Here is a 113294-nt window from a genome sequence, read left to right on the forward strand (position 1 = left end):
GAATCCCGGCGGGGCTCTGGATTGCTTCGTCGCTCCGCTCCTCGCAATGACGGAGGGAGTCGCTCACCCCGCCTTGCGGTGCCTGGCCGCGGACCGGTGCGCCTTCTTTGCCGTTCGGCGTGCCGGCGCCCGCCGCGACGCCGGAGCATGGGTCCGCCGTTTCGCCGCTGATTTTCCCTTCAGGCTCGCCTTCAGCGCGTCCATCAGGTTGATGACGTTGTCGGGCTTTTCCTCGCGTTCGGCGACCTTGATCGGTTTGCCGGAAGCCTTGCGTCGCACCAGCGCCTTCAGCGCGTCCTCGTACTCATCCTTGAACTTCGAGGGATCGAAGTGCGCCGCCTTGGTATGCAGGATGTGGCCCGCGAGTTCGATCATGTCCTTTGTGATCTTGGGCGTCTTGATGCCGTCGAAATAGTCCTCTTCGTCGCGCAGCTCGTAAGGGTAACGCAGCGTGGTGCCGAGCAGGCCCTTGCCGAGCGGCTCGATCGCCATGACGTGCTCGCGGTTGGTCAGCACGATGCGGGCCAGCGCGACCCGCTCCTCATCCTTCATGGCGTCGCGGATCACGGCGAAGGCGTCGACCGCCGCCTTGCCGTCGGGGGCGACGTAGTAGGGATGGTTGTAATAGCGCTTGTCGATCTCGTCCCGCGGCACAAAACTGTCGATCTCGATGGTGTGATTGCTCTCGATCTGGACGGCCTCGAGTTCCTCCTTTTCGATCTCGACATACTGGCCCTTTTTCAGCTCATAGCCGCGGCCCTTCTGGTCGCTTTCGACGACGTCGCCGGTCTCGGCGTCGATCATCTGCTGCTTCAGCCGGTTGCCGGTCTCCTTGTTGATCATGTGAAAACGGGTTTTCTCGACCGATGTCGAGGCCGGATACAGCACCACCGGACACGACACCAAAGAGAGTTTTAGCGTGCCTTTCCAGTACGCGCGGGGGGCCATTGCAATCTCCGGCATGGTTGGGTTTGGGAACTTCAACGGCTAGTATGGGTTTTCGTTCCGGATGCCGCCGCGCGAGCGGTCGCGATCGTCGAGGTTTGCAGTGGCGTTGAAGAAACTCAGCACGTATCGGAAGAAGCGCGATTTCGGCAAGACGGCGGAGCCTTCCGGCGACGTCAAGGTCCAGTCCGCGAAGCAGCGGCGGTTCGTGATCCAGAAGCATGACGCAACGCGGCTGCATTACGATCTCCGGCTGGAATTCGACGGGGTCTTCAAATCGTGGGCGGTCACCAAGGGACCGTCGCTCGATCCGCATGACAAGCGGCTCGCGGTCGAGGTCGAGGATCACCCGCTGGACTACGGCGATTTCGAAGGCACGATCCCGGACGACCAGTATGGCGGCGGCACCGTGCAGCTTTGGGACCGCGGCTATTGGGAATCAGATGACCCCGAGCGCGGCTTCAAGAAGGGTGACCTGAAATTCACCGTGCACGGCGACAAGCTGCATGGCAGCTGGGTGCTGGTGCGGATGAAGGGCGATCGTTATGGCGGCAAGCGCACCAACTGGCTGCTGATCAAGCACCGCGATGAATTCGCCCAAGAAGGCGAGGCCAACGATATCCTGGAAGAGGATCGCTCGGTGGCTTCGGGGCGAACCATGGCGCAGATCGCGCAGGGCAAGGGCAAGGCGCCAAAGCCGTTCATGCTGGCCAAAGGCAAGACAAAGGCCGACGCGGTCTGGCAGTCGAACCGGGGTGATGCCGCCGAGGCGCGCGCCAGGGGCAGGACCGCGGCATTGCGATCCACGCCGGAGACGAAAACCCGCGCGCCGGCGCAGAGCGCCAAGCCCAAGAAGGTCGCATCGATGCCGGATTTCGTTGCGCCGCAGCTTTGCGCGTCCGTCGAGCGGCCGCCGAACGCGGACAGCTGGTGCCATGAAGTCAAGTTCGACGGCTACCGCGTGCAATTGCGGATAGAGGATGGCGATGTGTCCCTGCTGACCCGAAAAGGGCTGGACTGGACCGACAAGTTCGGCGCCATCGCGAGAGCAGCCAGGGCGTTGCCCGATGCGCTGATCGACGGCGAAATCGTTGCGCTGGACCACAACGGCGTGCCCAGTTTTTCCGCGCTGCAGGCGGCGATCGCGGACAACAAGACGGGCAACCTCATCTTCTTTGCATTCGATCTCCTGTTTGCCAATGGTGAGGATCTTCGCGCGCTGCCGCTGCGCGAGCGCAAGGAACGCTTGAATCGCCTGCTGGAGCAGCGGAAGGGAAAGGAACAGCTGATCCGCTACGTTGATCATTTCGAGGAGCGCGGCGATACCGTCATGGAATCGGCCAAGAAACTGGAGCTGGAAGGCATCGTCTCCAAGAGGCTGGATGCGCCCTACCGCTCCGGACGCACCGAAAGCTGGACCAAGACCAAGATCCGCGGCGGGCAGGAGGTCGTGCTCGGCGGCTGGAAGACGACCCAAGGCAAGTTTCGTTCGCTGATGGCCGGCGTTTATCGCGGCAACCATCTGGCCTTCGTCGGCCTCGTCGGCACCGGCTTCGGGCAGGACGTCGTCCGGCGCATCACGCCGGCGTTGAAGGCGGCGGCCTCCGACAAGAGCCCGTTCGGCGGCAAGGATGCGCCGAAGAAGACCCGCGACGTGCACTGGCTGAAGCCTGAACTGGTCGCCGAGATCGAGTTCGCTGGCTGGACCGATGGCGGCAACATCCGGCAGGCCGCGTTTAAGGGGCTGCGTCAGGACAAGCCGGCGAAGGAAATACGGGCGGAGAGGCCTGCGATGACCGAAGTTGCAAAACCTTTGATGCGGTCCACGAAATCATCGGCGAACAAATCCGCCGAGGTGATGGGTGTCGCCATCTCGAAACCCGACAAAGCGCTGTGGCCCGATGGCGGCGATGGTGAGGCCGTCACCAAGCTCGATCTTGCCCGGTATTTCGAAGCTGTCGGCGAGTGGATGATCGTCCACCTCAAGGGCCGTCCGTGCTCACTTCTGCGCGCCCCAGACGGCATCAAGGGTGAAACCTTCTTTCAGCGCCACGGCATGCCGGGCGGCTCGGATCTGCTGAAACTCGCCAAGGTCTCGGGCGACCGCAAGCCCTATCTGCAGATCGACCAGGTGGAGGGATTGGCGGCGGCGGCGCAGATCGGCGGGCTGGAACTTCATCCCTGGAATTGCGCGCCTGACGACTACGACACGCCGGGCCGGCTGGTGTTCGATCTCGACCCCGCGCCGAATGTCGAATTCTCGGAAGTGATCGAAGCGGCAAAGGACATGCGTCAGCGGCTGACTGCCGTTGGCCTCGAAAGCTTCTGCAAGAGCACCGGCGGCAAGGGCCTGCACGTGGTGACGCCGCTGCTTTACGGCGCGAGGGACATGGTCACGTGGAAGGAAGCCAAGGCCTTCGCGCAAGGCATCTGCCAGTGGATGGCGAATGACGATCCCGAGCGTTATCTGCTCAACATGTCGAAGAAGCTGCGCAAGGGAAAAATCTTCCTCGACTATCTGCGTAACGACCGGATGTCGACGGCGGTCGCCGTGTTGTCACCGCGTGCGCGCGACGGCGCCACCGTCTCGATGCCGCTGACCTGGCCACAGGTGCGCGGCGACCTCGATCCGAAGAAGTACACGGTGCGTACGGTGCCGACGTTGCTGGCGAAGACCAAGGCGTGGGACGGCTACGACGATGCGGCGGCGTCGATCAAGCCGGCGATGAGGAAGCTGGCTGGGAAGATGTAGCGGTAGCCCCTGTCATACCCCGCGAAGGCGGGGTATCCAGTATGCTGCGGCTTCTCACGAATGTCTCTGGAATACTGGATCACCCGCTTTCGCGGGTGATGACAACTTGTAGGGTGGGCAAAGCGAAGCGTGCCCACCATTTCGAAGCGCGATCGGTGATAGATGGTGGGCACGTCGCTAGCGCTCCTTTGCCCACCCTACGAACTGCTGCTCGAAGGACGTAGATGGCCGGGACAAGCCCGACCATGACGCAACGAATACGTTTCAGATTGCCTGCTCAAAGCTTCCCAAGCAGCAACAGGATCAGCAGGATCACGATCACGAGGCCCAATCCGCCGCCACCGTAATAGCCGGTGCCATAGAACGGTCCGCCGCCAATGCCGCTGAAGCCGCCGAGCAGGGCGATGATGAGAATGATTAGGATGATAGTGCCGATTGACATGAGTCTCTCCTCAGCCCGATAGAGCCGTTGTGTTTGTTCTGCCCTGAGACGGTAACAACAAACCGGAATCACCAAAGTTCCCTTATTGCGCCGCGATAATCGGCGCGCCTCTTCTTTTCGAAGCGCGTGCGATTACATGCATTTCGACAAGAGAGGGATTTTTGCGATGACCAAACCGCTGGTGGTTTCGATTCCGCACAGCCTCGGACGCGACGAGGCCATGCGCCGTCTGAAGACCGGGCTTACGCGCGCCGCTTCCAGCGTGCCGGTGCTGAGCGTCGACGAGGAGCGATGGGAAGACAACCGCATGATCTTCCGCGTTCGCGCGCTGGGCCAGGCGGCGGCCGGCCATGTCGACGTCGCCGAGGATCACGTGCAGGTGGAAGTCGTGCTGCCATGGTTGTTGCAGCGCTTTGCCGAGGTGGCCCAGGCCGCGATCCAGAACCGCGGCAAGCTGTTGCTGACCAAGAAGAGCTGACGCCTCCTTAGGCGCGGGCACGCTTTCGTGCCGGCTTGGCTGCGCCGTTGAACCTTGCCTTCAGTACGGCTACCGGCAGGTGCGCCAGCAGATCCGACAGCCGTAACTGCGTGGCATCGGCGTCGGCAAAACCTTCGACCGCATAGCCGCCGACATCAAGCGCGGCGTCATAATTCTCCGGACCAGGCCAATGCCTGCCGCTGTCAGTCAACGGTGCGAACCAGCGCGTGACCACGGTGATCGCGGCCTCGCGGCCTTGCCGCCGGGCGAACGCGATGAAGTGGTCGCGCTGCAGCCCACTCACTTCTAAAGGCTCGTAATCGCCTTCCGCAAATACATCGGCGAGTTCGGTCCGCAGCTTGAGTAGATGCCGTGTCCAGGCCAGCTTCAGATGGCCGCTCGGCCACTTCTCGACCAGCCGGTCCCAATCCGGACTCTCCAGCGCGCCGAGCCGGCCTGCGCGTTCGGCAAAGTCGATCGGCCGCCGGTTGTCGGGATCGACCAGCGAGAAATCCCAAAGCTCCGTGCCCTGATAGAAATCCGGCACACCCGGCATCATCGCCTTCAGCGTGATCTGGCTCAGCGAATTCAGTGTGCCCAGCAGCGACAGCCGCTGCGCGAGCGTTTGCAGCGCGTTCAGGAATTCGCCTGAGAGCGAAGGATCGAGAATTTTCGTGATGAAGCTGTTTACGCCTGCCTCGTAGGCGGTGTGCGGATTGAGCCAGCTGGTTTCCTGCTTGCCCTCGCGCGCGGCCTTCAGCGCATACTCCTGCATCCGCTCCGCAAAAGAAGCGTTGTCCGGCTGCCATGCCCCGAGCAGCGCCTGATACAGCATGTACTCGAATGTTGCCGACGGCGCGCGCAGATCGCCGTCGACCGAAAGATGCGGCGCGTTGAGCAGCTTCCACCGGGCCACGGCGCTGGTCCATTCGCCCGGCATTTCCGCCAGTGCCATGATGCGCGCACGCGCATCCTCGCCGCGCTTGGTGTCATGCGTCGCGGTTGCCGTCATGCCAAACGGCCATTTGCCGGCGCGGGCCCGCATCATCCCGTGAAATTCGCCAGCCGAAAGCGCTCTTGCGGCCGGATCGCCGCCGACCTCGTTGAGGGCGAGCAGGCGGTGGTAGCGGTAGAACGTGGTGTCCTCCAGCGACTTCGCCATCATGGGGCCGGTGAACTGCTGCACCTTCAACGCAAAACGTCTCACGCGCGGCGCGCTGTGGGGTGCGCGTCCCGGTTTGATCAGGTCCATCGTCAGGGTTTCGCGGAGAAAGTCGAAAATGCCGTCATCGGCGGCAAACCAGTCGGCGCGCGCCCGTTCGATGGTCTCCGAGATCAACTGGCGATCATGGGCTGATAGCCCTGACGATGTCAGGTAGGTGCGGTAGACCGGGAAGTGCAGCACATAGAGTTCGAGCGCCTGCCGCAGGCTGTCGGCGGAATAGTCGCGGGTGGAGTAATGTCCGCTGGCAATCCGCGCCAAGAGGCGCGTCAGCACCGTGAACTCGCTGGTCAGCAGCGTTTCCAGCACGCGCCGCTTGGCCTCCTTTAGGATCGGTTCAATCTTCGGTGATTGGTTGCTGATCTGCCGCCAGATTTCGTCGAGCGGCTCCAGGCCATGGCCGTCGGTCAGCACATGGGTGATCGTGTTCATCCACTCATAGCCGGTGGTGCCGTGAACGCCGGCGAACGACGGCAGCTTTTCCTGTTCGCCGAGAATCTTCTCGACCACCACGTAGAAGGGCCGGCTCTGCCCGCCATGTGCCTCGCGGACCAACCGGCGCAGGCGCTGAAAATACTGGACGGGATCACGCAGGCCATCGATGTGGTCGAGCCGCAACCCGTGAAGCTTTCCCTCCGCAATCAGCCGTTTGACCAGGCGATGGATCGCCTCGAAGGTGCTGGCATCCTCGACGCGCAAGCCCGCCAGCGTATTGATGTCGAAAAAGCGCCGGTAGTTGATGTCGCTGGAAGCAAGCCGCCAGTGGCCCAGCTTGTAGTGCTGGCGTTCGAGCAGATGGTGCAGCGAAAGCGTTGCCGCTGTGCGATCGGCTCCGGCGCGATAGGCTTCAAGCCCTCCCGCGATGATGTCGGCGGCTCCCGCGATGTCCTTCAATTCGGCTTTGAAGGCAGGCGCTTCCTTGCGGTTGGGGCGTCGCGGCCCCTGATAACGGGAGGCCAGCGCGAACATCGCCTTGCCGGGCGCACTTTCTTCCGCGCCCGCTTCCTTGAGAATCATGCGCAGGATTTCGCCATAACGCTCCGGCGCGATCGGCAGCCGATGCTCGAAATACCAGGCCGAAAAACTGCCTTCATTGGCGTCGTAGCGCAGTTCGATCTCGCCATTTTCCAGCGCCTGGCCGTAGGACGAGCCGATGATCGGCAGCAGCACGCCGCCACGCGCGCGGTATGGCAACTGCTCCCAGTCGATGTCGAAGGAGGCCGCTTGCGGCGAGGCGGGGCCCCACTCCAGCACATCGAGCCACCATGGGTTATCGGCAAAATGCACGCCGACATGGTTGGGCACGAAATCGAGAATCAGACCGAGATCGTGTTGGCGCAGCACGGCGCTCAGCCGCTCGAAGCCGGCTTCGCCGCCGAGCTCCGGATTGAACTGGGCGTGGTCGGTGACGTCGTAGCCATGCGTGCTGCCCTTGCGGGCGCGCATGAAGGGCGAGGCATAAAGATGCGTAATGCCGAGCGCCTTCAGATAAGGCACCACGGAAGCGGCGGCGTCGAAATCGAAATCCGCCGACAATTGCAGGCGGTAGGTCGCGATCGGGATCGCCGGGGGCATTTTTCCTATCCGATGCGCCAGAGCACCGTCCATGGCGGGACACTGTCGCCCAACTCGCTGCCCCAGATCAGGGTTCCCGCGGGCCCACCGGGCACATGGCTGATGGCCTGGTCCGCCAGGTTGGCGAGCAGGCGAAGCGTTGCGCCGTCGCCCATCCGCCAATCGGCCGTCAGCAAACCATCGTCTGTTACCTGGGCCTTCCCGAAGGTGGCGCCGACCAGTCGGGGGACAATCCGTTGCTTCCGGGTTCGCAGCAGTTCTCGCACGAGCGTCAGGCGCTTTCGTCCCGCGGGCGCCTCGCGGCTGTCCCAGTCGAGCACCGCCGAGTCCCTCGTTGAAGCCGCAAGCGCGTCGGGGACCTCATCGCCGTATTCTGCATAGGCCCAGGCCAGTTCAACGCGGCGGCCCTTGCGGACGGCATCGGCGAGATCGCCGCCGAAATCGCAGAAGAACGGGAAGGGGACCGTTGAGCCCCATTCCTCGCCCATGAATAGCATGGGAATGTGAGGTGCGATCAGCAGGACCTCTAGCGCCGCCTCGATCATCCGCGCGTTGGCATTGCCTTCGAGGCGGTCGCCCAGCGCGCGATTGCCGATCTGGTCGTGGTTCTGCAGGAAGTTGATGAAGGCGGCCGGTGCGAGATGGCCGCTCGGTTCGCCACGCTTGCCGCGGCGAAACTCCGATGGCTCGCCCTGATAGATGAAGCCGGAGGACAGCGCGCGGGCGATGTCAGTCCGCGGCGAGCGCTGATAGTCGATATAATAGCCCTGCTTCTCGCCGGTCATCAGCACGCGCCAGGCGTGGTGATAGTCGTCGTTCCATTGCGCGCGATACTTTCCGCGCGGCGGATCCTCGCCGGCATCCAGAATGCTGGCGCGGTTGTCGCCATTCTCCAGCACGAGGTGAATGTGCCGTCCGGTTGCTGCGGCGAGCCGGCCGGTGGCGGCGCTGAGATCGTGCAGCAGCGACAGCCCGCCGGGGTCGACGATCGAGTTGACGGCATCGAGCCGCAAGCCATCGAAGCGATAGTCGCGCAGCCAGTGCAGCGCATTCTCAATGGCAAAGGCGCGGACTTCTTTCACACGATAATCGATCGCGCTGCCCCAGGGCGTGTGCGCTTCCGTGAAGAAGCAAGGCGCATAGCGGCCTAGATAATTTCCTTCGGGGCCGAAATGGTTGTAGACCACGTCGAGCATCACCATCAGCCCGCGCAGATGCGCCTCATCGATCAGCGCCTTGAGATCTTCGGGCCGCCCATAGGCGCTGTCGGGCGCGTACCACAACACGCCGTCATAGCCCCAGTTGCGCGAGCCTGCGAAGTCCGCCAGCGGCATCAATTCCAGCGCGGTGATGCCGGTTTCAACGAGATGATCGAGCCTGTCGATCATCGCGCGATAGCTGCCGTCTCTGGTGAACGTCCCGACATGGGCCTCGACGATCACGGCCTCCTGCCACGGTCGTCCGCGCCAGTTCGTGGCGCGCCACGGATAGGCTTGATGGTCGATCACTTCGCTCGGGCCAAAGACGTCATCGGGCTGAAATTCCGACGCCGGATCCGGCACGTCGATCTCGTCATCGATGCGGAATTTGTAGCGCGCGCCGGGATTCACGCCGGCGATGTCGGCCGTGAACCAGCCGTCCTCGCCACGCTTCATGGCGTGCGGTTGCTCCAGCATGACGTCGACGCGTTTCGCCGCCGGCGCCCACAGCCGAAACCGCGTGCCGTAATTTGCCAGACGCGGACCGAATTGGCGGTCATTCATGCTGCCCCCGCAAAGGCAAGAACCGAGCGCGGCGGCGCTTTGGTTTCAGAGCCCGACGCGAAGGCGGCGGCCGTCTGTGCTTCCGTGGTGTTCAGCACCTGCTGCCAGTTCTTGTATTCGGTCATCCTGGGCAACGTGAAAGCGATCTCTTCGGGCGCGGCGTTCAGCACGATAAAGATCGGTGCCTGCCCTTGTTCCATCGGCGCGAGCACATAGGCCAGGAATCGGCCTTCCGGAAAATTCCAGTCGGCTTCCTTCATTTCCTCGGCCGCCGGCGTCAGCCAGAGCACGCCATAGGAGCCATCCTTGCGCCGCCCATCGAGCCAGCGCTGACTGCGGAGCTGGGCGAAGCGCCTGCGCAGGGCGGTCATGTGGCCGACGAAATCGGTGAGGTCGTCGCCCTGCTTGCCGAGATTGTCCCAGCTCACCCAGCCGGTCTCGTTGTCCTGGCAATAGGCGTTGTTGTTGCCGTTCTGCGAATTGCCGACCTCGTCGCCGGCCAGCATCAGCGGCGTTCCGAGCGCGAGGAACAGGCAGGCGAGCTGGTTCTTGCGCAGCTGCCGGCGCAGCGCAACGATCGCCGCGTCGCTGGTCGGGCCTTCGTGGCCGCAATTGTTGCTGTGGTTGTCGTTGGAGCCGTCGCGATTGTCCTCGCCGTTGGCCTCGTTGTGCTTCTCGTTATAGCTGAAGAGGTCGGCCAGCGTGAAACCGTCATGGACGGTGATGTGATTGACGCCGGCGCGGGTCGCGCGGTTGTCGTGATGGAACAGGTCGGATGAGGCAGTCATGCGGCGCGATACTTCGCCGATCAAGCTGCCTTCGCCGCTCCAGTAACGCCGCATCGCGCTGCGATAACGGTCGTTCCATTCCGACCATTGCGAGGGAAACGCGCCGACCTGATAGCCGCCCATGCCGAGGTCCCACGGTTCGGCAACCAGCTTGACGGTTGCCAACACAGGGTCCTGCCGCACCGCGGTCAGAAACGACGAGTTGCGGTCGAAGCCGTTCGGCGTCCGCGCCAGCGTGGTGGCGAGGTCGAAGCGGAAGCCATCGACGTGACAGACCTCGACCCAGTAGCGCAGCGAGTCCATCACCATCTGCAGCACGCGCGGATGGGTGAGGTTGACCGAGCTGCCGCAGCCGGTGAAGTCGTCATAGTAGCGCGGATTGTCCTTGCTGAGCCAGTAATAGGACGCGTTGTCGATGCCGCGGAAACTCAGCGTCGGGCCGAGATGGTTGCCCTCGGCGGTGTGGTTATAGACCACGTCGAGCATCACCTCGATGCCGGCGTCGTGCAGCCGCGCCACCGTGGTGCGGAACGCGTCGAGCGCATTGTCCTGCGCATAGCGCGGCTCCGGCGCGAAGAACGCCAGCGTGTTGTAGCCCCAGTAGTTCGCAAGCTTCCGCTCGATCAGCACCCGGTCGTCGATCAGCCCGTGGATCGGCAGCAATTCGATGGTGGTGACGCCGAGCCGCTTGAGATGGTCAATCATTGCCGGCGAGCACAGCCCGCCATAGGTGCCACGCCAGCCGGGCGCGACGTCGCCCCGCTTTTGCGTCAGGCCCTTGACGTGGGCCTCGTAGATGATGGTGTCTTCCCAGGCGATGTTCGGCCGTATCTCGCGGCGGCCCCAGTTGAAGGTCTCGTCGACCACGACCGCCTTCGGCATGCCGCGGGCATTGTCGCGGCGGTCAAAGGAAAGATCCTCGCGTGCGCTGCCGGTGCGATAGCCGAAATGCGCGTCGCTCCACACCAGCCGGCCGGCGATCCGCTTGGCATAGGGATCGAGCAGCAGCTTGTTGGCGTTGAAGCGGTGGCCGCGCTCGGGCGCATAGGGGCCGTGGACGCGATAGCCATAGAGCTGTCCGGGCGAGACGTCGTTGAGATAGCCGTGCCAGACGTCCTCGTTGCGCTCGGGCAGTTCGATCCGCTCGAGTTCGCGCCGGCCCTGGCCGTCGAACAGGCAAAGCTCGACCTTCTCCGCATTGGCCGAGAACAGCGCAAAGTTGGTGCCCCTTCCGTCCCAGCTTGCACCTAAGCGGGCGGGGCTTCCCGCGGATAATCGCATGCGTCAGCTTTCCGGTACGAGAAAGATCGCGGCCAGCGGCGGAAGGGTCAGAGAGAGCTCGGGGATGCTGCCTTCCAGGGTATGGACTTCGCCGATATTGCCGACATTGCTGCCGCCATAATGGGCAGCGTCGGAGTTGAGCGCTTCCTTCCACTTGCCGGCGAACGGCACCCGGACGCGGTAGTTCTGATAGACGTTCGGCGAGAAGTTCACGACCACGAGACAGCGCGCGTGCGCGTCGTAACCCTTGCGCAGCCAGGCAAAGATGTTGTTGGCGGAATCATGCGTGATGACCCATTCAAAGCCTGCCTGATTGCAGTCCATCTCGTGCAGCGCCGGCACGGCGCGATAGAGCCGGTTGAGGTCGCGGATCAGGTTCTGGATGCCAGCATGCCGGTGTTGCCCCAAGAGGTGCCAGTCCAGCGAATGATCGTGATTCCACTCGCGCTCCTGCGCGAATTCGCAGCCCATGAACAAAAGCTTCTTGCCGGGATGGCCGAACATGAAGCTGTAATAGGCGCGCAGGTTTGCAAACCTCTGCCATTCATCGCCCGGCATGCGGCCGAGGATCGAGCGTTTGCCGTGCACGACTTCGTCATGCGACAGCGGCAGAATGAAATTCTCCGAAAACGCGTAATGCAGGCCGAACAGGATATCGCCGTGATGGTGATTCCGGTACACCGGATCCTTGCCGATATATTTCAGCGTGTCGTGCATCCAGCCCATGTTCCATTTGAAGCCGAAGCCGAGGCCGCCATATTCGACCGGCTGCGAGACCTGCGGCCATGCGGTGGATTCTTCCGCGGCCGTGGTGGCCTCCGGAAAATGCCCGAACAGCTCGATGTTGAAGCGGCGCAGGAATTCGATGGCTTCGAGGTTCTCCCGGCCGCCATGCCGGTTCGGAATCCACTCGCCGGCGGGCCGGCTGTAGTCGAGATAGAGCATCGAGGCGACGGCATCGACGCGCAGGCCGTCGACGCCGTAGCGATCGAACCAGAACAGCGCGTTGGAGACCAGGAAATTTACCACTTCGGTGCGGCCGTAATTGTAGATCAGCGTGCCCCAATCGAGGTGGCGGCCCTGCAGCGGGTTGGCGTGTTCGTAGAGCGCGGTGCCGTCGAAATAGCCGAGCCCATGCGGATCGTCGGGGAAATGCCCGGGCACCCAGTCGAGCCAAACGCCGATCCCCTCGCGATGGCAGGCATCGACGAGCGCGGAGAAGTCTTCCGGCGTGCCGAACCGGCTGGTCGGCGCGTACAGGCCGGTCGGCTGATAGCCCCAGGAGCCGTCGAACGGATGTTCGCTGACGGGCAGAAACTCGATATGGGTAAAGCCCATATCCTTCACATAGGCGGGAAGCTGCTCGGCGAGGTCGCGATAGCTCAGCCATTCATTGCCGTTCTTGCGGCGCCAGGAGCCGAGATGCACTTCGTAGATCGAGATCGGCGCGCCCAGCGCGTTGATGCCAGATGGCGCGGGTCGCGGATGCGGAATTCTGCTTTCGTCGACGACGATCGAGGCCGTTGAGGGCCGGATCTCCGCCGCAAAGGCCACCGGGTCGGATTTCAACGGCAGATGCCGCCCGTCGGGTCCGGTGACGTCGAACTTGTAGCGGTCGCCGGCGTGGGCATGGGGCACGAACAATTCCCAATAGCCGACGCCGCGCACCCGCATCGGATGCCGCCGCGCATTCCAGAAATTGAAATCGCCGACCACGCTGACGGCCTTGGCGTTCGGCGCCAACACCACGAACGCCACGCCATCGACGCCATCGAGTTTCATCGGATGCGCGCCGAGCTTGTCGTAGATCCGCCGGTGGGTACCTTCACCCAGCAGGTAGAGATCGAAGTCGCTGAGCACGGGCGGGAAGCGGTAGGGATCGTCGAGATCGACGACGTTTTCGCCGAAGCGGGCGCGGAGCAGGTAGCGTTTGGAGCCGTTAGGCATCGCACCTGCAAACAGCCCCGCATCGTGAATCCGTTGCAGCGGCGCCGTCTCGCCATGCTCGCCGATCGCCTCCACGTTGGAAGCTTCGGGGATGAAAGCGCGCACCACGCTGTTGCCGCCTTCGCTGTGCAAGCCGAGATAGCGAAACGGGTCGGAATGCTTGCCTTCGATGATTGCATAGGCCTCGGCGGGCAGCTTGGTCATGAGGCCTCGAAGGTCGGTTGTGACAACATTCTGATGATCCCGGTCAGCGGCACGCGCAGCCATTCCGGCCGATACAACAATTCGTGTTCGATTTCGTTCAGGGCCTTCTCGAGCAGGAAGAAGGTCAGTATGCCCTCGGCGGCTCTGGATTCGGTGGGCCACAGCCGTTGATCGGTCATGGCTTCGCTGTAGGCGGCGAAAAATGCGACGGTCGCCCGGTCGCGCCATTCGCCAAGCGCCGCGCCGAGCTTGCCATGCTCATCGTGGGCTACTTTGAGCGCGCGCTCAAGGGCAGCAGTTGCCGAATAATCGATCGAGCGGATCAGGCTGGCGACGTCGCGCGCCGCGGGTGCCTTGCGCCGGCGTTCGGCGATGGTGCGCCGCGGAGCGCCTTCGAAGTCGACGATGAAGATATCGTCCTTGACGATCAGCAACTGGCTGAGATCGAGGTCGCCATGGCAGCGGATGTTGGCGGCGTCGAGCTCGCGCGGCAGCAGCCTTTCGAGCCGGTCGGGCAGGGTTGGTTGCAATGCCAGCACCTGGTCAGCCAGCGCCCGGTCGGCTTCCTTCAGCGTGTCGCGCCGCTGCCGGAGCGCATCGAAAACGCGCCCGGCGCAGAGCATCAGATCGTCGATCCAGCGCTGCACGTCGTCGCGGCCGGTTGGCTCCGGCGCGAATTCAGAAAGCTCGCTGTTACCGGCGAGTGCAACATGCAGCTCGGCCACGCGCCGCCCCGCCTGCGACATGTAACGCAGATAGGGGATCTCTTCCTCGCGCTCGCCGGGGTGAATGCTCGCCGCCAGCAGGCGCTGCTCCTCGACGAAGCGATCGAGATAGCCCGCGCTCAGGGTCCAGAGGTCGCCTTGATTGGCAACGAAGGCGTGAACGACACCGACCGCGCTCTTTTCATTGCCCTCGACCAGTTCGACGCTGCCGAGCAACGCCGGGGTGTTGGGGAAGTTTGCGACGTCGGTCAGGAAGCGTCCCATCTCGATTTCGGGATTGGGGCCGGCCTGAAGCGTCCGGTAGATCTTGACGACATAGTCGTTGTCCACCAGGGCGGTGCTGCGAGGCTGCTCGGAGTCGACGGTGCGGATGTGCTCGGGCTGCCGGATCGGCTTGTCGCTGAAGCGGTTGGTTGGCCGGAATTCGAGCCGCAAGCCCTGTTCGCTCTCGTCGACCGTCAGCGATTGCTGCAGATTGCGCAACAGCAACGAGATGAAGATCTGGTCGGTGGCGACGTCGAGCAGGGTGCCCTCGCGGGCTCCTTGCCGAACGGCGGCCAGCGCATGCGGGTTATAGCGCTCGCGGTCGAAGCGCACCCATTCGATCTGCATCGGCAGCAGGTAGCGCGTCGTGATACCGCGCTGCGTCGTTTCAAAAAAGGCGAGCCATGGCCGGTTGTCGCCGATGTCGCAGAACGGAATGGCCGAAGTCAGGGTCGGACGGATCGCCTTGGGCGATCGTTCCGGATACCAGCGGCTGCGCGCCAGATGTCCCGGCAGCACGTCGCGCTCGAACACGCCGCGTTCGCGCGCCAGCGACACCCAGGTCGCGTTCAACGGCACGACAAGCGTTTCGAACTCGGGCACGGCGCGCTGCACCACCGGCGCCGACTTGTCACGCTCCTGCAGCTCGAACCAGTAGAAGCCGTAAGGCGCCAGTGTGATCATGTAGGGCACTTCGCCGATCGGCGGGAAGCGGGTACGGCCGAGCATTTCCAGCGGGACGCGGTCCTTGAAGGCGGAAAGGTCGAGTTCGGTCGCCTGCGCCGATCGCGACAGATTGGCGACGCACAGGATGACTTCGCCCTGGTACTGGCGCACATAGCACAGCACCGAGCGGTTCTCCGGGCGGATGAACGTCATGGTGCCGCGGCCGAACGCGAGCGTGGATTTGCGGACCGCGATCAGCCGCTTGGTGGCCGAGAGCAGCGAGGACAGGCTGCGCGACTGCGCCTCGACATTGACCGCTTCATAACCGTAGACGGGGTCCATGATGGTCGGCGCGTAAAGCCGCGCGGGGTCGGCGCGGGAGAAGCCGCCATTGCGGTCCGGCGTCCACTGCATCGGCGTGCGGACGCCGTTGCGGTCGCCGAGATAGATGTTGTCGCCCATGCCGATCTCGTCGCCGTAATAGATGATCGGCGTTCCCGGGAACGACAGCAGCAGCGAGTTCATCAATTCGATCTTGCGTCGGTCATTGTCCATCAGCGGCGCCAGCCGGCGGCGGATGCCGACATTGATGCGGGCGCGCGGATCGTTGGCGTAGGTCGACCACAGATAGTCGCGCTCGACGTCGGTGACCATTTCCAGCGTCAGCTCGTCGTGGTTGCGCAGGAACAGCGCCCACTGGCAGTTGCCGGGGATGTCAGGCGTCTGGCGCAGGATGTCGGTGATGGGGAAGCGGTCCTCCTGCGCGATCGCCATGTAGATGCGCGGCATCAGCGGGAAATGATAGGCCATGTGGCATTCGTCGCCGCGGCCGAAATATTCCTGCACGTCCTCCGGCCATTGATTGGCTTCGGCGAGCAGCACCTTGCCTTTGGCGTAATTGTCGAGCTCGCGGCGCAGCCCTCTGATGATCGCATGCGTTTCGGGCAGGTTCTCGTTGTTGGTGCCGTCGCGCTCGCACAGATAGGGGATGGCGTCGAGGCGGAAACCGTCGACGCCGGTGTCGAGCCAGCGCTTCATCACCTGCACCAGCGCGCTCACCACGCGCGGATTGTCGAAATTGAGGTCGGGCTGGTGCGAGAAGAAGCGGTGCCAGTAGAACTGGCCGGCTTCCGGATCCCAGGTCCAGTTCGATTTCTCGGTATCGGTGAAGATGATCCGCGTGCCCGGATATTTCTGGTCGGTGTCGCTCCAGACATACCAGTTGCGGGCAGAGGAATTCGGGTCCGAGCGGCGGGCGCGTTTGAACCAGTCGTGCTGATCGGAGGTGTGGTTGATGACGAGCTCGGTGATGACCCGCAAGCCCCGCTTCTTGGCTTCCTGGATGAAGCGGCGGAAATCCTTCATCGTCCCGAAATCGGGATTGATGTCGCCATAATCGGCGATGTCGTAGCCGTCGTCGCGGCCGGGGGAGGGGTAGAACGGCAACAGCCACAGCGTGGTGACGCCGAGGTCCTGCAGATACCCCAGTTTCTCGGTCAGCCCGGCAAAGTCGCCGATGCCGTCATTGTTGCTGTCGGCGAAGGCCTTGACGTGGAGCTGGTAGATGATCGCATCCTTGTACCAGAGCTCGTCGGTGACGGCGTCCACGGCTGGCACCCCCTTTGCTTCGGCTACAAGGCTGCCATCCGGATTCAGCGGATAGGCGCCGTCGATAGGAAGGGAGACGCCGGCGTTAGAGCTCTCGGCGGTTTGCGCTTTTTTGTTCACGGTGATGCCACTGCCATGGAAATGACGTGCCCGTTTCGTTTCAGAAACGGGAGACGTTCCGAACTGAGATAGAAAGCCGCTCGACTCGCTTTGGTTCCCCTGGAACCGTTGATGGGCCCGAGCGTTAGACACCGTCTATCTCCTTCCCGTAATTAGACAATTTCGCGACATCCGTTTGATGTTTGCGTGCAAAGTACGTGCCGAATGGACCTTTTTGCTCAAGCCAAAGCCCAGGGAATCCAGACCGAGTTCCTGGACGGCCAGGGTCACCGCCGTGTGACAGACGCCGCCGCGCTCAAAATCATCCTGGATGCCTTGCCGCCGCAGGCCCCGGGACCGCTGATCGGCCACCCCGTCGTGGTCCGCTCCGGCCGGCCGTCGCGAACCGAACTCCCGGCCACGGCCAGGCTTCCGGTGGAGTGGAAAATCGTTGCGGACTCAGGGCTTATCGCCAAGGGCGAGAGCTCGGATCACGCCATCGACTGGCCCAAGGACCTGCCGCCCGGCGTCTACCGGCTTCAGGTGAGCGACGCCACGACCGCCGAGGACGTGCCGCTGATTTCGGCGCCGGAACGGGCGTTTGGCGGCGAGTTCGACCGTTGCTGGCTGCTCGCGGTCCAGCTTTACGGCGTCCGCTCCGCGCGCAACTGGGGCATGGGCGACTTCACCGATCTCGCCAGCCTGATCGAACTCGCCGATCATCTCGGCGCCGACGGCATCGGCCTCAATCCGCTGCATGCCCTGTTCGACGACCGCCCGGGCGATTGCAGCCCCTATTCGCCGAACAGCCGACTGTTTCTCAACGCGCTCTATATCGACGTCGAGAAGCTTCCCGAATTTCAGCCCGATTCCGAAACCAGCGAGGCGCTGGCGCCGTTGCGGGCAGGCGATGTCGTCGATTATGTCGGCGTCGCCGGTCTGAAGTGGCGGGCGCTCCGCAGGGCCTTTGCCGCTTTCAAGGCCAACGCCAAGCCGGGCCGCCAGCAGGATTTTGACAAATTCCGCGCCGAGCGCGGCTCCCTGCTGTCGCACTTTGCCTGCTTCGAGGTGCTGCGGCACAAATTCGGCAAGCCGTGGTGGGAATGGCCGGAAGCGTGGCGGCAACCGGACGATGCCAGATGCGCTGCCCTGCGCCAGGGCGAGGACGCCAACGAGATCGAGTTCGTCGAATTCGTGCAATGGACCGCCGACCGGCAGTTGGGGGCCGCGGCCGATCTGGCGAAGCAGCTCGGCATGAAGGTCGGGCTCTATCTCGACGTCGCGGTCGGCGTGCAGGCCGACGGGTTCGATGCCTGGAACGAGCAGGTGGCGATATCCCGCCATCTCGGCGTCGGCGCGCCGCCCGATCCGCTCAACACTGCCGGCCAGACCTGGGGCCTCGCCGGCTTCAATGCCGTTGGCCTCGAACTCGAGTCCTTTGCGCCGTACCGCGACATGCTGCGCGCCGCGATGCGCCACGCCGGCGCCATCCGTCTCGACCATGTGCTCGGGCTGAAGCGGCTCTATCTGGTGCCGCAAGGCTTCAGCGCACGCGACGGCGTCTACGTCCAGATGCCGTTCGAGGCGCTGCTGGCGGTGACCGCGCAGGAAAGCGTTGCGAACCGCTGTGTCGTGATCGGCGAAGATCTCGGCACCGTGCCGGAAGGCTTTCGCGATCAGATCGCCGACTGGGGCATCTGGTCGTATCTCGTGATGATGTTCGAGCGCGACGACGCCGGCTCGTTCCGCCATATCGACCACTATTTGACCAATGCGCTCGTCACCTTCAACACCCACGATCTCTCGACCTATGCCGGCTGGCGTTCGTTCGGCGATCTCAAGCTGAAGCGCGCGCTCGGCATCGATCCGGGCGAAACCGACGATGCGCGCTGGCATGCGCTGGCGATGCTGGACGACGTGCTGCGCCAGCACACCATCGACCGCAACGATCTCTATTCGGTGGCGAATTTTCTGGCGCGCACCAGGTCGCGGCTGCTCGCGGTCTCGCTGGAGGATCTGCTCGGGGTGGTGGACCAGCCCAATATTCCCGGCACCGTCAATGAGCATCCGAACTGGCGGCGGCGGCTTCCGGTGCCGATCGAGGAAATGACAGCCACGGTCGACGTCGCCGCGCTCAAGGCGGCAACCCATGAGCGGTCGCGCGCCGCGATTTGATCAGGCGGTGAAACACTTTGCCGTGCCGTATCGAAGACTATGGGCTGATTGGCGATTGCGAAACCGCGGCGCTGGTCGGCCGGAACGGATCGATCGACTGGCTGTGCTGGCCGGCCTTCGATTCCGACGCCTGCTTTGCAGCCCTTCTCGGCACCGAGAAGCATGGCCGCTGGCTGATCGCGCCGGTGGGGGAAGTTACCGGCACCTCGCGCCGCTATTGGGATGACACCCTGATCCTTCAGACCCGGTTCGAGACGGCTGACGGCGCGGTCGACCTGATCGATTTCATGCCGCCGCGCGGCAACGCCTCCGACGTGGTGCGGCTGGTGCGCGGCGTTCGCGGCCGGGTCAAGATGCACATGCAACTGGTGATCCGCTTCGGCTTCGGCACCGATATTCCCTGGGTCAAGAAAAGCGAGGACGGTTCCGCGCTGCTCGCGATCTGCGGGCAGGACATGACGGTGTTGCGGACGCCGGTCGAGACCCGTGGCGAGGACCTGACGACGGTCGCCGATTTCGAGGTCGGCGAGGGCGACACCGTTCCCTTCGTGCTCACCTACGGCCCCTCGCACCTGCCCGTGCCCAAGCCAATCGATCCTGCCTATGCGTTGCAGGACACCGAAGCGTTCTGGACCGAATGGTGCAGTCGCTGCACTTATGAGGGCGAGTACCGCGACCTCGTGATGCGCTCTTTGATCACGCTGAAGGCGCAGACTTACGCCCCGACCGGCGGCATCGTCGCCGCGCCAACGACCTCGCTGCCGGAAAAGCTCGGTGGCGCCAGAAATTGGGATTATCGCTTCTGCTGGCTGCGCGACGCCACCTTCACGCTGCTGGCGCTGATGAACTCCGGCTACAAGGAGGAAGCCGCTGCCTGGCACCGCTGGTTGTTGCGGGCGGCGGCGGGTTCTCCCGCCAACATGCAGATCATGTACGGCATCATGGGTCAGCGGCGCCTGCTGGAATGGGAAGCGACATGGCTGCCCGGCTACGAAGGCGCAAAGCCGGTGCGGGTCGGCAACGCCGCGCACGCACAGCTGCAGCTCGACGTTTACGGCGAACTGATCGACGCCTTTCACCAGTGGCGCGTGGCAAAACTCGAAATGGATGAAACGAGCTGGGCGATGGAATGCGCCGTGCTGCAGCACCTCGCCGGGCAATGGGACAAGCCCGATCACGGCATCTGGGAGCGCCGCGGCGATGGCAAGCACTATGTCTCGTCGAAGGTGATGACCTGGGTCGCGTTTGACCGCGGCATCAAGAGCGCCGAGACGTTCGGCTTCAAGGCGCCGCTCGAGAAGTGGCGCGCGCTGCGCGACGCTATTCATCTCGACGTCTGCGCAAGAGGATTTGATCCCGAACTGAACTCGTTCGTCGAGTCCTACGGCTCGAAGATGCTCGATGCCAGCATCCTGTTGCTGCCGTCGGTGGGATTCCTGCCGCCGGAAGACCCGCGCGTGCGCGGCACGTTGGTCGCGGTCGAACGGCATCTGATGCGCGACGGTTTTGTGCTGCGGCACGATCCCCGCGAAGTGGAGCAGCAGCCGGCCGAAGGCGCGTTCTTGGCCTGCACGCTATGGCTGGCGGATGCCTATGTGCTGGCGGGCGAGTTTGGCAAGGCGCAGGAGCTGTTTACCCGCGTGGTCGCGATCGTCAACGATCTCGGCCTCTTGGCCGAAGAATACGATACGGCTGCCTGCCGCCAGACCGGCAACTTCCCGCAAGCGCTGACGCACATCGCGCTGATCAACACCGCGCATAATCTTTGCGCGGCCAAGCAGTCGACCGAGAAGCCGGCGATGCAGCGATCGAAATAGCTCTCTCCACGTCATTGCGAGCGAAGCGAGGCAATCCATTGTCGCCTCGTGCGCGAAAAGATGGATTGCTTCGCTGCGCTCGCAATGACGGGCTACGAGTCCCGGCCGGCCAACCAAGTCGCGCGAGCCGGCATCCGTCTTCGCCGCGGCAGGCCCGGGCTGGGGTGAACCTGCCTTCATGGGAGGATACGGCGGTCGGACACCGGCTCGCGCTTGCCGATCGTGCTCGGATTCGCCGCGCAAAGACTTTGAGAATTCCTCGATTTATCCTTCAGGCACGCTTGATAAGACAGAGCGAATCCGTAGCGAATTCGTAGGGTGGGCAAAGGAGCGACAGCGACGTGCCCACCATTTCACGCTCGCTCGTGATGGTGGGCACGGCGCTTACGCGCCTTTGCCCACCCTACGGACTGCGCCTATCCGAGCTGCAGCACCGTCTCGATTGCAGCGGCAAATCCGTCGCGCTCGTTGCTGTCGGTCACATGCGTCGCGTGCTGCTTGATGCCGTCGGCCGCATTGCCCATCGCAAACGAAACACCGCTCCTGGCAAACATCGGAAGATCGTTCTCCATGTCGCCGATGGTTGCCACCGCCGCGGCCGGAATGCCGAGCCGCCTGGTCATCGTGTCCACGAAGGTGCCTTTGTCGTGACCGGGCGGCGTGACGTCGAGATAATAGGTCTGCGAGCGGACCGCGGTGGCTTCCCGGCCGACGGCTTCCCGCATCGCCGCCTCGCAACGCTGCAGCAGCGCCGCGTCCGAGCTGGCGCCGACGATCTTGCAGGCTTCTCCCAGATGCGGCGTGAAATCCGGGATGATGGTCGGATCGGCCTTGATCGCGCGCTTTTCGTGCGGAACGTATTCGCCGTCGGGATTGCGCGTGTACCAGCGCTCGTTGCTGAACAGCCAGATATCGACGCCGAACGCATTGAGCACGTCGAGGCTGCGCTGCGCGACGGCAGGCGGGATCAGATGCTGCTCGATCGGCTTGAGCCCGGCGTCGACGATCGAACTGCCGTTGAAGGCACCGACGGGAAGCGTGATCGCAAGCGGCTCGATCAGAAAGCCCATGCCGATGGTCGGCCGGCTGGACACGATGGTGAAGCCGATGCCGGCCGCATGCAGCTTGCACACGGCTGCCTTTGCGGCATCGGTCAAAACTTTGTCCTTCGTCAACAGGGTGCCGTCGACGTCGGAAACAACAAGCGCAATACGGGTCATAGGGGAACCAGGTTCAATTGAGTGACGATGTCATCCACGATTCGCTCGACCGGCGCATCGATCGATACAATGATCGGCCGCTCGTTGGTTCCCGGCCGCTCCAGTGTCTTGAACTGGCTGGCGAGCAGGCCCGGCGGCATGAAGTGCCCCTGCCGGGCGGCAAGCCGGGCGGCGATCAGATCCTGCGTTCCGTCGAGAAAGACGATGCGGACATCGTCGCGGCCGTGCACGAGAACGTCGCGATAGGCGCGCTTCAGCGCCGAGCAGGCGATGACAGCGCGCTCGCCGGCGGCCGAAAGGCGGTCGATCTCGTCGGCAATCGCCTGCAGCCACGGCCATCGGTCCTCGTCCGTCAGCGGATGGCCGGCGCTCATCTTCGCGACATTGCTTGCCGGGTGAAACCTGTCACCATCCTCGTAGCGCCAGCCTAATCGTCCCGCGAGATGATCGGCGATGGTGCTCTTGCCAGAGCCGGAAACGCCCATCACCACCAGCGCACAAGGAGTCTTACTGCCCACCAAAATTCTCCGGAATCGCGGCCCGGTCCACCAGCCAGACCGTCTCGCCGGTGGATCGCGCGCGGTTGGCGGGCAGGTTCTCGCCTGCGAAGAGGCGCGTCAAGATCGCGCGCTTGTCGCGGCCAGAAATCTCGAACAGCATTTCGTGGCAGGAGGTAAGCGCCGGCAGCGTGAGGGTAACCCGCGGGACGAACGGCTCGACATTCGCTTTGGGTACGCCGACGACCCAGCGCGAAGTTTCGCCAAGCGCGGGATCGTCCGGAAACAGCGATGCGGTATGGCCATCGGGACCGATACCCATCAGCACGAGATCGAACAGGGGGCGGGCTTCATCGAGTGTGTCTGCGCCATAAAACGACTGCAGTTCCTGTTCGTAAAGCGCGGCGCCCCGGTCGGGATCGGCAGGGTCGGCGGTCGCGGTCGGAATTGGATGGATGTTGGCCGCCGGAGCAAACCGGTCCAGAAAGAGCGAGCGCGCCATGCCCATGTTGTTGAGCGGGTCATCAGCCGGCACGAAGCGTTCGTCGCCGATGAACCAGTGCACGCGCTGCCACGGGATCCGGCTTCGATACGCGTCGGTCGCAAGCAATTGATAGAGCTGCTTGGGGCTCGATCCGCCGGTCAGGCAGATCGCCACGCGGCCGCTGTTGGCGGCTGTTATGGCCAGCAAATGTTCGGCGGCGGTCGCCGCCATTGCCGCCCGATCGGCGACCGTGATCACGTGGCGGTTGTCGTTCGCGGCCATTGTTCACCCGAGCTTTCGCCAGCTTCGGCCGTCGCGTTCAAGCAAATCGTTGGCTTCCTCCGGTCCTTCGCTGCCTGGTTCGTAAACCTTCAACCCCTTGCCGCCTGCCTTCTTCCAGGCATCGAGGAATGGCTGCACCGCCCGCCAGCCGGCCTCGACGCTGTCGGCGCGTTGAAACAGGATGTTGTCGCCGATCATGCAGTCATAGATCAGCGTTTCGTAGCCAGTGGAAGGTTCGGCCTTGAAGTAATCCTTGTAACGGAACTTCATCTCGACGCCATCGATGTTGATGTTCGGCCCCGGCACTTTGGTGTTGAACTGCAGCGCGATGCCTTCGGTCGGCTCGGTCGAGATGATGAGGTAGTTCTGCGACAACCGGTCCACCGGCGTGTCGCGGAACATAGCGAACGGCGCCTGCTTGAACTTGATGGCGATTTCGGTGCGCTTGACGCCGAGCGCCTTACCAGTGCGCAAGTAAAAGGGCACGCCGGCCCAGCGCCAGTTGTCGATGGTCAGCTTCAGCGCGGCATAGGTCTCGGTGGTGCTGCCGGGCGCGACGTCGGGGGTCTTGCGATAGTCGTCGATTTCGGCATCGCCAATCTTGCCGCCGCGATATTGGCCGCGCACGGAATTTTGCAGCGCCTCTTGTTCGCTCTGGGTCTGGATCGCAGAAAGCACTTCGGCCTTTTCGGAACGCACCGAATGGGCGTCGAATTTCACCGGTGGCTCCATGGTGACCAGCGACAGCAACTGGAACAGATGGTTCGGCACCATGTCGCGCAACGCGCCGGTCGCGTCGTAAAAGCTGCCGCGATGCCCGACGCCGAGTTTTTCATCGACGGTGATCTGGATGTGGTCGATATGGTTACGGTTCCAGATCGGCTCGAACATGCCATTGGCGAAGCGCAATACCAGGATGTTCTGCACCGTCTCCTTGCCGAGGTAATGATCGATCCGATAGATCTGGTGCTCTTCAACCAGTTTGAGCAATTCGCTGTTGAGCGCTTTTGCCGAAGCGAGGTCGGTGCCGAACGGCTTTTCCACCACCAGCCGCCGCCATGCGCCATTCTCCGCCAGCATGCCGGTGCGGCCGAGTTCACGGCTGATCGGCAGGAACGCGTTGGGCGGCGTCGCCAGATAGAACAGGCGGTTGCCGCCGGTGTCTCGCGTGGCTTCGAGTTCGTCGAGCTGTTTGCTCATGGCGTCGAACGATTCAGGCTCCCTCGGATCGGCCTCGACGCAGGTCACGCATGCCAGGAGGCGCTGGGCGATTGCATCGTCCACCGGCCGGGTCGCGAACTGGCGCAATCCTTTCATCAGGCTGTCGCGCAGTTTGTCGCTCGTCGTGCCCTTGCGGGCGACGCCGACCAGGCAGAACCTGTCCGGCAACAGATCGCTGGCGGCGAGGTTATAGAGGGCAGGCACGACCAGCCGATGCGCGAGGTCGCCAGTCACGCCGAATATGACGAAGGAGCAGGGATCGGGTTTCTTCTGCGCTATCTGACCGACCGCCATGACTGCTCAGGCCTTCGTATCAGGTTTCTTCGGCGGCTCCTTGTGGCCGCCAAAACCTGCCCGCATCGCAGACAGGATCTTTTCCGCAAAAGTGTGATCCTTGCGGGAGCGGAAGCGCGCATAGAGCGCCGCCGTCAGCACTTCCGCCGGCACGGCCTCGTCAATCGCGGCATTCACGGTCCAGCGGCCTTCGCCGGAATCTTCCACAAAGCCGGAGTAACTATCGAGCGTCTGGTTTTCCGCGAGCGCGGACGCGGTGAGATCGAGCAGCCAGGACGGGATTACGCTGCCGCGCCGCCACACCTCGGCGATATCGGCGATGTTCATGTCGAAGCGATGCTCCGGCGGCAGCGCTTCAATATTGGCGTTCTTCAGAATGTCAAAGCCCTCGGCATAGGCCTGCATCAGGCCGTATTCGATGCCGTTATGGATCATCTTGACGAAGTGTCCGGCGCCGGACGGGCCGGCGTGGATGTAGCCCTGCTCGATGCGCGGATCGCGACCCTCGCGCCCCGGCGTGCGCGGGATGTCGCCAATGCCCGGCGCCAGCGTCTTGAAGATCGGATCGAGCCGGTCCACCACCGCCTTGTCGCCGCCGATCATCATGCAATAGCCGCGCTCGATGCCCCAGACACCGCCGCTGGTGCCGACATCGAGATAATGCAGGCCCTTTGTCTTGAGCGCCGCGCCGCGGCGAACGTCGTCCTGCCAGAACGTGTTGCCGCCATCGATGATGACGTCGCCTGGCTGCATCAGCTTTGCCAATGCCTCGATGGTCGCCTCGGTGATCTTGCCTGCCGGCAGCATCACCCAGGCGGTGCGCGGCTTTTCGAGTTTCGCCACGAAATCTTCCAGCGTGCCGGCGCCGGTTGCGCCTTCGCCGGCGAGGCTGGCGACCGCCTTCGCATCCTTGTCATAGACCACAGCGGTGTGGCCGTTCTTCATCAGCCGGCGGACGATATTGCCGCCCATCCGGCCGAGGCCGATCATGCCGAGTTGCATATCCTGACTTCCCTAGCTGAGCGCTTCCGCAATCGCGGCATCGAGTGCAGACAATCCAGATCCGAGGTCGCCCTTGAGATGGACGCGTAGCGCACGCCTTCCACGTTCGGTGAGCACGTCGAAATCGCCGCGCGCCTGCGCCGCCTTGATGATGCCGAAGCTCGCCTTCTGGCCCGGCACCGGCAAATCCTCGGCGTCGTCAGCCGTGATCTGCAGGAACACGCCGCTGTCGGGGCCACCTTTGTAGGCTTGCCCGGTGGAGTGCAGGAAGCGCGGGCCGAATTCGGCGCAGGTCGCAACGTGACGCGTGTCGCGCACCGCGAGCCGCATCTTCTGCAGCGAGCCGATCGTGCCGGGGTCTCGCGCGATATAGGCGAGCAGGGCGACATAGTCGCCGCTGTCTGAGCGCGAAAGATGCGCCTTGATCCAGGAGCCGAGCGTGCCGTTGGCGCCGGCCTTGCGCAGCTCGGTCGCGTTATGCGCGTCGGTATAGAGATCGGCCTCATCGGTCGAAATGACAGGCTGCTCCGCAGGCAACGCGCCGGTCTTCTCGAACGCAGCCGTCAGTTCGCGGGTCTTGATCTTGGCCGCCTCCACGTCGGGCTGGTTGAACGGATTGATGCCGAGGATCGCGCCCGCCACGGCGGTCGCCATCTCGAACCGGAAAAATTCCTGGCCGATATGGTCGATCGACTTCATGACGATGCGAGCCACGGGATGTCCGGCCGCCTCCAGCGCCTTGAGCCGGTCATCATGCGAGGCGTCGTCTTCGCCTTCGGTGCGGATATCGATGAAGAAGCGATCGTTGCCGTAAAGCGAGAGGTCGCCGAGCGGCTCGCCGTCGATCGGGATCAGGCCCTTGCCGTCCTTGCCGGTGGATTCGGCAATCAGTTGTTCAGCCCAGGCGCCGAAATCGGCGACCTTCTCCGACGAGGTAATCGTCATCTTGTCGCGGCCTTCGAGACCCGCGATTCCCATCGCCAGCCCGAGCTGCACGCCGGGATTTTCATGCGGCGGCACGTCGGCGCCGCAGGAGCGCACCATCGCGAGCGCATGGGTGATCAGGCTGCGAACGTCGATACCGGCGGCCGCCGCCGGCACCAGCCCGAACGGCGACAACACCGAATAGCGTCCACCGATCGTGGGATCGCCGTGGAAGATGCGGGCAAAGCCCTGCTTGATCGCAACCTTCTCCAGCGACGAGCCGGGATCGGTGACGGCGATGAAGCGATGCCCGGCCTTGTCCTTGCCGATGGTCCTGGAAACGCGATCGAAGAAGTAATCCTTCATCACGTTCGGCTCGGTGGTGCCGCCCGATTTGCTGGAGACAATGAACAGCGTGTGGGCGAGATCGACCGTATCCTCCATCGCGCGCACCTGCGCGGGGTCGGTGGAATCGAGCACATGCAGCTTCGGGAAACCGGATTTCCTGGCGAAAGTTTCCGCAAGCACTTCCGGCCCGAGGCTCGATCCGCCCATGCCGAGCACGACGGCATCGCTGAAATTCTGCCCCTTCACGCGACGGGCAAAATCCTCGTAATCGGCGACGTCGGCGGCCGCAGGGCTGTTCAGCCAGCCCAGCCATTTGTTCTCGTCGTCATCGGTCCAGACCGATTTGTCCTTCTGCCAGAGACGGCGGATTGTAGCGGACGCACGCCAGTCCTCGGTGCTTTTCTCCACGGCCTTCCTGATGCCATCACCGAGCGCAAGCTGCTGCCGGTCGATGCCGCCACTGAGCGAAGCCGCGCGCTTCTGCGCGACCGCGCCATAGAGCTTGTCGGCAGCATCCGCAAACAGCTTGACGCCGTCCCTGACCAGTTCTTCTGTGATGGCGTCGAGCGAAATGCCTGACTGTTCGAGCTCTTCCAGCACGCGCCGTGCGTCCTCGATATTCTCCTCGAGACTGTCGCGGGGCTTGCCATGGTCGCGGAATGCGTCGAGCGTTGCCGGCGGCACGGTGTTGACGGTGTTGGCGCCGATCAATTCCTCGACATACAGCACATCGCTGTAGTCCTTGTTCTTGGTGCCGGTGGATGCCCACAGCAAACGCTGCGGCTTTGCGCCCTTGGCGGCAAGCTTCTCCCAGCGGGGGCCTGCGAACAGCCGCTTGTAATCCTGATAGGCAAGCTTGGCGTTGGCGATCGCGACCTTGCCTTTGAGCGCGCTCAGCCGCTCCTTCTCGCTGGGGTCATTGGCTTTTGCGATCTTGTCGTCGAGCTGCTTGTCGACCGCGGTATCGATACGGCTGACGAAGAAAGACGCGACGCTGGCGACAGGCGCGGGATCGCCGCCGTTGGCGACGTATTTTTCAAGGCCCGCGATATAGGCCTCCGCTACCTCGCGATAGACGTCTTGCGAGAACAGCAGCGTGATGTTGATGCTGATGCCTTCGCCGATCAGATGTTCGATCGCCGGCAGCCCTTCCGGCGTGGCCGGCACCTTCACCATCAAATTCTGCCGCTTGACGTCCTTCCAGAGCCGTTCGGCTTCCGCAATGGTTCCCTTGGTATCCATTGCCAGATAGGGCGAGACCTCGAGGCTGACGAAACCGTCGGTGCCGTTCAAGTGGTCGTAAACCGGGCGCAGCACATCGGCGGCGTTCTGGATGTCCTCGATGGCGAGCGCCTCGAACAGGTCGGCGACGGGGCGGTCGCCCGCCTTCAAGGCGTGACCGATCGCGCCGTCATACTCGTCCGAGCTGCCGATCGCCTTTTCGAAGATCGAGGGGTTCGACGTCACGCCCTTGACGCCGTCGGTGTCGATCAGCGCCTTGAGGTCGCCCTTGGCGACGAAGCCGCGGGCGAGGAAGTCCAGCCAGATTGCCTGGCCATGGTTTTCGAGTGCTTTGACGGGATTCATGGTGCCTGTTCTGTTCGGTCGGTTTTTTGGGTTTCCGGCAGCTTTCGGGGGCAGGGCCGGAAAGTCAACATTTGGTTGGGTGTGCCGCCGGATGGAATGGGGCGGTCCGGGACGATAACGCCATTGACACTGGTTCGATCCCGAAAATGGCTGGTCTTGCCGGCCTCGATACGACCGGATCGGTCGAACCGGATTCCTGGATTGTGACACCAACGGCCACAAGCACGAAGTCGTGAAGGAGGCCGTCATGATCAGTTGTTTTTCGTCCCCTGCCAGCCTCGCGCTCTTGTGTGGCCTGATCGCGCTTGGCCCGGCCACGACGGAAGCGGCCGGCATCGGCGTCCATTTGAGGGGTCATGCGCAAAACATTCCGCCGGCGGTTGCAGGGGGACACAGCCCGCATGTCGGCGTGGGAGCGGGCGCGCAGGCGCCATCGCGACTGAATCCGAACACGCGAAGTATTCAGCCGGGTAGAGCGGGCGAAACTACGGCGACCAAATCACCCAAATGAGCGATCGACGTGAAATGTTCGCGTCAATCGGCAAGATCTGAAAGCGTAAGACCTCAGGGCCGCAGGTAAACATAGCCCTGCTATTGCAGCTCGGCGAGCCGCACCACACCGCCCCGTTCGGCGACAATAAAGCCCGGCAGCAAATCCTTCAGCGTGATATTCTGCGACTTCATGGTGTTGCCGCAGAAGGCGAGTTCGAGACCGGCTTTGGAGAATTGACCGACGCTTCGAAAGATCGGGGTTCGCGGACGCCGAATGAAACGCCCGCAACGCCTGGCCATGAACTAACAGCGCGATCGTGATACTGTCAGGACCGCTGACACCGTCGAGATAGTTCTGGATGTTGCCTAGCGCGAAGCTCACCTTGTCGAGGTCGTTGAGGTGATAAACCACTTTCAATTTTGTCGAAGCTGCTGCCTCGGTTGCCGCGCTGGCGCAGGAGGCGGCAGAGGCTGCGCCGAACGCCGAAATCGCGCCCGCAGGATATTGCGTCGATGCATGTAATCTCTCCGACCAAAGTGGTTTAGGTCACAGACCTAAGTAGTGAGGCATACCAACCTATGTAGTATGGCTCACTTGTGCCGGAGTGCCGCAAGCTCCTTGCGACCCGTCACCAACCCGGAGCGCTCGTGCAGATCGGTGCGATCAACGCGGAAAATCTTGTCGTCGGCGCCGGCGACCAAATCGTTACTGGCTTTGTCGAAGCCCTCCTGGGCCTGACAGGCATGGACTCCGACGACGGAGGCAGCAGCGGCGACGATCCAGACGCATTTCGTGGCAGACTCGGATTAAACGCGCGGCATATTACTTTAGTTGCAGTTGGCGCCGGGTGCGTTCAACGCTCAGTCCGCGAAATGAACGCGTGTTCATCTTGGCCTTTTTTTGCGACTAGCCGGCCGTCCGAAGGTCACAAAAGGCGCCGTTATTGCACGTGCGTGCCGTTCAGAAGCCTGGATTTTCCAGCTTCGCTGCCGGGATCGCCTGGCCAGCGCCGATTCGAGCCGCACGACCGCTTAGATTCCTTAAAAAACCCCTTACATGATGCTCAGTACTAACCCGGTGAAAATGTTGCAGCACGGCTACAACGCGAGCGAAATGGCACCGTATCTTTACGAGGAGGAGGCCCTTAGCATGACTATTGCATTGCATTGTGAAGTCGCTCGCGTGTCCAATCAACCCATGTGCTGATGGTGATTCGCGAACGAAGCTGTGACGTTCCGACACTGGAACCCGAGTGGAGCGTCCGGCATTTACAGGTGACCATGGAGAGACGGATCATGTACAACGATTCTCTGTTCAATGCTTTCGCCCGGTCCTTCGAAGCAAGAAGCCAGACCGACATGTCGATGGCGGAATATCTGGAGTCGTGTCGAAGCGATCCGATGCGATATGCCAACGCTACCGAACGATTGCTAGCTGCGATCGGTGAACCTCAGATGATTGACACGGCCAAGGATCCTCGCCTTGGCCGTATCTTTTTGAATCGCACGATGCGGCTCTATCCAGCCTTCGCCGGCTTCTACGGAATGGAAGACACGATCGAGCGCATCGTAGGCTTCTTCCGCCACGCGGCGCAGGGCCTCGAAGAGCGCAAGCAGATACTCTATCTGCTCGGGCCGGTCGGTGGCGGAAAGTCCTCGCTTGCCGAGCGCCTCAAGTCGTTGATGGAAGTCCACCCCATTTACGTGCTGAAGGCCGGCGACGAACTCAGCCCGGTGTTCGAAAGCCCGCTCAGCCTGTTCGATCCGGATTCGCTGGGGCCGATGCTGGAGGAGAAGTACGGCATTCCGCGCCGTCGCCTCAGCGGACTGATGAGCCCGTGGTGCTACAAGCGCCTCGAATCCTTCGGTGGCGACATCTCGCAATTCCGCGTCGCCAAGATCCAGCCGTCGCGGCTGCGTCAGATCGCGATTGCAAAGACCGAGCCCGGCGACGAAAACAACCAGGACATCTCGTCACTGGTCGGCAAGGTCGACATCCGCAAGCTGGAGACCTTCGCCCAGAACGATCCTGATGCTTACAGCTATTCGGGCGGCCTCAATCGCGCCAACCAGGGCATTCTCGAATTCGTCGAAATGTTCAAGGCGCCGATCAAGATGCTGCATCCGCTGCTGACGGCGACGCAGGAGGGCAACTATATCGGGACCGAAAACATCGGCGCGATCCCGTTCACCGGCGTCATTCTCGCCCACTCCAACGAGGCCGAATGGCAAAGCTTCAAGACCAACAAGAACAATGAGGCCTTCATCGACCGTATCTGCGTCATCAAGGTGCCGTATAGCCTGCGCGTCACCGAAGAGCAGAAGATCTACGAGAAGCTGATCCAGGGCTCCGAACTGGCCACCGCGCCGTGCGCGCCGGCCACGCTGGAAACGATGGCACGCTTCTCGGTGATGTCGCGGTTGCGCAAGCACGAGAACTCGACTGTCTTCGCCAAGATGCGGATCTACGACGGTGATAGCCTGAAGGAGTCCGATCCAAAGGCGCGCAGCGTTCAGGAATACAGGGATGCTGCCGGTGTCGATGAAGGCATGGACGGCGTTTCGACACGCTTCGCCTTCAAGGTTCTCGCCGCGACTTTCAATCACGACACCAGTGAGATCGGTGCCGACGCGGTCCATCTGATGTATACGCTGGAGCAGGCGATCCGGCGCGAGCAGCTTCCCGACGAAGTCGAGAAGCGTTATCTCGAGTTCATCAAGGCCGAACTGGCGCCGCGCTATGCCGAATTCATCGGGCACGAGATCCAGAAGGCCTATCTCGAATCCTATTCGGATTACGGCCAGAACCTGTTCGATCGCTATGTCGACTATGCCGATGCCTGGATCGAGGATCAGGATTTCAAGGATCCCGACACCGGACAACTGCTCGATCGTGAACTGCTCAATCAGGAGCTGACCAAGATCGAGAAGCCGGCCGGCATCGCCAATCCCAAGGATTTCCGTAACGAGGTCGTCAAGTTCTCGCTGCGGTCGCGTGCCCAGCACGGCGGCAAGAATCCGACGTGGACCAGCTACGAAAAGATTCGGGAAGTGATCGAAAAGCGGATATTCTCCCAGGTCGAGGATCTGCTGCCCGTCATTTCCTTCGGCTCGAAGAAGGACGGAGAGACCGAAAAGAAGCATGGCGAGTTTGTCGCGCGCATGGTCGAGCGTGGCTATACCGAGCGGCAAGTTCGCCGGCTGGTCGAGTGGTACATGCGCGTAAAACAGGCTGGCTGAGGCGGATGAAACGTGGCCATTCACATTGTCGACCGGCGCCTGAATCCGGGTAGCAAGAGTCTGGAGAATCGGCAGCGCTTTCTGCGCCGGGCCAAGGCGCTGGTTCAGGGCGCCGTGAAGAGATCGTCGCAGGACCGGGACATCAAGGATGTCCTGGAAGGCGGCGTGGTCAGCGTCCCGATCGACGGCATGGAAGAGCCGCGCTTTCGCCGCGAGGGCGGCACGCGCGACATGGTGCTGCCCGGAAACAAGAAGTTCATCGAAGGCGACATGCTTCCGCGGCCGAACCAGAGCGGCGGCAAGGGCAGGGGCGCGGGCGAGGGCGACAGCGAAGATGCGTTTCGCTTCGTGCTCAGCCGCGACGAGTTCGTCGACCTGTTCCTGGACGATCTGGAATTGCCCGATCTGGCCAAGCGAAAGCTGGCCAATGTCGAAAGTGAGGGCATTCGCCGGGCGGGTTACACAACATCCGGCTCGCCGGCCAATATTTCGGTGAGCCGTACGGTCAGTCGCGCCTTGGCACGGCGCGTGGCGCTGCGGCGGCCGAGGCCTGAGGTGCTGGAGGCCCTCGAGGCGGAGCTTGCGGATTGCAGCGACGAGGCGCGCCGCACCGAGCTCATGGCCGAGATCGAGGCCCTGAAGGCCAAGATACGCCGCATCCCGTTCATCGATCCGATCGACATCCGCTACCGGCGTTTCGAGACGGTGCCGAAGCCGGTGGCGCAGGCCGTCATGTTCTGCCTGATGGACGTCTCGGGTTCGATGACCGAGCACATGAAGGACCTCGCCAAGCGCTTCTACATGCTGCTCTACGTGTTCCTGAAGCGGCGCTACCGTCACGTCGAGATCGTTTTCATCCGGCATACCGACCGGGCCGAAGAGGTCGACGAGCAGACGTTCTTTCACGGACCGGCTTCCGGCGGCACGCTGGTGTCGAGCGCGTTGCAGGCGATGCATGACATCGTGCGGTCGCGGTTCAAGCCGGCGGACTGGAACATCTATGCCGCGCAGGCGTCCGACGGCGACAATTCCTACGCGGACGGCGAGGTCGCAGGCCGGCTCCTGACCGACAAGATCCTGCCGGTCAGCCAGTTTTTCGCCTATCTGGAAGTCGGCCAGGAAAACGGCCTTAGCTACGAAATGCCCAATTCGTCGCTCTGGACCCTTTACGAGGGCCTGCGCGCGAGCGGCGCGCCGCTGTCGATGCGCAAGGTCAACGAGCGCAGCGAGATATTCCCGGTATTCCACGATCTCTTCCAGCGCCGTAGCCAGCAGGAAAGGACCGGGTCATGACCGCGACCGACCAATTGCTGTTTGAGGGGGCGGACTGGGACTTCCGGACGCTGCAGCGGATCTGCGACGCCTGCGAGCAGGTTGCGCGGGACGAATTGGGGCTCGATGTCTATCCCAACCAGATCGAGGTCATTACCGCCGAGCAGATGCTGGACGCCTATTCGTCCGTCGGCATGCCGCTGTTCTACAAGCATTGGTCGTTCGGCAAGCATTTTGCCTTTCAGGAGGCATCCTATCGCAAGGGGCTGATGGGGCTGGCCTACGAGATCGTCATCAACTCGTCGCCGTGCATTTCCTACCTGATGGAAGAAAATACCGCGACGATGCAGACGCTCGTCATCGCGCATGCCGCTTTCGGCCATAACCATTTCTTCAAGAACAACTATCTGTTCAAGCAATGGACCGACGCTGACGGCATTCTCGATTATCTCGAATTCGCGAAGCGCTATGTGGCGCATTGCGAGGAACGCCACGGCCGGCTGGCGGTCGAGCACACGCTCGATGCCGCGCATGCCTTGATGTCGCACGGCATCGATCGCTATCCCGGCAAGAAGAGTCTCGATCTTCGCGCCGAGGAAAAGCGGGCGGGCAGGCGCCGTGCCCACGAGGAGGCCGCATTCAACGACTTGTGGCGCACGGTTCCGACCGGCCCGGCGAAGACCAGCGCGATACTGGACGTCGAGCACCGCCGCCAGATGCTCGGTCTGCCGCAGGAAAACCTGCTGTATTTTCTGGAGAAGACGGCGCCGCGCCTGCGCCCCTGGCAACGTGAATTGCTGCGGATCGTGCGGCATATCGCGCAGTATTTCTATCCGCAGAGCCAGACCAAGGTGATGAACGAGGGTACGGCGACCTACGTTCACTATCGCATCATGAGCCGGCTGCACCAGCAGGGACGGCTGACGGACGGCAATTTCCTCGAATTCCTGCAGTCGCACACCAACGTCGTGTTCCAGCCCGAGTTCGACGACCCGCGCTATTCCGGCTTCAATCCATATGCGCTTGGATTTGCGATGATGCAGGACATCGAGCGCATCGTCACCAATCCCGAAGCCGAGGATCGTGAGTGGTTCCCGGATATCGCCGGGACCGGCGATGCCATGGGCGTGCTGCGCGACATCTGGGCCAATTATCGCGATGAGAGCTTCATCAGCCAGTTCATGAGCCCGCGGCTAATGCGGCACTTCCGCCTGTTCCATCTGCATGACGATCCGGAGGAGCGTGCCGGCATCCTGGTCGACGCCATCCACAACGAGCGCGGCTACCGCCGGCTGCGGCGCGAACTGGCGCGGCAGTACGATGTCGGATTCATCGACGCGAACATCGAAGTCGTCGATGTCGACCTTGCCGGCGATCGCCGCCTGATGCTGCGGCACACCGTGGTGAAGGGTGCCCAGCTCACCGAAGCCGACACCAAGCGCGTGCTGCAGCACCTTGCCGATCTCTGGAGCTACGACGTTTCGCTCGTCGAGGTCGACACCTCCAACAAGGTGTTGAAGGAGTATATCGCAAACCCGCGGAACATCGCCGCGGCAGCGTAGCTACCCGGGCGCTAGATTTTTGTTTTGACGCGTTTTCTTGACGCGAACCGGTGTCCACCCGGATCAAGTCCAGGGCAGGCTTTCGCTCGAAAACGCTATGGCTACCGCAGGCTGGCGTTGATCTTTTCCAGCGCTGATGTGCCGGGGCACAGATCCTTGGCTTCCAGCGTATTGAGCGGCGTCTCGACGGTGTCGAGATGGGTGTGCAGGTCTTCCGAATCCGGATCGACATAAAGCAGCCCGGTGACCACCTGGCCCTTGGCGGCGTGCTTCTGCAGGAAGGTCATCGCCGCCAGCCGGTCATTCGCATCATAGTCGGCGTCGATCTTGCGGAGCGCCAGCCTGGTGCCGTCATGCTGCTCGACCACCTGAACCGTGCCCGGCGCGTAATCGACCGTGATCGGGTCGCGGCCGGTGAGCACGTCCAGCCGGTTCACCGCGTCGTTGTGCTCACGGACATAGTCAAAGCTCTTGGTCGAGCCGGCGTGGTTGTTGAAGGCGATGCAGGGGCTGATGACGTCGATGAAGGATGCGCCCTTGTGCCGGATCGCAGCCGCAATCAGCGGCACCAACTGGTTCTTGTCGCCGGAGAAGCTGCGCGCCACGAAGCTTGCGCCGAGTTGCAGGGCGATCGCCACCAGGTCGATGGCGTTGTCGGTGTTCATCACGCCCTTCTTGGACTTCGAGCCGCGGTCGGCGGTGGCCGAGAATTGCCCCTTGGTCAGCCCGTACACGCCGTTGTTCTCGACGATGTAGGTCATGTTGACGCCGCGCCGGATCGAATGCGCGAACTGGCCGAAGCCGATCGAGGCACTGTCGCCGTCGCCGGAGACGCCGAGATAGATCAGGTCGCGATTGGCGAGGTTGGCGCCGGTCAGCACCGACGGCATACGGCCGTGCACCGAGTTGAAGCCGTGCGAATTGCCGAGGAAATAGTCCGGCGTCTTCGACGAGCAGCCGATGCCGGAGATTTTTGCTACGCGGTGCGGCTCGATCGAGAGTTCATAGCAGGCCTCGATGATGGAAGCGGTGATCGAGTCGTGGCCGCAGCCGGCGCACAGGGTCGAGATCTTCCCCTCGTAGTCGCGGTGCGTATAGCCGAGATCGTTCTTGGGCAGGCCGGGATGATGAAACTTGGGCTTTGCAATGTAGGTCATGACACGGCCTTACGGAGAGGGGTCACTTTCAGATGGTCCTGGTGGTCGCCGATGGCGTTGGCGATGAAGCGCGCGGTGATCGGCGTGCCGTCATAGTGCAGGATCGGCACCAGCCGGACCGGATCGATACCGTTCTCGTTGACGATCAACTGGCGCAACTGCGCGTCGCGGTTCTGCTCCACCACGTAAACGAAATCATGGTCGGCGATGAAGCTCGCCACGCTGGAGTGGAACGGGAAGGCGCGGATGCGCATGCGGTCGAGCTGATGCCCGCGCGCCTCCAACAGGCCGATCGCCTCGTCCATCGCCGGCGCGGTCGAGCCAAAATAGATCACGCCGTATTTGGTCGGCTTGGCAGCGTTGGCCTGCAACGGCCGCGGTACCATGTCCTGCGCGGTCTCGAACTTGCGCACCAGCCGCTGCATGTTGTCGGCGTAGACGGCGCCTTCTTCCGAGTAGCGCGCGTAACGGTCGCGCGAGGTGCCGCGGGTGAAGAACGAGCCTTTGGTGGGGTGGGTGCCGGGATAGGTGCGATAGGGGATGCCGTCGCCGTCGACGTCGAGATAACGGCCGAAGTCGCGGCCGGGCTCGTCGAGCATTTCCGCCGTCATCACCTTGCCGCGGTCGTATTGTCGGGCGTCATCCCACTTCAGCGGACGGCAGAGGCGGTGGTTCATGCCGATGTCGAGGTCGAGCATCAGGAAGATCATGGTCTGCAGCCGATCGGCGAGATCGAACGACTGCGCCGCGAACTCGAACGCTTCGGCCGGGTCTTCCGGGAACAACAGGACGTGCTTGGTGTCGCCGTGCGAAGCATAGGCGCAGGCAATGATATCGCATTGCTGGGTGCGCGTCGGCATGCCGGTCGAGGGGCCGGCGCGCTGGATGTTCATGATCACGGCCGGAATTTCCGCAAAATACGACAGGCCGATGAATTCGGTCATCAGGGAGATGCCGGGGCCGGAGGTTGCGGTGAAGGCCCGCGCGCCATTCCAGGAGGCGCCGATCACGATGCCGATGGATGCGAGCTCATCTTCGCCTTGGACGATCGCGTATTTCGCCTTGCCGGTCTCAGGGTCGTGCCGCAGCTTCTTGCAGTGGCTCGTGAAGGCCTCCGCCACCGACGACGACGGCGTGATCGGATACCAGGCGCAGACGGTGGCGCCGCCATAGACCGCGCCGAGCGCAGCCGCGCTGTTGCCTTCGATGAAGATACGCTCGCCGACCTTGTCGGACTTCTTCACCCGCAGACCGACCGGGCATTTCAGGTTCTGCAGCGCCCAGTCGCGGCCGAGATGCAGCGCATGCACGTTCGAGGACAGGAGCTTTTCCTTGCCCTTGTACTGCTCGCCGATGAGCTGCTCGACCAGCTTCGGATCCATGTCGAGCAGCGCGCAGAGCGCGCCGAGATAGATGATGTTCTTGAACAGCTGGCGCTGGCGCGGATCGGTGTAGGTCGAGTTGGTGATTGCGGTCAGCGGCACGCCGATCACGTTGATGTCGGCGCGGAATTTCGACGTCGGCATCGGCTTGGTCGAATCGTAGAACAGATAGCCGCCCGGCTCGATCGAGGCGACGTCCTTGTCCCAGGTTTGCGGGTTCATCGCCACCATCATGTCGACGCCGCCGCGGGCGCCGAGATGGCCATCTTCCGTCACCCGCACCTCGTACCAGGTCGGAAGGCCCTGGATGTTGGAGGGGAAGATGTTGCGCGGAGAAACCGGCACGCCGTGGCGCAGGATCGAGCGCGCGAACAGTTCGTTGGCGCTGGCCGAACCCGAGCCGTTGACGTTGGCAAAGCGGACGACGAAGTCGTTTACGCTGCTGATCGGGCTTTGGTCTGGCATGTTGATCCCGCGTAAGTCATATCGATGAGGTATTTCTGCATGTCCCAGGCGCCGGTCGGGCAACGCTCGGCGCACAGCCCGCAATGCAGGCAGACGTCCTCGTCCTTCACCATCACGCGGCCGGTCTTGAGCCCTTCGGCGACATAGAGCGCCTGGTCGTGGTGCGGCGAGGGCGCCTTCAGCCGCTGCCGCAGGTCCTCTTCCTCACCATTCTCCGTGAATGTGATGCAGTCCATCGGGCAGATGTCGACGCAGGCGTCGCACTCGATGCAGGCGGGCGCCGAGAACACGGTCTGCACGTCGCAATTCAGGCAGCGCTGCGCTTCGCCGAGCGCGAGCTTGACGTCATAGCCGAGCTCGACCTCGGTGCGGATGTCCTTCAGCGCGATCACCTTGTCGCGATGCGGCACCTTGTAACGCTTGTCGCCCGAGATATCGTTGTCGTAGCTCCACTCGTGGATGCCCATCTTCTGCGACGAAACATGCACTTCGGGCAGCGGGCGCTCGGTGATGTCTTCGCCTGAGATCATCTTGTGGATCGACAGCGCGGCGTCATGGCCGTGCGCCACCGCCCAGATGATGTTCTTCGGACCGAACGCGGCGTCGCCGCCGAAGAACACTTTTGGATTGGTCGAGACAAAGGTCTTCGCATCGACCTGCGGCATGTTCCATTTGTCGAAATCGATGCCACAGTCGCGCTCGATCCAGGGGAACGCATTCTCCTGGCCGACCGCGACCAGCACGTCGTCGCAGGGGATGGTCTGATCGGGTTCGCCCGAGGGCACCAGGTTGCGGCGGCCGTTGGCGTCGTATTCCGCCTTCACCTTCTGGAAGGTGACGCCGATCAGCTTGCCGCTGACATGCTTGAATGCCACCGGCACCATGAAATTGAGGATCGGAATGTCCTCGTGAAGGGCGTCTTCCTTTTCCCAGGGGCTCGCCTTCATTTCCTCGAAGCCGGAACGCACGATCACCTTGACGTCTTCGCCGCCGAGGCGGCGCGCGGTGCGGCAGCAATCCATCGCGGTGTTGCCGCCGCCAAGCACGATCACGCGGCGTCCAATCTTCTCGACATGGCCGAACGAGACCGACGCGAGCCATTCGATGCCGATGTGGATATTGGCGGAGACTTCCTTGCGGCCGGGGATATCGAGTTCGCGGCCGCGCGGGGCGCCGGAGCCTACGAAGATCGCGTCGTAATTTTCGTCGAGCAGCTTCTTCAGGCTGTCGATGCGATGACCGCCCTTGAACTCGACGCCGAGGTTGAGGATGTAATCGGTCTCCTCGTCGATGACCGTGTCCGGCAGGCGGAACTTCGGAATCTGGCTCCGCATCATGCCGCCCGCCTTCGGGTCGGCATCGAACACGGTGCAGTGATAGCCGAGCGGCGCGAGATCGCGCGCTACTGCCAGCGAAGCGGGACCGCCGCCGACCAGCGCGATGCGCTTGCCGTTCTTTGCAACCGGCTTCGGCATGCGGTGCTTGACGTCATCCTTGAAGTCGGCGGCAACGCGCTTCAGGCGGCAGATCGCCACCGGCGTTTCCTCGACGCGGCCGCGGCGACACGCGGGCTCGCACGGACGATCGCAGGTGCGTCCCAGAATTCCGGGAAACACATTCGATTTCCAGTTGATCATGTAGGCGTCGCTATAACGCCCCTCGGCAATCAAACGGATGTATTCGGGAACCGGTGTGTGTGCGGGGCAGGCCCATTGGCAATCGACCACTTTGTGAAAGTAGTCTGGCGCCGAGATATCAGTCGGTTTCATTCCTACCTTGTCCGCGTCAGCAACGGGAACGCGGCCTTATTTTGCCTTGCGAACGCTTAACGAGCGTTCTTGTGGTTTTTGAATTGGATCATAGGCTTATCTTATTAGAGCCATTCCAGAAGCTGCACACAAGCCAATTTTGCGCGATCTCCGGCTTTCAACTGCATGGGAGCTTGGACTTAGCGTCGCAGCGTTAATTGTGGCAGTGCAGCATGTGCAGTGCAGCTTCACCTTTCGACGCGACGCCCTTTGCGCATGCGATGACGCGTGTGCTCAGATCAGCCGCAGAATTGCGCCGGTCGCCGCCAGCAGGATGACGACAATCCATGGCGGCAGCTTCCAAACCGTCAGCAGCAGGAAGCCGGCGAGCGCCACAACGAAGTCGCGCGGGGTGAGCACTGCGCTGATCCAGACCGGATTGTAGAGCGCCGCGCCAAGGATGCCGACGACGGCGGCATTGGTGCCGCGCATGGCGGCCTGCGCGGTGGGGCGCAGGCGCAGCGCATCCCAGAACGGCAGCATGCCATAGACCAGCAGCAGCCCCGGCAAGGACAGGGCGACCAGTGCAATCGTAGCGCCGGCGAGACCGTTGGGAGCGGGTCCAATGGCGCCGAGATAGGCCGCAAAGGTGAACAGCGGTCCGGGTATGGCTTGCGCCATGCCGTAGCCGGCGAGGAAATCCGCATTGCTGACCCAGCCGGGCGTCACGACTTCCGCCTGTAACAGCGGCAGCACGACATGGCCGCCGCCGAACACCAGCGCGCCGGAGCGATAAAACGCGTCGAACAGCGCAAGGCCCTGCGAGCCAGTCCTTGCCGTCACCAGCGGCGTGATCAGGAACAGAATTGCGAAAAGCACCAGCGCGACCGTGCCGTGCCCGCGCGATACCGAAAAGCCGAGGTGGCCCGCAGGCACGGGCCCATTTCCGCGGCACAGCCAGAGTCCGGCTGCGGCCCCCAGGACGATGGCGCCGATCTGCCCGAACGATCCGCCGATGAAAACCACGATCGCAACAGCGGCAAGCGCAATGGCAGCTCGCGCTCGGTCCGGCGTCAGGCTGTTGGCCATGCCCCAGATCGCCTGCGCGACCACGGCAACCGCGACCAGCTTCAGGCCGTGGAGAAGGCCTTCCGCGAACGGGCCCGTGAGGGCTGTCGCACTGACGGCGAAGGCGAACATGATGAGCGCGGACGGCATCGTGAAAGCGAACCACGCCGCCAATCCGCCAAGCAGGCCGTTGCCGCGCAGGATGCCGAGCGTGAAGCCGACCTGGCTGGAAGCGGGACCTGGCAAGAACTGACAGAGCGCAACGATGTCGGCGTAGCTGCTCTCGCTCAGCCATTTCCGCCGTTCGACGAATTCGGTCCTGAAGTAGCCGAGATGCGCGATCGGCCCGCCGAACGACGTGAGGCCCAGTTTGAGGAAGGCGGCGAAAATCTCGGCCACGGCACCCGCGGGCTTTTCCGCCATGCAATTCAACTCCAGTTACGGCTGAAGATAGCGGGAACCGGTAATGTCACCAAGCGTTTGGGACGACCTGGAAATAGCTGCGTATGACATCCTCAGCCGGTCGGTCGTCCCCAGCATCCAGAAGATGAAGGAGCGCTTTCAGGCGACCATCACACATCTCAGAGAGAACGTTAGCAACGCAATTGAAAGCGATCTGAGAGACTTCGGCGCAAGTTCTCATCTGCCTTATCAAGGCCTTCGACCATTACGAGAGGAAGAATCGAAGTTGCCTGGCGCAAGCACTAATCGTGCGGACTCGCTCAGAACCGAGCAGTTCCTGCCAGAAGGCAATCTCGCCCGCTGGTTTACCCGACATTGTGTTAACAGCGCCTTCACCGGGTTTCTACGGGGCGCAGTTCCGTTCCGGGAACGTCCGATCAAGCCGCCAACCGCTCACGTAACTTCGCGTGGCCGCTGGGAGCAGTGAAAGCGTCTAGCCGATATCGCTCTTCGTCAGGTCCCACATCAGGCGGTAGATCCCGCTCGATATGATCAGCGGCTTCAATGCGATATTACCGTTGAAGCGCAGCATGGCCGCGGGCACCGCGCCAATTTCGGTCGCATCGATCAGCACGAACCAGTCGCCGGCGCCGGGATTGGGCGCGGAGGGATCGTCGGTGATCGGCTTTGACAACGCCGGATCGCTCTCGATCAAATGCATGGAGATGATTCCGTCGAGCTTCGCCGGATCGAGTTGCTCGGCGAGCGCGGCGCGCAATTTGTCCTCGCCGCCGGCCGGGGGACGCAGCCTGACAATGCCGAGCGCCGCGCCGCGGCCAGTGCCTTGGCTCACCGTGATGCGCGCGACCGCCCGGATCATGTTCTGGAAGCGGGCGATATTGGCCTTCGACCACGCCGTCTGGTTCGCCAGCGCGGTGCGATAGGCGGGGCTGTCCAGCACCTCAAAAGTTTCGGTGGAGTAGAGGCTGAGATATTTCGGATTGCCGTCCTGCGCGACATAGCGGCGGGCTTCGAGGAAGCCGTCGATCGCGACGCGCTCTTCGAGATGCTCGCGGTCGTACCAGCGATTGAATTCGGCCTCATCCGCTGCGTCGATATTCATCGACGTCAGCAGCATGCCTTTTCCGGCCATCGGCATTTTTCTTGTTTCCTATTTGCCAGTTCTGGAAGCCATGTCCGCGATCGCCTTCATTACGGCGTCGCGGACGCCGGGGTCGTACAGCGTGTGGCCGGCGCCCTCGACGAAACGGATCTCGGCCTCGCGCCATAGGGCTGCGAGCGCGTGCGAGGTTGCGGGCGGGCACAGCAGGTCGTACCGGCCCTGCACGATGATGCCGGGGATGCCTTTGAGCCTGCCAGCTTCACGCAACAACTGGTTGGGCTGCATGAAGCAGTCATTGGCGAAGTAATGCGCTTCCATGAACGGCGTGGCCGGCAGGCCCCGTGACGAACTGAGCGCCACCAGATCAAGGCGTGTGCGGTTCGGCGCGTGTTCGGAAAGAATGCGTTCGGTTTCGCCCCATGCCCGTGCTGCTGGAATATTCACGTCAGGATTGGGGTCGAGGATACGGCGAAAATAGGCCTGGATCGGTTGAGCGCGTTCGTCTTCGGGCAGCACGCTCATGAAGTCGTCGTAAAGGCCGGGATAGAAGCGTGGCAGCGTATTGAGGAATCCGTTCTCGATTTCCTGGATCGTGCCCAGGAAGGTGGCGCGCAGCACGATACCGGCGACGCGCTCGGGATGCGTTTCCGCGTAGGCCAGCGCCAGGGTGGCGCCCCAGGAGCCCCCGACGACCATCCAGCGCTCGAAGCCGAATTTCTCGCGGATCGCCTCCATGTCCGCGATCAGATGCGGCAGCGTGTTGGCTTCGCGGCGGCCCTTGGGGCGGCTGCGACCGGCGCCGCGCTGGTCGAACAGCACCGCATGGAAGCGCTCGGGATCGAATAGCCGGCGGTGATCAGGCTGGCAGCCGCTGCCGGGCCCGCCATGCAGATAGACCGCGGCAATGCCACCGACGCGGCCGACGCTTTCGACGTAGATGTCGTGACCGTCGCTGACCGCGAGCTGTTCCGACGTCAGCGGCGCAAACGGATCGGCGCGTTTGACGGATTTGCCGGCATCGGCGTCAGGCGCCATGCTCGCCTTCCGTCTCCAGCGTGCCGCCGGCGAAATTGCGATAGAGGAAGCGGTCCTGGTGCGCGGCCGCCTCGCGTTCGGCGTCCTTGAAGATCTTCTCGTGCATCGGCGACAGCGTGCAGGCCGGGTCGGTATTGCCGGCGTCGCCGGTCAGTGCAAAGGCCTGGCAGCGGCAGCCGCCGAAATCGATCTCACGGAATTCGCAGCTCTTGCACGGCTCGGGCATCCAGCCGGTGCCACGATAGCGGTTGAAGGCCTCGGAATTCTGCCAGATCCAGGCGATCGAATGATTTGAGCGCACGGATTCGAATTCGAGCCCGGTGATGCTTTCCGCCGCATGGCAGGGCAGCACCTTGCCGGCGGGCGAGATGTTGAAGAACTGCCGGCCCCAGCCGCCCATGCATTTCTTCGGCCGCAGCGCGTAATAATCCGGCACCACATAGTCGATGGCGAGGATGCCCTTCAGGCGTATCACGGCTTCCTCGACGATGCGGCTGGTCTCCTCGATCTGCTCAAGCGTCGGCATCAACGCGGCGCGGTTCTTCAGCGCCCAGCCGTAATACTGGACGTTGGCCACTTCCAGCCGGTCGGCGTCGAGATCGACCGCCATCTGTATGATGTCGGAGAGCTGGTGCAGGTTCTGGCGGTGCATGACGGCGTTGACCGTCAGCGGCATATCGAGCTCGCGCGTCCATTTCGCGGCTTCGATCTTTTTCTCGTGAGAATTCTTCAGCCCTGCGACGCGGTCGGCCACCGCGGGCTCATTGCCTTGAAAACTGATCTGCACGTGGCAGAGGCCGGCATCGGCCAGTGCGGAGAGTTTTTCCTTGGTCAGCAGCACCGCTGACGTGATGAGATTGCTGTACAGCCCGACGTCGGTCGCATGCTGCACCAGCTCCACCAGGTCCTTGCGCGCGGTCGGCTCGCCGCCGGAGAAATGGATCTGCAGCACGCCGATTTCGGCGAGTTCGCTCAAAACCTTCTTCCATTCCTCGGTGGTGAGTTCGCTGCCGCCACGGTCGAGTTCGATCGGGTTGGAGCAATAGGGGCATTGCAACGGGCAGCGGTGCGTCAGCTCGGCGAGCACGGCGAGCGGAATGCCGAACGTCTCCGCGGTCGAGCGTTGCGATTCCAGAATCGCGAGCCCGTCACTGGGCGCGGCGCCGGCTGTTTTGCCATCGGCGAGAATGTCGCTCATGACGTCTTCTCACGCGCTTCGGTCAGAAAGCCCTTGTCGGCGAGGTCCTGCAGCATCCCGATGACGTCGGTCAGGATCGCCTCGCGCGGCGCGGCATATTTTGCGGCGAGCTGATCGGCCATATCGCCGACGCTGCGTACCCCGTCGCAAAGCTGCAGCACTTCCACCGCGATTTCGTCAGGCGCCAGCACGCGCTCCGGCGCCAGGATCACCCAGACTTGCCGCGTTTCATCGAATTTCAGCCGGGCGTGCCGCGGCAATTTCGGCCGGCTCGCCTCGCTGACACTGATGTTGCGGCTCATAGCCATCGATCGCTAATCCCCTCCTGTCAGTCCCCTTTGGGCACGAACGCGCCGGGCGGAATGTGGCCCTCGACATAGGCATGATACAGCGCATCGAGCTGAACCCATAGCACATTGGTCTTGAAGATCAGCGCGTTGCAGACCGCCTCGCGCTCCGCCGGCGTCTTCGCGTTGGCCTTGACGTATTCCAGCGCGAAGCCCGCGTCGCGCGGCGCCTGCGTCAGGCGGCGGCTGAAATAGCTCATGATGTCTGGATTGACGAAATCATAGTGCTGCAGCATCCCCGAGATGCGCTCCTCATGCAGGTTCGGCGCGAACAGTTCCGTGAGCGAGGAGGCGATCGCCTCCAACGGCGTCTTGTCGCGGCAAAAATGCACGTAGGCCTCCACCGCAAACCGCGTCGCGGGCAGGATGCCTTCGGTCGATTCCACATAGGCGCTTTCGAGCCCGAGCCCCTCGGTCAGCTTCAGCCAGCGCTCGATACCGCCTTCGCTGCCGATATCGCCGTCGTGATCCTCGATCCGGTGCCGCCATTCGATCCTCGTGGTGCGGTCGCGGAATCGCGAGATCACCATCGCGTCCTTGAGCGGGATCGTGCTCTGGTAAAAATAGCGGTTCAGCGCCCAGGCCTGCACCTGTCCCTTGTTGAGCTTGCCGCCATGCAGCAGCCGGTGGAAGGGATGCAGATTGTGATAGCGCGTCGCACCGATATGGCGGAGCATCGCTTCGAGTTCATCGGCATTGTTGAGCGTGATGCCCTTGCCGATCGACAGGGCGGTCATATCCGCGGTCATTTTCCCCTTGGCCATGACATTCACAGCGTAATCTCCGTTCCGTCGGCTGGAATCTGCCAGCCCGCCTGTTCCACTGCCTTTCGCTCATCCGAGCCGGAGAGCAAAGCGGGGTTGGAGTTGTTGATATGCAGGAACATCCTGCGGCCGATGTCGAGGCCGGAAAGGCTCTCGATCGCTCCATGTTCGCCCGACATTGAAATATGGCCCATCCCTTGTCCCGTCTTGGTGCCGAGGCCCTGGACGATCAATTCATCGTCGCGCCACACGGTGCCGTCGAAGAAGACCAGCGCGGCGCCCGCCAGGCGCGATTTGAGATCGTCGGTCACTCGCGCACAGGCGGCAAGGAAATAAAAATACTTGCCGCTTGCCTTGTCCAGAATCCGAAGCCCCAGCGTATCGCCCGCGCCGTCGCCGCCCGCCGGATGCGCCTTGCCTTCGAGATACCACGCGCCCTTGCCGGGAACCGCGAAGGGCAGGATTTCCATTCCGGATGGCGAGCCGTCGGGCAGGGCCGGCTCGAATGCGACATCCGCCTCGATCGGCCGCCGCTTCACGTTGTTTTCGCCCAGCACGTTAAAGATGCTGTTGGATCGCAAAATCGCAAGGACTCGCTCATGCGCATAGAGCGTGAAGGGCGAACCCTCGCGCATCGACAACAGCCCTGCGACCGCGTCGATTTCGCCATTAGTCAGGATCACGCCGGCGATCGGGCTGTGCCGGAGCTGTCCGGCTCTGGGATGAAGCTGCGGCGTCGCGATCAATTGCTGGCGCAGGTCGGGCGAGGCGTTGATGAGATACCAGTGAGCACCATCGGCGCTGACCGCGATCGAGGCCTGGGTACTGCGCAGCTCGGGATTTTCGCTTCGTGCTTTCCGGCATACCGGACATCCGCAATTCCACTGCGGAACCCCGCCGCCTGCCGCGGCGCCCAGGACGACGACGCGAAGCATAATTCGTCTCCTGGAGCTTCCAGACTTGAAGACACAAACTGAGCTAACAAACACCACGAGGTGGACACCGACCTCGGACACAGTTCCGCTATCGGGAACGTGTCAGGCCCGGAAGTCCACCTGCGTGAGCTATGAAATGCGCTGCCGCTTACTTGCGGGTGGCGCACATATACATGTTGATTTCCATTCCGACCGATACTTCGACGATTTTAGGCGCTTTCCAGGCCATTAGGCTCTCCCGTTGCTACAGGGCGAACTCCGCCCTTGCAGGTTAAGGTACTGCGGATCAAAAAGTTCGCCAGTTAAATCTTTTGCCTGGAACTCCCATTTGTTTATGCTGCGCTGCAAAGAGATTTCACGGAGTTGTGCGGAGGACCCCGGTCAAAACAACGTGGGATCAAGCGTTTCGCGGTTGTTCGCACCTCCGCTAATGCCAATTCTGGGTGCGACGGGGCGCTGCCGGCTCCGGATAAAGAACTTGTGAGATAGGGACGGCCTCCGGTTGCGGGGCCAACAGGAGCCAGGTTTCCGCCGATGCCGCGATATTACTTCAACACCCGTATCGGCGATGAGCTGATTTCCGATCCTGACGGCGAAGTGCTTGTCGATCCCGATCGCGCCTGGGAAATGGCGCGCGCCATGGTCCGGGAACTGCTTAAGACCGACGGCGCCGATGGCGCGCTGTTGAGCGCGATCATCGAGGTGACAGACGACGACGGCGAGATCGTGCTGGAGTTTCCGTTCGCCGAAGCGATCCTCGACGCCCCCGGCGCCTCGGTTACGAAGCACTGACGCGCGATGAAGCCGGTCGGCGTCGGGCCGACCATTCGGCACAGCGCGGTTTCCGTGACGCATGTTTCCGGTTGCGCTTCGACAGAAAAATATCGGAGATTGCCGCCGGAAAGCCACCGGCGTCGGCACCCTCATGTGTCACGTCTCGAGAAAAGGCTTCCGCCAGGGAGAAATGCCCATGATAAGTCACCCGTCGACGCCGCGCAGCCTGTTGCTGGCCGGCGCCTTCTTCAGTGCCTTCACGCTAACCGCCGCGGCCCAACAGCCTGCCGCACCGCCCGCTGCCGGCGCCCCGCCTGCGGCCGCGGCCGCGCCCGCGCTTCCGCCGGGGTCGCCGTTGATCGGACGCCCCGCGGGCAACGAAGCCGCCGCCAAGCTCGCGCCGAACGCACCGCCGCCGATACCCGCGGCGCCGGACAAACTGCCGACGGCGAAGCTCAAAGTGCCGGCCGGCTTCAACATCGAAGTCTATGCCGCGGGCATGGCGAACGCGCGCTCGCTCGCCTTGGGCGACAAGGGCACGGTGTTCGTCGGCAGCCGCCTAGTCGACAAGGTCTATGCCATCGTCAACAAGGATGGCAAACGCGAGGTCAAGGTGCTGGCCTCCGGCCTCTACCGTCCGAACGGCATCGCGTTCAAGGATGGCACGCTCTACATCGCCGAACTGTCGAAGGTCTCCAAGATCGAGAAGGTCGAGGATAACCTGGACAACCCGCCGAAGCCGACCGTGATCTTCGACAAGCTGCCCAAGGACGAAGCCCATGGCTGGAAGTTCATCGGCATCGGTCCCGACAACAAGCTTTACGTTCCGGTCGGCCAGCCCGGCAACAACGTGCTGAATAGCGATGAGCATGCCCTCATCCGGCGGATGAATCTCGACGGTTCGGGCGCGGAAGTGATCGCTCGCGGCGTTCGCCAGACCGTCGGCTTCGACTGGCATCCGGAGACCAAGCAGCTCTACTTCACCGACAACGGGCGCGACTGGATGTCGGAAGACGTGCCGGAGGACGAACTGAACCGTATCACCAAGGTCGGCGAACATTTCGGCACGCCGTTCTGCCTGCAGGGCAACATCCTCGACCCCGAATTCGGTTGGGGTAAATCCTGCAGCGACTACACGGCCCCGGTCGGCCTGCTGGGCCCGCATTCCGCAGCGCTGGGCATGCGGTTCTACACCGGCAGCATGTTCCCGAAGAGCTACAAGAACGTGGCCATCATCGCCCGGCACGGCTCCTGGAACCGCTCCAAGAAAGTGGGCGGCGACCTCGTCATCGCCAAGCTGAACAAGGACGGCACGATGAAGTCGATGGAGCCGTTCCTCACGGGCTTCGTGGAAGACAACAAGTATATCGGCCGTCCGGTCGATGTGCTGCAGATGAAGGACGGCTCGCTGCTGGTCTCCGACGACTGGAACGGCGCCGTCTACCGCATCACCTACGGCAAGCAGAAGGTGGCGGGGAAGTCGTAGCGTAGATTCCGTCATTGCGAGCGAAGCGAAGCAATCCATTCCGCCACTTGCGGAGGCGTGGATTGCTTCGTCGCTGCGCTCCTCGCAATGACGAAAGGACGTCCGGAGTTGGCCGATGCGTAAAACGATGACGATGCTAGCGTTCGCTCTGGTTGTAGCCTCAGCAAACGCCGAAACCATCGAACAGCGCATCGCGCCTTGCCTCGCCTGCCACGGCGAGAAAGGCCAGTCCGAGATCGAGAACACGCCCTCGCTCGGCGGTCAGCAGGCGCCCTACACGCTGATCCAGCTCTTCATGTTCCGCGAGAAGCTGAGAACCTTCGAGCCGATGAACGAGATGGCAAAGCCGCTGACCGACGACGATCTCCGTCTCTTCTCCGATTTCATCGCCAAGATGCCCAAGCCCGCGCCATCAGAGGAGGCCGGCGAGCCCGCGCGGATGCAGCGCGGGCAGGCGCTGGTGCAGCAGCACCGCTGCGACACCTGTCACAACCTCGATCTTTCCGGCAAGGAGAACGTCCCGCGCATCGCCAACCAGCGCGAGGACTATCTCGCCAAGACCCTTGCCGAGTACAAGGACAACAGCCGTCGCGGCTATGATGCCAGCATGGCCGACGTGATGGCGCCGATCGCGCCGGGGCAGATCGCCGATCTCGCCTATTACATCGCCCGCCTGCGCTAAATCCGGGCGGCGTCTCCGCTGGCATTGCCCTGCGCCCGGCGCTGGATTTCTGATTTGACGCGTTTTCTTGGCGCGAACCGGTTTCCACTTCGCTGGAAAACGCTCTAAAAGGGCGGCAATCGGATGGAGTATTGCATGCAGGATCTATGGCGCCTGTCGGCCGCGGAAATGGCCGGGCTGATCAGGTCGAAGAAAGTCTCGGCGAAGGAGGCGGCGACTGCGGCGCTGGCGCGGCTTGACGCGGTCAACCCCAAAATCAATGCCGTCGTCGATCACCGGCCTGAGGACGTCCTGGCGCAGGCTTCCGCCGTCGATGCTGCCATCGGACGCGGCGAAGATGTCGGTCCGCTCGGCGGCGTGCCCGTTACGGTGAAGGTCAATATCGACCAGGAAGGCTTTGCCACCACCAACGGGCTGAAGCTGCAGCGCGACGCCATCGCCAAGAGCAACAGCCCGGTGATCGACAATTTGCGCAAATCCGGCGCCGTCATTCTGGGGCGCACCAACTGCCCGGCGTTCTCCTATCGCTGGTTCACCACCAACCTCATTCATGGCGACACCAAGAACCCGCGCGACCCCGGCATCACGCCAGGCGGCTCGTCCGGCGGGGCGGGGGCTGCGGTCGCGGCCGGCATCGGGCATATCGCGCACGGCACCGATATCGCGGGATCGATCCGCTATCCCGCCTACGCCTGCGGCGTGCACGGCCTGCGCCCGACCATGGGACGCATCGCGGCGTTCAACGCGGCGCTCCCCGAACGGCCGATCGGACCACAGATCAGCGCCGTCTCCGGCCCGCTGGCGCGCACCATTGGCGATATCAGGATCGCGCTGGCTGCGATGTCGGCCAGCGATTATCGCGATCCCTGGTGGGTTCCGGCGCCGCTCGAAGGGCCGGCGATGCCCAAGCGTGTCGCGATGTGTCTCAACCCTGATGGCCTCGATCCCGTCCCCGAAGTGAAGGCCGCGGTAGCCGATGCCGGCAAGCGGCTCGCGCGCGCGGGCTGGATCGTCGAGGAAATCGCCAACCCGCCGCCGCTGCGCGAGGCCGCCGATCTGCAGACGAAACTCTGGCTCGGCGACGGCTACGAAGCGCAACTGGAAGCCGCCGAGCGCGAAGGCGATCCCGGCGCGCTGGCCTGCCTGCGCGGGAACCGCGCGAAAGTGCATCCGTTCGACCTGTCGAAGGCGCTGACGCGGCGCGCGACGCTGACGCGCGAATGGCTGACGTTCTTCGAAAAATACGCCGTGTTGCTGATGCCGGTATCAGGCGAATTGCCGTTCCCCGATCAGCTCGACCGCAAGGACGAGGCGTCGTTTGCGCGCGTCTGGCATGCGCAATTGCCGCAGATTGCCATTCCCTTCATGGGGCTGCCCGGGCTAACGGTTTCGACAGGTTTGGTCGGACGCGTGCCCGTTGGCGTGCAGCTCGTCGCCGGCCGCTACCGCGAAGATCTGTGCCTCGCCGCGGGCGAAGCGATCGAAGCCGGTGGAACTCCCTCGGCGGTGATAGACCCTGCGGGTTAACTTTGAGAGACCACGATGCCAGGCGTTTACGATTTTGCGGCGAATTCACTCGCCGGCGAAGAGGTTTCGCTGAAGCGGTTTGAAGGTCAGGTGCTCCTGATCGTCAACACCGCGAGCGCCTGCGGGTTCACACCGCAGTATAAGGGCCTCGAGCAATTGCAGCGCGAGCTCGGGCCGCGTGGCTTTGCGGTGCTCGGTTTTCCCTGCAACCAGTTCGGCGGGCAGGAGCCGGGCGACGCCAAACAGATCGGAGAGTTTTGCGAACGCAAATATGACGTGACGTTTCCGATGTTCGCCAAGATCGATGTCAACGGCAGCCATGCGCATCCGTTGTTCAATCATCTGAAGAATGAGAAATCGGGGCTGCTCGGTTCGTCGATCAAATGGAATTTCACCAAATTCCTGGTCGACCGATCGGGCAAGGTGGTCGGGCGCTACGCACCGACCGTTACACCCGAGGGGCTACGAAGAGAAATCGAGGCACTGCTGTGAGCGAGACCAACAAAGCGATGAACGACCAATTTCCCGACCGCCTCTCGGTCGATCCGGACAGCCCGTATTACAACGCCGACATCCTTGCGCGCGACGTCGGCATTCGCTTCAAGGGCGTCGAGAAGACCAATGTCGAGGAATACTGCATCAGCGAGGGCTGGGTGCGCGTCACCGCCGGCAACGCCAAGGACCGCTACGGCAACCCGCTGACGATCAAGGTGCACGGCCCGGTCGAGCCGTATTTCCGCGACAAGGCGCCGTCCTGACGTTCACATTCGTCATTGCCTGCGACAAACGCGAAGCGTTTGCGCAAGGGAGCGAAGCGACGAAGCAATCCATCCCTCCGTGCACGCCGCTCAATGGATTGCTTCGCTTCGCTCGCAATGACGACAGAGACTGAAAGCACAATTTAATGTCCGTCCGTATCGTCGACGTCTGCGAAATCACAAAACCGATCTCCTCGCCGATCCGCAACGCCTATATCGACTTCACCAAGATGACGACGAGCCTCGTCGCCGTCGTCACCGACGCCGTTCGCGACGGCAAGCGCGTCGTCGGCTATGGCTTCAACTCGAACGGCCGTTACGGGCAGGGCGGGCTGATCCGCGAACGCTTTGCGCCGCGGCTGAAAGAGGCTGACCCGAAAACGCTGCTCGATGCCAGCGGCGGCAATCTCGATCCGGACAAGGTCTGGGCCGCCATGATGTCGAACGAGAAGCCGGGCGGCCATGGCGAGCGCTCGGTCGCGGTCGGCACCATCGACATGGCGGTGTGGGACGCGGTGGCGAAGATCGCGGGCAAGCCGCTGTTCCGGCTGCTCGCTGAGCGTCACGGCCTCAAGGCCGATCCGCGTGTGTTCGTGTATGCCGCCGGCGGTTACTATTATCCCGGCAAGGACCTGTCGGCGCTGCGCGGCGAAATGCGCGGCTATCTCGACCGCGGCTACAACGTCGTGAAGATGAAGATCGGCGGCGCGCCGATCGCGGAAGATCGCGAGCGCATCGAATCTGTCTTGAAGGAGATCGGCAGTCAGACACAACTCGCCGTCGACGCCAATGGCCGCTTCGATCTCGAGACGGCGATTGCTTATGCAAAAATGCTGCGGGAGTATCCGCTGTTCTGGTACGAGGAGGCCGGCGATCCCCTCGACTTCGCGCTGCAGGCCGCTTTGGCCGAATTCTATCCAGCGCCGATGGCGACCGGCGAGAATCTATTCAGCCATCAGGACGCGAAAAATCTGATCCGCTATGGCGGCATGCGGCCGGACCGCGACTGGCTGCAATTCGATTGCGCATTGTCCTATGGTCTGTGCGAATACCAGCGCATGCTGGCGGTTTTGAAGACCCACGGCTGGTCGCCGAGCCGCTGCATCCCGCATGGCGGGCACCAGATGTCGCTCAATATCGCGGCCGGTCTCGGGCTTGGCGGCAATGAGAGCTATCCCGACCTGTTCCAGCCTTATGGCGGTTTCCCGGACGGTGTTCGTGTCGAGAACGGTCACATCACCATGCCGGATCTGCCGGGTATCGGCTTCGAGGGGAAATCCGATCTCTATGCGCAGATGAAGGCGCTGGCGGTGTAAGGGGACGGACTTCCAGGCCGCCAGTTTACCAATCGACTATCTCTAAAGGACGCCGCGATCTTGACCAGCAAACTTTCTCTTCCCCAACTCTCGCTCTCGAAGGACAAGATCCGGGTCTTGCTTCTCGAAGGGGTCAACGACAGCGCCGTGCAGATGATAGAGGCTGCGGGCTATTCCAACATGACTCGCTTGTCCAAGGCGCTTGAGGGCGATGCGCTCAAGGAAGCCATCAAAGGCGTGCACCTGCTGGGCATCCGCTCACGCACGCAGATCACCACGGATGTTCTCGAGGCCGCGGACCGGCTCATCGCGATCGGATGCTTCAGCGTCGGCACCAATCAGGTGGATATTGACGCCGCTCGCCGAAGCGGGATCCCCGTGTTTAACGCACCGTTTTCCAACACGCGAAGCGTGGCAGAACTGGTGATAGGTGAGATCGTCATCCTGCTGCGCCGGATCGTCTCGCGTTCCAACGCAGCGCATGAGGGGCGCTGGGACAAGTCTGCAAACGACAGCTATGAGGTGAGGGGCAAGACGCTCGGCATCATCGGATACGGCAACATCGGCTCGCAGCTCTCGAATCTCGCGGAAGCGCTGGGAATGAGGGTGATTTTCTACGATCACACCGACAAGCTTCGTCATGGCAACACCGAGCCGACCGCGAGCTTGCGTGATCTGCTGGCACAAAGCGACGTCGTGACGTTGCATGTGCCGGAGACATCAGCCACACATGGGATGATCGGACGCGAGGAGATTGCGGCGATCAAGCGTGGCGCGTATTTCATCAACAACAGTCGCGGTACGGTCGTTGATCTGGAGGCGCTCGCGGACGCGCTGCGCGAAGGCAGGCTTCGCGGTGCCGCGGTTGACGTTTTTCCGGTCGAGCCACGTTCGAACGCGGATCGCTTCGCATCGCCGCTGCAGGGCCTGGAAAATGTTATTCTGACGCCACACATCGGCGGTTCGACCGAAGAGGCGCAAGAACGCATCGGTGCCGAAGTTGCACGCAAGCTTGTCGATTACAGCGATTCCGGTTCGACGATGGGCGCTGTCAATTTCCCGCAGGTTCAGCTACCGCCGCGGCCATTGGGGACGCGGTTCATTCAGGTGCAGCGCAATCTGCCGGGCATGCTGGGGCGTTTGAACGAAGTGCTCGCGCGCCACGCCGTCAACATTGCTGCTCAATATTACGAGACCGACCACGACGTCGGCTATGTGGTTCTCGACGCAGATGCCTCCGCAGCCGATGGCCAGCGTGTGCTTGCGGACATCCGATCTCTGGAGGGCACCATTCGCGCCCGACTGCTCTATGAATACAAGGTCTGAGCCTGAAAAAACTGGCGACCGAGAAATCCTGAGCCTCGGCGATTGGCGAAAAGCTACGACAGCCGCATATCCAGCAGCCGCCGCCCCTCGGTCTTGAGCATTTTCTTCACTGAGCTCGACGCAGCGATCTCGCCCTGGTTGGCGTAGGCCTCGTGGTTCTTCTCGATATCTTCGAGGCGGTAGAGATAGTTGACCATGAAGCCTGCGGATTCGCGCAGGCCCTTGGGCGAGAGGTCGCCGAGCCAGTCGATCTTCTCCAGCCGCGCGCCGTTGCCTATATGGAAGCGCGCCACCGAGTCGATCAGCCTGCCTTTTGACGTGCGGGCTTTCAGGAAATAATGCGCGGCCAGCGGCTCCAGCACGGCGCGTAGTTGCGCGGTCAGTTCCGTATCCTCGAACCAGTCCGGTCTGTCGAGGCTTTCCATCAGCGCGCGTTCCTCGTCGCTGACCGGGACATCGTCGGCCTTTTTCAGCCATTGCATGAAGCCCGGTACCGGCGACAGCGTGATGAACGTATCCAGCTTCGGCAATTCGCGCCGCAACTCCTCGACCACCTGCTTGATCAGGAAGCTGCCGAAGGAAATGCCGCCAAGCCCTTTTTGCGTATTCGAGATCGAATAGAACACGGCGGTGCGCGCGCGTTCGATCGGCACCAACTGACGCTCGGCGGCGAGCAGCGGCGCGATCGCGGTAGGGATCGTCTCGGTCAGCGCGACCTCGACGAAGATCAGCGGTTCGTCGTTGAGCTGGGGATGGAAGAAGGCGTAGCAGCGGCGGTCAACGGGATCGATGCGGCGGCGCAAATCGTTCCAGTCACGGATTTCGTGCACGGCTTCATAACGGATGATCTGTTCCAGAATGTTCGCTGGCGTCGACCAGTCGATCCTGCGTAGCACGAGAAATCCCCTGTTGAACCAAGAAGACAGCAAATGCACGACGTCGCGGTCGAGCGCGGCCAGATCCTTGTTGCCCTTCATGAGGGCAAGCAGGTCGGCGCGCATCGCCACCAGATCGCTGGTGCCGCCGGGCGCGCGGTTGAGCCGGCGGATCAGCTCCTGCCGCTGCGGCTCGGAAGCAAAGTGAAGATCGCTGGCATCGCTGTCGTTCGGCTGGCTGCGCCAGCTCTCGATGGCCTGCGACAGTTTTTCGCGGTCGGGGCCGAAGTCTCTCGCCAGCGTTTCGAAGAAGGTGAGCCGGCCGGCGGCGTCGAGGTCGTGGTAGCGGTCGAGCACGTCGCGCGCCATCGCGGTGCCGGACGCTTCGCCGCGGCCGGACAGCAGCGCCTTGCATAGTTCAAGCAGTTCGGAGGCGTCCTGGCGGGCGACCGACGGCTCGCCCCGGCGCAGCAGCGTGCGGCCACGTTCTGATATCGTCGAGAGAAGGTCGGAAAAAAAGGCGTTGGCCATGCGGGCGGGTCGAATCCAGTGAGTGTCCCGGAATCCTATACGGAATTTAGGGCGCTGCCGATCACAATCAAGCGCATGGATCGTACGGAAATATGTCATGTCTCGAAACTATATGTCGTCATGGCCGGGCATAGACGTCCGAAGGACGGCGTCGCTTCCACTCGCCTATGCCCGACCATCCATCTCCTTGGAAAAAGCTTTTCACAGAGAGCGATGGATACGAAGGTTTTCCCGAGTTGGCACGCGGAAGCTTAGCGGAGGCGGCAAGCCCGCGTATGACGATTCCGCATTACTCCTTCCCGGCAAATTCCGTCGGCGTTTTTCCGGTAACCTGCCGGAAGGCATGGGAAAACGCAGGCACACTGGCGTAGCCCAAATCCGAGGCAAGCTGCTTGACCGAGACGGCTGCGTCCGTCGACAGCTTCTCGATGGCCGCCGCGATCCGGGCGCGCTGGCACCAGCTCTTGAAGCTCAATTGCGTCTCGGCTGAGAACAGGCGTGACAGCGTCCGTACCGAGGTGCCGACCTCGCGCGCCAGCGTCTCGATCTCATGGTCGCCGGTCGGGTCCGCGAGCACGATGTCGGCAGCGCGCCGGCAGCGCGGCTCATGCGGCAGCGGGATGAAGGTCGCGGAATCCTCCGCCTGGTCCAATTCCATCATCGCCAGCCGCAGCAGAAGCGTGGTTCGTTCCCGGTCGGTGCGATCATCGAACAAGGCGAGAATGGTCTGGTGCAGCAGCGGCGACACCCGCACCACGAATTCCGCATCGAGGCTGTGGCTGCGCGCTTCGCGCTGCAGCCAGTCGAGTTCGAAATAGAGCGTCCGCATCTCGATATCGGCGAGCACGTCGATCGCATGTTCCGACAGCGCAGGGACCCAGACCGCGCGATCCGGCGGCACCAGCCAGCGGCCTTTTGGGGTCGTCACCTGCATCGTGCCTTTGGCCGCATAGACCAACTGCGCCTCGCGGTGCATGTGGGTGTCGATCCGGAAGCCCTTCCGGTAGCTGTTGGCGATCATGTGGATGCCGTCGCCGGTGGAGATGCGGCGCCCGATAATGGCGGCAATTGGCTTTTCGGCGATATTCATTGGCGACATCCCGTCAGGACAACCCCGTATAACCTATTTCTGAAAATTGCGGGATTCGGGAATCGACCATGAACAGCCCCAGCCGGGTGATCACTTTCGTCAACGCTGCCCATTTCATCGACCATTATGCGATGCTGATTTTCGCCGCCGCCGTCATCATCATGGGGCCGGCGCTCGGCATGGCCTATTCGGAACTATTGCCTTACGCCACCCCGGGTTTCGTCGCCTTCGGCGCCGGCTCGCTGATCACTGGCTGGCTCGGCGACCGCTGGAGCCGCCGCCACATGATGGTGATTTTCTTCGTTGGCATCGGCGTATCGATGATCTCGGTCGGGTTCGTCTCGACCCCGCTGCAGCTCGGCGCGGCGCTGCTGGCGATCGGCCTGTTCGCCTCGATCTATCATCCCGTCGGCACCGCGATGATCGTGTCCTATGCCGACAAGCTCGGCCGCGAGATGGGCCTGAACGGCGTCTGGGGCAATCTCGGCGTGGCGTCCTCGGCGCTGGTCACCGGCGTGATCGGGCAATATCTCGGCTGGCGCTGGGCCTTCATCGTCCCCGGGATCGTCACGATCCTGATCGGCATCGCCTTTGCGCTGATGGTGGTGCACGAGAACCGCAGCGGCACCAGGCAGGCGGCGGCGCAGGCGCGCGTCGCCAAGCAGGACATGTGGCGCGTGATCCTTTCGCTCCTGATCGTCGTGATCGCGATTTCCACGACCTTCAACGCGGTCACCGTGGCGCTGCCAAAGCTGTTTGCGGAGCGGCTGGCCGACCTCACCAGCAGCCCGGCGGCGCTCGGCCTGATCGCGGCCGGCGTTTATGTGTTCGGCGCGATGACGCAGTACACGATCGGCAAGCTGATCGACCATTATTCGCTGAAGACCGTGATGCTGCCGCTGTCATTCGTGCTGGCGCCGTTCCTGTATTTCGCGGCGACATTGTCGAACCTGCCGCTGATCATCGCCTCCATCGGCATCGTGATGGGCGCGTTCGGCCAGGTCACCGTCAACGACGCCATGGTCGGCAAATACACCAGCGAGGAGTGGCGCTCGCGTGCCTACTCGGTGCGCTACTTCATCGGCTTCACTGCGGCCGGTGCGTCCGTCGGACTCGTAGCGTGGCTCTATGAAAAGGGCGGCTTCGTCACCATGCTGCAGACGTTCGGCGCGCTCTGCCTGCTGGTGATCGTGGCGGCGCTCATCCTGCCGCGGGAGATCAAGGTGCCGGCGGCGCAGACCGCGCCGTGAGTTCATTCGATCGTTGGCAGCACCATGTGCAGATGACGGTTCGAGATCTGCATCAGGCCCTGGAAGGGGTGGCTGAGATCGACGATCAAGAACAGCGCGCTCGATACCGAGAGCGCGAAAAGAAGCGTTGAGGCGACGACGATCGGATTTGGTTCGGCGAACAGGCTGAAGCTCGCGAAGATCACCACCAGCCAGAACACCAACACGATAAAGAACGGCAGCGGTATCGCGTCGTCGGCCTGGGTGAACACGAGAAGCCGCGTCCGGCCCATGTCGGTGGTGATTTGGATGATACGAGATTTCAGCGAGGTCTGTTCCGCGTTGGCCGGCTTGAGGTCTTCGACCGCGCTGTAGAACCGTTCGGCGGTCTCGCTGATGACAAATGCCGATCCGCCGCCTTTGCCCGAGATGTTCTCCTGCCGGATGCGGGCGGTCGCCGAGGGGATGATTTCCCGCAACAGGGTGCGCGCCGCTTTCGCCTCCGCGCCGTATTTGGTCAGCATCTGGTCGACGAGCACCGCGTTGGTGCCGAGCTGGCGGATATTGCTGTTCTGGTTGTCGTAGGTGTTTTTCGCCGAAGCGATCATCAGGCCGATTACGAGCGCGGCAAGCGTCGAGAGAAAGCCGGCGCCGAGGCGGATGGCTTCCTTGGAACCTCCTTCGAGCAGGTCGGCCGGCAGGGATCGCCGCAGGACCATGCCGATGGCCGCGCCGATCAGGATCGAGGCAAAGGAAGCCAGAAACGCGGCGGTCGAACTCATGGCGTCATCCCCCTGTCATGGTGCGGGCGGGCCGGGCAGGGGTTATTGCATATCGGGGCGTGCGAGCCTGGGCTACCCGCGACGATTTGCTGCGGCGCAGCAGGTCGGGGGTAACGTAGCTAAATCAAACAGAACACTTGACCATCGCTACCCTCCTTGTGTGAGGTGCGGCCATGACCCGAATCCGGCTTTTCCTTTGCATCATTGCGATATCAGTGCCTTCGCTGGCGGCGGCGCAGCAGTCCATGAAATTCGAGGAGGCCGGGGCCATGCTGGCCGCGAGCTGCGGCAAGGACATCGATGACAACTGCCGCGGCGTCAATCTCGACGCGACGCGCCTGCGGGAGTGCCTGAGCCGAAATCAGGACGTGGTGTCGGCGAAGTGCAAAACCGATTTTCCCCAGGCCCTCGGCGCCATCCAGGCGCGTATTACCGCGCGCACCTCGCTTGTAAAACTGTGCAATTGGGAATTGAAACACCTGTGCGGCGAGGTTCGGGAGGATCCCGTGAAGGGGCTGCAATGCCTGTTGGAGTCGACCAAGAAGGCGACCCCGAACTGCAACAAGGCGATCAGCGCGGCGGGGTATCGCTGATGCCTGGGGGAAAGAAGCTGCGCGGGATCGGCCTTTTGCTGGGCGCCTTGGCGCTGTTTGCCTTGCCGATGGCGGTTGCGCGCGCGCAAACGGCGACGTCGACGGCAGACATCATTGAGAAGCTTGCCGTCGAAGCCGAGTCGGATATCGACCTCGCTGCCTTGAAGCAGCAGGCTGCCGATCGCATCAAGGCAAGAGCGGATGCCCAGCCGCAAAAGCGGCCGCCGATCGCGCCTCAACTGACGAAACTGCCGCAACTACGTTTCGATGTCGTGTTCGACCAGGATTCTTCGTTGATCCGGCCGGCCTCCTATCAGACGATCGGCAGCATCGCCGACGCGCTCACAGATCCGAAGACGCGACCCTATCGCTATCTGATTGTCGATCATGTCGAATCCGCCGGAAGGCGCGACCACAATCTGATCCTGAGCCAGCGGCGTGCCGACTCGGTCCGGGATGTCCTGGTGAACACCTTCAAGGTGTCGCCGAAGCGGCTTCAGGCGCTTGGACTGGGCGAGGAACAGTTGCAGGATGTCAATCGCCCGGCGTCGCCGGCCAATGCGCGCGTCCAGCTCATCGCGATCGGTAAGTTCGAGACGGCCGAGCCGGCAACGCCGGCGGCGGCACCCAAAGGCGCCGCTGCGGCAAAGAAAAAGAAGCGCTGATCACCCCGTGCAGGGGTGAGCGCGACGCCAGCCGCCGGCTGGGGAAGGAGCACCCGATGTTCAATCAACCCTCGCCGGGAATGGCCGGCCTCTTGCTGGGATTAACAATGATGATGACCGCGCCCGCTGCTGCCGATGCCTTGAAGGACGAGATCGCGCCGACCGGCAAGCTGCGGGTGGCGATTGCGATCAGTCCGGCCGGTGGCGCGTTCTGGTCGACCAAGACCGAAACCGGCTATGCCGGCGTGCCGGTCGATCTCGGCAAGGCGATGGCGGAGCAACTTGGCGTCCCCGTCGAATATGTCGCGCACAGCAATTCCGGGCAGATCGTCGATGCGGCCTCGAAAGGTACCTGGGACATCACCTTCCTGCCGAAAGATCCGGAGCGAGAGGGCAGGATGTCGTTCGGGCCCATCTATGAAGTTGCGGACGCGACCTACATCGTCAAGCCGGGTTCACAGGTCACGAATTTCGCAACACTCGATCAGCCCGGGATCAAGGTCGCCGCGGTCAACAACACGACCACGATGCGCGGCGCGATCGCGCATCTGAAGAATGCCAAGGTCACGGGCTACCAGACCTACGACGAAATCTTCGGCCTGCTCAAAGGCGGTGAGATCGACGCGTTCGCGCTGTCGCGCGACCAGCTCAACGCCATGGCAAAACAGATCCCGGGCACCCGCGTGCTGGACGAAACCTTCAAGCAGACGGTCACGGCGGTCGCAGTGCCGCCCAGTCGTCCGCTCTCGCTGGCGTTTGCGATCAAGTTTCTGAACGAAGCGATCGCCAACGGCACGCTGCGCAAGGCCTATGACAATAACGGCCTGAAGGATCGGCCGGTGCGGACGCAGACGAAATAGGCCGCCGTCATTCCGGGGCGATGCGAAGCATCGAGCCCGGAATCCATTGAGCCTCGGGATCGGTGTTGAAATGGATTCCGGGCTCGCGCTACGCGCGCCCCGGAATGACAGCGTTAGCGGGCGCTGCGGCAGGCGCTAACATATGTGCAACTGCACAAATACAAGGCATCCGCCCCTCTCCACGCACGGCGCAATAGGGCCATAACCACGTAGAAATACGCGATTTTTTTGAGCCCACGGCCCGATTTCCGGTTGGCACATCGATTGCTTAATCCTGTCTCAGTCAATGACGACTGCCGTCCGTTCGGATTGCCAAGGCCAGCGTTGGCCGAAGGCGTTGGGATCAAGCGGCCTCGCGTGAGGCGCTTCGAGCAGTCTTCGGGACCACTTCACGATAGCTCGCGCATCCTCCGTTTCTGATCGGGCCTGACCTGCGTCGTTCTGTGCCGTTCAAAGACGGCGCGGGATTCGTCGCGCACGAGGACGGCAAGATTTTCACACAATCAGTGCACGGCTGCGCAGCATCCGGCGCGCTTCAACGTTGTCTCGAAAGGGGAACTGGAATGGCCTATCTCGCGCCTTCGGAATTCGTGACCAAGATGGTCGACGCCGGAGAATCCAAAATCTTCATGTCGACGCGCGATACGGTCATCCGCGCCTACATGGCCGGTGCGATTCTCTCGCTTGCTGCCGCATTTGCGGTGACCATCAACGTGCAGACCGGCGTGCCGATCGTCGGCGCCGCGCTGTTTCCGGTCGGCTTCTGCATGCTCTACCTGCTCGGCTTCGACCTGCTCACCGGCGTGTTCGTGCTGTGCCCGCTGGCGCTGATCGACAAGCGTCCGGGCGTGACGCTCGGCGGCGTGCTGCGCAACTGGGGCCTTGTCTTCATCGGCAACTTCGCTGGCGCCTTCACGGTGGCGGTGATGATGGCGATCGTCTTCACCTTCGGCTTCTCGCAGGCGCCGGACAAGGTCGGCCAGGTGATCGGCACCATCGGCGAGAGCCGCACTGTCGGCTATGCCAACCATGGCGCGGCCGGCATGCTGACGCTGTTCATCCGCGGTGTGCTCTGCAACTGGATGGTCTCGGCCGGTGTCGTCGGCGCGATGATCTCCACCCATGTCAGCGGCAAGGTGATCGCGATGTGGATGCCGATCATGCTGTTCTTCTTCATGACCTTCGAGCATTCCATCGTGAACATGTTCCTGTTCCCGTCGGGTCTCCTGCTCGGCGCCAAGTTCACCTGGTGGGACTACATCTTCTGGAACGAGATCCCGACCGTCGTCGGCAACCTCGTCGGCGGCCTCGCCTTCACCGGGCTGACCCTGTACGCGACCCACGTCAAGACCGGCCCGTCACGCAACGCGTCGGCATCTTCGCGGCCGTCCTCCCGCATTGCCGCTTGATCTTAAGATGAGGATGGGCCTCTCCTCGCAAGGGGAGAGGCCCATTGTCGTGAAAGCCGGGAATGCCGCGCGAGCTGAAAATATCGGTCGGACAATTTTCCGATAGGGGAGCTAAGGAAACCAACCAGGATTTCCATGGCGTCCTGATTCCGGCCGAGCCGCTGCTCAGCCTCAAGGGCATCTCCGTCGTGCTGGCCGACGGCATCAGCACGAGCAAGGTCAGCCGGGTCGCCGCGGAATCGGCGGTCAAGGGGTTTTTGACCGACTATTACTGCACCTCGGAATCCTGGTCGGTGCGCACCTCGGCGCAGCGCGTGCTGGAGGCGACCAATTCCTGGCTGCATTCGCAGACGCGCAGCCAGTATGCCTATGACAAGGACCGGGGTTACGTCTGTACGCTCTCCGCCATCGTCATCAAGTCGACCACGGCGCATCTCTTTCACATCGGCGATTCCCGCATCTATCGTCTCTCCGGCAACACGCTGGAGCAACTGACTAACGACCACCGCGTCGTCATTTCGTCCGAGCAGAGCTATCTCGGCCGCGCGCTCGGCGTAAATCCGCAAGTCGAGATCGACTACCAGATGCTGCGGCTCGAGCCGGGCGACGTCTTTGTGCTCGCGACCGACGGAATCTACGAGCATCTTAGCGCCCGTCGCATTGCAAAGGCGGTGAACGAGGGCGGCGCCGATCTCGACGCAGCCGCGAAGGGGATTGTCGACCAGGCTTTTGACGCCGGCAGCAAGGACAATCTCACCGTCCAGATCGTCCGTGTCGATGAGGTGCCCGACGGCGCCGCCGCCGAAGTGTTCGCGCAGCCGCACGAATTGCCGCTGCCGCCACTCCTGGAGGCGCGGGCGGTGTTCGACGGATACCGAATCGTCCGCGAACTGCACGGCTCCAGCCGGAGCCACATCTATCTCGCTGTCGACATCGAAACCGACGCCGTGGTCACCATCAAGATTCCGTCGATCGATCTGCGCGACGATCCGGCTTACCTCAAGCGGTTCATGATGGAGGAGTGGGTGGCGCGGCGGATCGACAGCCCGCATGTGCTGAAACCCTGCCTGCTGCAGCGCAAGCGCAACTTCCTCTATGTCGCGACTGAATACATCGATGGCCAGACGCTGACGCAATGGATGATCGACAATCCAAAACCCAACCTGGAGACCGTGCGCGGCATCGTCGAGCAGATCGCCAAGGGGCTGCGCGCCTTCCACCGCAAGGAGATGCTGCACCAGGACCTAAGGCCCGACAACATCATGATCGATAGCACGGGCACCGTGAAGATCATCGATTTCGGGTCGACGAAGATCACTGGTGTCGTCGAGGCCGAGCCATCAGGCATGCGTGACGACATTCTCGGCACCCAGCAATATACCGCACCCGAATATTTTCTCGGCGAGCGGGCCACGTCGCGCTCCGACCTGTTCTCGCTCGGTGTCATCACCTATCAGATGCTGACAGGAAAGCTGCCCTACGGCGGGCAGATCGCGAATGCGCGGACGCGATCGCAGTTCAACAGGCTGGTCTACCGTCCGGCGTCACATGGCGACCGCGACGTACCGCAATGGATCGACGGTACGCTGGAGAAAGCCGTGCATCCCAATCCCTACAAGCGCTACGACAGTTTTTCGGAATTCCTGTTCGACCTGCGCCATCCCAATGCGAACTATCTCTCGACGTCATCGACGCCGCTGATCGAGCGCAATCCGCTTCTGTTCTGGAAAAGCACGACCGTCGTGCTGGCGCTCGCGGTGATCGTGCTGCTCGCCATGCAGCACGGCATGCATCGGTGACGGTCCCGTGTCCCGGACGCGGTGCAGCCTAGGCGATGCAAATGCATCGTCCGGAAGCGGTGCACTGCAGAGCCGGGACCCAGACGCGGCGACATGGACCCCGGATCAGCAGCGCACCACGCCGCGAAGCGGCGCGCTGCGCAGCATCCGGGGAACGCAGCGTCGGCTAGTTCGTCGTACTTCCCGCAATCGGATCCATGCCGCTCTTGACGATTTCGCTGCGAGCGGCAGGCGACGCCAGGAACTTGATCAGCGCCTTGCCGGCGTCGGGCTCCTTCGAGACGCTGGCGATGCCTGCGGCGAAAACCGTGATCTTCTGCAACTCATCCGGCAGCGGGCCGATGATCTCGATGCCTTCCACGGGCTTCAATTCGCTCATCTGCTGGAAGCCGATCTCGGCGTCGCCGCGCGCAACGATCTCGCCGACCGGCGTGGCCGGAATCTTCCGCGCCTTGTCCTTCATTTCGTCGGCAATGCCGAGCTTGCCGAACATCTCGGTCGAGACATAGACGCCGCTGGCGCTGTCGGAATAGGCGACGGTCTTTACCGCCAGAAGGGCGCGCTTGAGCGCATCGGGCGTAGAGATGTCCGGCTTCGGCGTGCCCGACTTCACGGCGACCGCGATCGGCGATTTGACGAGATCGACTTTGCTTTCGGCGATCGCCTTTCCCTTCTTGGCGAGATCGTCGAGTGCATAGCCGACCATGATCAGGACGTCCGCAGGCTCCCCGCGCTCCAGCCGCACCGGAATGGCGTTGGTCGTCGTGCCCATCGACGGCCCGTAGGCGGTCAGCACCTTGTGGCCCGTGCTGCGCTCAAATTCGGGCACCAGCGCCTTGTAGGCGGCCGTCAGTCCGCCGGAGATCATCACGCGGACTTCGGCGGCAGAGGCCGTGGCTGAAAGCAGGAATGCGCTGAGTGTAGCGAGCGCGAAGGTGCGAAGATTGGTTGAAAGACGCATGATGGTTTCTCCCCGGGACGACTCTTGAGCGGTCGACCTTGGGAGGATGTTAGCGCGCGAAGGAGGCTTAGCCTAGTCGCGTAGGGCGGGTTAGCGAAGCGTAACCCGCCGCTTGGTCTGGCGGATTACGCTTCGCTAATCCGCCCTACAGAGTCCGGACGGCTCTCACGCATTCACGTGCACGAAATCCCGCAGCAGCGGGTAGATCTCGTTGTTCCAGCGTTTTCCGGAGAACACGCCGTAATGGCCGACACCGGCCTGCATGTGGTGCACCTTGCGATAGGCGCGCACGCCGGTGCAGAGGTCTTGCGCAGCCAGCGTCTGCCCGATCGAGCAGATGTCGTCCTTTTCGCCTTCGACCGTCATCAGGCCCATGCGCCGGATCGAGGCCGGGTTCACCGGCCGGCCGCGATGCATCAGTTTGCCCTGCGGCAACAGATGCTCCTGAAACACGTCGCGCACGGTCTCGATGTAGAATTCCGCGGGCAGGTCCATCACGGCGAAATATTCGTCGTAGAAGGTCTTGATGAGCGCCGCCTTCTCTTTCTCGCCCTTCGCCAGGTGATTGGCGAGGTCGATGTGCTGCTTGATATGGCGCTCCAGGTTCATCGACACGAAGGCGGTGAGCTGCACGAAGCCGGGATAGACTTTTCGGAACGCGCCCTTGCACTGCACCGGCACGTAGTTGATCAGGTTTTTTTCGAACCAGTTGATCGGCTTGCTCTTGGCGAACTCGTTGACCTTGGTCGGCTGGATCCGCGTGTCGATCGGTCCGGCCATCAGGGTCAGCGTCGCCGGGCGTGCCGGGTGGTTGTCCTCCGACATGACGGCGGCTGCGGCCAGCGCCGAAACCGATGGCTGGCAGATCGCCACCATGTGTGCGCGCGGACCGATCTTGTCGAGGAAGGTGATCAGATGATCAGTGTAATCCTCGAGCCCGAAGCGGCCGGCATGAAGCGGAATGTCGCGCGGGTTATGCCAGTCGGTGATGTAGACATCGTGATCCTGCAGCAGCGTCTTCACGGTGCCGCGCAACAGGGTGGCGAAATGGCCGGACATCGGCGCCACCAGCAACAGTCGTGGCTGCTCCGGCGCATTCTCCTTCTTGAAGTGCAGGAGCGAGCCGAACGGGGTGGCGAAGGTGACTTCCTCGGTTACCTCCAGCTCCTGATTGCCGACCAACACCCGGTCGATGCCGTAGGCAGGCCGGTGATAGGTGAGGGAGGAGCGCGAGATCAGTTCGAGCGACGCGGCGAGCCGGCCAAACAGTCTGTCGGAGACGCCCTGCGGCACCAGATTGAGGTATTTCAGCCCCGCCGCAGCCCCGGTCCGCCATGGCGACGTCAGGTCCATGTGGTTCTGGTACGCTTGGTACATCATTGACATCATTCACATCAGCCCCTGTCCTAGGCGGCCATGCAATATCGACGCCAGAGCCGGGCTGACCGCCTCTAAAACTGGCACGTGGCTTGCTCCGCAGATGCCCGACGCACAGGCATTGGGCGGCGGCGCGGTCGGCCGTCCTTGCTTGGGCGAAGGGCGTTTTGGGGGTTCGAGGGGCCATATGGTGAAGACCACACTGACCATCTCCAGCAAGAATTACTCGTCCTGGTCGCTGCGCGGCTGGCTGTTGGCGAAGTTCTCAGGGCTTGAGTTCGAGGAGGTCGTCACGGCCCCTGACGATGCGTCGGCGCGGGCGGAAATCCTGCTGCTGTCGTCCTCGATCCTGGTGCCGTGCCTGCGCCATGAGGGCGCCACCATCTGGGATACGCTGGCGATCGCGGAATACCTCAACGAGGTCATGCCGGACGCCGGCCTGTTGCCGGCCGACCGTATCCAGCGCGCCCATTGCCGCTCGATCTGCGGCGAAATCCATTCCGGCTTCACCACGCTGCGCGCCTCGCTGCCGGTCAATCTGAAGGGCCATTTTCCGGGCTTCAAGATCTGGTCGCGCGCGCAGGCCGATATCGACCGGGTCTGCACCATCTGGCGCGAATGCCTCGACCAGTCAGGCGGCCCGTTCCTGTTCGGCGAGCGCACCATGGCGGATGCGATGTACGCGCCCGTCGTCACACGTTTCATGACCTATGATGTGAAGCTCGAACCCACCCTTGCGGCCTACGCCAGTACCATCATGGCGATGCCCGAGATGCAGGAGTGGATCGAAGCCGCCAAGGCGGAGCCCGCCGACATCGAGGAGCTCGAGGTCGAATATTAGGCAGGCCCTGCGCCGCCTTGCCCGTTCGAAGGGCTCAGGCAACGGGCAGGCCTTGCTCAAGCCGATGCCAGTCGTGAGCGGTGGACGGCCGCTTCGTTGGCCATTTTCTGCAAGCCGACGAAACCGGATTCCTGCTTGCGGCCAAGCGGTTCGATACGCCGCGCCGCTGCAATCGCCGCAGCGCAACACGACTGGCGTGGATTTCGCATAGCAACATGCAGCCGTGAACGCGACGCTGCGACGCTGCCGAAAATTTGGACGCCTTCGCCCGGTCGCGATCTCGCCAACGCGAACCGTGGAGGCTTCAAATGAACAAGCAGGCTGTCGTCAGCAAATTCTCTCACGTCAAACCCGGCGATACCGAATTCAAGGGCGGGGGTCTGCGCGACTTCTTCCTGTATCGCGATCTCGGCATCGCCGACGCCACCGGCGGTCAGGTGATCTGCCATCTGGTCAAGGCCAACCCCGATCTGCCGCCCGAGGAGGGCACCGGCTGGCACAAGCACGAATGCGAATTCCAGATCGTGATCATGACCAGGGGCTGGGCGCGCTTCATGTATGAGGACAAGTCGACCCTGGTGCAGGCCGGCGATGTCGTCCACCAACGGCCCGGCATCACGCATTACCTGTACGACTACTCGGAAGACATGGAGTATCTCGAGATCGTCAGCCCGGCCGATTTCAAGACCGTCGACGTGCCGCCGGCCGTCGACAAGGTGCCGCCGCCGACCCCCTGGAAGTGACCGCCATGTCATCCCCGGAGGAATTAACGCTTGTCCTCGGTCGCTGGCTGCGGCCGATTGCTGTCGTGCTCTATGTTGTACGCCATCTGCGATGGCGGCCGACATCTAGCCGTGAACAAGGGAGTACGGCGCTCAATCAGTGATTCGGGCGCGGTTCGTTCCACCCGCGTTCCGAACGTTAACATCCCGCGCGTTCCCGTCGCATTCTGGCACAATGCGCCGCTCGTCAGCCTCGGTCCGCGACGTTTTCAGGGCGGGCGCGCGGCAACCTCCAGCCGACTACCGTGGCCTCGACCATGCCGCCGGTCCTGTCATTGCGCCATTGGCCATCGATCCAGCGGCAGGCGAAAGGCAGTTGATAGGTTCCGCTGTGATCCTCGCAAAGAACTTCCACCGGTTGGTCCGTCGGCGGAGCCCCGTTCCCGTCGAACTGCGCCAGCCGCTTTTCACGCGTTGCCATACAATCAATCTCCACTGCCGCGGCCGTTTGAGGTTCGCGGCAAAATGCATCCACCTTTAACGGGGTGAAGCACAACGCCTGAATGAGGTATCAGTATGGTATCACGGGGGTCGGGAGCCTGCTTCGCGCAAATTGCCGTGATGGATGTTCCCCGTGCGGCTGACGCTTTGAAACGAGGATTTGAATGATTGCTCCGATGGCCAGGATCACCTTCGTCGCCTTCGCGCTGCTGACGGCTTCATGGCCGGCGACCGTTCACGCGCAGGACGTTCCCGGCATCGAAATCTGCACCGTCGAAAAGACGATGGAGCGCCGCACCTCTTGCCTGCAGAGCAATGTCGACTTCCTGCAGAAGACGATCAGCAAGCTCACGACGGACCAGCAGCAGAAGATCGACGCCAGCAACCGCCAGATCGAGGCGCTGAAGGGCGCGGTTGTCGGTTTGCAGAAGCTCGTGAGCGACATGCAGGCGGAGCAGAAGAAGGCCGCAGCACCCGCGGCGAAGGATGCAGCGCCTGCTGCGAAGGATGCCGCGCCGGCAAAGGATGGCACGAAGTAGCGCCGGCGGTCACGACACGCGGTATTGCTCCATGACGGCCGTGTCCGGTTCATAGCCGATCCCGGACCCTTGGGGGACTTCGACATCGCCGTTGGCATCGACGTCGATGCGGCCGCGCCAGAGGCATGCGGCGCGCTTCATGTAAAACACCTCGACGAAAGTTGCGTCGTCGCGCAGCGACATCAACTGCAGCGTCGCCAGGAAGCCCGGCCCGAAATACGGCGAATGCGGCGCCAGCCTGACGCCGAGCTCATCGGCCAATGCGACAACCCTGAGATATTCGGTGATGCCGCCAACCTTGATGACGGAGGGTTGGGCGTGGCTTACCGCGCCGGCACCCATCATCTGCCTGAACTGATGAACCGTGCAGGCGTTCTCGCCGGCCGCAATGTTCAGCCCGCCTTTGGCGCGCACTTCGGCGAGCGTTGCAAAATCCTCCGGCGGCCAGACCGGTTCCTCGATGAACATCGGCGCGGCATCGCGGCAGGAATGCGCAAACGCAATCGCGGCCTCGCCATTCAGCGGACAGTTCATGTCGACCATCAACGGAATGCCGGGACCGATCGCCTGCCGCGCGGCAAATACCGCAGGTGTTGTGGTCTCATGCAATTTGATCGCCTTGTAACCTCGGCGCAGCGCGGTCTCGCATTCGCTCGCGATCAATTCGGGTTTGCCGATCCGCAGCAGGCTCGCATAGGCGGGAATCCGCGTGCGCCTGGCCTCACCGATCAGTCGATGCAACGGCACGCCCTTCGCTTTGGCGGCAAGATCCCACAGCGCGATATCGAGCGCCGATATCGCGAACATGGTGATGCCATAGCGGCCGAACAGATGCAGGTTGCGCTGGATCTGTTCCATGAAGGCGGGAATATCAGCCGCGTCCGGAACCTCGAGGCCCTGCGCCTGCGGCGCGATCATTTCCTCGATGGCAGTGTACGTGGTTCGCGGGCAGACATACGCAAAGGCATCGCCCCAGCCCGTGATGCCGGCATCGGTGGAAACCTCGACCATGACGATCTCCAGCGCGGATATGGCGGAAGCGCCCTGCTTGAAGCTCGCCACCCCGGCGTCATAGGGGATGCGGATGTGATGCGCCCAGACATTGGTGATCAGCATGGTTCCCTCCCATCGCGCTCCGATACATTGTCAGCGGCAGAAACGGAGAGCAAGGATTGTCAAATGAAACGCGAAGCAAGCGATCATAATCGGATCGCTTCGCACGAAAGCTGTCAGTCATGAATCCGGCCCAGAAAGCGCTCTGGTACATCGAAAGCCATCTCGCCGAGCCATTGACGCTGGATGACGTCGCCGGCGTTGCCGGCGTCTCGCGCTTCCATCTGGTGCGGGCGTTTGCCGCGGCCACCGGGTTTTCGGTCATGCGCTATGTGCGTGCCCGAAGGCTCAGCAAGGCCGCGCAGGCGCTCGCGGCCGGCGCGCCCGATATTCTGAGCCTCGCGCTGGATGCGGACTACAGCTCTCACGAAGCTTTCACCCGCGCGTTCCGCGACCATTTCGGCGTCACGCCGGAGATGGTTCGCGCCGCAACGTGCCTCGATCGTCTCAAGCTTCAGGAGCCCATCGTCATGGATTCAACCCTGCTCGACAATCTCAAAGCCCCACGCTTCGAAACCTCCAGGCCGCTGCTCGTCGCCGGCATCGCCGAACGGTGCACCCATGAAAACGGCGGCGCCGGTATTCCGAACCAGTGGCAGCAGTTTCACCAGAAGGTCGACGGCATCCCCGCACGGATCGGCAAGGTCGCCTATGGCGTCTGCTGCAACGGCGACGATGCCGGCAATTTCGACTACATCGCCGGCGTCGAGGTCGCCGACTTCTCCGACCTGCCACGCGAGTTCGCGCGCGTGCGGATTCCCGAACAGAAATACGCCGTCTTCACCCACGCCGAGCACATCTCGACCATCCGCCGCACCGTCAACACGATCTGGAATCACTGGCTGCCGATATCAGGCATGAAGGCGGCTGATGCACCGAGCTTCGAGCGCTACGACGAAAAATTCGATCCGGCCACCGGCAATGGCGGGCTGGAGATCTGGGTGCCGGTGAGGGAATAGCATCACCGCAATGCTGCCCTGCGCCGCGGGATTGCCCGCCGTTGCTTGGCAAGCGATGTCGACTTTGCCATAACAAGCGCAACGAATTGTTGCGCGTGCGGGGTCGAACCAAAAATCCGCCTGCAGCCGAAAAGAGCCGGGAGGATTTTTCATGGCCGATATCCGCGTTCTCGCTACCGATCTTGAGTTTCCGGAAGGCCCGGTGGTCATGCCCGACGGCTCGGTGGTGCTGGTCGAAATCCGCGGGAAAAGGCTGACGCGGGTTTATCCCGACGGGCGGAAAGAGGTGGTCGCGCAGATTCCCGGCGGTCCCAATGGCGCGGCGCTGGGCCCCGACGGCAAGATGTACATCTGCAACAATGGCGGCTTCAGCTGGATTCCCACGGGCAAGATGATCATGCCGGGACCGCAGGCTGAGGATTATCAGGGCGGCTCGATCCAGCGGATTGATCTGCAGAGCGGCAAGGTCGAGACCGTCGTCGACAAATGCGGCGAGCACGCCCTGCGCGGGCCGAATGACCTGGTGTTCGACAGGCATGGCGGGCTCTGGTTCTCCGATCTCGGCAAGCGTCGCGCCCGCGAGATGGATGTCGGTGCGTTCTATTATCTCAAGCCCGGCATGAAGGAGATCGTCGAGGCCGTGCACGGTGTGCTGCCCGCCAACGGCATCGGCCTGTCGCCAGACGAGAAGACGGTCTACATCGCGGAGACGCCGACAGCGCGGCTGTGGGCCTATGAAATCGCCGAGCCCGGCACCATCAAGCCGCGCGACGTGATCTATCGCGGCGAGCGCGGCAAGCCGATCGCGGGACTCGGCGGCTACCAGATGTTCGATTCAATGGCGGTGGAGGCGGGCGGCAATGTCTGCGTGGCGACGCTGGTGTCGGGCTGCATCTCGGTGATCGCGCCCGATGGTACGCTGGTCGAGCAGGTCCCGACCGGCGATCGCGTCACCACCAACATCGCCTTCGGCGGGCCTGAGCTGAAGACGGCGTACATTACGCTGTCGGGCAAGGGCGAACTGATCGCGATGGACTGGCCGCGGCCGGGGCTGGCGCTGAATTTTTTGAACAAGTGAACGGAATACGATAACCATCCACGTCATTGCGAGCGAAGCGAAGCAATCCATGTCGCCACGAGCGGATAGATGGATTGCTTCGTCGCTTCGCTCCCTTGCGCAAACGCTTCGCGTTTGTCGCAGGCAATGACGATGGAGCAGGGGAGTTTTGAATGGCCTTTCTTAAACCGGTTACTCTTCGCGGCGAATACGCGCGGCTTGAGCCCTTGTCGCACGATCATATCGACGGACTCGTGGAAGCCGTGAGCGACGGCGAGCTATGGAAGCTCTGGTACACCTTCATCCCGACCGCCGAAGACATGCGCAAGGAAATCGACCGCCGGCTCGGCCTGTTCGCGGCCGGATCGATGCTGCCCTTCACAGTGTACGACGCCGAAGGCAAGGTCGCGGGCATGACGACCTATATGAATGTCGATGCCGGCAACCGCCGCGTCGAGATCGGGTCCACCTGGTACGCCAAGCGTGTGCAGCGCAGCGCGCTCAATACGCAGTGCAAATTGCTGCTGCTGGCGCACGCCTTCGAGCAGCTCAACTGCATTGCGGTGGAGTTCCGCACGCATTTCTTCAATCACCAGAGCCGCCGCGGCATCGAGCGTCTGGGCGCCAAGCAGGACGGTATCCTGAGAAGCCACCAGATCGCGCCGAACGGCACGTTGCGCGACACCGTGGTTTACAGCATCATCGCCAGCGAATGGCCGACGGTGAAGGCGCATCTCACCTATCAACTCAACGAAAAGCCGCGGTAACCAAGCCGCGCCAGAAGCGAGACAATGGAAACGTTCGATTACGTGATTATCGGCGCGGGCTCCGCAGGCAGCGTGCTCGCCAACCGGCTTGGCGAAGATTCCGCGAGCCGGGTCTGTGTGCTAGAAGCGGGGCCGACGGACTGGCATCCCTACATCCATCTGCCGGCCGGCTTCATCAAGACGTTCCACATGAAGAGCGTCAACTGGGGCTACAGCCAAGAGCCGGGCCCATGGACCGGCGGGCGCAGCATCTATGCGCCGCGCGGCAAGACGCTGGGCGGCTCGTCCTCGATCAACGGCCATATCTACAACCGCGGTCAGCGCCAGGATTTCGACACCTGGGCGCAACTCGGCAATCGTGGCTGGGGTTATCCGGACATACTGCCCTATTTCAAGCGGCTGGAGCGGCGGGTCGGGGAGGGCGACGAGACCTATCGCGGGCGCGACGGCAGTCTCACCGTCACCACCATGGATTGGAACGATCCGCTCTGCGAGGCCTTCATGGAAGGCGCCATGAGCCTCGGCATTCCGCGCAACCCCGACTACAACGGCGCGATCCAGGAGGGCGTGTCCTATTGCCAGCGCACCATCGAGAACGGCCTGCGCATGAGCGCCGCGAAGGCGTTCCTGCATCCGGCGCGCAAGCGGGGCAATGTCGATGTGCGCACGCACGCGCATGTCACCAACCTCATCTTCGAGGGCAAGCGCGCGGTCGGCGTGCGCTATCTCCGGGGCGGCAAGGGCGGCACCCCTGTCGAGGTGCGCGCCAGCAAGGAAGTCATTCTTTCCGGCGGCACTTACAACTCGCCGCAGGTGCTGCAATTGTCCGGCGTCGGTTCGCCGGAATTGCTGCAATCGCATGGCATCGAGGTCCGTCACGCGCTGCCGGGCGTCGGCGAGGGCCTGCAGGATCATTACGCGCCGCGTTCGGTCGCGCGCGTCAAGAACATCCGGACCATCAATGAGCTGCGGCGGGGCGTGAGCCTGTGGGTCGAGGCGCTGAAATGGGCCACGACGCGGCGCGGCCTGCTCTCGCTGTCGCCGACCATGGTCTATTGCTTCTGGCACTCCGGCGAGACCACCGAAAGCTCCGATTTGCAGCTCACCTTCACGCCCGCGAGCTACAAGGAAGGTGTGCAGGGCCAGCTTGAGGATGAGCCGGGCATGACGGTCGCCTCATGGCAGCAGCGGCCCGAGAGCCGCGGTTATGTCCGCATCCGCTCCGCCGATCCGTTTGCGCCCCCGATCATCCAGACCAATTATCTGGTCGAGGAGATCGACCGCCGCGTCGTCGTCGCCGGCATGAAGCTGGCACGCCGGCTGCTCGCGTCAGCGCCGCTCGCGCCGTATTATGCCTATGAGGATTTCCCCGGGCCCAAGGTGCAGAGCGACGACGAATTTTTGGCCGCCGCCACCGAGCGCGGCACCACCACGTTCCATCCCGGCTGCACCTGCCGCATGGGACCGGCGGATGCCAAATGGTCCGTAGTCGACGATCAGTTGCGCGTGCACGGGCTGCAGGGCCTGCGCGTCGTCGACGCCTCGATCATGCCGCGGATGATCTCGGCCAATCTCAACGCCTCGACGCTGATGATCGCCGACAAGGCTTCCGACATGATCCGCGGCAAGACCGCGCTGGAGGCGGTGAGGTTTCCGGTGTCGGCTTAGCATTGGCACGACGAGCATGGCGTTCGCGATCAAGGCCGAGATTTCCGATCTGCGGCCGAAGACGTTCGCGTTGTCAGCGCAAAAGACCATGTATGGTGGCAAGTATATCGCCGAAGGCGACACAGTCTTCGTGTTCGCGAGCGAGAACGAGGGCGGGCACGGCCTTTTCGCGCGCGGCGTTGTTGTTTCGGTCGAAGCGATCGCCAGGAAGCGCGGCGTCATCAGGCAAACCCCGCGTGTGAGCGTCACCGTCAGACGCGCCGCCCTCGCAAAGCGCCCGCTGGGGCGGAGCGAACTCAAGCACTTCACCGACTGGGGTGACGGCCAGCCCGAGACCGAGCTCAATTTCAAGTTCTATCGTCAGGCGACGAACAAGATCGTCGGCATTTCGGATGAAGCGGCGGCGTTCCTCGGTGAATTCTTCTAGGACGCATGCTCATGAAGGGCGCAGATGTCCGCTCTTGACGGCCAAGCGGAAATCTTACGATCAGTTAGGATATTGCGCTCGTGACCCGAAGCGGACACGCGCCCGCCGATACTCTCGATGGTCTTGCTGCGATCGCCGTAGTTCTGTGCTGAGAATTTCATTCCGGAATTAAAAAGTACCGAATGGCAAACTGAATGTTACCGTCGACAAGCGATCGCCAATTTTGAACAGCTACCAATCGGTCGTTCTTGGAGGATTGCTGGATATTTCGCGAAGATGGCAGCGTAATAGCTGTTCGTGGCGGTCTCGTGTAATTTATTTACCAAAGACTGCAAATTACCAGAAACCACTTCGCCTAACCTGGGCTCAAGAAATTTTACGCATGCTTGTCGAATGACAGGGGAAATGGCCGTTACGCGCGACTAATTGTGATCTTCGTGCGCGGTCATGCCGCAAACGCGTTTTGCAGTATGGGAGTTCTCGCAGTTTAGTGGGGGGTGAAATGAAAGTGACGCGGCTCTACACCGTTCGCCACTTGCTTACCGTTACTTGCGGTCTTACCGGTGTCGCATTGCTCGCGATCGGCGCGAATACAGCGTTGGATCTGCACACGTCGGCAGCCGCAAAGGTGGTGTCTACCCAGGAAAGGGCCAGCGCTCTCCAGCTCGCGCTCATCATCGGCAATGGCAACTATCCGGACGCCGCCGAGCCACTAAACCAACCCATTAACGACGCAAGCGGTCTGGCGTATGCAATGCGCCGCCACGGATTCGATGTCGATGTGGTGATGGACGCCACCAAGTCAGATATGGCCCGCGCGGTCGAGCGGCTAAAGTCCAGGATCAAGCCCGGATCTGTCGTAATGTTGTTCTTCGGCGGCTATGGGGTGCAGTCTCGCCACGAAACCTACATGATCCCGACCGATGCGGTGATTTGGAAGGAAGGTGATGTACGCCACGAGGGTATGTCCGTCGAAACCGTGCTCCACGCAATTAAGGAGCGGGGCGCTCGCGCTTCGCTGGCCGTCCTCGACGCCTCTCGACGCAATCCCTATGAACGCCGTTTCCGTTCCTACTCCCACGGGCTTGCGCCAGTCAACGCGCCCAACAATGCGCTCATCATCTCGTCAAATACGCCTGGCAAGGTCGCCGATGACACGAAGGGCCAGCACAGCGTGCTCGTTACTGAGTTGCTCAACGAGCTCAATGCGCACGTTAGCGCTGAAGGCGTCTTCAACAAGACCCGTGTCGCCGTCTTTCGCGCCTCCAGTGGCGCGCAGATGCCGTCGGTATCCTCCTCGCTTTTGGAGGACGTGCACTTCAGTCCCAGCAATGATCCCGATTTGACGACGGCGTCCATCGCGCCGATTACCACCGGAAACGCTTCGCTCGTGGCGCAGAAGTAAAGCCACCACTTCAGAGAGCGATTGATTTCGCTCAGCTCTCGTCAAGCGGAAACCCGCTGTCTTGCGCCCGGCGTTTCCGGGACGGCAATCGTCTACGCGCCCCATTCGGCCCCGTTCGACGTCTTCGACTGGGTGCTGATTTTTTGGCAGAGCGCTGACGCTGTACCTTTGAAAGTGATCCCTGTTTCCTTAAAGCGTCTAGTCTCGACTTCCGCTATTGGTCCTACTCGGACCACCGTGAGGTCCGCTATTGCGCCGCTCTCAGGGGCACAGCGGACCTCATCCGCGGCCGACTGCGGCGCGAATTTCTGAGTACGCGCCCTTGCGAGAGTGGGCCCGATCCAGGCGCTAGATAGCCTCGGCCCGGTACAGTGTATCGATGGTGACGACACCGATCGCGCGTGACACGCAGGGGCAGATCTTGCGGTTGTCCTGCTTTTGCTGGTCGCTGAAGAACACGTCGCGATGGTCAATCTCGCCCTCGACGGCAACGACGTCGACGGCGCAGACGCCGCATTCGCCGCGCTGGCAGTCCGATATCACCTCGAAGCCGGCGCCGTTCAGTGCGTCGAGCATCGAACTGTTTTGAGGCACGACGAGTTCGGTGTCCGAACCCTTGAGGCGCACGCGGAATTCGGCCGTCGGCTTCAGGCCGCTGGAGCCGAAGGTCTCGTAGCGCAGATCGGCGGGTGCGCGTCCCGCGTCGTTCCAGGCGTGTCGTGCGGCCTCCAGCATCCGCATCGGTCCGCACATGATGGCGATGGCATCGTCAGGCAAGGCGCGGAAGGTGGCGTCGAGGTCGAGCCGCGCGCCTTCGTCAGAGGCGTGCACGATCAAGAGATCGCCGAGCAGCGCCGAGAGCTCGTCGAGGAACGCGGCATCGCCGCGAGATTTGACGGCGTAGTGCAGGGGGGCGTCGATGTTCCGGCGGCGTAAGGCGGCTGCGATACCTGTTATCGGCGTGATCCCGATGCCGCCGGCAATCAGGCAATAGTTCTTCCTCGTCCAGTCGATTTCGAGCAGGGACGCCGGATTTGAAGTCTCGATCCGGGCGCATGCTTGCAGATTCCACATGCCGCGCGAACCGCCGCGGCTGTCCGGCGCCAGCCGCACGGCGATCCGATAGGTGCCGGCATCGCCGTTCTCCACCAGCGAATAGGAGCGTCGCGCAGGCTGTCCGTCGATCAGCACGGTAACGCCGATATGGCTGCCGGCCGGGTAGGGCGGCACGCGGCCGTTCTCGGGGCGCAGTCTGAATTCGCGGATCGTGGGCGTCACGTCGAGGATGGATTCGACGGTGCACCAGCTCCATTGCTCGGCAAAACGCATGGGCGTTTCCTATTCGGCTGACGATTTGAGCAAGGCGAGCGCAGGCATCAGTTCGAGATGCGTGCGGTTTCGGATCGCCAGCCGCAAGTTGCGCGCGGCAAGGCGCGAATGCTCGCGCATCACGGCTTCGGCCCGCGCGCCCTCGCGGTTCTCGATGGCGTCGACCACGATGCGGTGATGATCCTGCCCGACCAGCAGGATCTGGTGCGCCTCGGGCAACGCCGACTGCGCCATCACGAAGGCGCTGGGGGAGGCGAACGGCAGCGCGGAGACGCGATCGATTTCCCGGATCAGCGGCGCGCTGGCGGATAGTTCATTGAGCAGCGCATGGAAGCGCGCGTTCATCGTCACATATGCGGAAAAGGCTTCGACCGAAATCGGATCCTGCCGGACCAGTTGGTCGAGATCGCCAAGGCACTCCTTGAGCGGCTCGAGGCTGCGCGCGCTGACGCCGCGCTCGGCCGCGAAGCGGGCCGCGAGGCCTTCCAGCGTGCCGCGCAGTTCGATCGAATCCAGAATGTCGCGCTCGGTAAACGCCTTCACCATGAAGCCGCCGGAAGGAATCGCCTGCAGCAGGCCTTCGTCCTCCAGCCGCACCAGCGCCAGCCGCACCGGCGTCCGGGAGACGCCGGTGATGTCCACCGCCTGCAGCTCGGAGATGCGTTCGCTCGGGCGCAGCCGCCCGGAAAGGATCATGTCGCGCAGCGCGAGTTGCGCACGCACGGTCTGCGAGACGGAGCGCTCGGCGTCGCGTTCGCTCATGTTCTTACTCCGCTTCGCTCATGGCTTCACTCCGCGGCCTGAACCGTCCGCGGCGCGGCTTCGCGCGCGACCATGCGGTCGATCACGCGCCGCGCCCACATCGCGCCGGCGTCGATGTTGAGGTTGTAGAAGGTGCGGTCCGGATTCTCGTTCATGGCGCGCTGCTGCGCTTCGAGGATGATTTCATCCTCGTGGAAGATGCCGGCAACGCCCTCGCGGATTTCGGTGGTCAGCTTTTGCTCGGTGGTCCGGTAATTGCGGACGAAGGCCCAGAAATAGTGGCACGTCGTCTCGGTCTCCGGCGTCATGGTGTTGAGCACAAAACCATTGACGCCCTGCGAGCGGTCGCCCTCCGGCGCACCGGTGCCGGCGGGCGCCACGCCGACGTCGATATTGACGGTGCCGGGCGCCTGGAAATTTATGATCTGCCAGCGGTCGACCGGCCCCGGCTTCTGCAACTGCGCCGCCCAGAACGGCGGGGCGTCGATGCCGTGCATCCAGCGCGTCACGGTCACGGTCTTGTCGCCATGGGTGACGTCGAACGGGGCTTCGGCGACGTGGTCATTGCCGATGCTGGAGCCATGCACGAAAGCCTCGTGGGTCAGGTCCATCAGATTGTCGACCACGAGGCGGTAGTCGCACTTCACATGAATGGTCTTGCCGTCGCCGGCCCAGGCCGGATCGTCGTTCCAGTGCATGTCGGGCACCAGCGCAGGGTCAGCCAGCGCCGGATCGCCCATCCACAGCCAGATGTAACGATGCCGTTCGACCACCGGATAGGAACGCACGCAGGCGGACGGATTGATGGTGTCCTGCGAGGGCATGTAGGTGCAGCGGCCCTGCGCGTTGAATTTCAGGCCGTGATAGCCGCAGACGACGGTGTCGCCATCGAGCCGTCCCTTGGACAGCGGCACCAGCCGGTGCCAGCAGGCGTCCTCCAGCGCGCACACCCGCCCGTCGGACTGGCGGTACATCACGACATGCTTGCCGCAGATCGTGCGCGGAAACAGCGCGTGCTTGATATCGACATCCCAGGCGGCGGCGTACCAGGCATTGAGCGGAAATGAGGACGGCATGGCTGCACTCCCTTGATGAGTGCAGTATGTATACATCCATCGCTCTGTTATGGCAAATATAGCGAAATAAAAGTATTAAAATACCATTTAAGTATACCAACGCTTTGTGAACTAGCTCATGTCGTTGGACCAGGTTTGTCGTCATCTTGATCGTAGGCCGAGCGGGGCTTCCGCGGGGCGGCAGGCCTGCACGCGTCATCGAAGCAAATGGCCGCTGCGCTCGCTTGAGCAACGGTCGACGAAAGCTACAGCGTCGATCCAAGCCCGTGACCAATGGGAGGCAACCGTGACGATGTTCCCGCAGATGTCTCGTCGTTCAGCCTGGACCGCTGATCGCTCGGCTCCCGGAAAGTCTGCCTGCCGCAACGCGCGGCGGCTGCGCGCGTTCGCGGGCCTTGCGGCTTTGGTCGTGGCTCTTGTCGCGCCCATGTCCGCAAGCGCGGATTGGCCCGAGAGGCAGGTCAAGATGATCGTGACGTTTCCGCCCGGAAGCGCCAACGATGCGGCAGCCCGGATTTTCGCCGACGCGCTTGGCAAGAAATGGGGCAAGCCCGTCGTCGTGGAGGATCGGCCCGGCGCCGAGGGCACGATCGGCGTCGGTTCGTTCGTCGCAAACCAGGATGATCATACGCTGTTGTATACCGTGGCCGGCTCGATCACCGTCGCGCCGATGCTGGTCGAGAAGCTGCCATACGACGTCAACCGCGATCTGGTGCCGATTTCCGCCACGACGGCGATCGTTTTGATGCTTACGGTCAGCAACCAGCTATCCGTCAACAGCATCCCGGAGCTGATTGAGGCGTTGCGGGCGAGCCCCGGCAAATATGCCTGGACTTCGGGCCCGACCTTGCCGCGCTTTGTATTTTCGGCATTCCTGAAGCAACACGATCTGAAGATGAACTTCGTCAGTTATCGCGATGCCTCCCAGCCCCAGGCTGACCTGGGTGAAGGCCGCATCCAGGCGCTTCTGACCTCATTGACCGCGTCATCCTCGCCCGTTCAAGCCGGAAAGGCGCGCTTTCTCGCCGTCGTCAACCCGACCCGCGCCGCCACGCTGCCCGACGTCAAGACCGCGCGCGAGCTTGGATATCCCGAACTTGAAATCGAGGGGCTGGCGGGCATCTTCGGCAGCAAGATCATGCCGGAGGCCGTGCGAAACCGAATTGCCGACGACGTTGCCGCCATCTGTCGCGATACCGATGTTCGCAGCAAACTGGAGGCAGGCGGGCACATTGTGTTGAGCGGCACGACCGAGGAATTGAAATCGGGGATCGAAAAGCAGCGATCAGCGATGAACGAACTGGCCAAGATAATCGATATCCGGAATCCGCAGTAATGCGGCGATAGGAGGCACGATGGCATCTCAAGTATCGGCCCTCAAGCTTTTCGATCTCATACAGTCGCATCGTGTGACCGCGGTGATCTACGTGGCGGCCAGACTCGGGCTCGCCGAGCTGTTGAGCTACGGTCCGCAGACGCCTGGCAAGCTCGCAAAGGCGACCGGCGCGGATGAACGGTCGCTTCGACGTCTGCTCACCGCGCTCTCCACAATCGGCATATGTTCGCGAACCGGCGAAGACAGCTATGCGTTGACGGAAGTGGGCGCCTGTCTCGACAGCGCCGCCGACCAATCACTCAAGGGCTGGGCCATCTTTGAAGCCGAAATGCTTTCAAAATCCTGGAGCGGAATGCTTGAATCCGTGATGACAGGCAAGACCGCTGCGGAATTGCAGGGCCTTGCCAACAGTTTCGATCTGATGGGTCGAGCACCTGAAATCGTCGACAAATTCAACGTTGCGATGACCGAACTCACGCGACTTGTCACGCCGGATATCCTTCGCTCCTACGATTTCAGCGGGATATCGCACCTGATGGACGTCGGCGGCGGGTCCGGCGAATTGCTCGGCGCCATCGCGCAGCAAAACCAAAAGCTGCGCGGCACTGTTTTCGACCTTCCGAGATGTGCGGAGGCCGCGAGCAAGCATCTGAGGCAGATCGGTGTCGATGACCGCGTGGAATTCGTCGCCGGCGATTTCTTCAAATCCGTTCCGGCGGTCGCTGATGCGATCATTCTCAAGAGCATAATCCATGATTGGAATGATGCGCGAAGCATCTCGATCCTGGGCAATTGTCATCAGTCGCTGCCGGGTGGCGGCAAGTTGCTGTTGGTCGAACGGCTGATGCCTGAGACGCCTGATATGACCAACGATGACAAGGCGCATGCAATGAGCGACCTGAACATGATGCGCGGGCCCGGCGGCAGCGAGCGCACCAAGGGGCAGTATCGCGAATTGCTCGAGCAAAGCGGCTTTGCGCTGGCTGCGGTTCATCCGGCCGGCCGCTTCAACGTGATCGAGGCGCGTCCCGCCTAGGGAATGCCGGGTGAGGGGATCTCTCCGTCACCCGGCATCACACCTCAGCCGTAGACGAACGCCTTGTCCTTGAGATCGATCGCCGGAAATTCGTCCTTCTCGGCCCAGTAATCCTGATTGTGCTGCCATTCCGGCTTTTCGCCACGCTTCGGCAGCAGGTGCATGCCGCGCATCATGTAGCCGGGATTGAAGTTTTCGGGATCGATCCAGGGCAGCAGCGGCATGTTGTGGTCTTCGGGACGCAACTGCGTCGTCACCTTTTTAGCGCCGGTCTCTTTCATATGATTGAGCAGCCGGCAGACGAAGTCGGCGACGAGATCGACGCGCAGCGTCCAGCTCGCGCGGAAATAGCCGAACACCCAGACGAGATTCGGCACGCCGGTGAACATCATGCCGCGATAGGTGACGGTATCGGCGAAGTCGAGCGGCTTGCCGTCGACGGCAAACTCGATGTCGCCATTGGCGCAGAGGTTGAAGCCGGTCGCGGTGACGATGATGTCGGCTTCGAGCTCCTTGCCGGATTTCAGCAAAATGCCTTTCTCGGTGAAGCGGTCGATCTCGTCGGTGACGACGGAGGCCTTGCCGGACTTGATGCCCTGGAACAGGTCTCCATCAGGGATGAAGGCGATGCGCTGCCGCCATGGCCGATATTTTGGCGTGAAGTGAGTCGCGATGTCGTAATCCTTGCCGAGATAGGCTTCGACCGCCGACAGCAGATCCTTCTTGGCCGCTTCCGGCTCTTCAAAGGTCTTGCGGGTGAAGGTGTCCTGGTCGAACAGGATCTTTCGCCGGGTGATCTCGTGGATCCATTTTTCATCCACCTGCAACTGGCGCAGCTGCTCGGCGATTTCGATCGCGTTGCGCCCGGTGCGGAAATAGGTCGGCGAGCGCTGCAGCATGGTGACATGCGCGCAGTCGTTGGCCAGCGCCGGGATCAGCGTTGCCGCCGTCGCACCCGAGCCGATCACGATGACGCGCTTGTTCCTGTAGTCGAGATCCTCGGGCCATTTCTGCGGATGGACGATTCCGCCCTTGAATTTGGCCATGTCCTTCCACTCCGGCGTATAGCCCTCGGTGTGGCGGTAATAGCCCTGGCACATCCAGAAGAAATTGGTGGTGAAGCGAAGCTGTTCGCCGGTGTCCGTGCGCGTGGCTTCGATGGTCCAGAGGTTTTCCTCGCTGGACCATTTCGCCGAGGTGATGGTGTGCTGATAGCGGATGTGAGGCGCGAGATCGTTCTCCTCGATCACGTCGCCCATGTATTTCAGGATTTCCTGAGCGCTCGCGATCGGCGCTGTCGTCCACGGCTTGAAGCGGTAGCCGAAGGTGTGCAGGTCGCTGTCGGAGCGGATGCCGGGATAGCGATGGGTGGTCCAGGTGCCGCCGAACGTCTTCTGGGCTTCCAGCGCGACGAAGCTCGTTCCCGGGCATTGCGTGGTGAGGTGATAGGCGGCACCGACGCCCGAAATGCCGGCGCCGGCGATGACGACGTCGAAATGCTCGGTGGTACGGGGCGAAGTCTGGTCGATCTGGGCCTGAACGTTCATCTTCCCTGTTCTTTTTTCGTTTGTTGTGTTCTGAAAGCGAAACGCCAGAACCCGGGGTTCTGGCGCCGTAGATCGTCAGCGAATTACACTTCGCGTCGGCTGAGGAAGGCCAGCCGCTCGAACAGGTGCACGTCCTGTTCGTTCTTGAGCAGCGCGCCGTGCAGCGGCGGGATCAGCTTGCGCGGATCGCGCTCCCGGAGCATTTCCGGCGTGATGTCCTCGTTGAGCAAGAGCTTGAGCCAGTCGAGCAGCTCCGAGGTCGAGGGCTTCTTCTTCAGGCCCGGCACTTCCCGCACCTCGAAGAAGATGCGCAAGGCTTCTTCCACCAGGCGCTTCTTGATGCCGGGGAAGTGGACGTCGACGATCCGGCCCATGGTGTCGGCGTCGGGGAACTTGATGTAGTGGAAGAAGCAGCGGCGCAGGAACGCGTCCGGCAGTTCCTTTTCGTTGTTGGAGGTGATCATCACGATCGGGCGCAGGCTCGCCTTGATGTTCTCGCCGGTCTCGTAGACGAAGAACTCCATGCGATCGAGTTCGAGCAGCAAGTCGTTGGGGAATTCGATGTCGGCCTTGTCGATCTCGTCGATCAGCAGCACCGGGCGCTTGTCGTGGGTGAAGGCTTCCCACAATTTGCCGCGCTTGATGTAGTTGGAGATGTCGGAAACCCTGCTGTCGCCGAGCTGGCTGTCGCGCAGGCGCGACACCGCGTCGTATTCGTACAGGCCCTGCTGCGCCTTGGTGGTCGACTTGATGTGCCAGGTCAGGAGCGGCGCGCCGAGCGCTTTGGAGACTTCCTCGGCCAGCACCGTCTTGCCGGTGCCGGGCTCGCCCTTGATCAGCAGCGGGCGCTCGAGCACGATCGAGGCGTTGACGGCGACCTTGAGGTCGTCGGTGGCGACATAGTCCTTGGTGCCGGTAAATTTCATCTATCCGTTTGCCTTGTTGTTTGTTCTAGAGCCGCTCGCGGCCCGAACAGTAAACGACCGCCGGTCCGGCGGTCGCGATTGGAGTTGAGGCGCTTGTCCTCAGCGTCTGATCAGCGACAGGATCACCAGGATGATCACCGCGCCGATGGTGGCGTTAATGATATCGCGGACCCAGGTGCCGCCGAGGCTGACGCCGAGTTGCGGCAATAGCCAGCTCGCCAGCAACGCGCCGATGATGCCGACCACGATATTGCCGATCAGCCCGAAGCCTGCACCGCGCACGATCAGTCCGGCAAGCCAGCCTGCGATACCGCCAATGATCAGTGCCGCTATGATGCCCATTGAAATTTCCCCTGCCGGAATAAACCCTTTACACCTCAATTGTAATTGAAAAAGCCTCCCGGTCTAGGCCTGACAGCTATGCGCCAGCCCTTGACGTGCGCTGGCCCTTGACGTGTGCCGTCCGCCGGGCAATCTGTATCCCATGTTCCTGCAATTCTTCACATCGCTGCGCGACGCGCAGGTCCCGGTGACCCTGCGCGAATATCTGACGCTGATGGAGGCGCTCGACGCCGACCTCGCCGATCAGACGGTCGAGAACTTCTACTATCTTTCGCGCGCCGCGCTGGTGAAGGACGAGCGCAACCTCGACAAGTTCGACCGCGTCTTCGGCACCGTGTTCAAGGGGCTGGAAAGCTTGCTGGACGCCATGGAGAAGGCGGATATTCCCGCCGAATGGCTGAAGAAGCTCGCGGAAAAATACCTCACCGAGGAAGAGAAGAAACAGATCGAGGCGATGGGCTGGGACAAGCTCATGGAGACGCTTCGTCAGCGCCTGAAGGAACAGCAGGGCCGCCATCAGGGCGGCAACAAGTGGATCGGCACCGCCGGCACCTCGCCGTTCGGCGCCCATGGCTACAATCCCGAGGGCGTGCGGATCGGGCAGGAAAAGAACCGCAACAACCGCGCCGTGAAGGTGTGGGACAAGCGCGAGTTCAGGGATCTCGACGGCAATGTCGAGCTCGGCATCCGCAACATCAAGATCGCGCTGCGCCGCCTGCGCAAATTCGCCCGCACTGGTGCGCCCGACGAGCTCGACCTCGACACCACGATCAAGGAAACCGCCAACCACGGTTATCTCGACGTGCATATGCGGCCCGAGCGCCGCAACGCGGTCAAGGTGCTGGTGTTCTTCGATATCGGTGGTTCGATGGATTCGCACATCGAGCAGGTCGAAGAGCTGTTCTCGGCGGCGAAGTCCGAATTCAAGCACATGGAGTATTTCTACTTCCACAACTGCCTGTATGAAGGCGTGTGGAAGCAGAACAAGCGCCGCTTCACCGACCGTACGCCGACCTGGGACGTGCTGCACAAATACCCGCACGACTACAAGGTGGTGTTTGTCGGCGACGCCTCGATGAGCCCTTACGAGATCATGGTGCCCGGCGGCTCGGTCGAGCATGTCAACGAGGAGGCCGGCTCGGTCTGGCTGGAGCGCATCACGCGCACCTATCCGCATTCGGTGTGGCTCAATCCGGTGGCGCAGAAGCACTGGGACTATTCGGAATCCACCACCATCATCCGCCGGCTGTTTTCGGAGCGCATGTACCCGATCACGATCGAAGGCCTCGAAGGCGCGATGAAGGAACTGGTGCGGTAGGGACAGTCATTCCGGGGCACGCGTAGCGCGAACCCGGAATCCAGAGGTTGCCTCACTCGCTCGAGATTCTCAGGTGCGCTATTGCGCACCAAAGTTCGATGCTTTCGCATGGCCCCGGAATGACGGGAAAAAAGACGGACGTCGACAGAACAAGAAAGGCGCAATCAATGCCCCAGACCATTCACCGCGGTATCAAATCCCTGATCGACGAGGCCAACGCTGAAATCGAGACCGTCAGCGCCGCTGACGCCATCAAGGCCGCGCAAGACCCGGGCGTCGTGATTGTCGATATCCGCGACCCGCGCGAGATCGAACGCGAGGGCAAGATCCCCGGCGCCTTCTCCTGCACCCGTGGCATGCTGGAATTCTGGATCGATCCGCAAAGCCCCTACGCCAAGCCGATCTTCCAGGAAGACAAGAAGTTCATCTTCCACTGCGCCGGCGGACTTCGTTCGGCGCTCGCGGCCAAGACCGCGCAGGACATGGGCCTGAAACCGGTCGCCCATATGGGCGGCGGCTTCGCCGCCTGGCGCGACGCCGGCGGCCCGGTCGAGAAGTGGGAGCCGAAGAAGAAGGCTTAAGTTTTTCCCGCGTCATTCCGGGGCACGCAAAGCGTGAACCCGGAATCTTGAGATTCTCAGATGCGCAATTGCGCATCATAGTTCGCTTCGCGCCCCGGAATGACAGCAAGGATTCTGCACCATGTCCACCACCAATGACCCGCTCGTCTCCACCGAATGGCTCGCCGCGCACCTGAACGATCCGAACGTCAAGGTGATCGACGCCTCGTTCAAGATGCCGGGCGTGCTGCCGCTGCCGAAGGACGATTATCTCGCGTCGCATATTCCCGGCGCTGTGTTCTTCGACGTCGACGCGGTGTCCGATCATTCCAACCCGCTGCCGCACATGTTTCCTTCTGCCGAACAATTCGGCCGCGACGTCGCCGGGCTCGGGATCGACAATGACGACACCGTTGTGGTCTATGATTCCGGCGGCTGGGTCGCCGCGCCCCGGGTGTGGTGGATGTTCCTGTCGTTCGGGAAGGACGTGCGCGTGCTCAATGGCGGCCTGAAGAAGTGGGTCGCGGAAGGCCGCAAGGTCGAGAAGGGTGAGGTGACGCCGAAGCCGGCGACATTCAAAGCGACGTTCGATGCGCGGCGCACGCGCAGCATGCAGCAGCTGGTCGCCAATCTCGTAAGCCGGGCCGAGCAGGTGATCGATGCGCGCGCCAACGAGCGCTATCAGGGCAAGGTGGCCGAGCCGCGGCCGGGCCTTCGCTCCGGCCATATCCCCGGCAGTCTCAGCTTGCCCTACAACAATCTGTTCGACGCTGCGACCGGTACGATGAAATCAACAGACGAATTGCGGGCGGCATTCTCAGGCGCGGGCGTCAAGCTCGATGCGCCCATCGTGACGAGTTGCGGCTCCGGCGTCAGCGCCGCCGTGCTGACGCTTGCGCTCTATCGCCTCGGCGTCGAGAACCCGGCGCTGTATGACGGCTCGTGGACCGAGTGGGGTGCCGCCGACGGCCCGCCGGTGGCGACCGGCCCGGCCTGATCTTAAGCTGAGAAGCTACCTCGTCGCCGGAAACGGCGGGAAGAACGGATTGGGTTGCTGCTGCTGCAGGGTCAGCGTTGCCTCGCGCGCGAGGCGCGCGCGCCGTGCTGCAGCAATCCGCCGCCGTTCCCGGGCCCGCTCTGCGGCCTGCTTCCTGAGGGCGTTGCGGTCCGGCTTCGCGTCTGTCGTCTTTCCCGCAATCTTCTCGTCGACGATGACGGCAGGACCGCCGAGCGTCGCGATCCGGGCTGCGGCGATGTTGGCTTCGGGTGACGAGGGATCTGCGGTCGACTCCGGCGCAGACGGAGTGACAGCCGCAGGTTCCGGCATTGCCGCGATGGCGGCGAGCTTCATTTCTGTATTGGAAACGGGTGCTTCGACTTCGGCCGCGGAGGCCGGAGCGGCCGGTGTCTCGGCGATAGCCTCCTTCGTCGGTGCATCCGGTTTCGCCGCTTCGACCTGCACCGGCTCGGCCGGCTTCAACGCCAGTTTCTCAGGCTCAGCCGGACTGGCGTCCGGAATCTGTCCGGCCGGGGCCGGAACCTCCGAGGCTGCTTCAGGAACGGCGGCCGGGACATTTTCCGCCGGCTTCTCCGCGACCGGCGGATCGATGCGCAGCAGCGCCAGCGTCGGCGGCGGGTCGTACTGGCGGGCAAACATCGGCTCGGGCGCCAGCCGTCGCGAGGGAAGGTTGGCAAATTCCTCATGCGCGGCGCGCAACAAAGCGGCGGCGCCAAGCCCAAAAATCAGGATCGACATCGAGAGGATGATGGCAGTGAACAAGAAACGAAAGCCGGGAAGCATGGACTCGAGTTCCGCCCTCCTTGATCTCTGGAGGGTCATTGATGCCAAGGGAACGCGGTGACCACTGTCTGGCCGGTTCGCGAGGCGCGCGAATCAGTCCGATTTGAGAGTATCTCAACGCCGGTTAGCTTTTTGTTACAAAAATCTGCGGTTCGAAGTCGCTCGCCACCTACAATGGCGATTTCCGGCGCTCTGCGGCATCTTTGCCGCAGCTTCGCTGCGATCACAAATGACCGATATGGGCCGAATTTCGGGGATTTGTCTTGAATGTGCCGCTATCTTCCGTCATCTGCCGTTAACGGTCCGGTGGGGCTTGGGGTCTATAAAAAAGGCGATGATGAACAACCGCATTCTGACGATTTGTGCCGCCATTGCCGCTGCCCTGGCGGGAACTTCGCTCGCCCATGCGCAACAGGGCTATCCCGCCCAAGGCCAAGCCTATTCGACCGCTCCAGGACCGTATGTGCAAGGCGGTTATGCGGTTGATGAACGCCGCCGCCCCGGTGAACCCGATTTCGACGCACTGGACGACGATGACGATGCGCCGAACGGTCAGAACTCGGCCGCGCTGCCGCCGCCCGGCCCGTTGATGTCGCCCAGTGATCCCCGCTATGGCCGTCCGGCCGGTGCCCCCGTTTATTCGGACCGTGGCGCGCCGACGCCCACGGGTCCGATCCTTTCTCCCGACGATCCGCGCTATGGCCGCCCGGCCGGCGCTCCGGTTTACTCGGACCGTAGCGCGCCGACGCCCACGGGCCCGGTCATGTCACCCGACGATCCGCGTTACGGCCGCCCGGCGGGTCCGCCAGCGGTGATCTATGCGGACCGCCCGCCCGGTCAGCAGCAGCAACCAGCCTACTCGGATCGCGGCGACAGCCGCATTCCCGGCGCCAGCATCGTCTATCCGAACGACGACCGCGCTGGCCTGCGCCCGCCGGGCGCGATCGGCGCTGCCACCGGCGCCACCGGCGCACTGCCGCAACCGCAGCAACCCGCCGTCGGCGCCGACGGCAGGCCGGTACAGCTCGCCGCGCTGCCACCGGAAGAGCAGCCGGAAGTGGGCCCTGCGCAGCTTCCGCCGCACCTGCGCCGCCAGGAAGTGTCCTTTGCGACCAAGGAGCCCGCCGGCACCATCGTCGTCGATACCGCTAACACCCACCTCTATTACGTGCTCGGTGGCGGACGCGCGGTCCGCTACGGCGTTCGCGTCGGCCGCGACGGCTTCACCTGGAATGGCGTGCAGAAGATCAGCCGCAAGGCCGAGTGGCCGGACTGGCATCCGCCGACCGAGATGATCGAGCGTCAGCCCTATCTGCCGCGCTTCATGGCCGGCGGTCCCGGCAATCCGCTTGGCGCGCGCGCCATGTATCTGGGTTCGACCATCTATCGCATTCACGGCACCAACCAGCCTTCGACGATCGGCAAGTTCGTCTCCTCGGGCTGCATCGGCATGCTGAACGAGGACGTCTCGGACCTGTTCGAGCGCGCCAAGGTCGGCACCCGCGTGGTGGTGATGCCCGGCGGCGCGCCGCCCGCCAACACCGCAAGCGCGTCGGCCGCCCCGCCGCCCGGTGGTCCCGCCGCCGCAGCAGGGCCTGCACCGGCTTCACAGGCCCAATTGGCGCCTGTTCCCGGAGCGCAGCAAACCGTCGTGCCGCCGCTGCCTGCACCGGTCACGGTTCGCTAGGCGGATCGTTGCCAGAAAAGCATTTGAGGCGCGCCGAGAGCGCGCCTTTTTTGTTGCCGATAAGGTCTGCATCATCGACCGTCCGGGTGGTCATCGACCCCGACCTGATCTGGGTTCCGCCGCTCGCACAGTTTTCCGCCGCCGCCACATTCGCACGCTTGATTTCACATTCGCATCGACTACCTGCCGGGCGGTCGCAACGAATATGAGGATCACGCCATGCGAATTCTTGTTGCGGGTGCCACTGGCGCCATCGGTCTTGAGCTCGTTCCGCAGCTGATTGCAGCCGGTCATACCGTTGTCGGCACGACGCGAACGACGGCGAAGGCCGAAATCATCAAGCGGATGGGCGCGGAACCTGCGATCGCCGATGGGCTCGACGCGCCGGCCATTCGCGCCGCCGTGATCGCGGCGAAGCCCGATGTCATCATCGATCAGATGACCGATCTCGCCGCGGTGACGGATCTCCGGCATTTCGATCGCGCCTTCGCCGTCACCAACCGGTTGCGCACCGAAGGAACCGATTTCCTGTTGGCCGCCGCACGCGAAGCCGGCGTGAAGCTCTTCATCGCCCAGAGCTTCTGCGGCTGGACTTACGGCCGCGGCGGCGAAGAGATCAAGACGGAGGCCGACGCGCTGGATCCCGATCCGCCGGAGGAGCTGCGCCGCACGCTGCAAGCGATCCAGCATCTGGAGAACACCGTCACCGGCTCGGCAAATCCTGAAGGGATCGTCTTGCGATACGGATCATTCTATGGCCCGGACACCGGAATGCTCTCGCGCGCGATGATCGATCAATTGCGCCGCCGCCGCGTGCCGCTGATCGGCGGCGGTGGCGGACGGTGGTCGTTCATCCACGTCGATGATGCGGCTGCCGCCACCGTTGCAGCCGTCGAGCGCGGCATATCAGGCAATATCTACAACATCGTCGACGATGAACCGGCCGAAGTCAGCGAATGGCTGCCCGCCCTTGCCGCCATGGTCGGCGCCAGGCCGCCGATTCGCGTGCCGGCCTGGCTTGGTCGGTTGTTCGCCGGCGAGCACCTGGTTTCGATGATGACCGAGGTACGGGCAGGCTCCAACGCCAAGGCCAGGCAGGAGCTGGGCTGGCGGCCGGCGCATCCGTCGTGGCGCCAGGGCTTTGCGGAGATCGCAAACCGGGCCACACAACATGCCGCCTGAGGTCGCCTACGCCAGCCGCTGCTTCGGCTCGCCCTTGAACCAGGCGTCGATGCCTTCGACCATCTGCTGATAGTGGGTTCGAAAACTGTCCTCGGTGACGTAGCCGAGATGCGGCGTCAGCACGATATTGTCGAGCTTGCGGAAGGGGTGGTCGACCGGCAGCGGCTCGACCGCGAACACGTCGATGCCGGCGCCGGCGATCTTCTTTTGCGTCAGCGCATCCAGCAGCGCGCCTTCGTCGACGATCGGTCCGCGCGCGGTGTTGACGAGGTAGGCGGTCGGCTTCATCCGCGCCAGCACGGCGGCGCCGACCAGCCCGCGCGAGCGCTGGCTCAGCACCACATGGATGGTGACGATGTCGGCGGTCGAGAACAGCTCTTCCTTGCTCACGTAGCTGACGCCGACTTCCTTGCACTTCTCAGCCGTCAGGTTCGGGCTCCAGGCGATCACGTTCATGCCGAAGGCCTGCGCCAGCCTTGACACCTTGGTGCCGAGCTTGCCGAGGCCGATTACCCCCAGCGTGCGGCCCTCGATCTCCATGCCGACGAATTTCTGCAAGGGCTCGCCGGCATGCATGCGGGCGTTCTCGCGGCCGATATTGCGGGTCAGTTCCAGGATCAGGCCCATGGTCAGCGGCGCGGTCGGGTCGCGGCCCCATTGGGTGCCGCACAGCGTCACCTTGTGGTCCTTGGCGGCCTCCATATCGATGGCGGCATTGCGCATGCCCGAGGTGATCAGGAGCTTCAGGTTGGGCAGGCCTGCGAACATGGTGCGCGGGAACGGGGTGCGTTCGCGCATCGCGCAGATGATCTCGAAATCCTTCAGGGCGCTGGCCGCCGTTTCCGCGTTCGCAAACGGCTGGTTGAACACCGTGACGTCGATGCGGTCGGAGACTTTGGACCAGTCGGCGACCGAGAGCGCCACATTGAGATAGTCGTCGAGAATTGCACAGCGCAGCCGCGTCATGGGGAAGGTCCGTTGGTGGCGAGGATGACGGCGGGATGGCCGTCAGGGGAGGTCGCCATGGTTGCGCGCAATCAGAGATGGCGCAAGCGGACTTAAATGCAGGGCAGGCTCAAATAACCGGATAGCTCAGTTCGAATGGCCGGGATGCTTGGCGTGCCAGGCCGGGCCCGGGCCGCGCATATAGTGCAGTTCCGGCCGATAGGTGCTGAATGCCTTGGCGATGAACTGGCGCAAGAAGGCGCGGAGTTCTGCCAGCGGTTTTGCCAGTCCGGCGTGGCTGTTCGCCGGGGCGTGAAGGGATGCCGAGCTGATCGTGGCCATGACGCGGGCCCTTTGTTCTCGCTAGCGGCGGCTGGCCGCGTGAAACGCCTTTCGGGCGTCGAGAACGACTTTTCGCCTGATTTATTAAAAGAAGGTTTCAATTGTCTGGATCTCGGCCCACATGGTGACCAACCCGTATTCATCCGTGGTGAACGGATGGAAAACGGGTTCCCGTGGTTGCCCTTTGGCGGCCGCGCCGCTACATCAGCGGCAGCAAATCTCCGTAAAATCCAACCATTTCCAGGGATCGCGATGGCTCGCCAGTTCGTCTATTTCATGCAGGGTTTGACCAAGAGCTACCCGACCCGGAAGGTGCTCGATAACGTCCATCTCTCGTTCTACCCCGACGCCAAGATCGGCGTGCTCGGCGTCAACGGCTCCGGCAAATCGACGCTGCTCAAGATCATGGCCGGCCTCGACAAGGAGTATAACGGCGAGGCCTGGGTCGCCGAGGGCGCCCGCGTCGGTTATCTCGAGCAGGAGCCACACCTCGATCCTGCGCTCAACGTCCGCGAAAACGTCATGCTGGGCGTCGCCAAGCAGAAGGCGATTCTCGATCGCTACAACGAACTGGCGATGAACTACTCGGAAGAGACCGCCGACGAGATGACCAAGCTGCAGGACGAGATCGAGGCCGCAGGGCTCTGGGATCTCGACAGCAAGGTCGACCAGGCGATGGACGCGCTGCGCTGCCCGCCCGACGATGCCGATGTGACGAAGCTGTCGGGCGGCGAGCGCCGCCGCGTCGCGCTCTGCAAGCTGCTGCTCGACCAGCCGGAACTCCTGCTGCTGGACGAGCCGACCAACCATCTCGACGCCGAGTCGGTGTCGTGGCTGGAAGGCCATTTGCGCAATTATCCCGGCGCGATCCTGATCGTGACCCACGACCGCTACTTCCTCGACAATGTCACGGGGTGGATCCTCGAACTCGATCGCGGCAAGGGCATACCCTACGAGGGCAATTACTCGTCCTGGCTGGTGCAGAAGCAGAAGCGCCTCGAGCAGGAGGGCCGCGAGGATGCTGCGCACCAGAAGACGCTGGCCCGCGAGCAGGAGTGGATCGCGTCCTCGCCGAAAGCGCGCCAGGCCAAGTCCAAGGCGCGCTATCAGCGCTATGAAGATCTGTTGAAACAGGCGAGCGAGAAGCAGACCACGACCGCGCAGATCACGATTCCCGTGGCCGAGCGCCTGGGCCAGAACGTCGTTGATTTCGAAGGGCTCAGCAAGAGCTTCGGCGATCGCGTGCTGATCGACGATCTCACCTTCAAGCTGCCGCCGGGCGGCATTGTCGGCGTGATCGGCGCCAACGGCGCCGGCAAGACCACACTGTTCCGGATGATCACCGGGCAGGAGAAGCCGGACCAGGGCACCATCACCGTCGGCGAGAGCGTGCACCTCGGCTACGTCGATCAGTCGCGCGACGATCTCGACGGCAAGAAGAACGTTTGGGAAGAGATTTCCGGCGGCAACGAATTGATCCTGCTCGGCAAGCGCGAGGTCAATTCGCGCGGCTATTGCTCGTCGTTCAACTTCAAGGGCGCCGACCAGCAGAAGAAGGTCGGCGCGCTGTCAGGCGGCGAGCGCAACCGCGTGCATCTGGCCAAGATGCTCAAGTCCGGCGCCAACGTGCTGCTGCTCGACGAACCGACCAACGACCTCGACGTCGATACGCTGCGCGCGCTGGAAGAGGCGCTGGAGGATTTCGCCGGCTGCGCCGTCATCATCAGCCATGATCGCTGGTTCCTCGACCGCATCGCCACCCACATCCTGTCCTTCGAAGGCGACAGCCATGTCGAATGGTTCGAAGGCAACTTCCAGGACTATGAAAAGGACAAGATGCGCCGGCTCGGGCAGGACAGCATCATTCCGCATCGCGTGAAGTACAAGAAGCTGACGCGGTGAGCGAATAGCGGCGTTTGCGTGATCGCCGCAGCGCCAGTGCTGCGGCCAGTTGTCGCTTCACACGGCAGTGACAGTGCGTAGATATAGGTCTCCTTCCGCAATTCGAATCCCTGCAGCGAGCCATTCCTGATGTCCCTTACTCCCGAAACACCCTTGCCGCCCAAATCCCAGAGGAAGGCATTGCGTCCGGTCCCGATGCTGATCTTCAGCTCCCGCTGGCTGCAATTGCCGCTCTATCTTGGCTTGATCGTCGCGCAGGGCGTCTATGTGGTGCTGTTTCTGAAGGAGTTGTGGCATCTGTTCGCCCACGCCTTCGATTTCAGCGAGCAGCAGATCATGCTCGCGGTATTGGGCCTGATCGACGTGGTGATGATTTCCAACCTTCTGGTGATGGTCATCGTCGGCGGCTACGAGACGTTCGTCTCCCGTCTCAATCTGGAAGGACATCCCGATCAGCCGGAATGGCTCAGCCACGTCAACGCCAGCGTGCTCAAGATCAAGCTCGCGATGGCCATCATCGGCATCTCCTCGATCCATCTGCTGCGCACTTTCATCGAGGCCGGCGGACTGGCGTCGGGAAAGTCCTCTTATACCGAGACCGGCGTGATGTGGCAGACCATCATCCACACGGTGTTCATTCTGTCGGCGATCGGCATTGCCTATGTCGACAAGCTGTCGAATAGTTCCGCCGATCATGCCAAAGAGGCTGTCTCGCATTGATGGGCGACGTGTCGATCGATAGGATTCCGGTTTGCGACAGAGGCTGATAGCCGCGGTTCTGATACTGGCAGCGGTGACGCCGGGCGCGGTGCGCCCGGTTCACGCCGCCGACGCCGGCTTCACCCAGTTCATCGCTTCGCTGTGGCCGGAAGCGCAGGCGGCCGGCGTGTCGCGCGCGACGTTCGATGCCGAGACGAAGGGGCTCGAGCCCGATTACAAATTGCCCGATCTGCTGCTGCCAGGCCGGCCCGCCACCGGCGCGCCGTCACAGGCCGAGTTCGTGCAGGTGCCGGCCGATTACGTGAAGGAAGCTTCCATCGCGCGGCTGGCGGCGGAGGGGCAGAAGCTGATGCAGAAGCATCGCGCGGCGCTCACCGAGATCGAAAAGCGTTTCGGCGTTCCTTCAAGCGTCGTGCTCGCGATCTGGGGCCGCGAGACGGACTACGGCCGCTACCGGCTGCCCTATGACACGCTGCGCGTGGTTGCGACGCAGGCCTATGTCGGCCGGCGCAAGGACCAGTACCGCGGCGAATTCATCCTGGCGCTGAAGCTTCTCGGCGAGGGCGCGGTGGCGCGCAGGGATTTTCGCTCGTCCTGGGCCGGCGCGACCGGTCTCACGCAATTCCTGCCATCCGAGTATTACAAGCACGGCGTCGATCTGGACGGCGATGGCAAGGTCGACATCTGGAATTCAGTTCCGGATGCGCTGGCAGCGGCCGCGCAGCAGCTCGTCAACAAGGGCTGGCAGCCCGGCGTGCGCTGGGCCTACGAGGTGAAGGCGCCCGCCAATGTCGATTGTACCATGGGCGTGCCTGAGGTGACGAAGCCGATCGCCGAATGGCTGCGCGCCGGCTTCGTGCCGGTGCGCGGGCAAAAGCTCAGCGCGCCGGAGCAGGCGCAGCCGGCCTCACTGTTGCAGGTGGAAGGCATCTACGGCCCGGCGTTCCTGACCACGAAGAACTACTTCGTCATCAAGGAATACAATTTCTCGGATTTGTATGTGCTGTTCGTCGGCCATCTCGCCGACCGCATGACGAGCCCGCTGCCGTTTGCCACGCCGTGGTCGGCCTCGACGCAGTTGCGCTCCGCGGATGTCGAAGCCATGCAGCGTCATTTGACGCGCATCGGCCTCTACAAGGACAAGCTCGACGGCAAGGCGGGCATGCAGACCCGCGCGGCGCTCGGGGCGTATCAGAAATCCGCTGGCCTGAAGGTCGATTGCTGGCCGAGTGAAGCGGTGCTGCGCTCCATGAGCGCGGGGCGCTAGCGCTGTTTCCCCTCATGGTGAGGGAGGTGCGCAGCTCTTTTCGTAGCCCGGATGAGCCAACGGGTCGCGCGAATGCGCGCCCGATGACAGGCTCCGCGAAATCCGGGGGCGGTGTCAGCCAATAGGAATATCCGTTGGTTTTGTTACCACTGTCCCCGGGGTCGCTTCGCTCGCCCGGGCTACAAGGATAGCGCGCGTCATTCGGTACGGGTATCTTTGACGAACAGGGCCGACCGAATTCGAGGTTTCAATGACCGCTGGGAGCGCGTTCCTCGTCGATTTCTATCAGCAACTCCGCCGGTCGTGGTCGATCGAGACCAGCAGCCACTGGCAGCGTGACAACCCGGCATCCGGCCAGTGCGGCGTGACGGCACTCGTCGTTCATGACGAATTTGGTGGCGAGATCCTGAAGACCGACGTCAACGGCGCCTGGCATTTCTACAATCGGATCGACGGAAGGCGCGTCGACTTCACGATGAGTCAATTCGACAGCCCCATTGGTTACGACGATATCCCGAGCAACCGGGACGAGGCGCTTGGCGACTGTTCTAAACAGCAATACGAGTTGCTGAAGAGCAGGGTGACAGGCGTTGTTTGACGCCGAAGGACTTCGGCAGCCATCGTAGCCCGGATGAGCGTCAGCGACATCCGGGGCCGGTGCCAGCGTCATCCCGGATATCGCTGACGCTCATCCGGGCTACAGGATTTATGCCGGGCTACGTCGCGGCAAAGAAAAAGCCCGGCCGAGATATCGGCCGGGCTTTGATCAAGGCGCGGGTCGCGCCAGTCGATCAGATCAGTTGCAGACCTCGACGCGGCGATAGCGCCAGTCATAGCCGTCCCAGAAGCGCTCACGAACCATGCGGCACGCCGGGTAGGGCGCTTCTTCCACGTACACCGGGCCGCCATAGGCCGGGCGGCTGGAGGCGATTGCGCCACCGATGATCGCGCCGCCGAGCAAGCCGGCCGCCACGCCTGCGGCAACGCCACGCTGTGCGCTTGCGGGGGTCGAGGCAAGCGAACCGGCAATCGTTGCGACCGCGACCAAGGCAGCAAATGTCTTCTTCATGTCCTGGGCTCTCCTGGGGTGGCGCCTTCGAGCGCCGGGTTTAGGGATGACTCACACGCTGTTTCGAACTGCCGCTTTCGCTAAAAAAGCGCACATGGGTCAATCGAAAGTAAACGTTCCCAAAGCGTGGCCGAAAAAAACGGTCTTTTTCGGGCCGGAAATCACCCGAATCCCGGAAGGCGGCGCCATTCCGGGATGTCGGGCGCTAATTTAATGAAGATGAACGACCTGCTAGTCGCAGACCCTGACGTTGCGGACGCGCCAGCCGTAACCGTCCCAGAACCGCTGCCGCTGCCAGATGCAGGCTTCCCCGTAGCCGGGATCGACAACATAGGCCGGGCCGCCATAGCCGGGCGCATAGTAGCCGGGGCTGTAACCCGGGCCGTAATAATAACCGTTCTGCGAAGCAATCGCGCCGCCGACAATGGCGCCGCCGATCAATCCAGCCGCGACGCCTGCGGCAACGCCACGCTGCGCATGGGCGGGAGCGGGAATTGCCACGGCGGAAACGGTCAGCGCGGCGGCAGCACCGAGCGCCATCAATGTCTTCTTCATGGCCTCACCTTTCTCGTGGGAAGCAGGGAACGTTAGGTCCGTCACAGCGGAAAGTTCCACATTTCGCTTGAATGATCAATCAACGGCCCTGCGGGCTGCGGTGACGAAAATGCGAGCGCTGGGCCTGACGGTGCAAAGATACCAAAGCTCCGTGCCTCGCCCTGGCAATGAAGGACACAAATGATGAGCGGAATGGCGGCATTCATGGTGGCGGTCGGCGGTACGTCGCTGATCTGCTACCTCTTGATGAACAGGGCGCAAGACCGAAAGGCACGGCGCGAGAGCGCGGGTGACGGCGCTTGTTCCGGCATTGGCGGCAGCGACAGCTCCAGCTCAAATGGCTGGAACCTGTTTTCCTGGAGCGGCAGCGAAAGCTCTTCGTCCCATGATTCCGCTTCGTGCAGCGACAGCGGAGGGGGCGGCGGTGGTGGCGGTGGCGGCGATTGATGCCGAAAACACTGGAAAATCAGCACGGGTTTACCGCAACACCGCTGTTTAGATTCATTCCAGTATTTCTCCCGCATCAGTTTGGAATTGCTTGAAAATGCGGCTTTTCCTTTTGCATCTCGTCGTCCTCTTAAATATCGATGAGTGGCATCACCAAGGGTTTTAGCGGTTTCATGATTGTCTGTTCCTGCAACGTCCTGAGCGACCACGATGTCCGTAGTGCCGTGAGTGCAGCTTCGGACCTGCCGCGAAATGCGAAACAGATTTACGGTTGCCTCGGCTGCAGCGCCGAATGCGGCCGGTGCGCGCGCACCATCAAGACCATCATCGACGAAGCACTCGGCGCCTGTGCCAAGGAATGCTGCTCCGGCTGCCCGCACAGCCGCCACGCTGCCAACGACGAGCCCGCGCAGGAAGCCGCCCCGGCCTTCGCCCTCGCGGCCTGCTGAAAACCCCTTAAAGTCCACTGATTTACGCCGTTCTCACCGCTTTTTTCGCGGAACAGTTGCTCTCGGCTCCAAACTGATTTAGAAACGTTTTTAGAAGCGTTCTAAATTTAGGGTCAGGCCGTGTTTGGCCTGAAAAATCGGAGTGGACCATGCAGGGCGATCCCAAAGTCATCGATTATCTCAACAAGGGCCTGCGCAGCGAGCTCACCGCGATCAACCAGTACTGGCTGCATTACCGGCTCCTGAACAATTGGGGCCTTTTGGAAATGGCCAAGGTCTGGCGCAAGGAATCCATCGAGGAGATGGAGCACGCCGACAAGTTCACCGACCGGATTCTGTTCCTCGACGGCTTTCCCAACTTGCAGGTACTCGATCCCTTGCGCATCGGCCAGAACGTCAGGGAAATCATCGAATGCGATCTGGCCTCCGAGATATCAGCGCGCGCGCTCTACCAGGAAGCCGCAACCCACTGCCACAGCGTCAAGGACTACGTCTCACGCGACCTGTTCGAGCAGTTGATGAAGGACGAGGAACATCACATCGACTTCCTCGAAACCCAGCTCGATTTGATCCAGCGCATCGGGCTTGAGCTCTACACGCAAAAGCATGTCGGCGGGCTGGAGAACGGGGACTGAGCTCTTACCCTCCCCTGGAGGGGGAGGGTCGACGCGCGTGCAACGCGCGGCGGGGTGGGGTGACGGCCTCTCCACATCCAACAGTGCCCAAGTTGAGAGATCACCCCACCCCGTCTCGCATTCCCCTTCGCTCCATGCGAGCCGACCCTCCCCCTCCCAGGGGAGGGTGATTCCGCTGAAACAATCTTCCCCTACAACTGCGTCTTATACCGCTCGTAAATCACCTCCTGGCTTTCGCGCTCGCCAAGCCCGGTCTGGTCGTGGATCACTTCGCCGATGCTCGGCATCACCGAGCGCTCGACCCGTTCACCCGCCCACAGCTTTGAGCGCATCAGCGCCTTGCCGCAGTGGAAATATACTTCCCTGACCTCGATGCGCAGCACCGCGCGCGGCGGCTTGCCGAACTCCACCATCGACGTCATCAGCTCCGGGTCGACAGATACTTTGCCCTTGCCGCCGACGCGCAGCGTCTCGTCGATGCCGGGTACGAAGAAGATGAGCTGCACGAAGCCTGATCCCTCGACGATGTTGCGAAAACTGTCGATGCGGTTGTTGCCCGAGCGATCCGGCATCAGAAGCAGGTTCGGTCCCGCAACATGGATGAAGCCGGGATTGCCGCCGCGCGGCGATGCGTCGACGCTGCCGTCCGAGCCTGAGGTGGCCAGCACGCAGAACGGCGACATGCCGATGAACTTCTTCGCATGGACGTCGATCTCCGGCCGCGCTTTTGCGATCACGCGCGGCGAGGGCGCAGGGTAGGTCGTGGCGAGGTCGTCGGCGGAAAAATCGGTCACGGGCGGCTCCGTTCAGTTTCGGCCAGATTATCATCCTGCGGCACGGGCGTCATCTTGAGAGAATCTACCCAATAGGCGCCTACGCGAACGTCGTAGGTGGTGCGATGCCCGTCCGACTCATCGCAGCACGGCACGCCGTTCGGCGCGATCACGCTCTTGAACCAGGCGCGGATATCCGGCGGCACATGGCCGAACTGGCCTTTGATGCGTTGCGAAATCAGCATTTCCGGCTGTAGCCGTCTTGTACACAGATTTGATGCGAGCCACGGCTGGCTTAGCAGTCGCACCGAACCGATTGCTGCCTTGAAATAGGCGCAGCACGAACGTGCTATCGATTTTGCGTGAGGATTTGTGAGCTGCCCGGCGCAGCACAACTGCCCAACACCGGTCTCGCCGTCCGTGGTTGGTGAAGGAGCCGCTCCACGGTCATCACCACGATTGGAAACGCCTTGGGCACGAACCCGAAGATAGCGATAGGCCTGCTTTCACCCGTGGGATTGCTGTTTGCGCTCCCCGTCTTGCTCTGGGCTTTCAGCTTCACCGAACGCTTCGGGCTGGAGAAATGCAGCATCGGTTCGATTTCCGATGTCGAATACCAGCGCATCCTGTCTCGGGCCGGTGAGCAACGCTGGACGGTATGGCCTGGTCTGTCGAACGGGGTGTTTTGGCTGTCGGACAGGGGCTTTCGAGGCCCGACGGCATCCTTCAACAGCAACCTCAATGATCAGTTGCTCTCGCACATCAGAGAGCTTGCCGGATCTGATCCGTCCGTTAACCGCCAACTGGCCTCGGCCCATGCTGTGATGCGCAGCATGGGCGCAGAATACGTCCAGACTCAGGAGGTGCTGGACATGCGCGGGGATCGCGCCGGTTCGCGCGTCCATTTCACATACTACCTGCCGCAGGTTCGTTTCGCACCTGTGTGTGTTCTTTGCCTGATATGGTCGCACACGACCATTGACGTGGTCTTTTCACATGAACTTGCCACCCACCGATACCAGTTGCAGGCAGTGAACGTTCTGCTCGCCGGGCTGAAAGGCAGCCCCGACAAAAACCGAGCGCGCAACGTCCCATGGGGTAGCTGTCCTGAGTTTCGATGATCCCTTCACAATGGATGACTGGATTGCGCAATGGCTAGCAACGCAAGCTGCGCAGATTGATACGGCGCGAAATCAGGGCTGCTTTGTCACGCGCCGCTTGGCGGTAGCCTTCGGCGCGACGTTCTTCCACGCCATGGTGAGCGCGCTCTTCAGCGTCGTCGCATCGGCCTTCGCCAGCAGCACATTGGTGTAGCCCTGCTTGCCCCATCCGCCCGGCACCGGACGGAAGATTTTCGGCTCGGACTCGACCAGCATCGATTGCTGCTCTTGTGTCAATTTCACCATGCCCCAGGCATCATCAGGATACCCGAGGGTGGCGAAGATGCGTTTCCCGACGCGGAAATCGGCCGTGCGCTGATGCGCGCCTTCGACCGCTCCGGGGAGAGCGAGCGCTGCGCGGCGAAAATGACTAGCCGACATCGCGCGCTCGCTTCATGTTCGTGCCGGCCTACATCGCCCGCTGCGGCGCGGTCTGCAGCAGTTCCTCTACCTGCTTCTTGTAGAACTTCGCATTGCCCGTGGTGAGATGGCCACGTGTTTCGCTGGAAGCAGGGATCAGGAACAGGCGGCCGTTCTTGACGCGCTTCAGCGCCGCATCCGTGACGCCGGTTTCCGGCGGATTGCGCTCGTCGTCGGCGGCATTGATCAAGAGCAGCGCGGCTTCGATCTTATCGAGCGAGGGCGCCGGATTGTAATCATGCGAGGCTTCCCACTGGTAGATGAAGTCGTTGGCATCGGCGGTGATGGCGCTCGCCAGCCGGTCGTCGACCATCTTGTCGGCCTGCGCCGCCGTCGGCGCCAGCGCCTGATAGGCCAGCGTGCCGCCGCCGGTCGCGATGCCATAGGCGTTGATGGCGTATTTCATCATGCGCGGCTGGGTGATGTAATTGCCGCGATTGTAGTCGGGATCGTTCCTGATCGTCTCCAGCATCATCCGCCGCAGCATCCAGTTGCGCGCCGCCATCTCGGTCGGCTGCGACGCCATCGGCACCAGCGCGTCCATGAATTTCGGATATTTGCCGCCCCAGATCCAGGTGTGCATGCCGCCCATCGAATTGCCGATGACGAGCCGCAGGTGCTTTACGCCGAGCCCTTCCTTGACCAGCCGATACTGCGCATCGACCATGTCCTCGTAATTGTATTTGGGAAATGCGGTCTTCATGCCGTCGGAGGGCTTTGACGATTTGCCGTGGCCGACACCATCGGGAATGATGATGTAGTATTTGGTTGCATCGAGCGGCTGGCCGGCGCCGAACATTTCGCCGCCGAAGCCCGCCGTCAGCATGCTGGCCGCCGAGCCGCCCGAGCCGTGCAGCACCAGCACCGGCTGTCCGGTCGGCTCGCCGATCGTGGTGTAATGCAGCCGCAATTCCTGCATCGTCTCGCCGGTGTGGAACTTGAAATCCCTGGCGATCCACTCACCCTGTTTCGGTGTGGGGTAATCTGCGGCGAAAGCGGTGATGGAGGTCAGAGCCAGTGCGGCGGCCGACAAGGCGGCATACGGAAAATTCATGACGGTCTCCCCAAGGGCGCGGCTGTCTTGTGCGCCGCTTGCGGGGAACCTTATCACACCGGCTATTTTCGTCACCAGATGGGCGACGATGCGAGCCGCCTAACCCTCGACCTCGGTTTCCGGCCGGTCATTGCCGGCGGCGGTCTCGGAATGCCATCGTCCGTCCGGGGTTTCGTATTCGATCATCTCCGTGCGGCCCGGCACCCGCTGCTCGGCCGCCACGCGCCGGGCGGCTGCCAGCGCCGCGGCGCGGTTCGGAAACGGTTCGGAAAACACGCCGTTGACGGTGTAGGCCCAGCCGCCGTCATGTTCGACGATCTTGTAGGTCAGATGGGTCATCGGGAACTCGCTGTTTGCAGGTGCCGACAGGGGTGAACGCGCCGCGTGATCCATGACAGAATAGGCCACGCCGTCGGATTTTGCACCGGCCGTTCGTCCTTGATCGACGATTGGTGCAGAGGAGAGAACCATGTGCCGCAACATCAAGACCCTGTTCAATTTCGATCCCCCGGCCACGCACGCGGAGATCCATGCTTCCGCGCTGCAATTCGTGCGAAAACTCTCCGGCTTCAATTCGCCGTCGCAGGCCAACGCCGAGGCGTTCAACCGCGCGGTTTCCGAAGTTTCCGACAGCGCGCGGCGCTTGCTGGCCTCGCTGCAGACCAATGCCGCGCCGCGCGACCGCGAGATCGAGGCCGAGAAGGCGAGGGAGCGCTCGCGGGCGAGGTTCGGCTAGGGGTATCGATCATCTGCATCGCGGCGTTGCGACGTGGAGTCCGACCGATGCCGACCGACCTCAAGCAAGTCGATTCTCCTATCGTGCGACGACCTCACAAACGCCCCAGGGCCGCTGCGACCCTGCCTCCCTTCCGTCAAACCAGGATCGCCTCTTCCTTCAAGAATTTGGAAGAGGCGTCGGTGGAGGTACCAATGTTATACTCGCAAAGCCCACCACTGACGGCCGAAGAAACTTTGTTCGGCGGGCATGCGCGCGATCCGGACGTCCGATCCGACCAGCGTGTCGGTAGACGGCGCGTGAAGCCGTCGGTCGATTCTCCCTATCCCTACCGCTTCGGGGAAGGGCAGCCGGCGAGCGGCCGGCCGTCGATTGGCAAGCGAATGTTCCGCACCCTTGTCCGGTTCTCTATTGCGGTTCTCATCGGGGTCGGCGGCACGCTAGGCTGGCAGTCCTACGGTGATGAAGCAAAGGAGATGCTGGTGGCCCAGGCTCCGGCGCTGGGTTTGCTGTTACCCGTCTCGACGACGAAGCCGTCGGTCATGGCTGCGACTTCTACTGATACGACGCGGCAGTTTGCGCCCCTGGCATCCACGCTCGATGCCGTGCGGCGCAGCGTCGAACAACTCGCTGCCAGGCAAGACCAGATGGCCCAGAACATTGCGGCACTACGGGCTGTTCATGAGGACGTCAGACAGAAGGTGTCATCCACGCCTCCGGTCCCGGCCCCAGCCCCAGCCCCAGCCCAGCAAGCCGCCTCCATCCCGCAGCCCAAACCTCCACAGCCCAAGATCGACTCTCGCCTCCCGCCTTCTGCCGGATCACAGCTCTCGCGCTGACGGCCCGGATCGCCGGAGACGAAATGGATCAACGCGCCGCCGCGCGGCTGGCGTTGACGCCTGCGCGTTTTGCCGCCATATACAGAGCATGAATAAGCTTCTGTCAGCCGCATTGACCACCACCGCGACCGCTTACGGCGGATCGCCTGCTGGTTGCGCGCGCTAGAGACAAGCGTAATTCACCCAGAATGGCCCCGCCGGCGACGGACGGGGCCTTTTCTGTTTTTGGTGGTCCCCGTCCGCGCTTTTTCCTCTTCACAAGGAACATAGCCATGGACGATCTCGACCACAGGAATCTCGGCGTAAAACTCAACCTCTGGCACCTTCAGGAAGATGCGCCGGGCATGGTGTTCTGGCATCCGCGCGGCTACGCGCTCTACCGGGTGCTGGAGGACTATCTCCGGCGCAAGATGCGCCGGGCCGGCTATGCGGAAGTGCGGACGCCACAGCTGCTGCCAAAGGAGTTCTGGGGCCGCAGCGGCCACTGGGACAAGTTCCGCGAGCACATGTTCCGGGTCGACGACGGCGAGCTGGCGATGGCGCTGAAACCGATGTCGTGCCCGTGCCACGTGCAGATCTTCAACAAGGGGCTGCGCTCGTGGCGGGAGCTTCCGATCCGCTATGCCGAGTTCGGCGCCTGCCACCGCAATGAGCCTTCCGGTTCGCTCCACGGCATCATGCGGACGCGCGCCTTCGAGCAGGACGACGCCCATGTGTTCTGCCGCGAGCAGGACGTGGAGGGCGAAGTCGCGTGCTTCATCGCCCTGCTGGGCGAGGTCTATCGCGATCTCGGTTTTCCCGACTACGAGGTGGCGCTGGCGACGCGGCCGGCGGTGCGCGCCGGCGATGATGCGAGTTGGGACTGGTCAGAGGCGAAGCTCGGCGATGCCGCACGGCGCTGCGGCCTCGCGCCTCACATCAACCCCGGCGAAGGCGCGTTCTACGGACCGAAGCTGGAATTCGCGCTGCGCGATCGGCTGGGACGATCCTGGCAGTGCGGCACAGTGCAGCTCGACAGCGTGCTGCCGCAGCGGCTCGAGGCGTCCTACGTCGCCCCCGACGGCAGCCGCGCGAGGCCCCTGATGATCCACCACGCCATCTTCGGATCGCTCGGCCGCATGATCGCGATCCTGCTCGAGCACCATGGCGGCGCGCTTCCGTTCTGGCTGTCACCGGACCAGGTCGCGGTCGCGCCGATCTCGAAAGACCAGGCCGGATGCGGCGCGGACGTTCTGACAGCGTTTTGGGATGCCGGGATCCGGGCCGTTGCCTATGACGGCGCCGATACCCTTTCGCGGCGCATCGTGGCGGCGCATGAAATGGCGGTGCCGGTGATGGCTATCGTCGGCGGGCGCGAGATGAGGGACGGCCGGGTGAGCCTGCGCGAACGCGACGGCTCACAGGCCGACGTTCCGCTGGCCGAGGCGGTGTCCCGCCTGCAGGCGAGGGCCCGGCCGGGCGCCCTTGTGGCTGAAGCCTTCTAGCCCGCACGAAGCCCGCGATGTCCGAGCTATGTCGCACTTTTTCGGGCGATGTCTGCCAGAGGATTAGGACCATACAGGTTGGGGCCTGATGTTCCGGCGCGGCGGTGGCCTCCACGATGGCGTCGGATGTCAGCCATTGGAGGGATGCCATGGATCAGGCCAGGCGATTGAAGCTCGGCACGATTTTCTTCACCCATCGGCCGTACAGTCATCGTCGGTGCCTCGCCCGCCGCCTCCCGTTGGACCACAGCTCTCGCGCTGACTGGCGCTCTCCTCTGCGACCGTCGCTTCCAGCTCGGGATGCGTGCCATGATTGCTGTTGGGGTACGTTTGAGACATGCCGACCGGTCCTGAAGATGTCCGTTAATCGGGGGCAGACCGGAAGCGATCAGTGCGCCGTCAAAGCGACGCGAATGATCCAAATCGGACTTCCCGAAATGCTGACGCTCGTTCGCGGCAGTGCCACGGCATGAGATAAACGCCATCGTAAAGTATAAAGGCCGCGTCGAATGGCCTGCTCAAGCCGCGGTTCCATCCCGCGTGAATTCAGCGGCATGCAACTTGATGAAGTCGTACATGCTGATCGGCTTCTGGCCGGTGAGTTTGAACAGGTCGTCGGTCATACGGTCGTAGCGGCCCTGCTTGTTCAGCTCCGTCATCACGGAAAGGTGCTTGACGATGTGCGCGGGCACGCCAGCCCCCAGAAGCTTTTCGCTCCAGTCGGAGAGTGGCACGTCGCGATAGTGGATCGTCCGACCCAGCGCCTCGGAGAACACGCGCGCGTAGTGCTCCAGATCGGCCGATTCAAACCCCGTCAAATTGTAAACCTGGCCGATGTGCGGCGTGGGATCCTCGAGGACGACCGATACGGCGCGCGCCACGTCCACGGCCGAAATCGGTGAGGTTTTGCCGCCGCCCATTGGCAACGCCAGTTCATCGGCGTCCCGCACGCTCGGGGCAGCGAAAAGGCGGAAGAACCCTTCGAGGAAGACCGTGGGCCGCATCGTGACGACCGGGAGGCCCGACCAGGACAAAGCCTGTTCAGCCAGCCAGTGCAGCTTGTGCTGCGGGCTGTCGGTGCTCTCGGTGATGCTCATCTGCGTAACGGTCATCTGAGACATGTTCACGAACGCTTCGACGCCGTGATGGCGCGCCACGGCAGCGGTGTTGACCGTGGCCGTCAGGTAATCGGCCGAAACCGACATGCCGAAATAGACACTCGCGCAACCTTCGATCGCGCGGTGCATCGCGGTGAGGTCAGTCAGGTCGCCTTGCATGACCTCGGCGCCGAGCTGGCGCAGGGCCTCGGCGCGTTCATCCTCGCGGCGCACCAGGGCGCGCACCTTGCGCCCCTTGGCGAGCACCATTTCGGTGAGATTGCGGCCGATGGACCCGACAGCGCCACCCGCGCCGGTCACCAGGATCGGGCTAGCATGTGACGATTGCGTAGTCATTTCAATTGCCCCTCGATGAGTTCAGATTGCGGGACGATCGCCGGGTTACAGGACGACTCGACAAGGCTCTCCTGGTCGAGAACCGGGCGAGCCGAGTAACAAAAGACATGTGATGCGGCACGGCCCAGCATCAAGACTATGTCACTGACGCTTCCGCTTTTGACCCCATCGTGGACAGTTCAGAAATACTGATATGCACCATGGCATCGGACCCCATTTCGCAACGCGCAAATCCATGCTGTAATCATGTTCTTCGTGAGCAACGGGCAACGAAGCCCTAAGCCTCGAAGAAAACAATGCGACGACGCAATTTCCAACAACGCGGTTAGGAGATGCGACAATGAAAAAAAGCACGCTGATCAGTCTCAGTATTTCGGTATCGATCGCCGTTTTGGCGGCTGGTGTCGCGATTTCCGCGCAGGACAAATATACTGTAAAAGTACCGAATGGCCTCGGGTTCTCTGACTTTAGGGGATACGAGGACTGGCCAGTGATCGCGATAAGTCAGAGCGGAGGCAAGATCGCTGTGATCGTGGGAAATCCGGTAATAATCGACGCCTTTAAGGAAGGGGTGCCCGGCAATGGCAAGCCTTTCCCAGACGGCGCCAAGATGGCGAAAATTCATTGGAATCCGAAAATACAAGAGACGTACCCCGGTCAGCCAACGGTGCTAGGTGCCCAGCAGGACGCTGGTTTCATGGTGAAGGACAGCAAGAGGTTCGCGGACAGCGGCGGATGGGGATGGGCCGAGTTCCTCTATGACGCGGCATCCGATACGTTTAAGCCCGCCACTGCAGCGGACAATCCGCCTCAGGAAAACGACGCGAAGTGCGGGTTCGCGTGCCACACGGTGGTGCAGAACCGCGACTACGTATTCACGGAGTATGGAAAGAGGTGAGTATCGGATGGCGTTGACGGACAGTCGTAACGACTGCGCCGAATAATGGTGGATGTCCGCACCTGGCACGTTTGGGACCTCACGCGATGTCCAGACTTGGGTCTGGAATGCGTATCAAAGCGGAAGTCCGCCAACCACTCCGCATTTATGATTTGGGTTCCGGTCCGCGAACTCCCATACGGGCCCGCAGCTCCATCGCTGCACTAGAGGCCGGACAGATGGCAGCATCCGACTACGTGCCAATCTTCTTCAAAAACCGCTTGCATTTGGCGGGGCGTCCACAGGTGGGTTCACGCCCTGGCGGCCCGGTTTCGACGTGCGTGACGCACCTCACGGTGCGGCTTGGCAGTGGCGTCCATGATGGCATCGGATATCGGCCATCGGAGCAGTGTCATGGATCAGGCAAGGCGATTGAAGATCGGTGCGATTTTCTTCACCATCTTCTGGATCGGCGGGATGCTGTGGTGGAGCGGCGAGTATCATCCCGCCTACATCATCATTCTGACCATCTGCGGAACGATTGCGGGCTACCTCTGGTACCTCGGCATGCGCTGGGCGTTTCAACGCCTGCACCTGCTTCCGCTGAACGGCGATCACGGCAGGGAGACGCCGTGATGACGCGGTGAGGCCTTCGTCGATTGCTGCTAGTTTTTTTCCTCATGCATGATGAACCGGGCAGGTTGACCATGCGCAGCACGATCATCGACCGGTTCGGCTACCGGGAATGTCCGCGTCAGTAGACCGTTGCGGCGCGATCAGCCTGCATCCCACTTCACCGGCAGATTGAGCAATCCGCGAAACGCCCAGCCGCCGATCCTAACCGGCTCGCTCTCGTCCAGCCGCAGGCCCTTCAGCCGCGCAAACGCGCTCGGCAACGCGACGTCGGCCACCATGGCGCGGGAGGCGAAGGCGCCGGCGCAATAATGCGGGCCGGCGCCGAAGGCGATGCTCTTCTGGGTGTCGCGGGTGATGTCGAAACGATCCGGCTCGGCAAAGCAGGCCTCGTCGCGGTTGGCCGAGCCGAACATGAAGAACACGCGGTCTTCCGGCTCGAAGTCGATGCCGCCATACGTCCACGGCTTTGCGACGCGGCGCGGCGACATCTGGATCGGTGCAATCCAGCGCGCGTACTCCTCGAACACGTCGATCCATTTTGCTTTTCCCTCGCGCACCAGCGCGAGCTGTTCGGGATGCGTCAGCAGCGCCCAGGTCGCGCCGGCAATTGCGTCGCGCGGCTCGTTCTGCCCGCCCGAGATCGCAAGCTTGATGTTGGCGCGGATGCTTTCCATGTTCTGGCCTGAAGCCAGCAGCACGCTGAGGATCGAGGTGTTCGGGTGCTTCTTCACCACCGGGATCATGTCGTCGATCGCGGCATCGATGCCAGCGGTGGCCGCATGGCAGCGCGCCTCGACCTCCTTGTTGCCGGTATAGTTCGCGATGCCGTCGATCATCGCCTGCGACCACGCGTCCATGTCCGGGTAGCGCATGTTGGTGAGCCCGGTGACGTCCTTCAGGCATTCGGCCGACAGCGGCAGCGCCAGCTCTTTACAGAGATCGGCGGAGCCTTTCGGCGCGAGTTCGTCGAGGATGCGGTCGGCATGGGCCTGAAACTGCCGGACCCAGGTGTCGCGCACGGTGCGCGGCGACACCGCGGGAAACATCGCCTGCCGCTCCGTCATGTGCGCATCGCCATCCTTGCGCATCATGTTGTGGCCCATCAGCACATTCATCAGCCCGGCGGGTTGATGTGAGGAGAACACGTCGATGCGCTTCTCCTGGGTGAAGATGTCATCGCGGCGGGTGAACACGGTCGAGCCCAACTGCGGCACGAACGCGATCGGCGCTTGCTTCCGCATCTTCGCCAGCGCGGGATAGGGATCGGCCCAGAAGGACGGGACATCGATGTCGAAATGCGGGGCGTTAGACATGATGCGCTCACACAGCTCGGTAACCGCCGTCGACCATCACGATCGATCCGGAGACGTAGGCCGAAAGATCGGAAGCGAGGAAGATCGCGGGGCCGACGATGTCTTCCGCCGTCCCGGCGCGGCCCAGCGGGGTGTGATCCATGAACGTTTTCACAAGGTCCGGATTGTTGGCGCGGGCATTGGCGTTCAAGGGCGTCGCGATGAAGCCCGGGCCGATCGCATTGACGCGGACGCCTTCCTTGCCGAGTTCGGCGGCGAGCGCCTTGGTGAAGCCGAGCACGCCGTGCTTGGAGGCGGTGTAGGCCGGCGAGCTCGGCGTGCGCACATGCACAAACGATTGGATCGAGCCGATATTGACGATGCGCCCCTTGCTGGCGCGCAAGGGCGCGAGGAACGCATGCGTCACATTGAAAACACCGGTAAGGTTGATGGCGATGATGTCTTCCCAGTCGTTGATCACGGCCTCCGCCGCGCCCAGCATGCCGTTGCGGCGGACGATGCCGGCATTGTTGACGAGGATCGAGACCTGTCCGACCTTGTCGGCGATCTGTTTTGCCATCGCGACGCAGTCCTCGCGCTTGGCGACATCGAGTGCGAAACTGTCCGCACTTCCGCCGGCGTCACGAATTTCCTTCGCGGCCTCGGCCGCCGCCTTCTCGTCCCTGTCGAGCAGCACGAGCCGCGCGCCCTCGCGGGCGTAGCCGATCGCAATGGCGCGACCGATACCGGAACCTGCGCCGGTGACGACTGCGATATGATTCTGGAGAAGGGGCATGGGCATTTCCTCTTGCTTGATTTTGGCAGAGGATAGCAAGCGTGCCCGCTTGTACAAGGTGGTAGCGATTGTTGTAGGGCGGGTTAGCGAAGCGTAACCCGCCGCAACGGTGCGAATGGAAGGCGGATTACGCTTCGCTAATCCGCCCTACACAACTTACAGCTTGCAGGCGCCCTTCTTGAGCATGCCGTCCTTCACCGCGAGCGCGGCGGCAAACCTCGGAACCGGCTTGCTGACGGCCTTGTAGTTCGAGGGGACCGGCTTGGTCGGAATGCTCCGGTCCCAGACCTGGCAGACGCCGGTGCCTTCCCAGCGGATCAGATGAAAGGCGGCTTCGGCGGGGCTGGTCGCGGCGAGCGCAGTGAGGGCGAGGCCGGCGGTGGCAGCAAGGGCGGTCAATCGAAGCATGGGCAAAATACTCCTGTTGGGAAATGCGCGGCCGCGCTCCGCAACGACATTGAGGGAGCGAGCTCCCGGCCGGGGATGACCGGGCATCCCTTTGGTGTAACGGGTGTGTGATTGGTTCAAAGGCGCGCATGAAAAAGGACGGCGAGTAGTCCTCTCGCCGGCCTCTATTTCGTTAATGTAGCCCGGATGGAGCGCAGCGAAATCCGGGGACCGGTCTTCACTCGGACTAGGCTTCCCCGGATTACGCTTCGCTCCATCCGGGCTACGAAAGAAGTCAGAGCGAGCAGGTGCCGTTGCGCAGCAGGCCGTCCTTGACGACCAGCGCGTCGACGAAGGTCGGCACTTCCGAGCCGACGAGCACGGTATAGTTGCCGGGATACGGCGCGGTCGGGATGCTCCGGTCCCAGATCTGGCAGAAGCCGGAATCCTGCCAGCGGATCAGATGATAGGCGGCGTTCGCCGGGCTTGACGCGGCAAGTGCGGTGAAGCCGATGCTGGCAACGGCGCAGAGGGCAAAAATACGACGCATCTTCAATCTCCTGTTTGGAACACGGGGCTCTTGCGCCCGGCTACCCCTTGAGTAGCGGGCAAAGCGAGAAGGTTCAAAGGCGCAAAACGCGAGGTGCAATGGGTTAGCGAAATCCTCAACCGCTGCTATGATTCAGGCCCGGCCGCGGGACGATGCCAATGTCAGGGTTCAAGGAGACGAAGCATGATGCAAGCAGCAACCCGATGGCGCGCGTTGAGACTGCGCAGCGGCGCAAGCGCCGTGCTGACCATGCTGTGCGCGCTAGCGGCGCTGTCGTTTCCATCGGCCGGAACGCCGGCCGCCGCGCCGATCGCGGTGGCGGTGGCGGATTTCGATTATTTCGACACTTCCGGAGAGGTCGTGGACCAGAGCGCGGAGCATCGCGCCCGCGTGGCGTCGTTTGCAAAATTGCTGCGCGATAATCTGGCGGCCCAGGGTGAATATCGCGTGGTGCCGATCGAATGCCCGGATCATCCCTGCACCGCCACCAGCATGTCGCAGGATCTTTTCATCGCCGCCGTACGGAAGGCCGGTGCGCGGCTTGTAGTGTATGGCGGCATCCGCAAGATGAGCACGCTGGTGCAATGGGGCGAAATCCAGCTGCTCGATCTCGAAGCCGAGAAACTGTTGATGCGGCGAACGGTGACGTTCCGCGGCGACAACGATGCCGCCTATCGCCATGCCGCCGATTTCGTCAGCAATACGCTGAAGGAAACGATGCCGCAGCCGTGAGTCTCGTAGGGCGGATTAGCGACAGCGTAATC

General features: G+C 62.6%; 104 protein-coding genes and 1 pseudogene. 52 read left to right on the forward strand and 53 right to left on the reverse strand.

Features of this window, described 5'->3' with window-relative positions:
- Positions 1-63: 63 nt before the first annotated feature.
- Positions 64-948 carry a Ku protein gene (locus tag KIP88_RS32255; protein ID WP_214492193.1) on the reverse strand — a complete coding sequence of 295 codons (885 nt, stop codon included), beginning with the start codon at positions 946-948 and terminating at the stop codon, positions 64-66.
- 100 nt (positions 949-1048) lie between these two features.
- Between KIP88_RS32255 and ligD the strand changes: the two genes are divergently transcribed.
- Complete coding sequence (ligD, locus tag KIP88_RS32260; protein WP_374226536.1) at positions 1049-3697, forward strand: DNA ligase D; 2649 nt, start codon at positions 1049-1051, stop codon at positions 3695-3697.
- Between the two features lie 277 nt (positions 3698-3974).
- On the opposite strand, the gene KIP88_RS32265 is transcribed toward ligD, so the two are convergent.
- Complete coding sequence (locus tag KIP88_RS32265) at positions 3975-4139, reverse strand: DUF3309 family protein (protein WP_065752791.1); 165 nt, start codon at positions 4137-4139, stop codon at positions 3975-3977.
- Positions 4140-4305: 166 nt separating this feature from the next.
- Here KIP88_RS32265 and KIP88_RS32270 point away from each other — a divergent pair, with 166 nt between their 5' ends.
- Positions 4306-4617, forward strand: coding sequence for a polyhydroxyalkanoic acid system family protein (locus tag KIP88_RS32270; RefSeq protein ID WP_214492195.1), 312 nt, complete (start codon positions 4306-4308; stop codon positions 4615-4617).
- Positions 4618-4624: 7 nt separating this feature from the next.
- On the opposite strand, the gene treY is transcribed toward KIP88_RS32270, so the two are convergent.
- Genes treY through treS form a run of 5 tightly spaced genes read right to left on the reverse strand, consistent with a single transcriptional unit; the run spans position 4625 to position 16669 of the window.
- Entirely contained in the window at positions 4625-7414 is a 2790-nt protein-coding gene (treY, locus tag KIP88_RS32275; RefSeq protein ID WP_214492196.1) for a malto-oligosyltrehalose synthase, read from the reverse strand.
- Positions 7415-7419: 5 nt separating this feature from the next.
- Positions 7420-9177, reverse strand: coding sequence for a malto-oligosyltrehalose trehalohydrolase (gene treZ / locus KIP88_RS32280; RefSeq protein ID WP_214492197.1), 1758 nt, complete (start codon positions 9175-9177; stop codon positions 7420-7422).
- Entirely contained in the window at positions 9174-11246 is a 2073-nt protein-coding gene (gene glgX, locus KIP88_RS32285) for a glycogen debranching protein GlgX (RefSeq protein WP_214492198.1), read from the reverse strand. Before glgX ends, treZ begins: the two co-directional genes overlap by 4 nt.
- Positions 11247-11249: 3 nt before the next feature.
- Positions 11250-13397: a 1,4-alpha-glucan branching protein GlgB gene (gene glgB / locus KIP88_RS32290; RefSeq protein WP_214492199.1), complete on the reverse strand. Its 2148-nt coding sequence runs from the start codon at positions 13395-13397 to the stop codon at positions 11250-11252.
- Positions 13394-16669, reverse strand: a complete 3276-nt coding sequence (treS, locus tag KIP88_RS32295) for a maltose alpha-D-glucosyltransferase (protein WP_214492286.1) — start codon at positions 16667-16669, stop codon at positions 13394-13396. Before treS ends, glgB begins: the two co-directional genes overlap by 4 nt.
- A gap of 315 nt (positions 16670-16984) precedes the next feature.
- Here treS and malQ point away from each other — a divergent pair, with 315 nt between their 5' ends.
- Together malQ and KIP88_RS32305 are read left to right on the forward strand one after the other, a co-directional pair.
- Positions 16985-18934: a 4-alpha-glucanotransferase gene (malQ, locus tag KIP88_RS32300; protein WP_214492200.1), complete on the forward strand. Its 1950-nt coding sequence runs from the start codon at positions 16985-16987 to the stop codon at positions 18932-18934.
- 17 nt (positions 18935-18951) lie between these two features.
- Positions 18952-20751 (forward strand): glycoside hydrolase family 15 protein, encoded by a 1800-nt coding sequence (locus tag KIP88_RS32305; protein WP_214492201.1) that lies wholly within the window; start codon positions 18952-18954, stop codon positions 20749-20751.
- A gap of 416 nt (positions 20752-21167) precedes the next feature.
- Here the strand turns inward: KIP88_RS32305 and KIP88_RS32310 are convergent, their stop codons facing one another.
- The 7 genes and pseudogenes from KIP88_RS32310 to KIP88_RS32340 all read right to left on the reverse strand — a co-directional run bounded on the left by KIP88_RS32310 (position 21168) and on the right by KIP88_RS32340 (position 29621).
- Positions 21168-21971: a Cof-type HAD-IIB family hydrolase gene (locus KIP88_RS32310; protein ID WP_214492202.1), complete on the reverse strand. Its 804-nt coding sequence runs from the start codon at positions 21969-21971 to the stop codon at positions 21168-21170.
- Entirely contained in the window at positions 21968-22456 is a 489-nt protein-coding gene (locus KIP88_RS32315; RefSeq protein ID WP_214492287.1) for a gluconokinase, read from the reverse strand. Before KIP88_RS32315 ends, KIP88_RS32310 begins: the two co-directional genes overlap by 4 nt.
- 22 nt (positions 22457-22478) lie before the next feature.
- Positions 22479-23234 (reverse strand): 6-phosphogluconolactonase, encoded by a 756-nt coding sequence (pgl, locus tag KIP88_RS32320; protein WP_214492203.1) that lies wholly within the window; start codon positions 23232-23234, stop codon positions 22479-22481.
- A 3-nt stretch (positions 23235-23237) separates the two neighbouring features.
- On the reverse strand, positions 23238-24749 hold the full coding sequence (zwf, locus tag KIP88_RS32325) for a glucose-6-phosphate dehydrogenase (protein ID WP_214492204.1): 1512 nt from the start codon (positions 24747-24749) through the stop codon (positions 23238-23240).
- A 6-nt stretch (positions 24750-24755) separates the two neighbouring features.
- Positions 24756-25751 carry a phosphogluconate dehydrogenase (NAD(+)-dependent, decarboxylating) gene (gnd, locus tag KIP88_RS32330; protein WP_214492205.1) on the reverse strand — a complete coding sequence of 332 codons (996 nt, stop codon included), beginning with the start codon at positions 25749-25751 and terminating at the stop codon, positions 24756-24758.
- Positions 25752-25763: 12 nt separating this feature from the next.
- Complete coding sequence (locus tag KIP88_RS32335; RefSeq protein ID WP_214492206.1) at positions 25764-28610, reverse strand: bifunctional transaldolase/phosoglucose isomerase; 2847 nt, start codon at positions 28608-28610, stop codon at positions 25764-25766.
- A gap of 591 nt (positions 28611-29201) precedes the next feature.
- Positions 29202-29621 (reverse strand): annotated as a pseudogene (locus tag KIP88_RS32340) (hypothetical protein).
- Positions 29622-30398: 777 nt separating this feature from the next.
- Here KIP88_RS32340 and KIP88_RS32345 point away from each other — a divergent pair.
- The 3 genes from KIP88_RS32345 to KIP88_RS32355 are packed head-to-tail and all read left to right on the forward strand — an operon-like array spanning position 30399 to position 35176.
- Positions 30399-32342, forward strand: a complete 1944-nt coding sequence (locus KIP88_RS32345; protein ID WP_214492207.1) for a PrkA family serine protein kinase — start codon at positions 30399-30401, stop codon at positions 32340-32342.
- 12 nt (positions 32343-32354) lie between these two features.
- The gene (locus KIP88_RS32350) at positions 32355-33635 is read left to right on the forward strand and encodes a YeaH/YhbH family protein (RefSeq protein WP_214492208.1); all 1281 of its coding nucleotides are present in this window, start codon (positions 32355-32357) and stop codon (positions 33633-33635) included.
- Positions 33632-35176, forward strand: coding sequence for a SpoVR family protein (locus KIP88_RS32355; RefSeq protein WP_214492209.1), 1545 nt, complete (start codon positions 33632-33634; stop codon positions 35174-35176). Before KIP88_RS32350 ends, KIP88_RS32355 begins: the two co-directional genes overlap by 4 nt.
- 101 nt (positions 35177-35277) lie before the next feature.
- Here KIP88_RS32355 and KIP88_RS32360 read toward each other — a convergent pair whose 3' ends face one another.
- The 4 genes from KIP88_RS32360 to chrA all read right to left on the reverse strand — a co-directional run bounded on the left by KIP88_RS32360 (position 35278) and on the right by chrA (position 41419).
- A complete protein-coding gene (locus tag KIP88_RS32360) occupies positions 35278-36333 on the reverse strand; it encodes a 2-oxoacid:ferredoxin oxidoreductase subunit beta (RefSeq protein ID WP_214492210.1) in 1056 nt (351 codons plus the stop codon).
- A complete protein-coding gene (locus KIP88_RS32365) occupies positions 36330-38180 on the reverse strand; it encodes a 2-oxoacid:acceptor oxidoreductase subunit alpha (RefSeq protein ID WP_214492211.1) in 1851 nt (616 codons plus the stop codon). Before KIP88_RS32365 ends, KIP88_RS32360 begins: the two co-directional genes overlap by 4 nt.
- Complete coding sequence (locus KIP88_RS32370) at positions 38150-39949, reverse strand: FAD-dependent oxidoreductase (RefSeq protein ID WP_214492212.1); 1800 nt, start codon at positions 39947-39949, stop codon at positions 38150-38152. The genes KIP88_RS32365 and KIP88_RS32370 overlap by 31 nt, the downstream gene beginning before the upstream one ends.
- A gap of 273 nt (positions 39950-40222) precedes the next feature.
- Positions 40223-41419 carry a chromate efflux transporter gene (chrA, locus tag KIP88_RS32375; RefSeq protein ID WP_214492213.1) on the reverse strand — a complete coding sequence of 399 codons (1197 nt, stop codon included), beginning with the start codon at positions 41417-41419 and terminating at the stop codon, positions 40223-40225.
- Positions 41420-41462: 43 nt separating this feature from the next.
- Here chrA and KIP88_RS32380 point away from each other — a divergent pair, with 43 nt between their 5' ends.
- Positions 41463-41885 (forward strand): hypothetical protein, encoded by a 423-nt coding sequence (locus KIP88_RS32380; RefSeq protein ID WP_214492214.1) that lies wholly within the window; start codon positions 41463-41465, stop codon positions 41883-41885.
- Between the two features lie 6 nt (positions 41886-41891).
- Here the strand turns inward: KIP88_RS32380 and KIP88_RS32385 are convergent, their stop codons facing one another.
- From KIP88_RS32385 to pqqA, 7 genes are all read right to left on the reverse strand, one after another.
- Positions 41892-42557, reverse strand: coding sequence for a DUF4286 family protein (locus tag KIP88_RS32385; RefSeq protein ID WP_214492215.1), 666 nt, complete (start codon positions 42555-42557; stop codon positions 41892-41894).
- A gap of 12 nt (positions 42558-42569) precedes the next feature.
- Positions 42570-43556: a prolyl aminopeptidase gene (pip, locus tag KIP88_RS32390; RefSeq protein WP_214492216.1), complete on the reverse strand. Its 987-nt coding sequence runs from the start codon at positions 43554-43556 to the stop codon at positions 42570-42572.
- Positions 43546-44754, reverse strand: coding sequence for a pyrroloquinoline quinone biosynthesis protein PqqE (gene pqqE, locus KIP88_RS32395; RefSeq protein WP_214492217.1), 1209 nt, complete (start codon positions 44752-44754; stop codon positions 43546-43548). Before pqqE ends, pip begins: the two co-directional genes overlap by 11 nt.
- Positions 44751-45062 carry a pyrroloquinoline quinone biosynthesis peptide chaperone PqqD gene (gene pqqD / locus KIP88_RS32400; RefSeq protein ID WP_214492218.1) on the reverse strand — a complete coding sequence of 104 codons (312 nt, stop codon included), beginning with the start codon at positions 45060-45062 and terminating at the stop codon, positions 44751-44753. The genes pqqE and pqqD overlap by 4 nt, the downstream gene beginning before the upstream one ends.
- A 20-nt stretch (positions 45063-45082) precedes the next feature.
- Entirely contained in the window at positions 45083-45838 is a 756-nt protein-coding gene (gene pqqC / locus KIP88_RS32405; RefSeq protein WP_214492288.1) for a pyrroloquinoline-quinone synthase PqqC, read from the reverse strand.
- Between the two features lie 32 nt (positions 45839-45870).
- Positions 45871-46800 (reverse strand): pyrroloquinoline quinone biosynthesis protein PqqB, encoded by a 930-nt coding sequence (gene pqqB / locus KIP88_RS32410; RefSeq protein WP_214492219.1) that lies wholly within the window; start codon positions 46798-46800, stop codon positions 45871-45873.
- 148 nt (positions 46801-46948) lie between these two features.
- Positions 46949-47029, reverse strand: coding sequence for a pyrroloquinoline quinone precursor peptide PqqA (pqqA, locus tag KIP88_RS32415; RefSeq protein WP_035635412.1), 81 nt, complete (start codon positions 47027-47029; stop codon positions 46949-46951).
- 305 nt (positions 47030-47334) lie between these two features.
- On the opposite strand from pqqA, the gene KIP88_RS32420 reads away from it, so the two are divergent.
- From KIP88_RS32420 to serA, 8 genes are all read left to right on the forward strand, one after another.
- Positions 47335-47592 carry a hypothetical protein gene (locus KIP88_RS32420; protein ID WP_214492220.1) on the forward strand — a complete coding sequence of 86 codons (258 nt, stop codon included), beginning with the start codon at positions 47335-47337 and terminating at the stop codon, positions 47590-47592.
- A gap of 172 nt (positions 47593-47764) precedes the next feature.
- Positions 47765-49060, forward strand: coding sequence for a sorbosone dehydrogenase family protein (locus KIP88_RS32425; protein ID WP_214492221.1), 1296 nt, complete (start codon positions 47765-47767; stop codon positions 49058-49060).
- Positions 49061-49175: 115 nt separating this feature from the next.
- Positions 49176-49742 carry a c-type cytochrome gene (locus KIP88_RS32430; protein ID WP_214492222.1) on the forward strand — a complete coding sequence of 189 codons (567 nt, stop codon included), beginning with the start codon at positions 49176-49178 and terminating at the stop codon, positions 49740-49742.
- A gap of 135 nt (positions 49743-49877) precedes the next feature.
- Positions 49878-51269 carry an amidase family protein gene (locus tag KIP88_RS32435; protein ID WP_214492223.1) on the forward strand — a complete coding sequence of 464 codons (1392 nt, stop codon included), beginning with the start codon at positions 49878-49880 and terminating at the stop codon, positions 51267-51269.
- Between the two features lie 15 nt (positions 51270-51284).
- Entirely contained in the window at positions 51285-51761 is a 477-nt protein-coding gene (locus KIP88_RS32440) for a glutathione peroxidase (protein ID WP_214492224.1), read from the forward strand.
- Positions 51762-51778: 17 nt separating this feature from the next.
- Complete coding sequence (locus tag KIP88_RS32445) at positions 51779-52027, forward strand: DUF3297 family protein (protein WP_214492225.1); 249 nt, start codon at positions 51779-51781, stop codon at positions 52025-52027.
- 146 nt (positions 52028-52173) lie between these two features.
- Complete coding sequence (locus tag KIP88_RS32450) at positions 52174-53343, forward strand: mandelate racemase/muconate lactonizing enzyme family protein (RefSeq protein WP_214492226.1); 1170 nt, start codon at positions 52174-52176, stop codon at positions 53341-53343.
- Between the two features lie 60 nt (positions 53344-53403).
- Positions 53404-54669, forward strand: coding sequence for a phosphoglycerate dehydrogenase (serA, locus tag KIP88_RS32455; RefSeq protein WP_214492227.1), 1266 nt, complete (start codon positions 53404-53406; stop codon positions 54667-54669).
- A gap of 53 nt (positions 54670-54722) precedes the next feature.
- On the opposite strand, the gene KIP88_RS32460 is transcribed toward serA, so the two are convergent.
- Together KIP88_RS32460 and KIP88_RS32465 are read right to left on the reverse strand one after the other, a co-directional pair.
- Positions 54723-56075: a malonyl-CoA decarboxylase gene (locus KIP88_RS32460; RefSeq protein ID WP_214492228.1), complete on the reverse strand. Its 1353-nt coding sequence runs from the start codon at positions 56073-56075 to the stop codon at positions 54723-54725.
- A 289-nt stretch (positions 56076-56364) separates the two neighbouring features.
- The gene (locus tag KIP88_RS32465; protein WP_249791173.1) at positions 56365-57165 is read right to left on the reverse strand and encodes a helix-turn-helix transcriptional regulator; all 801 of its coding nucleotides are present in this window, start codon (positions 57163-57165) and stop codon (positions 56365-56367) included.
- A gap of 68 nt (positions 57166-57233) precedes the next feature.
- On the opposite strand from KIP88_RS32465, the gene KIP88_RS32470 reads away from it, so the two are divergent.
- Positions 57234-58415 (forward strand): MFS transporter, encoded by a 1182-nt coding sequence (locus KIP88_RS32470; protein ID WP_214492230.1) that lies wholly within the window; start codon positions 57234-57236, stop codon positions 58413-58415.
- A 2-nt stretch (positions 58416-58417) separates the two neighbouring features.
- Here KIP88_RS32470 and KIP88_RS32475 read toward each other — a convergent pair whose 3' ends face one another.
- The gene (locus tag KIP88_RS32475; RefSeq protein WP_214492231.1) at positions 58418-59176 is read right to left on the reverse strand and encodes a DUF4239 domain-containing protein; all 759 of its coding nucleotides are present in this window, start codon (positions 59174-59176) and stop codon (positions 58418-58420) included.
- 245 nt (positions 59177-59421) lie between these two features.
- On the opposite strand from KIP88_RS32475, the gene KIP88_RS32480 reads away from it, so the two are divergent.
- The 5 genes from KIP88_RS32480 to KIP88_RS32500 all read left to right on the forward strand — a co-directional run bounded on the left by KIP88_RS32480 (position 59422) and on the right by KIP88_RS32500 (position 64502).
- Positions 59422-59769 carry a hypothetical protein gene (locus KIP88_RS32480; protein ID WP_249791174.1) on the forward strand — a complete coding sequence of 116 codons (348 nt, stop codon included), beginning with the start codon at positions 59422-59424 and terminating at the stop codon, positions 59767-59769.
- Entirely contained in the window at positions 59769-60434 is a 666-nt protein-coding gene (locus KIP88_RS32485; RefSeq protein ID WP_214492232.1) for an OmpA family protein, read from the forward strand. The genes KIP88_RS32480 and KIP88_RS32485 overlap by 1 nt, the downstream gene beginning before the upstream one ends.
- 113 nt (positions 60435-60547) lie before the next feature.
- Positions 60548-61294, forward strand: a complete 747-nt coding sequence (locus tag KIP88_RS32490) for a transporter substrate-binding domain-containing protein (protein ID WP_374226538.1) — start codon at positions 60548-60550, stop codon at positions 61292-61294.
- Between the two features lie 563 nt (positions 61295-61857).
- A complete protein-coding gene (locus KIP88_RS32495) occupies positions 61858-62703 on the forward strand; it encodes a formate/nitrite transporter family protein (RefSeq protein ID WP_214492234.1) in 846 nt (281 codons plus the stop codon).
- A 62-nt stretch (positions 62704-62765) separates the two neighbouring features.
- Positions 62766-64502: a bifunctional protein-serine/threonine kinase/phosphatase gene (locus KIP88_RS32500; protein ID WP_214492235.1), complete on the forward strand. Its 1737-nt coding sequence runs from the start codon at positions 62766-62768 to the stop codon at positions 64500-64502.
- Between the two features lie 166 nt (positions 64503-64668).
- On the opposite strand, the gene KIP88_RS32505 is transcribed toward KIP88_RS32500, so the two are convergent.
- Positions 64669-65463 carry an extracellular solute-binding protein gene (locus tag KIP88_RS32505; RefSeq protein WP_214492236.1) on the reverse strand — a complete coding sequence of 265 codons (795 nt, stop codon included), beginning with the start codon at positions 65461-65463 and terminating at the stop codon, positions 64669-64671.
- Between the two features lie 165 nt (positions 65464-65628).
- Positions 65629-66852 carry a polyhydroxyalkanoate depolymerase gene (locus tag KIP88_RS32510; RefSeq protein WP_214492237.1) on the reverse strand — a complete coding sequence of 408 codons (1224 nt, stop codon included), beginning with the start codon at positions 66850-66852 and terminating at the stop codon, positions 65629-65631.
- A 175-nt stretch (positions 66853-67027) separates the two neighbouring features.
- Between KIP88_RS32510 and KIP88_RS32515 the strand changes: the two genes are divergently transcribed.
- Both KIP88_RS32515 and KIP88_RS32520 read left to right on the forward strand, forming a co-directional pair.
- On the forward strand, positions 67028-67681 hold the full coding sequence (locus KIP88_RS32515; protein WP_214492238.1) for a glutathione S-transferase family protein: 654 nt from the start codon (positions 67028-67030) through the stop codon (positions 67679-67681).
- 308 nt (positions 67682-67989) lie between these two features.
- On the forward strand, positions 67990-68424 hold the full coding sequence (locus KIP88_RS32520; protein WP_214492239.1) for a cupin domain-containing protein: 435 nt from the start codon (positions 67990-67992) through the stop codon (positions 68422-68424).
- A 226-nt stretch (positions 68425-68650) separates the two neighbouring features.
- Here KIP88_RS32520 and KIP88_RS32525 read toward each other — a convergent pair whose 3' ends face one another.
- Entirely contained in the window at positions 68651-68884 is a 234-nt protein-coding gene (locus KIP88_RS32525; protein WP_214492240.1) for a hypothetical protein, read from the reverse strand.
- Positions 68885-69068: 184 nt separating this feature from the next.
- Here KIP88_RS32525 and KIP88_RS32530 point away from each other — a divergent pair, with 184 nt between their 5' ends.
- Positions 69069-69443, forward strand: a complete 375-nt coding sequence (locus KIP88_RS32530) for a hypothetical protein (RefSeq protein ID WP_374226537.1) — start codon at positions 69069-69071, stop codon at positions 69441-69443.
- A 9-nt stretch (positions 69444-69452) separates the two neighbouring features.
- Here KIP88_RS32530 and KIP88_RS32535 read toward each other — a convergent pair whose 3' ends face one another.
- Positions 69453-70559, reverse strand: a complete 1107-nt coding sequence (locus KIP88_RS32535; protein ID WP_214492241.1) for a mandelate racemase/muconate lactonizing enzyme family protein — start codon at positions 70557-70559, stop codon at positions 69453-69455.
- A 119-nt stretch (positions 70560-70678) separates the two neighbouring features.
- Here KIP88_RS32535 and KIP88_RS32540 point away from each other — a divergent pair, with 119 nt between their 5' ends.
- From KIP88_RS32540 to KIP88_RS32565, 6 genes are all read left to right on the forward strand, one after another.
- Positions 70679-71515, forward strand: coding sequence for an AraC family transcriptional regulator (locus KIP88_RS32540; RefSeq protein WP_214492242.1), 837 nt, complete (start codon positions 70679-70681; stop codon positions 71513-71515).
- A 151-nt stretch (positions 71516-71666) separates the two neighbouring features.
- A complete protein-coding gene (locus KIP88_RS32545) occupies positions 71667-72593 on the forward strand; it encodes an SMP-30/gluconolactonase/LRE family protein (protein ID WP_214492243.1) in 927 nt (308 codons plus the stop codon).
- 152 nt (positions 72594-72745) lie between these two features.
- Positions 72746-73339, forward strand: coding sequence for a GNAT family N-acetyltransferase (locus KIP88_RS32550; protein WP_214492244.1), 594 nt, complete (start codon positions 72746-72748; stop codon positions 73337-73339).
- Positions 73340-73363: 24 nt separating this feature from the next.
- On the forward strand, positions 73364-75007 hold the full coding sequence (locus KIP88_RS32555; RefSeq protein WP_214492245.1) for a GMC family oxidoreductase: 1644 nt from the start codon (positions 73364-73366) through the stop codon (positions 75005-75007).
- A 16-nt stretch (positions 75008-75023) separates the two neighbouring features.
- The gene (locus KIP88_RS32560) at positions 75024-75434 is read left to right on the forward strand and encodes a hypothetical protein (protein ID WP_214492246.1); all 411 of its coding nucleotides are present in this window, start codon (positions 75024-75026) and stop codon (positions 75432-75434) included.
- Between the two features lie 502 nt (positions 75435-75936).
- Positions 75937-76839 (forward strand): caspase family protein, encoded by a 903-nt coding sequence (locus KIP88_RS32565; RefSeq protein ID WP_214492247.1) that lies wholly within the window; start codon positions 75937-75939, stop codon positions 76837-76839.
- 348 nt (positions 76840-77187) lie between these two features.
- Here KIP88_RS32565 and KIP88_RS32570 read toward each other — a convergent pair whose 3' ends face one another.
- Genes KIP88_RS32570 through KIP88_RS32580 form a run of 3 tightly spaced genes read right to left on the reverse strand, consistent with a single transcriptional unit; the run spans position 77188 to position 80006 of the window.
- The gene (locus tag KIP88_RS32570; protein ID WP_214492248.1) at positions 77188-78168 is read right to left on the reverse strand and encodes a PDR/VanB family oxidoreductase; all 981 of its coding nucleotides are present in this window, start codon (positions 78166-78168) and stop codon (positions 77188-77190) included.
- A 9-nt stretch (positions 78169-78177) separates the two neighbouring features.
- On the reverse strand, positions 78178-78930 hold the full coding sequence (locus tag KIP88_RS32575) for a GntR family transcriptional regulator (RefSeq protein ID WP_214492249.1): 753 nt from the start codon (positions 78928-78930) through the stop codon (positions 78178-78180).
- A 26-nt stretch (positions 78931-78956) separates the two neighbouring features.
- Positions 78957-80006, reverse strand: coding sequence for an aromatic ring-hydroxylating dioxygenase subunit alpha (locus tag KIP88_RS32580; protein WP_214492250.1), 1050 nt, complete (start codon positions 80004-80006; stop codon positions 78957-78959).
- A gap of 292 nt (positions 80007-80298) precedes the next feature.
- On the opposite strand from KIP88_RS32580, the gene KIP88_RS32585 reads away from it, so the two are divergent.
- Positions 80299-81342 (forward strand): tripartite tricarboxylate transporter substrate binding protein, encoded by a 1044-nt coding sequence (locus KIP88_RS32585; protein ID WP_249791178.1) that lies wholly within the window; start codon positions 80299-80301, stop codon positions 81340-81342.
- A gap of 19 nt (positions 81343-81361) precedes the next feature.
- Entirely contained in the window at positions 81362-82378 is a 1017-nt protein-coding gene (locus KIP88_RS32590; RefSeq protein WP_214492251.1) for a methyltransferase, read from the forward strand.
- A 44-nt stretch (positions 82379-82422) separates the two neighbouring features.
- On the opposite strand, the gene KIP88_RS32595 is transcribed toward KIP88_RS32590, so the two are convergent.
- From KIP88_RS32595 to KIP88_RS32605, 3 genes are all read right to left on the reverse strand, one after another.
- Positions 82423-83925 carry an NAD(P)/FAD-dependent oxidoreductase gene (locus tag KIP88_RS32595; RefSeq protein WP_214492252.1) on the reverse strand — a complete coding sequence of 501 codons (1503 nt, stop codon included), beginning with the start codon at positions 83923-83925 and terminating at the stop codon, positions 82423-82425.
- Between the two features lie 83 nt (positions 83926-84008).
- Positions 84009-84851, reverse strand: a complete 843-nt coding sequence (locus tag KIP88_RS32600) for a MoxR family ATPase (RefSeq protein WP_214492253.1) — start codon at positions 84849-84851, stop codon at positions 84009-84011.
- 99 nt (positions 84852-84950) lie between these two features.
- Positions 84951-85193 carry a GlsB/YeaQ/YmgE family stress response membrane protein gene (locus KIP88_RS32605; protein ID WP_214492254.1) on the reverse strand — a complete coding sequence of 81 codons (243 nt, stop codon included), beginning with the start codon at positions 85191-85193 and terminating at the stop codon, positions 84951-84953.
- 142 nt (positions 85194-85335) lie between these two features.
- On the opposite strand from KIP88_RS32605, the gene KIP88_RS32610 reads away from it, so the two are divergent.
- From KIP88_RS32610 to sseA, 3 genes are all read left to right on the forward strand, one after another.
- Positions 85336-86511 (forward strand): VWA domain-containing protein, encoded by a 1176-nt coding sequence (locus tag KIP88_RS32610; protein WP_214492255.1) that lies wholly within the window; start codon positions 85336-85338, stop codon positions 86509-86511.
- A gap of 167 nt (positions 86512-86678) precedes the next feature.
- On the forward strand, positions 86679-87092 hold the full coding sequence (locus KIP88_RS32615; RefSeq protein WP_214492256.1) for a rhodanese-like domain-containing protein: 414 nt from the start codon (positions 86679-86681) through the stop codon (positions 87090-87092).
- Between the two features lie 121 nt (positions 87093-87213).
- On the forward strand, positions 87214-88068 hold the full coding sequence (sseA, locus tag KIP88_RS32620; protein ID WP_214492257.1) for a 3-mercaptopyruvate sulfurtransferase: 855 nt from the start codon (positions 87214-87216) through the stop codon (positions 88066-88068).
- Positions 88069-88083: 15 nt separating this feature from the next.
- On the opposite strand, the gene KIP88_RS32625 is transcribed toward sseA, so the two are convergent.
- Positions 88084-88872, reverse strand: coding sequence for a hypothetical protein (locus tag KIP88_RS32625; protein WP_214492258.1), 789 nt, complete (start codon positions 88870-88872; stop codon positions 88084-88086).
- A gap of 334 nt (positions 88873-89206) precedes the next feature.
- On the opposite strand from KIP88_RS32625, the gene KIP88_RS32630 reads away from it, so the two are divergent.
- Positions 89207-90559, forward strand: a complete 1353-nt coding sequence (locus KIP88_RS32630) for a L,D-transpeptidase (RefSeq protein ID WP_214492259.1) — start codon at positions 89207-89209, stop codon at positions 90557-90559.
- A gap of 219 nt (positions 90560-90778) precedes the next feature.
- A complete protein-coding gene (locus KIP88_RS32635; protein WP_214492260.1) occupies positions 90779-91741 on the forward strand; it encodes an NAD(P)-dependent oxidoreductase in 963 nt (320 codons plus the stop codon).
- Between the two features lie 6 nt (positions 91742-91747).
- Here the strand turns inward: KIP88_RS32635 and KIP88_RS32640 are convergent, their stop codons facing one another.
- Together KIP88_RS32640 and KIP88_RS32645 are read right to left on the reverse strand one after the other, a co-directional pair.
- Complete coding sequence (locus KIP88_RS32640; protein WP_214492261.1) at positions 91748-92707, reverse strand: D-2-hydroxyacid dehydrogenase family protein; 960 nt, start codon at positions 92705-92707, stop codon at positions 91748-91750.
- Between the two features lie 126 nt (positions 92708-92833).
- Positions 92834-93028 (reverse strand): hypothetical protein, encoded by a 195-nt coding sequence (locus KIP88_RS32645; protein WP_214492262.1) that lies wholly within the window; start codon positions 93026-93028, stop codon positions 92834-92836.
- A gap of 252 nt (positions 93029-93280) precedes the next feature.
- On the opposite strand from KIP88_RS32645, the gene ettA reads away from it, so the two are divergent.
- From ettA to KIP88_RS32665, 4 genes are all read left to right on the forward strand, one after another.
- Positions 93281-94930, forward strand: coding sequence for an energy-dependent translational throttle protein EttA (gene ettA, locus KIP88_RS32650; protein ID WP_214492263.1), 1650 nt, complete (start codon positions 93281-93283; stop codon positions 94928-94930).
- 129 nt (positions 94931-95059) lie between these two features.
- Positions 95060-95650 (forward strand): TIGR00645 family protein, encoded by a 591-nt coding sequence (locus KIP88_RS32655; RefSeq protein WP_214492264.1) that lies wholly within the window; start codon positions 95060-95062, stop codon positions 95648-95650.
- 31 nt (positions 95651-95681) lie between these two features.
- Positions 95682-96917 (forward strand): lytic murein transglycosylase, encoded by a 1236-nt coding sequence (locus KIP88_RS32660; protein ID WP_214492265.1) that lies wholly within the window; start codon positions 95682-95684, stop codon positions 96915-96917.
- 250 nt (positions 96918-97167) lie between these two features.
- Positions 97168-97515 (forward strand): hypothetical protein, encoded by a 348-nt coding sequence (locus tag KIP88_RS32665; RefSeq protein WP_214492266.1) that lies wholly within the window; start codon positions 97168-97170, stop codon positions 97513-97515.
- 198 nt (positions 97516-97713) lie between these two features.
- Here the strand turns inward: KIP88_RS32665 and KIP88_RS32670 are convergent, their stop codons facing one another.
- Positions 97714-97986 carry a hypothetical protein gene (locus KIP88_RS32670; protein WP_057853001.1) on the reverse strand — a complete coding sequence of 91 codons (273 nt, stop codon included), beginning with the start codon at positions 97984-97986 and terminating at the stop codon, positions 97714-97716.
- Positions 97987-98217: 231 nt separating this feature from the next.
- Entirely contained in the window at positions 98218-98541 is a 324-nt protein-coding gene (locus tag KIP88_RS32675; protein WP_214492267.1) for a hypothetical protein, read from the reverse strand.
- 183 nt (positions 98542-98724) lie between these two features.
- Here KIP88_RS32675 and KIP88_RS32680 point away from each other — a divergent pair, with 183 nt between their 5' ends.
- From KIP88_RS32680 to bfr, 3 genes are all read left to right on the forward strand, one after another.
- Complete coding sequence (locus KIP88_RS32680; protein ID WP_214492268.1) at positions 98725-98988, forward strand: hypothetical protein; 264 nt, start codon at positions 98725-98727, stop codon at positions 98986-98988.
- Positions 98989-99161: 173 nt separating this feature from the next.
- A complete protein-coding gene (locus KIP88_RS32685) occupies positions 99162-99437 on the forward strand; it encodes a bacterioferritin-associated ferredoxin (protein ID WP_214492291.1) in 276 nt (91 codons plus the stop codon).
- Between the two features lie 149 nt (positions 99438-99586).
- On the forward strand, positions 99587-100072 hold the full coding sequence (gene bfr / locus KIP88_RS32690) for a bacterioferritin (RefSeq protein WP_214492269.1): 486 nt from the start codon (positions 99587-99589) through the stop codon (positions 100070-100072).
- 191 nt (positions 100073-100263) lie between these two features.
- On the opposite strand, the gene KIP88_RS32695 is transcribed toward bfr, so the two are convergent.
- Together KIP88_RS32695 and KIP88_RS32700 are read right to left on the reverse strand one after the other, a co-directional pair.
- Positions 100264-100866: an MSMEG_1061 family FMN-dependent PPOX-type flavoprotein gene (locus KIP88_RS32695; RefSeq protein WP_214492270.1), complete on the reverse strand. Its 603-nt coding sequence runs from the start codon at positions 100864-100866 to the stop codon at positions 100264-100266.
- Complete coding sequence (locus KIP88_RS32700) at positions 100863-101090, reverse strand: hypothetical protein (protein WP_214492292.1); 228 nt, start codon at positions 101088-101090, stop codon at positions 100863-100865. The genes KIP88_RS32695 and KIP88_RS32700 overlap by 4 nt, the downstream gene beginning before the upstream one ends.
- Before the next feature lie 225 nt (positions 101091-101315).
- Here KIP88_RS32700 and KIP88_RS32705 point away from each other — a divergent pair, with 225 nt between their 5' ends.
- A complete protein-coding gene (locus KIP88_RS32705; RefSeq protein ID WP_214492271.1) occupies positions 101316-101966 on the forward strand; it encodes a hypothetical protein in 651 nt (216 codons plus the stop codon).
- 72 nt (positions 101967-102038) lie between these two features.
- Here the strand turns inward: KIP88_RS32705 and KIP88_RS32710 are convergent, their stop codons facing one another.
- The 3 genes from KIP88_RS32710 to KIP88_RS32720 form a co-directional block, all read right to left on the reverse strand.
- The gene (locus KIP88_RS32710; RefSeq protein ID WP_214492272.1) at positions 102039-102386 is read right to left on the reverse strand and encodes an MmcQ/YjbR family DNA-binding protein; all 348 of its coding nucleotides are present in this window, start codon (positions 102384-102386) and stop codon (positions 102039-102041) included.
- Between the two features lie 28 nt (positions 102387-102414).
- Positions 102415-103479 carry an alpha/beta fold hydrolase gene (locus tag KIP88_RS32715; protein WP_214492273.1) on the reverse strand — a complete coding sequence of 355 codons (1065 nt, stop codon included), beginning with the start codon at positions 103477-103479 and terminating at the stop codon, positions 102415-102417.
- A 99-nt stretch (positions 103480-103578) separates the two neighbouring features.
- Positions 103579-103818, reverse strand: a complete 240-nt coding sequence (locus tag KIP88_RS32720) for a DUF2188 domain-containing protein (protein ID WP_214492274.1) — start codon at positions 103816-103818, stop codon at positions 103579-103581.
- Between the two features lie 130 nt (positions 103819-103948).
- On the opposite strand from KIP88_RS32720, the gene KIP88_RS32725 reads away from it, so the two are divergent.
- The 3 genes from KIP88_RS32725 to thrS all read left to right on the forward strand — a co-directional run bounded on the left by KIP88_RS32725 (position 103949) and on the right by thrS (position 106538).
- Positions 103949-104215: a DUF2277 domain-containing protein gene (locus tag KIP88_RS32725; RefSeq protein WP_214492275.1), complete on the forward strand. Its 267-nt coding sequence runs from the start codon at positions 103949-103951 to the stop codon at positions 104213-104215.
- A 47-nt stretch (positions 104216-104262) separates the two neighbouring features.
- Complete coding sequence (locus KIP88_RS32730) at positions 104263-105054, forward strand: hypothetical protein (protein WP_214492276.1); 792 nt, start codon at positions 104263-104265, stop codon at positions 105052-105054.
- A 272-nt stretch (positions 105055-105326) separates the two neighbouring features.
- Positions 105327-106538, forward strand: a complete 1212-nt coding sequence (gene thrS / locus KIP88_RS32735) for a threonine--tRNA ligase (protein ID WP_214492277.1) — start codon at positions 105327-105329, stop codon at positions 106536-106538.
- Between the two features lie 518 nt (positions 106539-107056).
- Here the strand turns inward: thrS and KIP88_RS32740 are convergent.
- The gene (locus tag KIP88_RS32740; protein WP_214492278.1) at positions 107057-107992 is read right to left on the reverse strand and encodes an NAD(P)H-binding protein; all 936 of its coding nucleotides are present in this window, start codon (positions 107990-107992) and stop codon (positions 107057-107059) included.
- A 340-nt stretch (positions 107993-108332) separates the two neighbouring features.
- On the opposite strand from KIP88_RS32740, the gene KIP88_RS32745 reads away from it, so the two are divergent.
- Positions 108333-108890 (forward strand): cytochrome P460 family protein, encoded by a 558-nt coding sequence (locus KIP88_RS32745; protein WP_214492279.1) that lies wholly within the window; start codon positions 108333-108335, stop codon positions 108888-108890.
- A gap of 393 nt (positions 108891-109283) precedes the next feature.
- Entirely contained in the window at positions 109284-109505 is a 222-nt protein-coding gene (locus KIP88_RS32750; RefSeq protein WP_214492280.1) for a hypothetical protein, read from the forward strand.
- A 140-nt stretch (positions 109506-109645) separates the two neighbouring features.
- On the opposite strand, the gene KIP88_RS32755 is transcribed toward KIP88_RS32750, so the two are convergent.
- The 4 genes from KIP88_RS32755 to KIP88_RS32770 form a co-directional block, all read right to left on the reverse strand.
- Positions 109646-110818: a cytochrome P450 gene (locus KIP88_RS32755; RefSeq protein WP_214492281.1), complete on the reverse strand. Its 1173-nt coding sequence runs from the start codon at positions 110816-110818 to the stop codon at positions 109646-109648.
- Positions 110819-110825: 7 nt separating this feature from the next.
- On the reverse strand, positions 110826-111593 hold the full coding sequence (locus KIP88_RS32760; protein ID WP_214492282.1) for an SDR family NAD(P)-dependent oxidoreductase: 768 nt from the start codon (positions 111591-111593) through the stop codon (positions 110826-110828).
- Between the two features lie 156 nt (positions 111594-111749).
- Positions 111750-112001: a hypothetical protein gene (locus tag KIP88_RS32765; RefSeq protein WP_214492283.1), complete on the reverse strand. Its 252-nt coding sequence runs from the start codon at positions 111999-112001 to the stop codon at positions 111750-111752.
- 274 nt (positions 112002-112275) lie between these two features.
- Complete coding sequence (locus KIP88_RS32770; RefSeq protein ID WP_214492284.1) at positions 112276-112530, reverse strand: hypothetical protein; 255 nt, start codon at positions 112528-112530, stop codon at positions 112276-112278.
- A 183-nt stretch (positions 112531-112713) separates the two neighbouring features.
- On the opposite strand from KIP88_RS32770, the gene KIP88_RS32775 reads away from it, so the two are divergent.
- The gene (locus tag KIP88_RS32775; RefSeq protein WP_214492285.1) at positions 112714-113262 is read left to right on the forward strand and encodes a DUF2380 domain-containing protein; all 549 of its coding nucleotides are present in this window, start codon (positions 112714-112716) and stop codon (positions 113260-113262) included.
- The last annotated feature ends 32 nt before the right edge of the window (positions 113263-113294 follow it).

This window comes from Bradyrhizobium sp. SRL28, assembly GCF_018596315.1.
Classification (GTDB): Bacteria; Pseudomonadota; Alphaproteobacteria; order Rhizobiales; family Xanthobacteraceae; genus Bradyrhizobium.

Coding starts and splice junctions, on each gene's coding strand:
- KIP88_RS32530 (WP_374226537.1), top strand. CDS start 69,069: ATGATTGCTCCGATGGCCAGGATCACCTTCGTCGCCTTCGCGCTGCTG.
- KIP88_RS32755 (WP_214492281.1), bottom strand. CDS start 110,818: ATGTCTAACGCCCCGCATTTCGACATCGATGTCCCGTCCTTCTGGGCC.
- KIP88_RS32495 (WP_214492234.1), top strand. CDS start 61,858: ATGGCCTATCTCGCGCCTTCGGAATTCGTGACCAAGATGGTCGACGCC.
- zwf (WP_214492204.1), bottom strand. CDS start 24,749: ATGGCGGTCGGTCAGATAGCGCAGAAGAAACCCGATCCCTGCTCCTTC.
- KIP88_RS32765 (WP_214492283.1), bottom strand. CDS start 112,001: ATGCTTCGATTGACCGCCCTTGCTGCCACCGCCGGCCTCGCCCTCACT.
- KIP88_RS32430 (WP_214492222.1), top strand. CDS start 49,176: ATGCGTAAAACGATGACGATGCTAGCGTTCGCTCTGGTTGTAGCCTCA.
- KIP88_RS32685 (WP_214492291.1), top strand. CDS start 99,162: ATGATTGTCTGTTCCTGCAACGTCCTGAGCGACCACGATGTCCGTAGT.
- KIP88_RS32535 (WP_214492241.1), bottom strand. CDS start 70,559: ATGCTGATCACCAATGTCTGGGCGCATCACATCCGCATCCCCTATGAC.
- KIP88_RS32595 (WP_214492252.1), bottom strand. CDS start 83,925: ATGAACGTTCAGGCCCAGATCGACCAGACTTCGCCCCGTACCACCGAG.
- KIP88_RS32380 (WP_214492214.1), top strand. CDS start 41,463: ATGTCACCAAGCGTTTGGGACGACCTGGAAATAGCTGCGTATGACATC.
- KIP88_RS32420 (WP_214492220.1), top strand. CDS start 47,335: ATGCCGCGATATTACTTCAACACCCGTATCGGCGATGAGCTGATTTCC.
- KIP88_RS32345 (WP_214492207.1), top strand. CDS start 30,399: ATGTACAACGATTCTCTGTTCAATGCTTTCGCCCGGTCCTTCGAAGCA.
- KIP88_RS32355 (WP_214492209.1), top strand. CDS start 33,632: ATGACCGCGACCGACCAATTGCTGTTTGAGGGGGCGGACTGGGACTTC.
- KIP88_RS32435 (WP_214492223.1), top strand. CDS start 49,878: ATGCAGGATCTATGGCGCCTGTCGGCCGCGGAAATGGCCGGGCTGATC.
- pgl (WP_214492203.1), bottom strand. CDS start 23,234: ATGGCCGCGAACGACAACCGCCACGTGATCACGGTCGCCGATCGGGCG.
- KIP88_RS32700 (WP_214492292.1), bottom strand. CDS start 101,090: ATGCTGATTTCGCAACGCATCAAAGGCCAGTTCGGCCATGTGCCGCCG.
- KIP88_RS32710 (WP_214492272.1), bottom strand. CDS start 102,386: ATGTCGGCTAGTCATTTTCGCCGCGCAGCGCTCGCTCTCCCCGGAGCG.
- KIP88_RS32545 (WP_214492243.1), top strand. CDS start 71,667: ATGGCCGATATCCGCGTTCTCGCTACCGATCTTGAGTTTCCGGAAGGC.
- KIP88_RS32490 (WP_374226538.1), top strand. CDS start 60,548: ATGACCGCGCCCGCTGCTGCCGATGCCTTGAAGGACGAGATCGCGCCG.
- KIP88_RS32365 (WP_214492211.1), bottom strand. CDS start 38,180: ATGCCAGACCAAAGCCCGATCAGCAGCGTAAACGACTTCGTCGTCCGC.
- KIP88_RS32440 (WP_214492224.1), top strand. CDS start 51,285: ATGCCAGGCGTTTACGATTTTGCGGCGAATTCACTCGCCGGCGAAGAG.
- KIP88_RS32615 (WP_214492256.1), top strand. CDS start 86,679: ATGCCCCAGACCATTCACCGCGGTATCAAATCCCTGATCGACGAGGCC.
- KIP88_RS32740 (WP_214492278.1), bottom strand. CDS start 107,992: ATGACTACGCAATCGTCACATGCTAGCCCGATCCTGGTGACCGGCGCG.
- KIP88_RS32480 (WP_249791174.1), top strand. CDS start 59,422: ATGAAATTCGAGGAGGCCGGGGCCATGCTGGCCGCGAGCTGCGGCAAG.
- KIP88_RS32715 (WP_214492273.1), bottom strand. CDS start 103,479: ATGAATTTTCCGTATGCCGCCTTGTCGGCCGCCGCACTGGCTCTGACC.
- sseA (WP_214492257.1), top strand. CDS start 87,214: ATGTCCACCACCAATGACCCGCTCGTCTCCACCGAATGGCTCGCCGCG.
- glgB (WP_214492199.1), bottom strand. CDS start 13,397: ATGACCAAGCTGCCCGCCGAGGCCTATGCAATCATCGAAGGCAAGCAT.
- KIP88_RS32360 (WP_214492210.1), bottom strand. CDS start 36,333: ATGACCTACATTGCAAAGCCCAAGTTTCATCATCCCGGCCTGCCCAAG.
- pip (WP_214492216.1), bottom strand. CDS start 43,556: ATGGCGCCTGACGCCGATGCCGGCAAATCCGTCAAACGCGCCGATCCG.
- KIP88_RS32425 (WP_214492221.1), top strand. CDS start 47,765: ATGCCCATGATAAGTCACCCGTCGACGCCGCGCAGCCTGTTGCTGGCC.
- KIP88_RS32520 (WP_214492239.1), top strand. CDS start 67,990: ATGAACAAGCAGGCTGTCGTCAGCAAATTCTCTCACGTCAAACCCGGC.
- KIP88_RS32580 (WP_214492250.1), bottom strand. CDS start 80,006: ATGCCGTCCTCATTTCCGCTCAATGCCTGGTACGCCGCCGCCTGGGAT.
- KIP88_RS32460 (WP_214492228.1), bottom strand. CDS start 56,075: ATGGCCAACGCCTTTTTTTCCGACCTTCTCTCGACGATATCAGAACGT.
- KIP88_RS32720 (WP_214492274.1), bottom strand. CDS start 103,818: ATGACCCATCTGACCTACAAGATCGTCGAACATGACGGCGGCTGGGCC.
- KIP88_RS32265 (WP_065752791.1), bottom strand. CDS start 4,139: ATGTCAATCGGCACTATCATCCTAATCATTCTCATCATCGCCCTGCTC.
- KIP88_RS32585 (WP_249791178.1), top strand. CDS start 80,299: ATGTTCCCGCAGATGTCTCGTCGTTCAGCCTGGACCGCTGATCGCTCG.
- KIP88_RS32370 (WP_214492212.1), bottom strand. CDS start 39,949: ATGAAACCGACTGATATCTCGGCGCCAGACTACTTTCACAAAGTGGTC.
- KIP88_RS32775 (WP_214492285.1), top strand. CDS start 112,714: ATGATGCAAGCAGCAACCCGATGGCGCGCGTTGAGACTGCGCAGCGGC.
- chrA (WP_214492213.1), bottom strand. CDS start 41,419: ATGGCGGAAAAGCCCGCGGGTGCCGTGGCCGAGATTTTCGCCGCCTTC.
- KIP88_RS32625 (WP_214492258.1), bottom strand. CDS start 88,872: ATGCTTCCCGGCTTTCGTTTCTTGTTCACTGCCATCATCCTCTCGATG.
- KIP88_RS32640 (WP_214492261.1), bottom strand. CDS start 92,707: ATGACGCGGCTGCGCTGTGCAATTCTCGACGACTATCTCAATGTGGCG.
- KIP88_RS32470 (WP_214492230.1), top strand. CDS start 57,234: ATGAACAGCCCCAGCCGGGTGATCACTTTCGTCAACGCTGCCCATTTC.
- KIP88_RS32475 (WP_214492231.1), bottom strand. CDS start 59,176: ATGAGTTCGACCGCCGCGTTTCTGGCTTCCTTTGCCTCGATCCTGATC.
- KIP88_RS32255 (WP_214492193.1), bottom strand. CDS start 948: ATGGCCCCCCGCGCGTACTGGAAAGGCACGCTAAAACTCTCTTTGGTG.
- KIP88_RS32505 (WP_214492236.1), bottom strand. CDS start 65,463: ATGCGTCTTTCAACCAATCTTCGCACCTTCGCGCTCGCTACACTCAGC.
- pqqE (WP_214492217.1), bottom strand. CDS start 44,754: ATGAGCGACATTCTCGCCGATGGCAAAACAGCCGGCGCCGCGCCCAGT.
- ettA (WP_214492263.1), top strand. CDS start 93,281: ATGGCTCGCCAGTTCGTCTATTTCATGCAGGGTTTGACCAAGAGCTAC.
- KIP88_RS32605 (WP_214492254.1), bottom strand. CDS start 85,193: ATGGGCATCATAGCGGCACTGATCATTGGCGGTATCGCAGGCTGGCTT.
- bfr (WP_214492269.1), top strand. CDS start 99,587: ATGCAGGGCGATCCCAAAGTCATCGATTATCTCAACAAGGGCCTGCGC.
- KIP88_RS32760 (WP_214492282.1), bottom strand. CDS start 111,593: ATGCCCCTTCTCCAGAATCATATCGCAGTCGTCACCGGCGCAGGTTCC.
- KIP88_RS32510 (WP_214492237.1), bottom strand. CDS start 66,852: ATGATGTCAATGATGTACCAAGCGTACCAGAACCACATGGACCTGACG.
- KIP88_RS32465 (WP_249791173.1), bottom strand. CDS start 57,165: ATGAATATCGCCGAAAAGCCAATTGCCGCCATTATCGGGCGCCGCATC.
- KIP88_RS32725 (WP_214492275.1), top strand. CDS start 103,949: ATGTGCCGCAACATCAAGACCCTGTTCAATTTCGATCCCCCGGCCACG.
- KIP88_RS32730 (WP_214492276.1), top strand. CDS start 104,263: ATGCCGACCGACCTCAAGCAAGTCGATTCTCCTATCGTGCGACGACCT.
- KIP88_RS32680 (WP_214492268.1), top strand. CDS start 98,725: ATGAGCGGAATGGCGGCATTCATGGTGGCGGTCGGCGGTACGTCGCTG.
- KIP88_RS32575 (WP_214492249.1), bottom strand. CDS start 78,930: ATGAGCGAACGCGACGCCGAGCGCTCCGTCTCGCAGACCGTGCGTGCG.
- KIP88_RS32445 (WP_214492225.1), top strand. CDS start 51,779: ATGAACGACCAATTTCCCGACCGCCTCTCGGTCGATCCGGACAGCCCG.
- KIP88_RS32565 (WP_214492247.1), top strand. CDS start 75,937: ATGAAAGTGACGCGGCTCTACACCGTTCGCCACTTGCTTACCGTTACT.
- KIP88_RS32550 (WP_214492244.1), top strand. CDS start 72,746: ATGGCCTTTCTTAAACCGGTTACTCTTCGCGGCGAATACGCGCGGCTT.
- KIP88_RS32315 (WP_214492287.1), bottom strand. CDS start 22,456: ATGGGCGTTTCCGGCTCTGGCAAGAGCACCATCGCCGATCATCTCGCG.
- KIP88_RS32500 (WP_214492235.1), top strand. CDS start 62,766: ATGCCGCGCGAGCTGAAAATATCGGTCGGACAATTTTCCGATAGGGGA.
- KIP88_RS32525 (WP_214492240.1), bottom strand. CDS start 68,884: ATGGCAACGCGTGAAAAGCGGCTGGCGCAGTTCGACGGGAACGGGGCT.
- KIP88_RS32540 (WP_214492242.1), top strand. CDS start 70,679: ATGAATCCGGCCCAGAAAGCGCTCTGGTACATCGAAAGCCATCTCGCC.
- KIP88_RS32745 (WP_214492279.1), top strand. CDS start 108,333: ATGAAAAAAAGCACGCTGATCAGTCTCAGTATTTCGGTATCGATCGCC.
- KIP88_RS32335 (WP_214492206.1), bottom strand. CDS start 28,610: ATGAATCCCGTCAAAGCACTCGAAAACCATGGCCAGGCAATCTGGCTG.
- KIP88_RS32560 (WP_214492246.1), top strand. CDS start 75,024: ATGGCGTTCGCGATCAAGGCCGAGATTTCCGATCTGCGGCCGAAGACG.
- KIP88_RS32485 (WP_214492232.1), top strand. CDS start 59,769: ATGCCTGGGGGAAAGAAGCTGCGCGGGATCGGCCTTTTGCTGGGCGCC.
- malQ (WP_214492200.1), top strand. CDS start 16,985: ATGGACCTTTTTGCTCAAGCCAAAGCCCAGGGAATCCAGACCGAGTTC.
- glgX (WP_214492198.1), bottom strand. CDS start 11,246: ATGCGATTATCCGCGGGAAGCCCCGCCCGCTTAGGTGCAAGCTGGGAC.
- KIP88_RS32555 (WP_214492245.1), top strand. CDS start 73,364: ATGGAAACGTTCGATTACGTGATTATCGGCGCGGGCTCCGCAGGCAGC.
- KIP88_RS32270 (WP_214492195.1), top strand. CDS start 4,306: ATGACCAAACCGCTGGTGGTTTCGATTCCGCACAGCCTCGGACGCGAC.
- pqqA (WP_035635412.1), bottom strand. CDS start 47,029: ATGGCCTGGAAAGCGCCTAAAATCGTCGAAGTATCGGTCGGAATGGAA.
- KIP88_RS32675 (WP_214492267.1), bottom strand. CDS start 98,541: ATGAAGAAGACATTGATGGCGCTCGGTGCTGCCGCCGCGCTGACCGTT.
- pqqD (WP_214492218.1), bottom strand. CDS start 45,062: ATGGCTATGAGCCGCAACATCAGTGTCAGCGAGGCGAGCCGGCCGAAA.
- KIP88_RS32590 (WP_214492251.1), top strand. CDS start 81,362: ATGGCATCTCAAGTATCGGCCCTCAAGCTTTTCGATCTCATACAGTCG.
- KIP88_RS32645 (WP_214492262.1), bottom strand. CDS start 93,028: ATGGCCACGATCAGCTCGGCATCCCTTCACGCCCCGGCGAACAGCCAC.
- thrS (WP_214492277.1), top strand. CDS start 105,327: ATGGACGATCTCGACCACAGGAATCTCGGCGTAAAACTCAACCTCTGG.
- KIP88_RS32610 (WP_214492255.1), top strand. CDS start 85,336: ATGTTCCTGCAATTCTTCACATCGCTGCGCGACGCGCAGGTCCCGGTG.
- KIP88_RS32450 (WP_214492226.1), top strand. CDS start 52,174: ATGTCCGTCCGTATCGTCGACGTCTGCGAAATCACAAAACCGATCTCC.
- treZ (WP_214492197.1), bottom strand. CDS start 9,177: ATGAATGACCGCCAATTCGGTCCGCGTCTGGCAAATTACGGCACGCGG.
- treY (WP_214492196.1), bottom strand. CDS start 7,414: ATGCCCCCGGCGATCCCGATCGCGACCTACCGCCTGCAATTGTCGGCG.
- KIP88_RS32665 (WP_214492266.1), top strand. CDS start 97,168: ATGACCGCTGGGAGCGCGTTCCTCGTCGATTTCTATCAGCAACTCCGC.
- KIP88_RS32570 (WP_214492248.1), bottom strand. CDS start 78,168: ATGCGTTTTGCCGAGCAATGGAGCTGGTGCACCGTCGAATCCATCCTC.
- KIP88_RS32670 (WP_057853001.1), bottom strand. CDS start 97,986: ATGAAGAAGACATTTGCTGCCTTGGTCGCGGTCGCAACGATTGCCGGT.
- pqqC (WP_214492288.1), bottom strand. CDS start 45,838: ATGACCGCCCTGTCGATCGGCAAGGGCATCACGCTCAACAATGCCGAT.
- gnd (WP_214492205.1), bottom strand. CDS start 25,751: ATGCAACTCGGCATGATCGGCCTCGGCCGGATGGGCGGCAATATCGTC.
- KIP88_RS32385 (WP_214492215.1), bottom strand. CDS start 42,557: ATGCCGATGGCCGGAAAAGGCATGCTGCTGACGTCGATGAATATCGAC.
- KIP88_RS32655 (WP_214492264.1), top strand. CDS start 95,060: ATGTCCCTTACTCCCGAAACACCCTTGCCGCCCAAATCCCAGAGGAAG.
- pqqB (WP_214492219.1), bottom strand. CDS start 46,800: ATGCTTCGCGTCGTCGTCCTGGGCGCCGCGGCAGGCGGCGGGGTTCCG.
- KIP88_RS32770 (WP_214492284.1), bottom strand. CDS start 112,530: ATGCGTCGTATTTTTGCCCTCTGCGCCGTTGCCAGCATCGGCTTCACC.
- KIP88_RS32630 (WP_214492259.1), top strand. CDS start 89,207: ATGATGAACAACCGCATTCTGACGATTTGTGCCGCCATTGCCGCTGCC.
- KIP88_RS32600 (WP_214492253.1), bottom strand. CDS start 84,851: ATGAAATTTACCGGCACCAAGGACTATGTCGCCACCGACGACCTCAAG.
- KIP88_RS32310 (WP_214492202.1), bottom strand. CDS start 21,971: ATGACCCGTATTGCGCTTGTTGTTTCCGACGTCGACGGCACCCTGTTG.
- KIP88_RS32750 (WP_214492280.1), top strand. CDS start 109,284: ATGGATCAGGCAAGGCGATTGAAGATCGGTGCGATTTTCTTCACCATC.
- KIP88_RS32635 (WP_214492260.1), top strand. CDS start 90,779: ATGCGAATTCTTGTTGCGGGTGCCACTGGCGCCATCGGTCTTGAGCTC.
- KIP88_RS32515 (WP_214492238.1), top strand. CDS start 67,028: ATGGTGAAGACCACACTGACCATCTCCAGCAAGAATTACTCGTCCTGG.